The organism is Providencia manganoxydans, assembly GCF_016618195.1.
GTDB classification, from domain to species: domain Bacteria; phylum Pseudomonadota; class Gammaproteobacteria; order Enterobacterales; family Enterobacteriaceae; genus Providencia; species Providencia manganoxydans.
In genome coordinates this window covers 1,960,829-2,076,171 of the sequence record NZ_CP067099.1, presented here as the reverse complement: position 1 = coordinate 2,076,171, position 115,343 = coordinate 1,960,829, and the positions used below count along the sequence as shown (strand labels likewise).

100 protein-coding genes, 2 pseudogenes and 1 riboswitch (2 of these 103 running past the window's edge) are annotated in these 115,343 nt (G+C 40.2%); of the genes and pseudogenes, 42 read left to right on the top strand and 60 right to left on the bottom strand.

Going from position 1 to position 115,343, the window contains the following annotated elements; translation table 11 throughout:
• From ppk1 to fbaB, 12 genes are all read left to right on the top strand, one after another.
• Positions 1-1,504, top strand: partial view of a polyphosphate kinase 1 gene (ppk1, locus tag JI723_RS09190; RefSeq protein WP_140182719.1) — the 3' portion only. The gene continues 566 nt to the left of window position 1, outside the view; the window shows 1,504 of its 2,070 coding nt (coding positions 567-2,070); its start codon lies off the left edge, out of view; its stop codon occupies positions 1,502-1,504.
• 3 nt (positions 1,505-1,507) lie between these two features.
• Complete coding sequence (gene ppx, locus JI723_RS09185; protein WP_337979934.1) at positions 1,508-3,037, top strand: exopolyphosphatase; 1,530 nt, start codon at positions 1,508-1,510, stop codon at positions 3,035-3,037.
• A gap of 290 nt (positions 3,038-3,327) precedes the next feature.
• Positions 3,328-4,788, top strand: a complete 1,461-nt coding sequence (gene mgtE, locus JI723_RS09180; protein WP_070928380.1) for a magnesium transporter — start codon at positions 3,328-3,330, stop codon at positions 4,786-4,788.
• A gap of 592 nt (positions 4,789-5,380) precedes the next feature.
• Positions 5,381-6,736 (top strand): MFS transporter, encoded by a 1,356-nt coding sequence (locus JI723_RS09175; protein ID WP_070928382.1) that lies wholly within the window; start codon positions 5,381-5,383, stop codon positions 6,734-6,736.
• 275 nt (positions 6,737-7,011) lie between these two features.
• A complete protein-coding gene (locus JI723_RS09170; RefSeq protein WP_070928384.1) occupies positions 7,012-8,232 on the top strand; it encodes an MdtA/MuxA family multidrug efflux RND transporter periplasmic adaptor subunit in 1,221 nt (406 codons plus the stop codon).
• Positions 8,232-11,354, top strand: a complete 3,123-nt coding sequence (locus JI723_RS09165) for an MdtB/MuxB family multidrug efflux RND transporter permease subunit (protein WP_140182715.1) — start codon at positions 8,232-8,234, stop codon at positions 11,352-11,354. Before JI723_RS09170 ends, JI723_RS09165 begins: the two co-directional genes overlap by 1 nt.
• Positions 11,354-14,440: a multidrug efflux RND transporter permease subunit MdtC gene (gene mdtC / locus JI723_RS09160; RefSeq protein WP_272580058.1), complete on the top strand. Its 3,087-nt coding sequence runs from the start codon at positions 11,354-11,356 to the stop codon at positions 14,438-14,440. The genes JI723_RS09165 and mdtC overlap by 1 nt, the downstream gene beginning before the upstream one ends.
• A 3-nt stretch (positions 14,441-14,443) precedes the next feature.
• Entirely contained in the window at positions 14,444-15,838 is a 1,395-nt protein-coding gene (baeS, locus tag JI723_RS09155) for an envelope stress sensor histidine kinase BaeS (RefSeq protein WP_337979933.1), read from the top strand.
• The gene (gene baeR / locus JI723_RS09150; RefSeq protein WP_070928390.1) at positions 15,835-16,530 is read left to right on the top strand and encodes an envelope stress response regulator BaeR; all 696 of its coding nucleotides are present in this window, start codon (positions 15,835-15,837) and stop codon (positions 16,528-16,530) included. Before baeS ends, baeR begins: the two co-directional genes overlap by 4 nt.
• A gap of 133 nt (positions 16,531-16,663) precedes the next feature.
• On the top strand, positions 16,664-18,043 hold the full coding sequence (trhP, locus tag JI723_RS09145) for a prephenate-dependent tRNA uridine(34) hydroxylase TrhP (RefSeq protein ID WP_272580057.1): 1,380 nt from the start codon (positions 16,664-16,666) through the stop codon (positions 18,041-18,043).
• Positions 18,044-18,528: 485 nt separating this feature from the next.
• Positions 18,529-19,434 (top strand): lipid kinase YegS, encoded by a 906-nt coding sequence (yegS, locus tag JI723_RS09140; protein ID WP_272580056.1) that lies wholly within the window; start codon positions 18,529-18,531, stop codon positions 19,432-19,434.
• Positions 19,435-19,479: 45 nt separating this feature from the next.
• On the top strand, positions 19,480-20,529 hold the full coding sequence (gene fbaB / locus JI723_RS09135; RefSeq protein WP_140182707.1) for a class I fructose-bisphosphate aldolase: 1,050 nt from the start codon (positions 19,480-19,482) through the stop codon (positions 20,527-20,529).
• Positions 20,530-20,573: 44 nt separating this feature from the next.
• Here the strand turns inward: fbaB and thiD are convergent, their stop codons facing one another.
• Positions 20,574-21,371, bottom strand: a complete 798-nt coding sequence (gene thiD, locus JI723_RS09130; protein ID WP_272580055.1) for a bifunctional hydroxymethylpyrimidine kinase/phosphomethylpyrimidine kinase — start codon at positions 21,369-21,371, stop codon at positions 20,574-20,576.
• A gap of 53 nt (positions 21,372-21,424) precedes the next feature.
• Positions 21,425-21,515, bottom strand: a riboswitch (TPP riboswitch).
• 275 nt (positions 21,516-21,790) lie between these two features.
• On the opposite strand from thiD, the gene pagP reads away from it, so the two are divergent.
• Complete coding sequence (pagP, locus tag JI723_RS09125; RefSeq protein ID WP_070928401.1) at positions 21,791-22,366, top strand: lipid IV(A) palmitoyltransferase PagP; 576 nt, start codon at positions 21,791-21,793, stop codon at positions 22,364-22,366.
• A 68-nt stretch (positions 22,367-22,434) separates the two neighbouring features.
• Here pagP and JI723_RS09120 read toward each other — a convergent pair whose 3' ends face one another.
• On the bottom strand, positions 22,435-23,817 hold the full coding sequence (locus JI723_RS09120; protein WP_140182703.1) for an amino acid permease: 1,383 nt from the start codon (positions 23,815-23,817) through the stop codon (positions 22,435-22,437).
• A gap of 196 nt (positions 23,818-24,013) precedes the next feature.
• On the bottom strand, positions 24,014-24,145 hold the full coding sequence (mgrB, locus tag JI723_RS19980) for a PhoP/PhoQ regulatory lipoprotein MgrB (protein WP_306803344.1): 132 nt from the start codon (positions 24,143-24,145) through the stop codon (positions 24,014-24,016).
• Between the two features lie 585 nt (positions 24,146-24,730).
• Here mgrB and JI723_RS09110 point away from each other — a divergent pair.
• From JI723_RS09110 to brnQ, 3 genes are all read left to right on the top strand, one after another.
• Entirely contained in the window at positions 24,731-25,114 is a 384-nt protein-coding gene (locus JI723_RS09110) for a helix-turn-helix domain-containing protein (RefSeq protein WP_070928406.1), read from the top strand.
• Positions 25,115-25,226: 112 nt separating this feature from the next.
• Positions 25,227-26,042 (top strand): sugar-phosphatase, encoded by an 816-nt coding sequence (gene yidA, locus JI723_RS09105; protein WP_070928408.1) that lies wholly within the window; start codon positions 25,227-25,229, stop codon positions 26,040-26,042.
• 213 nt (positions 26,043-26,255) lie between these two features.
• Positions 26,256-27,587, top strand: coding sequence for a branched-chain amino acid transport system II carrier protein (gene brnQ, locus JI723_RS09100; RefSeq protein WP_272580054.1), 1,332 nt, complete (start codon positions 26,256-26,258; stop codon positions 27,585-27,587).
• Positions 27,588-27,593: 6 nt separating this feature from the next.
• Here brnQ and yddG read toward each other — a convergent pair whose 3' ends face one another.
• Together yddG and JI723_RS09090 are read right to left on the bottom strand one after the other, a co-directional pair.
• Positions 27,594-28,508 carry an aromatic amino acid DMT transporter YddG gene (gene yddG / locus JI723_RS09095; protein ID WP_272580053.1) on the bottom strand — a complete coding sequence of 305 codons (915 nt, stop codon included), beginning with the start codon at positions 28,506-28,508 and terminating at the stop codon, positions 27,594-27,596.
• A gap of 218 nt (positions 28,509-28,726) precedes the next feature.
• Entirely contained in the window at positions 28,727-30,193 is a 1,467-nt protein-coding gene (locus JI723_RS09090; RefSeq protein ID WP_140182698.1) for an alanine/glycine:cation symporter family protein, read from the bottom strand.
• A gap of 643 nt (positions 30,194-30,836) precedes the next feature.
• Here JI723_RS09090 and JI723_RS09085 point away from each other — a divergent pair.
• Both JI723_RS09085 and JI723_RS09080 read left to right on the top strand, forming a co-directional pair.
• A complete protein-coding gene (locus tag JI723_RS09085; protein WP_070928414.1) occupies positions 30,837-31,073 on the top strand; it encodes a DinI-like family protein in 237 nt (78 codons plus the stop codon).
• A 412-nt stretch (positions 31,074-31,485) separates the two neighbouring features.
• A complete protein-coding gene (locus tag JI723_RS09080; RefSeq protein WP_070928416.1) occupies positions 31,486-31,860 on the top strand; it encodes a hypothetical protein in 375 nt (124 codons plus the stop codon).
• Between the two features lie 50 nt (positions 31,861-31,910).
• On the opposite strand, the gene JI723_RS09075 is transcribed toward JI723_RS09080, so the two are convergent.
• Positions 31,911-32,288 carry a hypothetical protein gene (locus JI723_RS09075; RefSeq protein ID WP_272580052.1) on the bottom strand — a complete coding sequence of 126 codons (378 nt, stop codon included), beginning with the start codon at positions 32,286-32,288 and terminating at the stop codon, positions 31,911-31,913.
• Positions 32,289-32,732: 444 nt separating this feature from the next.
• Between JI723_RS09075 and JI723_RS09070 the strand changes: the two genes are divergently transcribed.
• Positions 32,733-33,095 (top strand): hypothetical protein, encoded by a 363-nt coding sequence (locus JI723_RS09070; protein WP_070928420.1) that lies wholly within the window; start codon positions 32,733-32,735, stop codon positions 33,093-33,095.
• Positions 33,096-33,146: 51 nt separating this feature from the next.
• Here JI723_RS09070 and JI723_RS09065 read toward each other — a convergent pair whose 3' ends face one another.
• A complete protein-coding gene (locus JI723_RS09065) occupies positions 33,147-33,650 on the bottom strand; it encodes a DUF1543 domain-containing protein (RefSeq protein ID WP_337979932.1) in 504 nt (167 codons plus the stop codon).
• A gap of 260 nt (positions 33,651-33,910) precedes the next feature.
• On the opposite strand from JI723_RS09065, the gene JI723_RS09060 reads away from it, so the two are divergent.
• Positions 33,911-35,062: a pyridoxal phosphate-dependent aminotransferase gene (locus JI723_RS09060; protein ID WP_070928425.1), complete on the top strand. Its 1,152-nt coding sequence runs from the start codon at positions 33,911-33,913 to the stop codon at positions 35,060-35,062.
• Between the two features lie 91 nt (positions 35,063-35,153).
• Here the strand turns inward: JI723_RS09060 and JI723_RS09055 are convergent, their stop codons facing one another.
• Positions 35,154-35,498 (bottom strand): DMT family protein, encoded by a 345-nt coding sequence (locus JI723_RS09055; RefSeq protein ID WP_070928479.1) that lies wholly within the window; start codon positions 35,496-35,498, stop codon positions 35,154-35,156.
• Positions 35,499-35,648: 150 nt separating this feature from the next.
• Here JI723_RS09055 and JI723_RS09050 point away from each other — a divergent pair, with 150 nt between their 5' ends.
• The gene (locus JI723_RS09050) at positions 35,649-36,137 is read left to right on the top strand and encodes an N-acetyltransferase (RefSeq protein WP_272580050.1); all 489 of its coding nucleotides are present in this window, start codon (positions 35,649-35,651) and stop codon (positions 36,135-36,137) included.
• 106 nt (positions 36,138-36,243) lie between these two features.
• Positions 36,244-37,026 (top strand): class I SAM-dependent methyltransferase, encoded by a 783-nt coding sequence (locus JI723_RS09045; RefSeq protein ID WP_272580049.1) that lies wholly within the window; start codon positions 36,244-36,246, stop codon positions 37,024-37,026.
• 177 nt (positions 37,027-37,203) lie between these two features.
• Here JI723_RS09045 and JI723_RS09040 read toward each other — a convergent pair whose 3' ends face one another.
• Positions 37,204-37,629: a hypothetical protein gene (locus tag JI723_RS09040; RefSeq protein WP_319066484.1), complete on the bottom strand. Its 426-nt coding sequence runs from the start codon at positions 37,627-37,629 to the stop codon at positions 37,204-37,206.
• 126 nt (positions 37,630-37,755) lie between these two features.
• On the bottom strand, positions 37,756-38,094 hold the full coding sequence (locus tag JI723_RS09035) for a GlpM family protein (RefSeq protein ID WP_272580048.1): 339 nt from the start codon (positions 38,092-38,094) through the stop codon (positions 37,756-37,758).
• Positions 38,095-38,455: 361 nt separating this feature from the next.
• Between JI723_RS09035 and JI723_RS09030 the strand changes: the two genes are divergently transcribed.
• Positions 38,456-40,090, top strand: a complete 1,635-nt coding sequence (locus JI723_RS09030; protein WP_272580047.1) for a methyl-accepting chemotaxis protein — start codon at positions 38,456-38,458, stop codon at positions 40,088-40,090.
• Positions 40,091-40,225: 135 nt separating this feature from the next.
• Complete coding sequence (locus JI723_RS09025) at positions 40,226-41,068, top strand: MBL fold metallo-hydrolase (protein ID WP_272580046.1); 843 nt, start codon at positions 40,226-40,228, stop codon at positions 41,066-41,068.
• Between the two features lie 51 nt (positions 41,069-41,119).
• Here the strand turns inward: JI723_RS09025 and JI723_RS09020 are convergent, their stop codons facing one another.
• The 3 genes from JI723_RS09020 to JI723_RS09010 all read right to left on the bottom strand — a co-directional run bounded on the left by JI723_RS09020 (position 41,120) and on the right by JI723_RS09010 (position 43,535).
• Positions 41,120-42,160 (bottom strand): hypothetical protein, encoded by a 1,041-nt coding sequence (locus JI723_RS09020; protein ID WP_272580045.1) that lies wholly within the window; start codon positions 42,158-42,160, stop codon positions 41,120-41,122.
• Positions 42,161-42,429: 269 nt separating this feature from the next.
• Positions 42,430-42,819 carry a nuclear transport factor 2 family protein gene (locus JI723_RS09015; protein WP_272580044.1) on the bottom strand — a complete coding sequence of 130 codons (390 nt, stop codon included), beginning with the start codon at positions 42,817-42,819 and terminating at the stop codon, positions 42,430-42,432.
• Between the two features lie 275 nt (positions 42,820-43,094).
• Positions 43,095-43,535: an OsmC family protein gene (locus tag JI723_RS09010; protein WP_337979931.1), complete on the bottom strand. Its 441-nt coding sequence runs from the start codon at positions 43,533-43,535 to the stop codon at positions 43,095-43,097.
• 417 nt (positions 43,536-43,952) lie between these two features.
• Between JI723_RS09010 and JI723_RS09005 the strand changes: the two are divergent.
• A pseudogene (locus JI723_RS09005) lies at positions 43,953-44,960 on the top strand (chitinase); the annotation flags it as partial.
• 92 nt (positions 44,961-45,052) lie between these two features.
• Here the strand turns inward: JI723_RS09005 and JI723_RS19905 are convergent.
• Positions 45,053-45,136, bottom strand: a pseudogene (locus tag JI723_RS19905) (hypothetical protein); the annotation flags it as partial.
• Between the two features lie 65 nt (positions 45,137-45,201).
• Between JI723_RS19905 and JI723_RS09000 the strand changes: the two are divergent.
• On the top strand, positions 45,202-46,194 hold the full coding sequence (locus JI723_RS09000; RefSeq protein WP_272580042.1) for an acetyltransferase: 993 nt from the start codon (positions 45,202-45,204) through the stop codon (positions 46,192-46,194).
• 300 nt (positions 46,195-46,494) lie between these two features.
• Here the strand turns inward: JI723_RS09000 and icd are convergent, their stop codons facing one another.
• On the bottom strand, positions 46,495-47,748 hold the full coding sequence (gene icd / locus JI723_RS08995) for an NADP-dependent isocitrate dehydrogenase (RefSeq protein WP_070927078.1): 1,254 nt from the start codon (positions 47,746-47,748) through the stop codon (positions 46,495-46,497).
• 861 nt (positions 47,749-48,609) lie between these two features.
• On the opposite strand from icd, the gene rluE reads away from it, so the two are divergent.
• From rluE to JI723_RS08955, 8 genes are all read left to right on the top strand, one after another.
• The gene (rluE, locus tag JI723_RS08990; protein WP_272580041.1) at positions 48,610-49,263 is read left to right on the top strand and encodes a 23S rRNA pseudouridine(2457) synthase RluE; all 654 of its coding nucleotides are present in this window, start codon (positions 48,610-48,612) and stop codon (positions 49,261-49,263) included.
• Entirely contained in the window at positions 49,256-49,705 is a 450-nt protein-coding gene (locus JI723_RS08985; protein ID WP_070927082.1) for an NUDIX domain-containing protein, read from the top strand. The genes rluE and JI723_RS08985 overlap by 8 nt, the downstream gene beginning before the upstream one ends.
• Before the next feature lie 160 nt (positions 49,706-49,865).
• Complete coding sequence (gene mnmA, locus JI723_RS08980) at positions 49,866-50,969, top strand: tRNA 2-thiouridine(34) synthase MnmA (RefSeq protein ID WP_070927085.1); 1,104 nt, start codon at positions 49,866-49,868, stop codon at positions 50,967-50,969.
• A 2-nt stretch (positions 50,970-50,971) separates the two neighbouring features.
• On the top strand, positions 50,972-51,604 hold the full coding sequence (hflD, locus tag JI723_RS08975; protein ID WP_070927087.1) for a high frequency lysogenization protein HflD: 633 nt from the start codon (positions 50,972-50,974) through the stop codon (positions 51,602-51,604).
• An 18-nt stretch (positions 51,605-51,622) separates the two neighbouring features.
• The gene (purB, locus tag JI723_RS08970; RefSeq protein WP_070927089.1) at positions 51,623-52,993 is read left to right on the top strand and encodes an adenylosuccinate lyase; all 1,371 of its coding nucleotides are present in this window, start codon (positions 51,623-51,625) and stop codon (positions 52,991-52,993) included.
• A gap of 329 nt (positions 52,994-53,322) precedes the next feature.
• A complete protein-coding gene (phoP, locus tag JI723_RS08965; RefSeq protein ID WP_070927091.1) occupies positions 53,323-53,997 on the top strand; it encodes a two-component system response regulator PhoP in 675 nt (224 codons plus the stop codon).
• A gap of 2 nt (positions 53,998-53,999) precedes the next feature.
• Positions 54,000-55,457 (top strand): two-component system sensor histidine kinase PhoQ, encoded by a 1,458-nt coding sequence (phoQ, locus tag JI723_RS08960; RefSeq protein ID WP_272580039.1) that lies wholly within the window; start codon positions 54,000-54,002, stop codon positions 55,455-55,457.
• An 87-nt stretch (positions 55,458-55,544) separates the two neighbouring features.
• A complete protein-coding gene (locus JI723_RS08955) occupies positions 55,545-56,669 on the top strand; it encodes a ribosomal protein uL16 3-hydroxylase (protein ID WP_140178383.1) in 1,125 nt (374 codons plus the stop codon).
• 179 nt (positions 56,670-56,848) lie between these two features.
• Here JI723_RS08955 and pepT read toward each other — a convergent pair whose 3' ends face one another.
• The 6 genes from pepT to ssuE all read right to left on the bottom strand — a co-directional run bounded on the left by pepT (position 56,849) and on the right by ssuE (position 62,644).
• Positions 56,849-58,087: a peptidase T gene (gene pepT, locus JI723_RS08950; protein WP_272580038.1), complete on the bottom strand. Its 1,239-nt coding sequence runs from the start codon at positions 58,085-58,087 to the stop codon at positions 56,849-56,851.
• A 152-nt stretch (positions 58,088-58,239) separates the two neighbouring features.
• Positions 58,240-59,166 (bottom strand): sulfonate ABC transporter substrate-binding protein, encoded by a 927-nt coding sequence (locus JI723_RS08945; RefSeq protein ID WP_272580114.1) that lies wholly within the window; start codon positions 59,164-59,166, stop codon positions 58,240-58,242.
• 153 nt (positions 59,167-59,319) lie between these two features.
• Positions 59,320-60,486, bottom strand: coding sequence for an FMNH2-dependent alkanesulfonate monooxygenase (gene ssuD / locus JI723_RS08940; protein WP_319066493.1), 1,167 nt, complete (start codon positions 60,484-60,486; stop codon positions 59,320-59,322).
• A gap of 12 nt (positions 60,487-60,498) precedes the next feature.
• Positions 60,499-61,269: an ATP-binding cassette domain-containing protein gene (locus JI723_RS08935; protein WP_337979963.1), complete on the bottom strand. Its 771-nt coding sequence runs from the start codon at positions 61,267-61,269 to the stop codon at positions 60,499-60,501.
• A complete protein-coding gene (gene ssuC, locus JI723_RS08930) occupies positions 61,263-62,045 on the bottom strand; it encodes an aliphatic sulfonate ABC transporter permease SsuC (RefSeq protein WP_319066497.1) in 783 nt (260 codons plus the stop codon). The genes JI723_RS08935 and ssuC overlap by 7 nt, the downstream gene beginning before the upstream one ends.
• Before the next feature lie 2 nt (positions 62,046-62,047).
• A complete protein-coding gene (ssuE, locus tag JI723_RS08925) occupies positions 62,048-62,644 on the bottom strand; it encodes an NADPH-dependent FMN reductase (protein ID WP_319066499.1) in 597 nt (198 codons plus the stop codon).
• 447 nt (positions 62,645-63,091) lie between these two features.
• On the opposite strand from ssuE, the gene JI723_RS08920 reads away from it, so the two are divergent.
• Positions 63,092-63,802, top strand: coding sequence for an SDR family NAD(P)-dependent oxidoreductase (locus JI723_RS08920; RefSeq protein WP_272580035.1), 711 nt, complete (start codon positions 63,092-63,094; stop codon positions 63,800-63,802).
• A 69-nt stretch (positions 63,803-63,871) separates the two neighbouring features.
• Here JI723_RS08920 and cobB read toward each other — a convergent pair whose 3' ends face one another.
• Positions 63,872-64,705, bottom strand: coding sequence for a Sir2 family NAD+-dependent deacetylase (cobB, locus tag JI723_RS08915; protein ID WP_140186042.1), 834 nt, complete (start codon positions 64,703-64,705; stop codon positions 63,872-63,874).
• Between the two features lie 356 nt (positions 64,706-65,061).
• Here cobB and JI723_RS08910 point away from each other — a divergent pair, with 356 nt between their 5' ends.
• Complete coding sequence (locus JI723_RS08910; protein WP_070927107.1) at positions 65,062-65,559, top strand: TIGR00645 family protein; 498 nt, start codon at positions 65,062-65,064, stop codon at positions 65,557-65,559.
• Positions 65,560-65,775: 216 nt separating this feature from the next.
• The gene (locus JI723_RS08905; protein WP_272580034.1) at positions 65,776-66,330 is read left to right on the top strand and encodes a class IV adenylate cyclase; all 555 of its coding nucleotides are present in this window, start codon (positions 65,776-65,778) and stop codon (positions 66,328-66,330) included.
• 44 nt (positions 66,331-66,374) lie between these two features.
• On the opposite strand, the gene lolE is transcribed toward JI723_RS08905, so the two are convergent.
• From lolE to lolC, 3 genes are read right to left on the bottom strand one after another with little or no spacing between them, the layout of a single operon-like run.
• Positions 66,375-67,622, bottom strand: a complete 1,248-nt coding sequence (lolE, locus tag JI723_RS08900; RefSeq protein WP_070927109.1) for a lipoprotein-releasing ABC transporter permease subunit LolE — start codon at positions 67,620-67,622, stop codon at positions 66,375-66,377.
• Positions 67,622-68,323, bottom strand: coding sequence for a lipoprotein-releasing ABC transporter ATP-binding protein LolD (gene lolD / locus JI723_RS08895; protein WP_070927110.1), 702 nt, complete (start codon positions 68,321-68,323; stop codon positions 67,622-67,624). Before lolD ends, lolE begins: the two co-directional genes overlap by 1 nt.
• On the bottom strand, positions 68,316-69,518 hold the full coding sequence (lolC, locus tag JI723_RS08890; RefSeq protein WP_070927112.1) for a lipoprotein-releasing ABC transporter permease subunit LolC: 1,203 nt from the start codon (positions 69,516-69,518) through the stop codon (positions 68,316-68,318). Before lolC ends, lolD begins: the two co-directional genes overlap by 8 nt.
• A 196-nt stretch (positions 69,519-69,714) precedes the next feature.
• Between lolC and mfd the strand changes: the two genes are divergently transcribed.
• Positions 69,715-73,152 carry a transcription-repair coupling factor gene (gene mfd / locus JI723_RS08885; RefSeq protein WP_337979930.1) on the top strand — a complete coding sequence of 1,146 codons (3,438 nt, stop codon included), beginning with the start codon at positions 69,715-69,717 and terminating at the stop codon, positions 73,150-73,152.
• A 147-nt stretch (positions 73,153-73,299) separates the two neighbouring features.
• Here mfd and umoD read toward each other — a convergent pair whose 3' ends face one another.
• The 20 genes from umoD to yceD form a co-directional block, all read right to left on the bottom strand.
• Positions 73,300-73,902 carry a UmoD family flagellar biogenesis regulator gene (umoD, locus tag JI723_RS08880; RefSeq protein WP_272580032.1) on the bottom strand — a complete coding sequence of 201 codons (603 nt, stop codon included), beginning with the start codon at positions 73,900-73,902 and terminating at the stop codon, positions 73,300-73,302.
• A gap of 550 nt (positions 73,903-74,452) precedes the next feature.
• Entirely contained in the window at positions 74,453-75,757 is a 1,305-nt protein-coding gene (locus JI723_RS08875; protein WP_070927116.1) for an NAD(P)/FAD-dependent oxidoreductase, read from the bottom strand.
• 429 nt (positions 75,758-76,186) lie between these two features.
• On the bottom strand, positions 76,187-77,206 hold the full coding sequence (gene nagZ / locus JI723_RS08870; RefSeq protein ID WP_070927119.1) for a beta-N-acetylhexosaminidase: 1,020 nt from the start codon (positions 77,204-77,206) through the stop codon (positions 76,187-76,189).
• A 55-nt stretch (positions 77,207-77,261) separates the two neighbouring features.
• The gene (locus JI723_RS08865; RefSeq protein ID WP_272580031.1) at positions 77,262-78,134 is read right to left on the bottom strand and encodes a phosphotransferase; all 873 of its coding nucleotides are present in this window, start codon (positions 78,132-78,134) and stop codon (positions 77,262-77,264) included.
• Positions 78,127-78,708, bottom strand: a complete 582-nt coding sequence (lpoB, locus tag JI723_RS08860) for a penicillin-binding protein activator LpoB (protein ID WP_272580030.1) — start codon at positions 78,706-78,708, stop codon at positions 78,127-78,129. Before lpoB ends, JI723_RS08865 begins: the two co-directional genes overlap by 8 nt.
• Positions 78,708-79,124 (bottom strand): YcfL family putative periplasmic lipoprotein, encoded by a 417-nt coding sequence (locus JI723_RS08855; protein ID WP_272580029.1) that lies wholly within the window; start codon positions 79,122-79,124, stop codon positions 78,708-78,710. The genes lpoB and JI723_RS08855 overlap by 1 nt, the downstream gene beginning before the upstream one ends.
• A 9-nt stretch (positions 79,125-79,133) precedes the next feature.
• Complete coding sequence (hinT, locus tag JI723_RS08850) at positions 79,134-79,484, bottom strand: purine nucleoside phosphoramidase (protein ID WP_070927126.1); 351 nt, start codon at positions 79,482-79,484, stop codon at positions 79,134-79,136.
• A 28-nt stretch (positions 79,485-79,512) separates the two neighbouring features.
• Positions 79,513-80,304: a metal-dependent hydrolase gene (locus JI723_RS08845; protein ID WP_272580028.1), complete on the bottom strand. Its 792-nt coding sequence runs from the start codon at positions 80,302-80,304 to the stop codon at positions 79,513-79,515.
• 11 nt (positions 80,305-80,315) lie between these two features.
• Complete coding sequence (gene holB / locus JI723_RS08840) at positions 80,316-81,308, bottom strand: DNA polymerase III subunit delta' (protein ID WP_070927130.1); 993 nt, start codon at positions 81,306-81,308, stop codon at positions 80,316-80,318.
• Positions 81,309-81,317: 9 nt separating this feature from the next.
• A complete protein-coding gene (gene tmk / locus JI723_RS08835; protein ID WP_319066511.1) occupies positions 81,318-81,944 on the bottom strand; it encodes a dTMP kinase in 627 nt (208 codons plus the stop codon).
• A 1-nt stretch (position 81,945) separates the two neighbouring features.
• Positions 81,946-82,974, bottom strand: coding sequence for an endolytic transglycosylase MltG (mltG, locus tag JI723_RS08830; protein WP_272580025.1), 1,029 nt, complete (start codon positions 82,972-82,974; stop codon positions 81,946-81,948).
• A gap of 18 nt (positions 82,975-82,992) precedes the next feature.
• Positions 82,993-83,823 carry an aminodeoxychorismate lyase gene (pabC, locus tag JI723_RS08825; RefSeq protein ID WP_272580024.1) on the bottom strand — a complete coding sequence of 277 codons (831 nt, stop codon included), beginning with the start codon at positions 83,821-83,823 and terminating at the stop codon, positions 82,993-82,995.
• A gap of 183 nt (positions 83,824-84,006) precedes the next feature.
• Complete coding sequence (gene fabF, locus JI723_RS08820; RefSeq protein WP_272580023.1) at positions 84,007-85,251, bottom strand: beta-ketoacyl-ACP synthase II; 1,245 nt, start codon at positions 85,249-85,251, stop codon at positions 84,007-84,009.
• Positions 85,252-85,329: 78 nt separating this feature from the next.
• Entirely contained in the window at positions 85,330-85,575 is a 246-nt protein-coding gene (gene acpP, locus JI723_RS08815; protein ID WP_070927140.1) for an acyl carrier protein, read from the bottom strand.
• A gap of 155 nt (positions 85,576-85,730) precedes the next feature.
• Positions 85,731-86,465: a 3-oxoacyl-ACP reductase FabG gene (fabG, locus tag JI723_RS08810; protein ID WP_070927142.1), complete on the bottom strand. Its 735-nt coding sequence runs from the start codon at positions 86,463-86,465 to the stop codon at positions 85,731-85,733.
• A 7-nt stretch (positions 86,466-86,472) separates the two neighbouring features.
• Positions 86,473-87,405: an ACP S-malonyltransferase gene (gene fabD / locus JI723_RS08805; RefSeq protein WP_337979929.1), complete on the bottom strand. Its 933-nt coding sequence runs from the start codon at positions 87,403-87,405 to the stop codon at positions 86,473-86,475.
• An 18-nt stretch (positions 87,406-87,423) separates the two neighbouring features.
• On the bottom strand, positions 87,424-88,374 hold the full coding sequence (locus JI723_RS08800) for a beta-ketoacyl-ACP synthase III (protein ID WP_140178424.1): 951 nt from the start codon (positions 88,372-88,374) through the stop codon (positions 87,424-87,426).
• 3 nt (positions 88,375-88,377) lie between these two features.
• Positions 88,378-89,418 carry a phosphate acyltransferase PlsX gene (gene plsX / locus JI723_RS08795; protein ID WP_140186024.1) on the bottom strand — a complete coding sequence of 347 codons (1,041 nt, stop codon included), beginning with the start codon at positions 89,416-89,418 and terminating at the stop codon, positions 88,378-88,380.
• 20 nt (positions 89,419-89,438) lie between these two features.
• Entirely contained in the window at positions 89,439-89,609 is a 171-nt protein-coding gene (gene rpmF / locus JI723_RS08790; protein ID WP_004253223.1) for a 50S ribosomal protein L32, read from the bottom strand.
• 12 nt (positions 89,610-89,621) lie between these two features.
• Positions 89,622-90,146 (bottom strand): 23S rRNA accumulation protein YceD, encoded by a 525-nt coding sequence (gene yceD / locus JI723_RS08785; RefSeq protein ID WP_337979928.1) that lies wholly within the window; start codon positions 90,144-90,146, stop codon positions 89,622-89,624.
• A 143-nt stretch (positions 90,147-90,289) separates the two neighbouring features.
• On the opposite strand from yceD, the gene JI723_RS08780 reads away from it, so the two are divergent.
• A complete protein-coding gene (locus tag JI723_RS08780; RefSeq protein ID WP_070927150.1) occupies positions 90,290-90,874 on the top strand; it encodes a Maf family protein in 585 nt (194 codons plus the stop codon).
• Between the two features lie 51 nt (positions 90,875-90,925).
• On the opposite strand, the gene rluC is transcribed toward JI723_RS08780, so the two are convergent.
• The gene (rluC, locus tag JI723_RS08775) at positions 90,926-91,885 is read right to left on the bottom strand and encodes a 23S rRNA pseudouridine(955/2504/2580) synthase RluC (RefSeq protein WP_272580019.1); all 960 of its coding nucleotides are present in this window, start codon (positions 91,883-91,885) and stop codon (positions 90,926-90,928) included.
• A 544-nt stretch (positions 91,886-92,429) separates the two neighbouring features.
• Here rluC and rne point away from each other — a divergent pair.
• Both rne and JI723_RS08765 read left to right on the top strand, forming a co-directional pair.
• Positions 92,430-95,714: a ribonuclease E gene (gene rne / locus JI723_RS08770; RefSeq protein WP_272580018.1), complete on the top strand. Its 3,285-nt coding sequence runs from the start codon at positions 92,430-92,432 to the stop codon at positions 95,712-95,714.
• A gap of 394 nt (positions 95,715-96,108) precedes the next feature.
• Positions 96,109-96,738, top strand: a complete 630-nt coding sequence (locus tag JI723_RS08765; protein ID WP_272580017.1) for an SDR family oxidoreductase — start codon at positions 96,109-96,111, stop codon at positions 96,736-96,738.
• 35 nt (positions 96,739-96,773) lie between these two features.
• On the opposite strand, the gene tmaR is transcribed toward JI723_RS08765, so the two are convergent.
• The 3 genes from tmaR to JI723_RS08750 all read right to left on the bottom strand — a co-directional run bounded on the left by tmaR (position 96,774) and on the right by JI723_RS08750 (position 99,148).
• A complete protein-coding gene (tmaR, locus tag JI723_RS08760) occupies positions 96,774-97,106 on the bottom strand; it encodes a PTS system regulator TmaR (protein ID WP_070927160.1) in 333 nt (110 codons plus the stop codon).
• A gap of 170 nt (positions 97,107-97,276) precedes the next feature.
• A complete protein-coding gene (locus JI723_RS08755; protein WP_272580016.1) occupies positions 97,277-98,536 on the bottom strand; it encodes an MFS transporter in 1,260 nt (419 codons plus the stop codon).
• Between the two features lie 414 nt (positions 98,537-98,950).
• A complete protein-coding gene (locus JI723_RS08750; RefSeq protein WP_070927164.1) occupies positions 98,951-99,148 on the bottom strand; it encodes a hypothetical protein in 198 nt (65 codons plus the stop codon).
• A gap of 336 nt (positions 99,149-99,484) precedes the next feature.
• Here JI723_RS08750 and sbcB point away from each other — a divergent pair, with 336 nt between their 5' ends.
• The gene (gene sbcB / locus JI723_RS08745) at positions 99,485-100,912 is read left to right on the top strand and encodes an exodeoxyribonuclease I (RefSeq protein WP_272580015.1); all 1,428 of its coding nucleotides are present in this window, start codon (positions 99,485-99,487) and stop codon (positions 100,910-100,912) included.
• A gap of 250 nt (positions 100,913-101,162) precedes the next feature.
• On the opposite strand, the gene dld is transcribed toward sbcB, so the two are convergent.
• The 11 genes from dld to JI723_RS08685 all read right to left on the bottom strand — a co-directional run.
• On the bottom strand, positions 101,163-102,896 hold the full coding sequence (gene dld, locus JI723_RS08740; protein WP_070927170.1) for a D-lactate dehydrogenase: 1,734 nt from the start codon (positions 102,894-102,896) through the stop codon (positions 101,163-101,165).
• A gap of 177 nt (positions 102,897-103,073) precedes the next feature.
• Positions 103,074-103,730, bottom strand: a complete 657-nt coding sequence (locus tag JI723_RS08735) for a hypothetical protein (RefSeq protein WP_319066538.1) — start codon at positions 103,728-103,730, stop codon at positions 103,074-103,076.
• A 175-nt stretch (positions 103,731-103,905) separates the two neighbouring features.
• The gene (locus tag JI723_RS08730) at positions 103,906-105,288 is read right to left on the bottom strand and encodes an APC family permease (RefSeq protein WP_070927176.1); all 1,383 of its coding nucleotides are present in this window, start codon (positions 105,286-105,288) and stop codon (positions 103,906-103,908) included.
• Between the two features lie 713 nt (positions 105,289-106,001).
• Complete coding sequence (locus JI723_RS08720; protein WP_319066539.1) at positions 106,002-107,984, bottom strand: ligand-gated channel protein; 1,983 nt, start codon at positions 107,982-107,984, stop codon at positions 106,002-106,004.
• 244 nt (positions 107,985-108,228) lie between these two features.
• Positions 108,229-109,020 carry an ABC transporter ATP-binding protein gene (locus tag JI723_RS08715; RefSeq protein WP_070927181.1) on the bottom strand — a complete coding sequence of 264 codons (792 nt, stop codon included), beginning with the start codon at positions 109,018-109,020 and terminating at the stop codon, positions 108,229-108,231.
• Positions 109,017-110,111: a FecCD family ABC transporter permease gene (locus JI723_RS08710; RefSeq protein WP_318705345.1), complete on the bottom strand. Its 1,095-nt coding sequence runs from the start codon at positions 110,109-110,111 to the stop codon at positions 109,017-109,019. The genes JI723_RS08715 and JI723_RS08710 overlap by 4 nt, the downstream gene beginning before the upstream one ends.
• A gap of 21 nt (positions 110,112-110,132) precedes the next feature.
• Entirely contained in the window at positions 110,133-111,257 is a 1,125-nt protein-coding gene (locus JI723_RS08705) for an ABC transporter substrate-binding protein (RefSeq protein ID WP_319066541.1), read from the bottom strand.
• A 290-nt stretch (positions 111,258-111,547) separates the two neighbouring features.
• Positions 111,548-112,708, bottom strand: coding sequence for a Gfo/Idh/MocA family protein (locus JI723_RS08700; protein WP_337979927.1), 1,161 nt, complete (start codon positions 112,706-112,708; stop codon positions 111,548-111,550).
• The gene (locus tag JI723_RS08695) at positions 112,705-113,772 is read right to left on the bottom strand and encodes a sugar phosphate isomerase/epimerase family protein (protein ID WP_140178455.1); all 1,068 of its coding nucleotides are present in this window, start codon (positions 113,770-113,772) and stop codon (positions 112,705-112,707) included. Before JI723_RS08695 ends, JI723_RS08700 begins: the two co-directional genes overlap by 4 nt.
• The gene (locus tag JI723_RS08690; RefSeq protein ID WP_319066544.1) at positions 113,769-114,845 is read right to left on the bottom strand and encodes a Gfo/Idh/MocA family protein; all 1,077 of its coding nucleotides are present in this window, start codon (positions 114,843-114,845) and stop codon (positions 113,769-113,771) included. The genes JI723_RS08695 and JI723_RS08690 overlap by 4 nt, the downstream gene beginning before the upstream one ends.
• 1 nt (position 114,846) lies before the next feature.
• Positions 114,847-115,343, bottom strand: partial view of an MFS transporter gene (locus JI723_RS08685; RefSeq protein ID WP_070927192.1) — the final stretch only. It continues 754 nt past the right edge of the window; only the last 497 of its 1,251 coding nucleotides appear in the window; the start codon falls outside the window, past its right edge; its stop codon occupies positions 114,847-114,849.

Sequence of the window (115,343 nt, the reverse complement as noted above, 5' to 3'; positions counted from 1 at the left end):
GCCAAAACGCCGCAAATCAATGGTTCTGATTGATAATATTTTGCGTTATACCCTTGATGAAATCTTCAAAGGCTTCTTTGATTACGATGAATTAAACGCCTATTCCATGAAAATGACCCGTGATGCGGAATACGATATCGCCACAGAAATGGAGTCAAGCTTACTTGAAATCATGTCATCAACACTGAAACAACGTTTAACGGCGGAGCCGGTTCGCTTTGTTTATCAACGTGATATGCCTGATGAGATGGTTGCAGTACTGCGAGAAAAACTGGGGTTATCCAATGATGACTCGGTAATTGCCGGTGGACGCTACCATAACTTTAAAGATTTTATTAATTTCCCTAATGAAGGAAATAAAAACCTATTAAATAAACCATTGCCTCGCTTACGTCACCGTTGGTTTGACAATTTCCGCAATGGTTTTGATGCGATCCGGGAACGTGACGTATTGCTATATTATCCATATTACACTTTTGAGCACACCTTAGAATTACTAAGGCAAGCGTCTTTTGACCCAAATGTTTTATCAATCAAAATTAATATTTATCGTGTCGCTAAAGACTCGCGGATTATCGATTCAGTGATTCATGCCGCGCATAATGGTAAAAAAGTCACGGTCGTCGTGGAGTTACAAGCGCGTTTTGATGAAGAAGCTAATATTCATTGGGCTAAGCGGCTAACCGAAGCCGGCGTACACGTCATTTTTTCTGCCCCCGGCCTAAAAATCCACGCTAAGCTATTTATTATTTCTCGTATGGAAGAAGGACAAATAGTCCGTTACGCACATATCGGTACAGGTAACTTTAACGAAAAAACAGCACGCCTATATACGGATTACTCATTACTGACAGCGAACGAACAAATCACCAATGAAGTGCGCCGCGTATTCAGCTTTATTGAAAACCCTTACCGACCTGTTACCTTTGAAAACTTAATGGTTTCCCCACAAAACACGCGTCTTCGACTCAACGAACTGATAGACCAAGAAATTGCGAATGCACAAGCCGGTTTACCAAGCGGCATTACTTTAAAAATAAACAATCTTGTTGATAAAGAGCTCACTGATAAATTATATGATGCTTCTAACGCAGGAGTAAAAATTCGTTTACTTATTCGTGGTATGTGTTCATTAGTTGCAGGCCAACCTGGCTACAGTGAAAACATTCAAGTCACGAGTATCGTTGATCGCTTTTTAGAACATGATCGTGTTTATGTGTTTACTAACGCGGGTGATGACAAAGTGTTTATTTCTTCAGCTGATTGGATGACCCGCAATATTGATTATCGAATTGAAGTTGCCGTTCGCTTGGTTGACAACCGTCTAAAACAACGGGTTTTAGATATTCTAGAGTTACAATTTAACGATACGGTAAAAGCGCGTTATGTTGACAAAGATCTCAGCAATCATTATGTTCCCCGCGGCAATAAACGTAAAATTCGGGCACAGCTCGCTGTTTATGACTATTTAAAATCACTGGAAACGCCTGAGACAAGGTCCTAATCTATGCCATTAACTCATACATCAACGCCTCGACCTCAAGAAATTGCGGCTATCGACCTTGGCTCTAATAGCTTTCATATGGTTATTGCCCGTATCGTAAACGGTGCACTGCAAGTCTTAACGCGTTTAAAACAACGTGTTCACCTCGCAGATGGTTTAAGTGATAGTAACGAATTAAGCGAAGAAGCAATGGAGCGCGGCTTAGCTTGCCTTGCCCTATTCGCTGAACGCCTACAAGGCTTCACCGAAGAAAACGTCTGCATCGTTGGCACCCACTCATTACGGGTTGCAACCAATGTGGAAGAATTTTTAAAACGCGCAAAAAAAATCATTCCTTACCCAATCGAAATCATTTCAGGCCAAGAAGAAGCACGTTTGATTTTTATGGGGGTCGAACATACTCAGCCAGAAAAAGGCCGTAAACTGGTGATCGATATTGGTGGAGGCTCCACGGAATTGGTAATTGGTGAAAAATTTGAGCCTTTACTGATCGATAGCCGCCGTATGGGTTGTGTTAGCTTCGCACGTAACTACTTCCCCAATGAAACGATTAATGCAGAAAATTTCAATCGAGCCTATCTTACAGCCTGTTTAAAACTTGAACAAACCGCCACAAAATTTAAGCACTTGCACTGGGATGTGGCAATGGGCGCGTCCGGTACTATCAAAGCAGCGCATGCCGTGATTGTTGAAATAGGAGAGCGTGATGGCATCATTACCCGTGAGCGACTCGAAAAAATCAAACAAATGGCGCTGAAATATAAAACGTTTTCTGCTGTTGATATTCCTGGTTTGTCGACTGAACGTAAGCAGGTATTTGTTCCTGGTTTGGCTATTTTATGTGCTGTTTTTGATTCTCTCAATATCAAAGAGTTACGTCTTTCTGATGGGGCATTACGTGAAGGCGTTTTATATGAAATGGAAGGTCGTTTCCGCCATCAAGATATCCGCCAGCGAACAGCACTGAGTCTTGCTGAGCACTATAATATCGATAGAGAGCAAGCAAAGCGGGTTCTGAAAACGATGGAAGAGCTCTATCACCAGTGGGGGCAGCAAAACCCTAAGTTAGTTAACCCACAACTTGAATCTATTTTGATTTGGGCGGTAATGCTACATGAAGTGGGATTACATATTAATCAAAGTGGCTTACATCGTCATTCTGCTTACATCTTGCAAAATACCAATTTACCCGGTTTCAATCAGGAGCAACAACTGTTGCTGGCTACTTTAGTACGTAATCATCGTCGAGTGATCAAATTTGATGATATCCCTAAATTTAATTTGTATAAAAGAAAACAATTTATGCCGTTGATCCAAATTCTACGGCTCTCAATTTTGTTAAATAATCAGCGACAATCAACAACCACACCTTCATCACTACGTTTAGAAACCGATGAAGGTCACTGGACATTATACCTTCCGGCACAATATTTATCTCAAAACACCCTGATGCAACTCGATCTCGAAAAAGAGAGTGCTTATTGGGAAGATGTCCCCGGTTGGAAATTAGATATTCGTGAAGAGCCAAACTAGCTAGGGTACTCATAATTTGGTAACCAATATACGTATTTAGTCAGTTTTAGATACTCAAAATAATTCAAGGGCAGCTAGACGACAAGCGAACCAATTGCTAGCATCATCAGAAACGATGTAACTAATGCAAGTGAACGCAGTCAGCAGCGCTGCAACTTGGAGTATGACGAGCACAGTACTTTGTCTTGATTGTTGATATTTATTTGGGTTAATCACCAATCAATGGCAAAATAGTGTGGTTTCTTCGCAAAATGGTACTTACCGTACCCGTCATTGCTTTAAGGATTAAAATGTCACAACCTGCTTTCTCAATTGATGCGGCACCAACAGTAAATCCGCATTCTCAAAAACTGGCGTATATTCGCCAGCAGATCCTGACGCTATTCATGGATGACGAAGAGTTCGTCCAAACCCTTGTCGAACACGACCAACACGTTAGTCTGAGTGATAAAGCACTTAGTGAAAAAATCAATACAGTCAAAGAGTTATTGATTGATTTACACGCAGCTGATATCGCCGACATCTTAGAAATGTTACCGTATGATGAACGTCTTGCTTTATGGCGTTTAGTCGATAACAGTGAACGTGGTGAAGTGCTGGTTGAAGCTTCAGTCGCTGTCTGGGATAGCCTGATCAAGGATATGTCTGACCGTGAATTACTCCGCGCTGTTGCTAATTTGCATGTCGATGAACAAGCGTATATTGCAGAGCATTTACCCCAAGATACTATGCGTAGGTTACTGACCTATTTAGATCCTAGTTTACGCAGCCGTATTCGTGAAGTTCTGCAATATGCAAAAGACAGTGTCGGTCAGATGATGGATTTTGAATTCGTTACTGTCCGCCCTAATGTCACGCTAAAAACGGTTCAACGTTACTTACGCCAACGCGGCAAAATTCCTGAAGCTACTGATAAAATTTTCGTTGTTGATAACAAAAATTTTCTACAAGGTGAATTGCCTCTCACTACAATTTTAACCCAGTCACCTGAACGCATTGTTGCCGATGTCATGAAAACAGATACCGTCACCTTCCTGCCTGATGAAAAAGGAGAAGATGCGGCAAGTGCCTTCGAACGTTATGACTTAATTTCAGCAGCTGTTGTTGATAGTAACGGCTTATTGATGGGGCGTTTAACCGTTGAAGATATCGTTGATAACTTAAACGAAGAAAATGACAACAGTATCCGTCGAATGGGGGGGTTGAGCCCTGAGGAAGACGTGTTTGCACCTGTTGGGCAAGCAGTTAAAACTCGTTGGACATGGCTCGCTATTAACCTGTGTACGGCTTTCGTCGCATCACGTGTCATTGGGGTGTTTGAAGACACTATTTCCCAATTAGTTGCTCTAGCAACACTCATGCCTATCGTTGCGGGTATTGGTGGTAACACAGGAAACCAAACCATCACCATGATCGTCCGGGCGATTGCATTGCACCAAATCCAAACCGGCAGCTTCTCTTTTCTCATGCTAAGAGAGCTTGGGGTGGCCTTTATCAACGGGGTCGTTTGGGGGGGCATAATGGGTATTGTCACCTACTTCCTCTACGGCGATATTGCCATGGGTGCTGTAATGACATTAGCCATGATCTTAAACTTACTAATGGCAGCAATTATGGGTGTTCTGATCCCACTTATCATGCTTAAATGTGGTAAAGACCCAGCGATTGGCTCTAGCGTTATGATCACCGCAATCACTGATACAGGCGGTTTCTTTATCTTCTTAGGTCTTGCAACGCTATTTTTGGTTTAATCACTATTTGGCATACTCAGCAACAATTGGCTGAGTATGCCTTCTAATATTGCAAAATTCCCTTCTTTTTCCCCCATGATCTAGCCACAGCCTCTTTCATATCAACGACCAGTAGGGCTAATTTAATATTATTAATATGCTTAATCCTTAGTTTATGAACTAAATATATTAATCAAAAAATAATAAAATTAATATTTTGTTACTTTATTGATGCATTAACCAGCAAACTTAAATTAATAAAATATATTTTTCCCTTTAATTTTTTCTAAAAAATATACGATCTTCTGCAAAAAATCATTTATTAACATCATATAATGTTATTGTTTTACTCTCCAGATAATATAATCACACAAAGCAATACAACTGGAATATTAATCTTGTTTTGAGAGTTGAGGTTTACAGAATATGGAATTTTCTGCTATAAATTAGGTATGCATTAAGAATACAGCGTATTAACTAGGTTCCTCCATCCAACGTTTTATACCTCTTATCTGCACACCTAATATTATTTACTGTCGTAACACAGTAAATTTAGCTGTAATTCCGAAATGAAAAATAAAAAATATGTTCGGTATTTAAAAAGGATCATCTTATGACATCGCAAACAACCAGCCAGCCCTCGGCAAGGCCATTGAGGAAAGAAGATTATAAAACATTAGGGTTGTCATCTTTAGGTGGAACTCTTGAATTTTATGATTTTGTCATTTTTGTATTTTACGCAAAAATTATTTCTCAGCTATTTTTCCCGGGAGATAATGAATTTTTGGCGCTAATGGCAACACTTGGATTGTTTGCTGCGGGTTACTTAGCTCGCCCTCTTGGCGGCATTATTATGGCTCACTTTGGTGATAAAATTGGTCGCAAGAAAATGTTTACACTCAGTATTTTCTTAATGGCTTTCCCAACTTTTGTCATCGGTTTTTTACCTACCTATGCCACTATTGGTGCCGCAGCCCCATTATTGTTACTGTTAATGAGGATCATGCAAGGTGCGGCTATTGGTGGTGAAATGCCTGGTGCTTGGGTATTTATTGCCGAACATACACCAAAACAGCGTTATGGTCTCGGTGTAGGTACCCTAACCTCAGGCATTACGGGTGGTATTTTGTTAGGCTCTATCGTTGCAATTATTATTGAGCGTAGTTATACCACAGCAGAAGTTCATGATTTTGCATGGCGTATTCCATTCATACTTGGTGGTATTTTTGGCTTTATTTCTGTTTACTTACGCCGTTTTTTAGAAGAAACACCAATATTTAAAGAGCTTGCAGCGAAAAAAGCCTTAGCGCAAGAGCTACCCGTTAAAACAGTCATCAAGTCACACAAACAAGCTTGTTTAATCACTGCGGCACTGACTTGGTCTCTTTCAACAGCGATTGTTGTCACTATTTTGATGACACCTGATGTTGTTCTCAAAGGTATTTATAACATTGATCGCAATGTCGCTTTACAAGCTAACTGTGCTGCAACATTAACCTTAACTTTAGGCTGTATTTTCTGGGGTTGGTTAGGCGATAAAATGGGAACTCGCGTTTCGATGACATTGTCATGGGGCGGGCTAGCCGTAACCGCACTGTATTTTTACTCAACATTGTCAACGGATATCGCTGCCGCTACATTGACTTTTAATTATGGGTTAATGGGCTTTTTCGTCGGTGCCATTGCGACTACACCAATAATTAGTACTCGCACCTTCCCACCGGAAATCCGTTATTCAGGTTTATCATTTGCTTATAATGTGGCTTATGCGATCTTTGGCGGTTTAACACCAATTTTAACGGGTGCATGGTTACAGCAATCACATATGGCCCCTGCTTATTATGTCGCTGGTGTATCTTTATTAGCCGTTGCGGTTGCATTTATTCCATTGGCATGGAAGGGTTGGACAGTAAATTCAACGCAAGATAACGCGGCTGTCAACAGCCTAAAAGCTAGCACAACACGTTAATTTGCTATAATTCTTTAGTATAAACAGGTATAAACCCGTAGTGATTAATTGCTGCGGGTTTTGTTATACAATTTTTCCCTAGTATTCTGTCTTTTCTGCACATTAGTTGACGTTTTTTTCATATTTCCTTCATTTTTACGTGTAACCCCCACGCTAAACTATTAACATACCGCAAATGACTAATTTTTAACTATATAGCCGATATTCTATGCCGTTATATAGCCATCAAAATGTGATGATTTTTTTACTCGACGTTGAGCTAAGCGAAAATTTAAATGAATAAACAAAAACGCCATACCACACTAACCCGTTCTGCCATTTTCATTGCCGTGATTATTGCTGCTGGCGCTGGGTGGTATTTTTACTCTCAGCACAATCAAGCCAATACCACGCCAAATAAGGCCAATAGTAAACCATCGGCTCGTCCAAACCGTGTTCTTGCTCCAGTTCAATTCGCTAATGCACAAGAAAAAATCGTACCACGTTACTTATCAGGCTTAGGGACCGTACAAGCCGCCAATATGGTCACCGTCACTAGCAGAGTGGAAGGACAGTTAATGTCCTTGCATTTTGTTGAAGGCCAGCAAGTCAAAGCTGGCGATTTATTGGCTGAAATTGATCCGCGTCCTTTTGAAGTGCAACTCGCACAGGCAGAAGGACAACTAGCGAAAGATAAAGCAACTTTGGCGAATGCACGCTTAGATCTCAATCGTTACCAAAAATTAGCAGGCACTAAAGTGATTTCGCAACAAGAGCTTGATAACCAAAAATCTTTGGTTCTGCAATCTGAAGGCAGCATTAAAGCCGATCAAGCTGCTGTAGATAGCGCTAAGTTGCAACTGACTTATAGTAAAATCACCGCCCCTATTTCAGGCCGTGTAGGCTTAAAACAAGTTGATGTAGGTAATTTTATTTCGGCAGGTACAACCACCCCCATTGTCGTGATCACCCAAACTCAACCTGCTGATGTGCTATTTGCGCTCCCTGAAGGTGATATCCCTGCGATACAAAAAGCACAGTCATCAGGCCAGCCTGTCATCGTCGAAGCGTGGGATAGAAATAATATTGCGATGATCAGTGAAGGTTATCTGTTAAGCACTGATAACCAAATTGATGCAGCAACAGGAACATTAAAAATGAAAGCTCGCTTCACTAATGATGCCCAGAGCTTATTTCCTAACCAATTCGTTAATATTAAAATGCAGATAGAGACTTTGCAAAATGCGGTTGTGATCCCCACAGCAGCACTGCAAATGGGTAATGAAGGCCATTATGTTTGGGTTTTGAGTGACGATAACCGTGTTAGTAAGCAATCTGTCACCGTCGGTATGCAAGACAGTAAGCAAGTCGTCATTGAAAGTGGCCTTGCAGCTGATACTAAAGTCATTACTGATGGTGTCGACCGTTTAACTGATGGAACAAGCGTTGAAGTGGTTAATAGTGACAACGTCACTAAACCCGTTGAGCCTCAGAAAAATAGCGCGGAGAAAGCCTAATGCAACCTGGGATCCAAAAAGGTGGCGGCCCTTCTCGCTTATTTATTTTACGTCCTGTTGCGACAACGTTATTTATGGTGGCGATCCTATTAGCTGGGATCATTGGCTATCGTTTTCTACCCGTTTCCGCGTTACCTGAAGTTGATTACCCAACCATTCAAGTCATCACACTCTACCCTGGCGCCAGCCCAGAAGTCATGACATCAGCCGTGACGGCTCCATTAGAAACACAATTTGGCCAAATGTCTGGTTTAAAACAGATGTCGTCACAAAGCTCTGGCGGTGCTTCCGTGATCACATTAATGTTTCAACTGACATTGCCATTAGAGGTTGCAGAACAAGAAGTACAAGCTGCGATTAACTCGGCTTCGAGTTTATTACCTTCTGACTTACCGTACCCACCGATTTATAACAAAGTTAACCCAGCGGATCCCCCTGTCTTAACACTTGCAGTCACCTCTGATGCAATACCACTGACACAAGTGCAAGACATGATTGAAAATCGCATCGCGCAAAAAATTTCGCAAGTGAATGGTGTTGGTCTTGTTACCCTCGCTGGTGGCCAGCGCCCTGCTGTACGGGTGAGTTTAAATCCTCAAGCTATGGCAGCAAAAGGATTAGACAGCGAAACTATTCGTACCGCAATTAATAACGCAAACGTCAATTCGGCTAAAGGTAGCTTTGATGGCCCAACACGTGCTGTAACGCTTTCCGCGAATGACCAAATGAAATCTTTGGATGATTATCGCCACCTAATTGTCGCCTATCAAAATGGCGCACCGGTACGGCTCGGTGATATTGCAACCATCCAGCAAGCGGCTGAGAACGCTTATTTAGGGGCGTGGGCAAATACACAGCAAGCGATTGTCATTAATGTTCAGCGTCAACCTGGCGCTAATGTTATTGAAACAACCGATACTATTCGTAATTTACTCCCTGAATTGATTGAGACGTTACCAAAGTCAGTTGATGTTAAGATTTTAACGGATAGAACTAGCACCATTCGCGCATCTGTTAGTGATGTTCAATTTGAACTAATGCTCGCTATCGCATTAGTTGTGATGGTGATTTATCTATTCCTACGTAATGGAATAGCAACGTTGATCCCCGGTATTGCCGTGCCACTTTCTCTGGTTGGTACGTTTGCCGTGATGTATTTTTGCGGTTTTTCCGTTAATAACCTAACCTTAATGGCTCTCACTATTGCGACGGGTTTTGTGGTCGATGACGCTATTGTCGTTATTGAAAATATCTCCCGTTACCTTGAGCAAGGCGATAAACCGATTGTTGCAGCATTAAAAGGTGCGGGAGAAATTGGCTTTACGATTATTTCACTGACCTTCTCATTAGTTGCTGTATTGATACCGTTATTGTTCATGGGGGACATTGTTGGGCGGTTATTTAGAGAATTTGCAATCACCCTTGCGGTGGCTATTCTCATTTCAGCTGTCGTTTCATTAACGCTCACTCCCATGATGTGCGCTCGTTTACTGAAACCTGAATCAGAGCATAAACACAATCGTTTTGAGCTAGCTTGTGAGCGCTTCTTTGATGGTATGATTGCATGGTATGCCATTTGGTTAAAACGTGTCCTCAATCACCGTTGGTTAACACTTTCGGTTGCTATCGGTACCCTTGTTTTAACTGTATTACTATACCTGTGGATCCCTAAAGGTTTCTTTCCATTACAAGACAATGGCATTATTCAAGGTACGATTGAAAGCCGTCAATCCATCTCTTTCTCGGCAATGTCGCAAAAACAGCAAGAAGTGGCTGAGAAATTACTCTCTGATCCTGCAGTCGATAATATTACTACCTATGTTGGAATCGATGGTACTAATCCAACCCTTAATAATGGGCGCATCCAAATTACCTTAAAACCGCTAGATGAGCGCCCTGACCGTGTAAGTACGATTATCCCTCGCTTACAAGAAATTGCAGATAGCGTATCGGGTGTCACACTGTATTTACAACCCATGCAAGATCTGACGATTGATACCCAATTAGCACGAACGCAATACCAATTTACACTGCAAGCAGGCTCTCTAGAAGAGTTGAGTCTGTGGGTACCAAAACTATTAACTGAATTGAACAAACAGCCTGAGCTGGTTGATGTCAGCAGCGATTGGCAAGACCAAGGCTTAGTGGCTTATGTCAATGTTGATAGAGACACTGCGAGCCGCTTCGGTATCTCGATGTCAGCCATTGATAATGCATTATATAATGCATTTGGCCAGCGCATGATCTCGACTATTTACACCCAATCGAATCAATATCGCGTCATTATTGAGCACAATACCCAAACTCGTAATGGTATAGACGCCTTAAATGACGTTCGCCTCAAGGGTACGGATGGTGCAATCGTGCCTTTAAGTACTTTAGTCAATATCCAAGAAGGTTATGGGCCGCTAGCAATCAACCATCTTGACCAATTCCCAGCGGCAACCTTCTCTTTTAACCTAGCAGACGGGGCATCCTTAGAATCAGCGGTCAATGCAGTCAAAAATGCCGAAACACAAATTGAAATGCCAAGATCGATTACCACTCAATTCCAAGGGGCAACTTTAGCATTTGAGGCTGCATTGAGCAGTACGGTTTGGCTGATCGCCGCTGCAATTGTCGCCATGTATATTGTACTAGGTATTTTATATGAGAGTTTTATTCATCCAATTACTATCCTCTCAACCCTACCTACAGCGGGTGTTGGTGCGCTATTAGCTTTAATGATGGCAGGTAGTGAGCTAGACGTGATCGCTGTCATTGGTATTATTTTGCTGATAGGAATAGTGAAAAAGAATGCGATTATGATGATTGACTTCGCATTAGCAGCCGAACGCGAACAAGGTATGTCACCGCGAGAAGCAATTTATCAAGCTTGTTTACTCCGTTTCCGACCTATTTTAATGACCACTATGGCCGCTTTATTAGGTGCATTACCTTTAATGTTAAGTTCAGGGGTCGGTGCCGAGCTACGCCAACCATTAGGGATTTGTATGGTTGGAGGGTTGATCATGAGCCAAATACTCACTTTGTTTACCACCCCAGTGATTTACCTGTTATTTGATAGCTTAGCAAGTAATATCAAGGCTCACCGACAAAACCGTAAGCAACAGGTGTCATAATGAAGCGCTTTTTCGCCTTATTTATCAGTCGTCCCGTTGCCACAACCTTAATTAGTGTTGCTATCTCGCTATGTGGTGCACTCAGTTTTATGTTCTTACCTGTGGCACCATTGCCACAGGTTGATTACCCTGTGATAAACGTGACAGCGTCACTATCCGGCGCATCACCTGAAACGATGGCTTCTTCAGTTGCAACTCCTCTTGAGCGCTCATTAGGTAGCATCGCAGGGATCAGTGAAATGACCTCCAGTAGCTCTCTAGGGCGCACCACAATCACCCTTGAATTCAACCTTGATAAAGATATTAATAATGCAGCCCGTGAAGTACAGGCTGCTATCAACGCAGCCCAAAGTTTGCTACCTAGCGGTATGCAAAGTAAGCCTCGTTACTACAAATCAAACCCTTCCGATGCCCCCATCATGATTTTAACCTTAACCTCAAAAACCATGAGTACCGGTGAAATTTATGATATTGCCTCAACACGTTTATCACAGCGTATTGCACAAATCGAAGGCGTCAGTGAAGTGTCTGTTGGTGGTGGTTCATTACCTGCCGTGCGGGTCGAACTCAACCCTACCGCCCTATTTAATCAAGGCGTTTCCCTTGATAAAGTTCGTTCTGCCATTAATAGTGCTAACGTGCGTCAGCCTCAAGGATACATCAATGATGATGATAGACGTTGGCAGGTGCAAACCAATGATGAACTGAAAAAAGCGGCCGATTACCGTCCTATTATTGTTCACTATCAAAACGGCAATGCTGTTAAATTAAGCGATGTTGCCAATGTTAAAGACTCGGTACAAGATGTCCGTACCGCAGGTATGTCTGGCGGTGAACCCGCTATTTTGATAGTGATCCGCCGAGAGGCTGGTGCAAATATTATTGAAACCGTCAATCGTATTCGTGCTGAGTTACCTGAATTTCAAGATATGATCCCCGCGGCAATTGATTTAAAAGTTGCTCAAGATAGAACTCCAACCATTCGTGCATCGTTAGTCGAAGTTGAACGCGCATTAATCATTGCTATCGCGTTGGTGATCTTAGTCGTTTTACTGTTTTTGCGTTCAGGTCGAGCAACATTAATACCCGCCATTGCCGTTCCTGTCTCATTGATTGGCACATTTACGGCTATGTACCTGTGTGGCTTCAGCCTCAATAACTTATCACTCATGGCTCTGACCGTTGCCACTGGATTTGTGGTTGATGATGCCATCGTAGTCCTAGAGAACATTTCACGGCATATCGAAAATGGTAGTCGGCCATTTATTGCCGCAGTCAGAGGCGTCAGTGAAGTTGGCTTTACCGTCGTTTCCATGAGTGTTTCTTTAGTGGCTGTATTTATCCCATTACTATTAATGGAGGGGTTAGTTGGCCGCTTGTTCCGCGAGTTTGCCATCACCCTAGCCACAGCAATTAGTATCTCGCTAATTATTTCGTTAACACTCACACCAATGATGTGTGCCTATCTGCTAAAAAAGCGTGATATCAAAAAGACCGATAAACAAGGTATTACAGCGCGTTGCTTATTACGCGCACAACAAAGCTATGGTCTCATATTAAATTGGGTGTTATCGCATAAACGAAGTGTGTTAGCGATCTTATTCGCGACTATTGGTTTAAATATCTATCTATATATCGCGATCCCAAAAACGTTCTTCCCTGAACAAGATACAGGCCGTTTACTGGGTTTTGTTCGTGCGGATCAAAGCATTTCATTTCAAGCAATGAAAGAAAAGATGACCCGTTTTATGCAAGAGGTAAATGCAGATCCTGCGGTTGATAGCGTGACAGGTTTTACAGGTGGTAGCCGCGTCAATAGTGGTTCAATGTTTATTTCATTAAAGCCTTTGGATGAACGCAAAGAAAGTGCGAATGCAGTCATTAACCGATTGCGTATTAAATTAGCCAAAGAACCCGGCGCTAACCTATTTATGATGCCAGTACAAGATATTCGAGTAGGAGGTCGACAATCCAATGCCAGCTACCAGTACTCTCTGCTTGCTGATGAACTAAATACGCTACGTGAATGGGAGCCTGCTATACGTAAAGCCATTGCCGATCTGCCACAAGTGACTGATGTGAACTCAGATAAAGAAGATAAAGGCGCTGAGATGGCGATCACCTATGACAGAGATTTGATGGCACAGCTGGGCATAGACGTACGTGAGGCGAATGATTTGCTCAATAATGCGTTTGGCCAGCGCCAAATTTCAACTATCTATGAGGCGATGAACCAATATAAAGTCGTGATGGAAGTTGCGCCTGAATATACACAAGATGTCAGCGCCTTGGATAAAATGTTTGTTATCAACAAGACTGGTGAGGCTATTCCACTATCTTACTTTGCCCGTTGGCAGCCTGCCAATGCGCCATTAAGTGTTAACCATCAAGGTTTATCCGCTTCATCAACCATTGCTTTCAACTTAGCAGAAGGTTACACCCTTGATCAAGCGATGTCCGCTATCGAGAAAACCATGACTGCGCTAGGTGTCCCCTCCAATATTCGCGGTTCATTTGCAGGTACCGCCCAAGTGTTCCAAGACACATTAAAATCACAGCTATTCCTAATTTTTGCTGCAATCATCACCGTGTATTTGGTACTGGGTATCCTTTATGAAAGCTATATTCATCCACTGACCATTTTATCCACTTTACCTTCTGCTGGCGTCGGTGCATTACTCGCCTTAGAATTGTTTAATACACCGTTCAGTTTGATTGCGCTTATTGGGATCATGCTGTTAATTGGTATCGTCAAGAAAAACGCCATCATCATGGTAGATTTCGCTATCCATGCACAGCGTAACCAAGGTTTAACCGCACGAGAAGCTATCTTCCGCGCCAGTATGTTACGTTTTAGGCCGATTTTAATGACAACATTGGCTGCGATTTTTGGTGCTCTTCCTCTTGCTTTAGGCAGTGGAGATGGTGCTGAGTTACGTCAACCTCTTGGTATCACTATTGTTGGTGGGTTAGTGATGAGCCAATTATTAACGTTATTTACTACACCTGTAGTTTATTTGTGTTTTGATCAACTCAGACAGCGTTTTTCGAAACAACAGCGTGATCCTAAGCACGCCAAGGCGTAAATGATGAAATTTAGATTTAGCAGCGTCAGCACCCGATTATTTCTGGCTATTTTTGCCACTTGTCTACTGCTAGTGGTCATTATGCACCAAGGTGTTCGCTTAAGCTTTCAACATGGGTTTATTGACTATATTAAAGAGAATGATCAACAACGTGCCGAATTGATCGCTGATGCCCTTGCTGAACAATATGATGAGACAGGTAGCTGGCGTTTCTTGATCCGTAATGAGCGAGTGTTTTTTAATATATTACGCAGTATTGAACACCACCAGCGCTCACTGCCGCCATCCAAACCTAAAGGTTGGCGCTCCTATTTTTGGGTATATGACAACGAAAACCGGCTGATATTAGGTCGTAATGTTCCGTTACCTAATGACATTCTCCGCCAGCCCGTTGTCACTTCAGATGGCAAAACAGTGGGATGGGTGATTGCCAGTTATGGCGATGGGATCAGCAATGAGATAGACCGCCGTTTCGATGAACAACAGATGATGACCAGTTGGTTAATTGCTGGTTTATCATTAATTGTCGCGTTAATCGCCACAATTTTATTAGCTCGTGGTTTTTTAAAACCCATAAAAAGATTGTTGGATGGGACCAACCAATTAGCGAATGGCGATTTCTCCACCCGCGTTACTGAGGTCGGTCGCGATGAGCTCGGTCAACTCGCCAAAGATTTTAACCATCTCGCATCAACACTCGAAAAAAATGAACATATGCGTCGTGATTACATGGCAGATATTTCGCATGAATTACGTACCCCACTCTCGGTATTGCAAGGTGAACTTGAGGCCGTACAAGATGGCGTACGCCAAGCAACGCCTGAGACTATCAGCTCTTTACTCGCGGAAACCCATACGTTAATTAAGTTAGTTAACGACTTACATCAATTATCTTTATCCGATAGAGGATCACTCGTCTATCGCCTTCAATCAGCGGATATTATTCCCTTGATTGATATGGTCATCGGTCAAGTACGTTGGCGTTTGGAAGAGAAGCAGATCACAGTGGAAACACATTTGCCAAATCAACAAATTATCAATATCGACCCTGATCGCATTTTGCAATTACTTTATAATTTAATGGAAAATAGCCTACGCTATACCGACGCGAACGGAAAAATCATCATTCGAGCCGTTATTGAACATAATCAATTTTCACTATATTGGGAAGACAGTGCTCCCGGCCTAACTAGCGAACAATGTAGCCATCTTTTTGAGCGATTTTATCGCGCAGAGGGATCGCGCAGTCGCGCTAGTGGCGGTTCTGGCCTCGGTTTAGCAATTTGCTATAATATTATTGAAGCACACAAAGGTAGCATACAAGCCAGCGCTTCCCCATTAGGTGGAGTACGTATTGCTATCCATTTACCGTTGAAACAAAAGGAAAATGAACAGTGACAGTGTTAGAGCCTTCAAGTGCGAATGTACTGGTTGTTGAAGACGAACCGAAACTCGGTCAACTACTTTATGACTACCTTCAAGCTGCTGGATACCAACCTTCACTATTACAACGGGGTAATGAAGTAATTGATTATGTTAAACAGCACCAGCCAGATATCATTCTACTCGACCTCATGTTACCTGGCATGGATGGGTTAACCATCTGTCGCGAGTTACGTAAATTTTGTGAAATCCCGATTATTATGGTCACCGCCAAAACCGAAGAGATCGACCGCTTACTTGGTTTAGAAATCGGCGCTGATGATTATATCTGTAAACCTTTTAGTCCTAGAGAAGTGGTGGCTCGGGTAAAAACCATTTTACGTCGCTGCCAACATACAACGACACCCGATAAACAGAAAACCCAGTTAATTATTGATGAAAGCGCATTCCAAGTCCGTTATGGTGATCAACTACTTGAGTTAACACCCGCTGAGTTTCGACTGGTTAAGTTTTTATCAGATAATTCGGGAACCGTGTTCTCACGCGATCAACTGCTCGATATTTTGTACGATGATCACCGAATTGTCACGGATAGAACCATTGATAGTCATGTCAAAAACCTACGCCGAAAACTGGAATCACTTGATAATGAAAAAACCTTTATTCGTTCTATTTATGGTTTAGGTTATCGATGGGATGAAGTCTAAACTGATGACTCAATGTCAGTACATTTTGTAGGGAATACTTTAATTTTCTTGCAAACAGCGCTAAAATCGCCTCCCTTAAAAAGGCTTCCTCATAAGAAGGAAGTACTGACTTGACATCAGACTGAGAACAAATATGTTTACTCCAGAATTATTATCACCAGCCGGTTCTTTAAAGAACATGCGTTATGCATTCGCATATGGCGCAGATGCCGTTTATGCAGGGCAACCGCGTTATAGCCTCCGTGTACGTAATAACGAATTCAACCATGAAAACCTAGCCAAAGGGATCCAAGAAGCCCATGATCTTGGCAAAAAATTCTATGTTGTCGTTAATATTGCGCCACACAATGCAAAGCTGAAAACCTTTATTCGTGATTTAACCCCTGTTATTGAAATGGGACCTGACGCACTGATTATGTCCGATCCGGGGCTGATCATGATGGTACGCGAAGCATTTCCTAAAATGGATATTCACTTATCGGTACAAGCAAACGCAGTTAACTGGGCATCGGTAAAATTCTGGAAACAGATGGGACTTACTCGGGTTATTTTATCTCGTGAGCTTTCTCTCGAAGAGATCGCTGAAATCCGTAAACAAGTTCCAGATATCGAACTCGAAGTGTTTGTCCACGGTGCGCTTTGCATGGCTTACTCAGGCCGCTGCTTACTGTCTGGTTACATCAATAAACGTGACCCTAACCAAGGCACTTGTACCAATGCTTGTCGTTGGGAATACAAAGTCGAAGAAGGTAAACAAGATGATGTGGGCAATATCGTTCATGTACATGAACCGATCCCTGTCAAAAATGTTGCACCAACCCTAGGTGAAGGCGCACCGACTGATAAAGTCTTTATGATTGAAGAAGCCAAGCGTCCGGGCGAATATATGACCGCCTTCGAAGACGAACATGGTACTTATATTATGAACTCTAAAGATTTACGTGCGATTGAACATGTAGAAAATCTGACTCAAATGGGAGTTCATTCATTAAAAATTGAAGGTCGTACTAAATCCTTTTATTACTGCGCACGCACTGCACAAGTATACCGCCGTGCAATTGATGACGCCGTCGCAGGTAAGCCGTTTGATCCGACATTACTGTCAACCTTAGAGGGCTTAGCACATCGTGGTTACACTGAAGGTTTTTTACGTCGTCATACTCACGATGCTTACCAAACCTATGAATATGGCTATTCTGTCTCTGAAACCCAGCAGTTCGTCGGTGAATTTACCGGTAAGCGTATTAATGGCCTTGCAGAAGTGGATGTTAAAAATAAATTTAGCCTAGGTGATAGCTTAGAATTGATGACTCCTGCGGGAAATATTGTCTTTACCCTTGATGCATTACAAAACCGTAAAGGCGAAGCTATTGACGTTGCGCCGGGTAATGGCCATATCGTTTATTTACCTGTGCCTGATGATGTTGATGTGAATTTTGGTTTGTTGATTCGTAATTTACCGGGTACAACTACCCGCTCTCCACACCAATCAGAAACGACAACTCATGCTTAATTAGCGATTAGTGCGCTAGTCACCGTTAATGCTAGAAATCATTAATTTAATTAATTGAATTTCTAGCATTTTTTATCTTTCACAATGAAATTATCCGCAACAAAAACCACTATAACAATTGATAATCATTCTCAAAAATCGCATTGAGCCGTTAAAATGTATTTAATATCCATTTTTATGCAATAGATCACAACAATTAGCTATTCAATATCGTATAGTCACTCTCGAAAATGAAGAACTAGAAAGTCATAAAGTAAGACTAGGAACCACCTCCTTGGCTGGCTCAATCTCCCTTGAGCTAGCCATTTCTTTTTTGCACTCCACAAAATATATCATCAACATAATCGCTCAATGTGACTATTTATTAATTCTTGATTGAGACTATACTTTTATATTCTAAATGAACTCGAAGTACAGCTAGAGGAAAAACGCTGTAATTTGAAGTATAACGAGTACAACCGTATTTTCTTCTTTCAAGGAATATCATGCCTACTCATAAACAACATAGCGCCCTCATTATTCTTAATAGTAAACAATCAGCCAATCCAGAACTCAAAAAAGCGGTTTACCAACTACGTGAAGAAGGCCATAACATTTTGGTACGCATTCCTTGGGAAGTCAGTGAGCTGCCAATGTACCTTAATGAAGCTGTCAACCAAGGAATAGAGACTATCATCGCCGGTGGTGGCGATGGCACAATAAATGCGGTAGCCAGTGCATTAATGCAGCTACCTGAAACACAGCGCCCCGCCATCGGTGTCCTTCCATTAGGCACTGCTAATGATTTTGCAAACAGTGCCAATATCCCAATGGATATACACGCCGCCTTGTCATTAGCAGTAAAAGGTAAATCATTTGCGATAGATATTGCTAGGGTTAACCATCAATCGTTTTTTATGAATATGGCAACAGGCGGCTTTGGGACACGTATCACGACAGAAACCCCTGAAGCATTAAAATCTGCTCTCGGCGGCGCAGCCTATGTCATTAACGGCTTACTACGACCTGATACACTCAAAACAGATACCTGTAAAATTGAAACAGAACACTTTAGCTGGGAAGGCGAAACCTTAGTCGTCGCAGTCGGTAATGGAAAACAAGCAGGTGGCGGGCAATTATTAACCCCTGATGCTCTGATCAACGATGGTCAATTGAATTTATTGGTTGTACCTGCTCGTGATGTGATCCCTGCCCTACTCACCAATTTGTTCTCCAGTGAGAAAAATCAGCATTTAATTGAAAAAACAAGTTGTTGGGTAAAAATTTCTTCACCGCATAAAATGGTGTTTAATTTAGATGGCGAGCCCCTTTCGGGTGAAACATTCACCTTTGAATTACTACCTGAAGCGATCCACTGCCGATTACCGCCTCAATGTGGCTTGTTATCTTAAATTTAATGATTAACATCCCTTAGACTTTGTTAAATGGAGGAAGTCATGACTGATATTGCCAAGCTGTTAGGTTCCGAAGCATCCACTCTTTTAGACCACCGTTGCCAAACCATTCCTCGTGAAAATATTTACTTGCCGGGTTCTGACTTTGTTGACCGTGTTATGATCGACAATAATCGTCCCAATAGTGTTCTTCGCTCAATGCAAACTCTGTTTAATCATGGGCGCTTAGCAGGTACAGGCTATCTTTCTATCCTTCCTGTAGACCAAGGCGTAGAGCATTCTGCGGCGGCATCATTTGCGGCAAACCCTCTCTATTTCGATCCAAAAAACATTGTTGAATTAGCGATTGAAGCAGGCTGTAACTGTGTTGCTTCGACTTATGGTGTACTGGCTTCCGTTTCACGCCGTTATGCACATAAAATTCCATTTTTAGTTAAGCTAAATCATAATGAAACGCTAAGCTACCCTGCTCAATATGATCAAACATTGTATGCCAGCGTCGAACAAGCCTTTGAAATGGGTGCCGTTGCCGTTGGAGCGACAATCTATTTCGGTTCAATTGAATCACGCCGCCAAATTGAAGAAATTTCTGCGGCATTTGAACGCGCACATGAACTCGGTATGGTAACCGTGTTATGGGCCTATTTACGTAATCCTGCATTTAAAAAAGACGGTGTGGACTATCATTCAAGTGCGGACTTAACTGGTCAAGCCAACCATATCGCAGCAACCATTGGTGCTGATATTGTAAAACAGAAAATGGCTGAAAATAACGGGGGTTATAAAGCCATTGGGTTTGGTCATACTGATGAACGCGTCTACACTAAACTGACCACAGATAACCCTATCGATCTCGTTCGCTATCAATTAGCAAATTGCTATATGGGGCGTGCTGGGTTGATTAACTCAGGTGGAGCCGCAGGACAAAATGATTTAAGTGAATCGGTACGTACCGCTGTTATCAATAAACGTGCAGGTGGTATGGGTCTGATCTTAGGTCGTAAAGCATTTAAAAAGTCGATGCAAGAAGGTGTGGCACTGATTAATGCCGTACAAGATGTTTACCTCAGCAAAGAAGTTACTATCGCTTAATTAATACTTAAAAGGCCCTCAAACACAAAGGGCCTTTTAATGACTTACCACCATGCATGAAAATGGTGCACAGGGCCAATACCTGAGCCGACTTCTAAACTATCCGCCTGTTCTAATGCTGCCTGTAAATAAGCTTTTGCTTCAGGTATAGTCGCTGACCAGTCAGTAAAACGAGGCCTTAATGCAGCAAGCGCTGCTGATAAGGTACATCCTGTCCCATGAGTGTGCCGCGTATTAACTCTTGGGGAGGTAAAACGCCATTCTCCATTAGGAGTAATTAGCCAATCAGGGCTCTGTGCGTCACTTAGATGCCCGCCTTTCATTAATACGGCCTTACACCCCATTTTAAGTAGCCGCTGACCTTGGTTTAACATTTCATTCTCTGTCTTAGCTACAGGCTCATCAAGTAAGGCCGCTGCTTCAGGTAAATTAGGTGTGATCAACGATACTAGTGGTAGTAACTCATGTCTCATTGCATCTACCGCATCTGGAAGTAATAGTGGATCACCACTTTTAGCAACCATAACGGTATCTAATACTACATGGGGAATACTATATTGCTTAAGGGCATCGACGACGACAGAAATCACTTCTTGATTAAATAGCATACCTATTTTTGCACTATCAATGCGGATGTCACTTAGCACTGATTCAAGTTGCGCAGCCACAAAACTACCGGGGAGTTTATGTACCGATTGCACACCGCGAGTATTTTGCGCAACCAATGCTGTCATAACACTGGTACCATAGGCACCGAGCGCAGAAAATGTTTTCAAATCGGCTTGGATCCCCGCACCACCAGATGGGTCGGTTCCTGCAATGGTTAACGCATTGATTCTCATGAAATGTCACTCCTAAAGCACAGAGTAAGGAGTGGTCATATTGGAAGGGTTATTATTGACGCTTCCGACTTCCCTACGCTGGCATTATCCAGATCAGGTAATACGGGTGCTTCTCAGTCTTTATCGACGCCCCGAGCCAAAACTACTTGATTAGTATCGCACTTTTTCTCATAACAAACTACTGCCGTTATCTCTTAATCGCCATAGCACAGCCAAAAAATGCAATATCTTGTATACAAATACCAATACAATTAAGACGAACACCACTATTAGATAAACTAAATTAGTGCTGTTATATCACATCTAGGTAATCTAAAATAATTAGTAAGCATAACGTTTTGTGAGAAATAATATTCATTCTCACTATTAATATTTCAACCTATAACATAAGACGTGCATTAACCTGAATCGGATTTACAATGAGAGTTAACAAAAAATTGCAGCTAGCTGTAGGAGCCTCCTTTTTGATTGCTTCTTCTGTCTGCGCCGCTTCATCAACCTCAACAGAACAGCCATCTGAGGGGCTATGGGATAAATTTACCCGAAATGTCAGTACCACATGGGATTCAGATCAATATGAGCTGTATCTCCCAGTATTAACCTGGCATAACCGCTTTACTTACGATAAAGAAAAAACTGATAGCTATAATGAAAATCCATGGGGCTTTGGGCTTGGTAAGTATCGCTACGATGAAGATAATGATTGGCATGCACTATACGCCATGGCATTTATGGACTCACATAATAAAGTGGAGCCAATTGTCGGCTATGGTTTCCAAAAGATGTGGGTACCCGGTGAATTAGATGGTTTTAGAATGGGTGCAGGTTTCACATTAAGTGTTACCGCAAGGGATGATTATTATTATATTCCGATCCCAGTACCGCTACCGCTGGTTTCTGTCGAGTATGACAAGCTATCGTTGCAGGCAACCTATATACCAGGAACTTATAATAACGGTAACGTGTTATTTGCATGGCTGCGTTGGCAGTGGTAACTGCTTAACTTTATTTGCTAAATAAAAATGGCCGATGACGATTATCGCATCGGCCGTTTTATTGATTGTTACTGTGTTAATTGCGTTTTCTTATCCGCATTTTCTTGTTTTTTCGCACCTGAAAACTGATAGCCAACCCACAGAACAGCAATCCATACTGGCATAATTAGCACAGATATTCTTAAACCATCCATCATTAAGATAATAATTAATATCAACGCTAAAAACGCTAAACATAAGTAGTTGCCGAATGGATACCAGATACTTTTAAATTTAGTTTCAATCCCTTGTCTGTTCATCTCTGCTCTAAATTTTAAGTTAGAGATACAGATCATGATCCAGTTAAGCACCAACGTGGTCACAACCAATGTCATCAGTAACTCAAATGCTTTACCTTCCATGATAAAGTTAATCAAAATACCGCCAGATGTTGCGATCCCTGACACAATTAATGCCATGACCGGTACGCCACCTTTGTTGATTTTGGCAAGAAATTTCGGGGCATTTTGTTGTTGAGCTAAACCGAATAACATACGGCTAGTACAGTATGCAGCACTGTTATAGACAGAAAGCGCGGCAATCAAAATAATGACGTTTAACGCATTCGCCACTAACATGTCACCTAATTCATGGAAAATCAGGACAAATGGACTCGTTTTGCCATCTAAGTTAACCCATGGATAAAGTGCCAACAGTACGGTCAATGAGCCAATGTAGAAAATAAGGATACGATAAACAACTTGGTTGATCGCTTTTGGGATGCTTTTTTCAGGCTCTTCTGCTTCTGCTGCGGTGATCCCAACCAATTCTAATCCACCAAAAGAGAACATAATAATCGCCAATGCCATTAAGAGCCCAATAAAATCATTGGCAAAAAAGCCACCATGCTCCCATAAATTGGTGATACTCGCTTGTGGTCCACCTTTGCCACTAAACAGCAAATAACAGCCAAATATAATCATGGCAATAACCGCGATCACTTTGATGAGAGCAAACCAAAATTCTGTTTCACCATAAGAGCGAACGTTGACTAAGTTAACTGCATTAACCGCAATAAAAAATACCGCAGCGGAAACCCAAATAGGCAATTCAGGCCACCAGCGGCGCATATATTCACCTGCGGCGGTGAGTTCGGTCATTCCAACAAGAATGAACATAAACCAATAGTTCCAACCTGATAGAAAACCAGCGAAACCACCCCAGTACTTAAATGCAAAATGACTAAATGAACCGGCAACAGGCTCTTGAACAATCATTTCACCCAGCTGACGCATAATTAAAAAGGCAATAAACCCACATAATGCATACCCTAACAATACCGAAGGGCCTGCCATCTTTATAGTTGTTGCGATACCGAGAAACAGCCCTGTACCAACTGCTCCTCCTAAAGCAATCAACTGGATATGCCTATTCTTTAACCCACGCTTTAGCGTCTGCTGCTCTTGCGCCATAACTTTACCCTTATCATCCTATTACTTGCTTGTTATCTCTATTTATTGAGTTAAGCATACAAGTTTATTTGAATTTTGTTATTAACAACACCACTTAAAGATGTTCCCTGCTGGATCAGCAAACCTATCTGATTAAAAGTTGATAGTTTGTGATAAAAAACAGAAGTAGCACAGTATGGCGTATTAGAGGGTAAAATCAAAACGGTAATAAGTCAGTTATTTGACATATTCCAAATATAAAGTTTTCACCACCTTGATCACACAACCTATCCATCGCTAATAGATATAAAAAAACACAAGCTATCACAGCAAAAATAGCGATGACCAATTTGTATTTCAACCAATTTCTCCTTCAATACAAAAAATATTTATATATATTTTTCAAACAATTACACAGCATCCAAAGATAAAGAACATCATCCTAGTAACTAATGTATAACTTTTTAATATTTAATTTTACAGTAACCATTATTTGGAAATTTGAGGAAAATACGTGATTCATAGCAATTTTTGTATTTATGCTCACTTTTCACACTAATTAATAAAAAAACTGCCTAACTGGCTTTTTTTTCATCGATTTACAGCTAATACCGCACAACCAGCCTTTGTCATGTTCAAACGAAGTTGTGTATACTTCAGCTACTCCATTTTAATACATAAGCTGTTAACGCTGATTTTCTCAGCATATTACGATTATGTTTTTCTAATTGGGGTCTGAGTTACTACAGGCTCATGGTGAGTTTCCCAGTTCCAGTAGTACGCTCATGTTTTGGGTTCGGATAGCAGATGTTTTACTACTGTTCTTAGTAGCAAAATTGAGGAATAATGCTTTAACTCATCGAGTTAACTAAAATATTGCTGTTTTGAACAAAATTTCACATGCACAAGTCAACAACTTCAGTAATTAATTGAGATGCCACAAGATAATCATTTAGCACTTGTCTATGCTCTAAGTAAATGGATTGAGGAACACTTAGGTCGAGTTATCCATTTAGAAGAACTTGCTGCCTATTCAGGCTATTCGTTATGGCATATGCAAAAAATTTTTAAAGAAGTGACTGGAATTTCGTTGGGTAAATACATCCGTCAACGTCGTCTTGCGGGCGCGGTTAACCTGCTTAGAAACAGCGAACAATCCATTTTTGATATCGCGCTGGACTTTGGGTTTGGTTCCCAATCACATTTCACCTATATGTTCCGAAAAGAATATGGGATAACCCCGTTCGATTTTCGGCAAAATGGGGATATTGATTTAGACGTCAAAGAACCTTTGCATTTGAGCCATACTCATGATTAAAGTTATCTACTTGAATTATCTAGCTAAGTAATACTTTTCATATTTAGATAATTTACATTTAATGTAAATGGAGTAAGGTACTTCAGTAAAACATCATTAACCGGAGGCGTTGATGTCAATTAAACTGGTAGCAATTGATTTAGATGGTACTCTACTCAACTCTCAGCACCAAATCACCCCAGCAGTCAAAGATGCGGTTATACAAGCCAAAAGCAACGGTATTCACGTAGTACTTGCTTCAGGTAGACCATTTTCAGGGATCTTTCCCTATCTCCAGCAACTTGGCCTCGACAATGCATCAGATTATTGCATTAGCAATAACGGTAGTGTCATTCACCAAGCCAATGATGGAACACATTTAGTTGAAAATCTGTTAGATTTTGCTGACTACCAATATTTCGAATCTTTGGCAAACGAAGTTGGTGTGCATATGCATGTGCTCGCACAAAATACGATGTTTACTGCAAACCGCCATATCAGCCATTACACTGTGCATGATGCTTATCTAACCAATACCCCTCTGGTCTATTGCCCTGCAAATGAAATGGATCCTAGCCTAAAGTTCACTAAGTTTATGATGATTGACCAGCCAGAAAAGCTCAGTGTTGGTATCAGTTATATTCCTGAAGATACTTTTGAAAGCTATTCATTGATGAAAACCAGCCCTTATTTTCTAGAGATCTCCAGTAAAACAGCAAGCAAAGGCGCTGCTTTACAAGTGATTTGTGAAAAGTTAGCCATCACACCGGACAAAGTCATGAGTATTGGCGATCAAAATAATGATTTACAAATGCTTCAGTATGCCAAGATCCCTGTCGCGATGGGCAATGCAATTGATAATGTCCGCAATATTGCAAAATTTGTCACAGCAACGAACAATGAAGATGGTGTAGCCGTCGCATTAAATAAATTTATAAACCAACAATAATACCATAGGCAGTGTCACTCACTGCCATTTAATAAGATATTGAAATAAATCGCTAATCACTAGCACTAAGCCCCCCTATTTATCTACCTCCTAAAGTCAAATGACTGATCGAAGTCTGACGCTCCCCTCTAAATTTGATACTATCTGCGCCTTTAAAAATACTGTAATAAAAAAATATTCATTGCAAAACAAACATTACAAGCAGGTAGTAACATGTTTTCGACTAAAGATATGATAATTCTTGGGATGATGGTCTTTGCACTCTTTCTTGGTGCAGGTAATATCATTTTCCCTCCTATGGCTGGCTACCAATCAGGAACAGATTGGTTTAGCACATCACTCGGTTTTATTATTACTGGCGTTATTCTGCCTTTTATTACACTAGTGACTGTTGCTGTAAAAGGCCGTGGGGAAAGGCTTTCCGTTGATCTACCTAAATGGGTTGCTGTTATTTTTTGGGTCGCGCTATATTTGATTGTCGGTTCAACATTTGCCATGCCTAGGGTCACCAACACCGCATTTGAAATGGGATTCATTCCTTTAGGTTTTGTGGAAAAAAATATAGCCTCTCATTTAACGTTTGCATTAATTTTTAATATTTGCTCGCTATTTTTCATGCTCAAACAAGGCACCATGATCAGTGCCATCGGTAAATTTATGACACCTGCACTGCTAGTCTTATTAGTTGTTGTTGGTGTCGCTGTAGTGGTTGAGCCTCTGTCTGCGATTAATGCACCAGTGAAACAATATGCAGATTATGCCTTCTTCGGTGGAGTCATTGATGGTTATCAAACCATGGATGTTTTATCCGCCATGGCATTTGGCGGGATTGTCGCTAGAGCTTTAGCCTCTAAAAATATTACTCAGCCTCGCACAGTTGCATTTATTACCATAAAAGCTGGTTTAATTTCAGTTAGTCTATTGGCAGCGCTCTATATTTGCTTATTCTATCTTGGCGCAACAAGTGATCTCGTCGCCAATACGGCAACCAATGGCGGACAAATTTTCTCACGTTATGTTGATGCACTATTTGGTTCTGTGGGAACGTGGATCATGTGTGGGATTGTGTTGTTAGCCAGTATGACAACGTTAGTCGGTGTGACCAGTGCTTGTGCCGATTACTTTGCAACATTCCATCATCGCTTAGGTTATCGTTTTTGGGTTATATTTTTCACGCTGCTAACCACGATTGTTTCGACCTTCGGGCTAGACACCCTATTACGCGTCACCATCCCAGCGCTCCTGATGATATATCCTTCATCTGTTACAATCGTATTCCTCCAATTTGCTCGTCGCTATATGGCTGCTCCGCGGATTTCTTACGGTATCACGATCGCCGTCATTGTTTTTATGAGTCTATTGGATACGTTAAACTATTTGAAATTACTCAGTGATAATATGAAGAATTTCCTTCTTACTCATCTCCCTCTCTTTGAGCAAGGTATGGGCTGGTTAATACCGGGTATTATTGCTTGTATCATCTCACTGTTAATTGGAAAAATGTGCTCAGGTAAAACAGCGCAATTGAACAATGAAACAGTATAAATAACCTTAATGGCGCTCTTTACTGGTATTGAGCGCCACACGCCTCGTCGCTAGAAAGCAAATAATTGATCCTAACGTTACCATTAACACACCTTGCCAAAAACCAAGTGTTAGCGCGGTACTCAAGAGTATTGAAGAAAATGCCGTTGAAATCACGGGGGTAAAATAGGATAAGGTACCTAAAAATGCCACATTTCCTCTGATCACTGCCAGTGTCCATAACGCATTAGCCCCACCTGTTGCCAACGCAGCAACCAACAATAAACCGACACTCGCAAATGAAAAATCAAAAGATTTTGCGGGTTGCAAAGCAAACAAAAGCCACAAGCCTATTGATGTGACGATAAAAAATAGCACCATGCCATTATGGCCGCCAGAGATACGTTTGGTGACATTACTGTAAAATGCCCAAAAAATGGCACCCACAAAAGCCAATAAATAGCTTAAAGGGTTTCTTTTGATATTCGTTAAGATGGCCTCTACTGAAATGGGTTTATCGCCTGAAATAACCCAAACCAAGCCGACAAAAGCCAACGCTAAACCAACACCAAGCAGCCAAGTAAATTTTTGTCGATTAAAGAATACGGCTAGTGCAATAGTAAAACTTGGCCATAGATAATTTACCATACCCAATTCTATTGCTTGCTGACGGTCATCCGCTAACCCTAACGCTAATACAAAACAGATTTCATAACTGACAAATAAGAGTGTTCCCCAAAAAAGATAACGTTTAGGGTAAATATGGATTTTAGGTAATCCCATAAATAGAATTAGGATAATGGTACCAAAACTATAGATAAGCGCAGCACCACCAACAGCACCAAAGCTTTCGCTTGCACTACGAATTAAACCGACAATAGTGCTCCACAATAATATTGAGATCACACCGTAAAATGTTGCTGTATGCTCACCTAATTTCATTTTTTACTCAGTTTCAAGGTTATCTCACCATTTATTGATAAAAACCTTAAAGCTCAAACTGTTAGAAAGCAAGTATTATTAATAGTGTTTATAGAATGACAATTTTATTAGGGAAGATCTTAGTAAAAAGGCCACCTCATTTGGTGACCTCAAATTGTTGATGATGTGGGATAAAAACGTATTTTCCCTGCTACGTATTATCAGCCGAAAATCAATTTTTATGATTCTTGAATCGCTTTTTTAGATACCCATTGCTTGAGTTGCTCTTTTTCCCAAATTCCTTCTTCTACTTGGATCTTCAATTCAGGATGCTGCTCAATATCAAAGGTCGGTATTTTTCCTGCTTTTCGTTGCAAGTTATAGTCTTTAGCCAATTTAAACGCGATACCAGAGAGTAATAGGATCGCAATGAGGTTGGTAATTGCCATTAGCCCCATCGATAAATCAGCCATCTTCCAGATTAATGGCATTTCAGCTAATGCCCCAAACATCACCATTCCGAGAGCTGCTAAACGCAAGAGAAATAAGCTTGTAGTATGATTATTTTCAAGAAAGATCATATTACTTTCAGCATAGGCATAATTAGCAATGATCGAAGTGAAGGCAAAAAAGAATATCGCCACAGCAACAAATGTTGCCCCCCACCCACCAACAACTGATGACAAAGCCAGTTGAGTTAGCTCAATGCCATTCACTTTTTCCGTTGGGTTATCCAACACACCAGAAGAGAGTATAATGATTGCAGTAGCGCTACAAATGACAATAGTATCCATAAAAACACCCAACATTTGTACATAGCCTTGTGAGGCCGGATGCGGTGGATAAGGTGCAGCTGAAGCGGCAGCATTTGGTGCAGATCCCATCCCCGCTTCGTTAGAAAATAAGCCCCGCTGGATCCCCTGCGTCATCGCTTGTCCGATGCCATAACCAATAGCGCCACCAGCAGCCTCTTGCAACCCAAATGCATTACGAATGATCAGTGTAAAAATCTCAGGCAAACGTTCGACATGATGCCCGACAACCCAAAACGCCAATATTAAATAAGCTAGCGCCATAACTGGTACAACTAATTCAGCAACCTTTGCAATTGATTTTAATCCGCCGAAAATAACAATACCGCTCATGATCACAAGAGCAATACCCACATAGAGAGGATTAAAATCAAATGCTACAGCAGTAGCCTGTGCGATTGAGTTTGCCTGCACCGCATTGAATACTAAGCCAAATGCAATAATAAGGAATATCGAAAACAAAACCCCCATCCAACGCAGATTTAGTCCTTTTTGCATATAATAGGCGGGCCCACCACGATAATTACCTTGGTCGTCTTTCGTTTTATAAAGTTGCGCTAGTGTTGATTCAACAAAGGAAGTTGCCATACCGAGTAAAGCAACAACCCACATCCAAAAAATTGCCCCTGGTCCACCAGCGGTAATCGCAATAGCGACCCCCGTTAGGTTTCCGGTTCCCACTCTTGCCGCTAAGCTAGTACATAAAGCTTGGAAGGAAGAGATACCTGCTTTATTTGTTTGATTACTATTTTTTAAGATACCAAACATATGACTAAAATGACGGATTTGAATAAAACCTGTACGAAAAGTAAAATAGATGCCTGCACCAAGTAACAAGTAAATGAGTAGTGAGCCCCAGACTACATTGTTTAGATAGTTGATAAATTCGACCAAACTGTTCCCCTTATTTTATAATATACAAATAAAGATCATTGTTTCACCAATGATAGTTTTCACTATGTTTCGCCTGAAATAACACAGGGATGATTATAGAAACTCATCTTTTATAGGAAGCGTAATTAAATACAAAACAAAGAATCTTAAAACTATATTTTTTTATCTTTTATGTAAAACATTTTTTTAGTTTTAGATAATTACTATCAATTTTTTTATTAAAAAAACTAATATGCTCTCATAATTGGGATAAAAAATAACCATTAATATTAATGGATTATATATTTATCATCTAAGAAGACAAATTATTAATCACTTGATTACATTAAAATGTTGTAAGTAGAATTTGATATTCATACACGAGATTAATTTCTATATGATACCTAAAGTAAATAGCGTTACTTTCATTATTAAGCTTAAGCACTCTACTAATAAAATTGATAGACTAGCGGCTTACATATTTTAAATGTATTAACTGATAAATTAACATTACTCACTTATACATTTTTACTGTGTTTAAAACATACAAATCGATTATTTTTTCACCTCATCAAAAAATGACTATTGAAAAATAAGCATTGCTTCTATTTATACATCACAATAAACTTTACAACTAAATTGTGATCCTACTGAAGGTTAAAAAATGAAAATCACCATTAAAATCTCTGATGATACTGTATCCCAAAAATCCTATGATGCATTCACTGCTGAGCTAAGAGCAAGAGTCCTAGAAGTATACCCTGGTAGCGATTTATATATTATTCATGATTCAGGTGCCACCACATTTGAAACCAGTGGATTTCATGACGACAAAGAAGCACATGTCGTGTTGCATGAGCTGGTTGAAGATGTTTTAAAACATGGTCACTGGTCAAAATAATCCACACTAGCCACCCATGAAAATGTATCAACAATCATCTTATTGATTGAAAGATAACAAACTTATCTAATATGTGATCGGTTATTAATCAAATACTGGTCACATTTTATCTCTTTTATCTTGCCAATTTTTGACTGACCTTATTTCTGATCAAGATCAGCCTTAGCATAATTAATTAGCATTTTGCTGCCAAAACAGCTTTACCTTCCACCGTTATATGATAAATTATATAACGTAATTTTCATTTACATTGCTTTGCTATTTATGGCAGCCAGTATTTTTACTGGCTCTTTTTTGTTTCAAAATGCGAAATATGGCTTAAAACCTCATCTTTTCAGGCAATTCTGCTATAGTCTCACTTCAATACACGATAAAGTTAATACTCATTTAGTGTAAAACTAGAGGTACTGTCATGAAACGTCTTTTACTTGCTGTATGCTTTGCACCTGTTATCGCAATGGGTGCTAATGAACCACTAAACATTAGCCAAACTGCTATTGATTATTGTGATATCACTGGAAAAGCACTGAATGATGCTTATGATTCAGATAAAAGCAGCAATGAATTAACATCCAGCGCTCTAAGCCAACTGAAGAGCAAACAAGTTGATCTCGCGAAATTAGAGATAAATGAAGCTGATTTGCAAAAGAATTTAGATGTTGCCATCAAAGCAGTTCGTGATAGCAAAGGTAAATTTAAAAACCACGATGAATTTACCAAATCGCTAAATGATTCAATCTCAGCCTGTAAGATCCAAACTGAGCTATTATTGAATAAAACAAAATAGCGCGACTTTAACAAATGATGCCCAGACTAATGGCTGGGCAGCATAATGCATTATGATTTTTCTTCTTGGCATATTTTGATGATTGATGCCTCGATTTCTGGTGTATCGCTCAATAATAATTGATTATGACCTGAGAACTTACCATCACGTACATCAACGCTAGCAACAAAAGGCAAAATCGTGCCAGACTCCCCTACTTGGTAAGAGCCGCACACACGAACCCCCTCCCCATCTTTATACTGATTACGTTTGACCACGGCGACATTTTTGAAAAAGATTTTCTGTTGCGATGATGACAATTTTTGCTCAACAAGCTGCTGAGCCATTTTTTGGATATCAGTATCATTGATAGTGATTGTGTATTGGTATGCAAAACCTGCTGCCACAATCAATAAAATAATCAATAACTTAGTCTTTACACGTTTCAAGTCATAATCCTTATCTGTGCGTTTAGCTACTAAGTGTAATTATAACGGTATTTTTTAAAATTAAGTGAACAAAATGAGTCAAATGTTTCCCTCAAAGCACCCTATCATAATGACAGCTATAGTTTTTTCGATATTATTTTATTTACATAGGTATCTAATAACCAAATTAAATCAGATATTATTTAATAAATAAAAATGCATTAATTAATGTATGATATTTTAATCAAAATGAATTAAATATTAACAATAAAGCACATTAACACTTAAATAAATCTTAAAATTAACTTTAATTCAAAATTTGAAACAAATATTTTTCATTGTGATGAAATAGTGAGTACTTCATGGCTAAATCATGTTTTATTCTTTTATTTGAGTAAATAGAATTGAAATAATAAATAAAACAGCCACAATAATAATTAGTAGATAGTCAATAGGAGAATAATTATGAAATATCTAAAGCCTCTATTTATTGCGGCAAGTGTTTTCGCTGTGAGTTTTTCTTCTTTCGCATATCATGGTAACAACAATTGTGATGGAACTTGGCATCGAGGAGGTTACCAAAACAATGCCCAGTCCTATGATAATCGACCTTGTAATGACAGCCGCCATTATAATGCTTCAGGTCGCCACTACGGTATGCATAATGGCGCTATGCAATATTCAACTTCTTTGCAAACAGCCCAGCCAGATGAAGCACTGAAAAAAATCGCACTTGATGCACCAAAAGCTGAAAGTGGTAAACAGTATGTTGTCCACGTTTCGGTTGTTGAAATAACGGGTAATAATACTCTACCTCAAAATCAATAACTCATTCAGGGCAGCCAACCTGCCCTATTTTATGATTAGCTACGTGCTATTTTAAAAACCTATCGGTTGGTAACCCTGCCACTCCGGTTTAAAATGCTCGCCATTTGGCTGTTCTATTAAATGAATATAATAATCACTAACTTGATGTAGTAACACACAATCATCAACATCTTTTAAATTATCTTTATGCTGCTGCTGGCTATCAACCAATAATGTATCGTTCGCTTTTTGTTTTGCTTCTGCTGGCGTATTTGCAACAAATAAATCGAATTCATGCAATTCAGCTAACTTTGAAGGTTTATAGCCTCCAACATTCACAAAATATAATTTTTGCTGATGAGCTGCAGGCTCTTTGCTTAATTCAATTCGATACCCATCTACCCAATTGATGATTGCATAACCATCGATATGAATTTTATCTTTATCTCCAAACCAAGCTTCTCGCAATGCAGGCCATGCATCTGTTGGCTGATGTACCACCACAAATTGGATATCATGTACTTCAATATTGGATTTGCCAGCATTACCACCCACATAAAACATATATAACTTCATTTGTTTTTTCCAATTTATTATTTAATTTCGATATATAATTTATTATATAACCATGTGAATTAAAAGCACAATCTATGCACTGTTTTAGTCACATCTGTAATGAAATTTTTATCTTGTAGTTCAATGCAATAGATAAAAATTTAGCTTTATTTTCCTTTTAAAAATATCAAAAAAATCATTAAATGAATATAAATTCACTTTTAATAAATAAATATTTACATTATTATCATTTTTAATCTACTTAGCTCTCAGGGAAAACTATGGATCGTCGTACATTTATAAAAACAAGCTCAATGATTATGAGTGGCCTAGCTGCAAGCAATTTACTTAATCAAGCCATCGCAGAAACAAAAACAGCGATGATTATTGATGAAAAACACCCGTTACTACTCAACTTTAATGAAAATTCACTCGGTATGTCCCCCAAAGCACGGCAAGCCGTTATTGCTGCATTGCCGAGTTCCTTTCGCTACCCAGATAGTGCACGTGCTGAACTCATCAACCATATCGGTGACCACTATAACTTGACAGAACAACATGTTACTTTAGGAAATGGTTCTTCAGAAACCATTCAAGCTGCTATTGCTATGTTGGCTGCACAAGCTCGCAAACAAAATCAAAATATTCAATTAGTCACACCAGATCCCACTTTTAACTACGCTGAGCTCTACTCAATTCCTCTAAATATCAAGATCAGCAAAGTCCCTTTAAAAGAGGATTTTTCTTTCGATTTACACAAGATGGAACAGTTGGCTGACCAATTCGATGGACTATCCATCATTTATATTTGTAACCCTAATAACCCAACAGCAATGATCACCCCTTCCAGTAAGCTCAATCAATGGATGACAAAGGCGTCTGATAAACAATTTTTTATTGTTGATGAAGCCTACGCTGAGTTTGTCGAAGACCCTCAATTCACCAGTGCAATAGAACAAGTAAAACAAGGGCAAAAGAACCTTCTTGTTACTCGCACTTTCTCAAAAATTTTTGCATTAGCTGGCTTACGTGTTGGTTACGGTATTGGAGCTCCGGAAGTCGTAGCTGCAATTGATCAGTTTCTTCCTTTAGATAATACCAATACCGCAGGAGCGGTTGCAGCTCTGGCCTCATTACAAGATAAGCCTTTCATTGCATATAGCTTGAAATCAAATAATGTTTCAAGAAATATCGTGAAATCTGCGCTCAATGAGTTAAATATTGCTTATGCACCATCACAGGCGAATTTCATCTTCCATAAGGTGAAAGGTGACGTGAAAACCTACCAAAAAAGAATGGCAGAAGCGCATATTATGGTTGGAAGAGAATTCCCTCCTGCATTGGGTTGGAGCCGTCTTACATTAGGAACACCTGAAGAAATGGAACAATTTGTTGTGGTATTAAAGCGTTTCCGTGAGAAGGGTTGGATCTAAAAATAACTATCTCCCCTTGTGGCTTTGCACAAGGGGTCAACTTGTATCCCCTCTAGAATAGAGGGTATCGCAAATCATAAAAAGTAAAATATCAAAAAGGCCCTTTAAAAATAAAAAATGCACCAGCAAAAATCAAAATAAAGCCAATAATATGATTAATAGTTATACTTTCCCCTAAATAGAGCACAGAAAATATGACAAATACGCAAAGCGTGATAACTTCTTGCATCGTTTTCAATTCTGCGGCGCTATAGTATTGATGACCAAGGCGATTAGCGGGAACAGCAAAGCAGTACTCAACGAAAGCAATTAACCAACTAAAGAAGATAACACTGTACAACGGTTTATCTGTAAATTTTAAATGGCCGTACCACGCAAACATCATAAAAACATTCGAAATAACTAACAGTATAATAGGATAAGATTTAGCAAGCATTTTGATATACATAGTGGTCAATCGTTTCGCTATTATGGCGATAAAAAAAGTAAAATTCACCACAATTCACGCTTTCTTTTCTTGATAAAATCTTGCTTTAGTTTTATCTCTCTCAGGCTTGGCGAATATTATCGTATCTAGGGAGGTTACATGACGTTTCAGTATCGTTTAATGAAAATGACCGATTGTGAAGAAGTCACACATCTACTACAGCGCAATGCACAATCACAAGGCGGGGGATTATTAGGTGAATTTCCACTAAATAAAGTTGAAAGTATGTTTGCTAATTCGTTGCGCGTTATTATCGCTTATGAACGCAACCATATTGTTGGTGTTGTTTTCAGCTTTGATGTAAAAAGTAGCGCTCTTCCCCCGTTAGCACAATATATTACTCAGCAATTTAAAACGGAAATAAATAATAGCTGGTTTTATGGGCCCGTTTGTATCGATGCGGCCTATCGAGGAAAAAACATGCTTAAACCGCTATATGATGCAATTTGCGCTCAGCAAACGGGTAGTCCAGTTGCTTTTATTAACATAGATAATATCCGCTCTCTAAAAGCACATCAAAAATTAGGTATGCAAGAAATCGCTGAGTTTAGCTTTGCTGGCACCGGTTATTACTTAGTAAAAGGATAGTATTGTAATTTACCCTACGCCATATGTACCAGATAGTACATTTTTCTTTTATTTTATTGTCTATTGAGTTACATTAAATAAATAATGTATTAATGAGTACTAATTTATGACGGATTTTTTAACTGCAAATCAAAAAGCATGGGATAAGCAAGCTCAACAGCAGCAAGCTTGGTCAATTCCTGTTGATGCTGACACTATTACAAAAGCCAAACAAGGTGAATGGCAAATACACCTAACCCCTTCTCCATTAGATAAACAATGGTTGGGGGATGTTAAAGGGAAAAAAATCTTATGCCTTGCCTCAGCGGGTGGACAACAAGCCCCTATATTGGCAGCTGCGGGGGCAGATGTAACTGTTTTTGACCTTTCAGAGCAACAATTGGCACAAGATCAACAAGTTGCTATTCGTGATAACCTAAGATTGGAAACCATACAGGGGGATATGCGTGATCTGCATATATTCGCAGACACTAGCTTTGACCTGATTTTCCATCCAATTTCAAACCTTTATATACCCGATGTCACCCCTGTATGGCGTGAATGTTATCGAATATTGAAAAAAAATGGCAGACTACTTTCGAGTTTTTTCAACCCCATTGTTTTTGTTGGTGACAGAGACCCAAAATTCAGTGAACAAGGTTTAATCAAACCAGCCTACAAAATGCCTTTTTCTGAATTAGAAAATCTCACTGAACAACAAATTATGCTGAAGCATCAAAATCAAGAAGCGTTTGTTTTTGGTCATTCACTCACAGATTTAATTGGTGGACAAATAAATGTAGGCTTTAATATCGCAGGTTTCCTTGAAGACTGGCAACCTAACCCACGTTTTATTATCGATAACTACTTACCGACTTTTTTAGCTACATTAGCCATTAAGGTCGCATAAATAATAAATTAAGGTGAATTATATTTAAAACTCTACACTAAATAATTCGAGTGGCAGATAGGCAACGAATGAAGAGAGTCGCGGTGAGCATAGATAAATTATATGACTCGGCAAGCTGTATGTCGTCAACACCTGTGCAGTTCGAAGTATGATGAGTACAATCTTAACTTTTTAAATTTATTCTTGGCAATATCGAGACCAAACAACCTCAAATTGCTCCACTGGAATAATATCATCAACCTCTTCGACAAAAGGAATTGATACCATGGTTTTACCCACTGAACTCTTATGATATCTCACAATAAAACGTTTAAAACCATAGGGGAGTTCATTTTTAAAACCATAAACCTCACCACAGTAATATCCCGTTTCTTCGCCATTATCCGATTGACTTAATACATGGTAATTAACATTCCGATACTCTGCTGCGGTTGGGTAAGCAAGAAAATCCTCAACTGAGTTCTCTATTTTCTTTTTAGTATCTATCTCTGATACTTTAGCCATATTTGTCATTATGCCAGCAATATAGGCACCACCAACAATAAGTAACAGCACAAGGCTTCTTAGTAGCATATTTCCCACGGTAATATTGATAAAATCCACACTAACACATTATAGTTAAATTGTAACAAAATGCGACAAGAAAAATAGTCATTTACTGATATGCCATACAGAGATTGGTTAACGATTTATTTTCGTCCCAATTACGTCATTATAAAATAACTAAACCTATTGATATAATTGCCAAAAGTAGATCAGTATTGCCGCTGCTAAAACCCAATTCACAGTAGCAATACTTAAACACAACCATGCCGATACTTTGGTTGCCAGAAAATATACGGTAATTAAATACAACAGATAAGGAATTAATGACCACAGACCAAATAATGCGGTTTTACGTAATGCTAAAGCACCTTGTTCTTGAATAACAATCACATGAGCAATCAACGCAAATGTTGGGAATAAAGGGATCAGACCGGCAATATAAAAAAGCTTACTCTTTGATAAGATAGCAATCACCAAAACGGCCACAGCACCTAACAAACACTTTAAAAAGAGAGTAATCATAGTTGTCTCAAGTTTCTCATCAGAATCAATATATTCTTACCCTTAAAAAGACTCAGACTATCAGCACGCTAGTTTTATCTCAATAACCTACGTTTTAAATCAATTCACGCTAAAAAACAAATAATTACCATTAATACGACAAATGAATCATTAGCATTAATTTAGATTAATATTGATTTGAACATAAAGTATACGTCGTAGCTGCCGATATCATTGATTAGTCCCTACGCCTGACTTCTGTATGACTGTTATAAGGTATATACCAACTATCTGATTTAGCTAGTTATTACCTTATATCTAATAAGTGGTTTACTTATGCATGTTATAAACATGTTACCGACAGTATGAAAGGAAATAATAAATGATGTCCGATATATCACAAAAATTTAAATTATCGCTTTTCCGGTCTTCGGGTCTTAAAACAACAACTCTAGTTTGGCTTTTATCTGGATTATTGATTGTATTATTACTCTCTTCATGCTGGTTATTCTTTAGTTACCTCAAAAACTACCAAACAACCCTTGGTAAACTGGATGCCATATACCAAGAACAATCAGCTTTGAACGAAACATGGCAATCACTATTACAGGCACGTAATACCTTAAATCGTGCCAGTTCTCGGCATTTGCTAGTCATTAATAAAATGCAAACTGCAAATACTGACATAGATAGTTTGATTAAACAGTTCCACGAAAAAATTGATTGGGCTGATTTGCAATGGAAAAATTTCGCTCAACTATCACAAAATAAAAGTGAATTATTATTTAGTGAGTTAGCTCAAAGCTATACCGAGTTACAAGCAGCATTAATGGAACTTTCAAGTTTTTTGGTGCAAGGAAAGACCTACGATTTTCTGAATCAACCTACTCAAAAATTTCAAGATACCTTCGAACTGAATCTTAACTACTATCACCAACAATTAAACCAAAGCTATCATCAAATTTCTGCTGCTAGCGAACAGTTATATAAACAAAGCATTATCGGTATTATTGCGGTTATTATTACTCTTACCTTTATTACTCTGTTAGTTCGCTTTATTTTACAATATTTATTTGTACGACCTTTAAATCAGGTTATCGATGGCATCGAAAAAGTAAGCCAAGGTATTCTTTATCATCATTTTGATAATAAAGGGCTAGCAGAAATTAAATCACTCAAACAGCATGTTTCTAATATGCAAAATAAGCTAATCGAGATCGTTCAAAATATTTACTCCAATACACACAACATCAAAAATGAATTAAACGACATTACTCAAATGAATCAAGACCTGTCAATTCGCGCAGATCAGCAAGCCGCTGCGATTGTAGAAACAGCAGCGAGTATCGAAGAATTAGATTCTTCTTTCAAACTTAATAGTGCTCATACCCACGAATCTTGCCAACTAATGGTTGAAACAGGAGTTACCATTGATAAAAGTAATGAACTGATCTCAGATGTTGTCGAGAATATGGATGATATCGTTGATTTTTCAAAAGAAATTAGCAAAATCACCTCTACTATAGACAATATTGCTTTTCAGACAAATTTATTGGCGTTGAATGCTGCCGTGGAGGCGGCACGTGTTGGTGAACACGGCAAAGGATTTGCTGTTGTCGCCAATGAGGTTCGTGAGCTTTCTATGAGTTGCAACCAAGCCTCTAAAGAAATTAAAACGCTAATCGATAACTCGAATGAGAAAATACACCATTGTTTTCAACTCGCAGCTGATGCTAATGACAATATTGTATCAATTGCCAAGAGTACCTCTAATATCAACGAAAAAATCCAGAATATTTCTCTCGCTTCACATGAGCAAACTTATGGTGTTGGGCAAATACATTTAGCGATTAATGAGCTGGATAATACCACACAAGCTAATGCGACTATGACAAGAGAATTACAAGGCTCTTTACAATCTTTGAAAGCACAATCTGACTTATTAGAAGAAATTATCGAAATATTTCATATTAAACCTTGTGGATCACCACAACCAGAACAAAAAACTCAACAATAATAAATATTTTATATCGCTAAGCAGCTATTTCTTAGTTGCTTAGTCTTGGAGTAAAGCATTTTTATTACCTATTATTGAATCAAATCTGCTATAACTGTCATCCTCTACCCACTAACTATGCATAATAAGTAAAAAATGACAATAAAAATAGCCGTTCTTGTTGATAACAACACTCTTATCGATAGCTACTTTTGCGGTGAGCCAGGCGTTAGTTACTATATTGAAGCCGATGGGCGTAAAATCCTATTTGATACGGGATATTCCAATATCTTTATCGATAATGCACACACACTTAATATCGATTTATCTCAGATTACTGATTTAGCTTTATCGCATGGACATAATGATCATACATGGGGGCTAAATCATCTCATACAGCACTATGATAGAAGAAACTGCTGTTTTCAGAAGAAAATTGACTTAATTTATCACCCAGATGCACTATTACCAAAATGTTTTGGCTCAAAAGTTATTGGTGCTAATATTCCTAAAGACGTGTTAGATGCTTATTTTGACAGTAAGCAAACTGTTGAACCCTATTCTCTTACCGAGAATATTATCTTTTTAGGCCAAATTCCACGAAACAACCATTTTGAAGGCAAAGAACCTATTGGTTCAACGGTAGATGCAAACAATCAAACTATAGATGATTATGTATGGGATGATAGTGCCCTAGTCATTAAAACTTCAGCAGGAATTATCATCGTGACCGGCTGCTCACACGCAGGAATTTGTAATATTATTGAGTACGCTAAGCAAGTCACTAATACAAATAAAGTTGTCACTGTGATTGGTGGATTCCACCTACAAAATGCGTCTGATGAAATTCTCAATCAAACAGGTGAATACTTCAGCCAACTCGATGTTGATCATATTCATCCATGCCACTGTACTGATTTAGCCGCTAAAATTCACTTATCCAAATTTTCATCTATTAAAGAAGTCGGTGTTGGTTTAGTATTAAATTACCCTCTATAACCATCTAAGAGTGATGATTAGCAATTTCATCACTCTTAGACTTCAATGATATTAATAAAAACCATAATCCATATTCTCTAGGTTACCACCATAAATTTTATCTATATCATTAACTCTTTTTACATAAATGATACCTTCATTTCCATAATTATCATAAAATGTAATATATCTAATATCTTGACCATACTGAGGATTTTTGGCTAAGATACCATAGTCACCATTTTTATCTTTAATCTTAAAACCATAGCTCCTAACTAGATTAATCTTATTATTTGTATTCACTTGAAACTTATATTTGTCTGATAATTTTTCCACCTCTTTATGAGGTGCTAATGCCCACGCAGGCACATACATATCTTGCTGATTTTTATTTATATGCCGATAAAGTGTTAAAGATGAATCCACGTCCATATATTGGAAAAAATGACTTAATTGATGGGTGGCAACTTGCGATGAATTATACACCTCAATGGATGAACCATTAGATATCACTCGACTTAGCAGCCAACCTTTAGGTATAAGCTCATATGTTTTAAAACGCATGAACCCATCATACCAATCAATCTCTTCCGAGATAACTGTAAAATCATTGATTGTATATCGTTTTGGTTGTAACGCACGGAGAGTAACATAAGATTGTTTATCGGAATTATTACACGTTGAATAGTATTCTATTTGGCTATTTCGCGTATTAAGCGCACTCAATTTAGCACAAATTCGTGTTACCCCAGTACTGCTTGTCGCTAAATAAAAATTTTGATACTGTTTATCAGATCTGGCTAATAGTACTACCCCTGAAGATTTTAAACTTTCAATCTCATGTGGATAATTATTTTCGTTCTCGAAAAACTTAAAATTACTTAATTCACCCCCTTCATATTTTAATAGTTTAACATCTTGAATAAGATAATCTTCACTCAGTTCATAATCAATTATTATTTTAGCCTGCATAGTACCATTAGAATAGATACTAGCATTATTAGTATAGTTTGAAGTGTATATATTAACATAACGAAATACAGCGCTATTATTTGAGAATGTAAAACCACTCCATAACAGCAAAATAAAATAAATCACCATTCTAAATATCATAAATATTCCATACATGAGCAATGTCATGTTTTATATATGTTAATTGAATATATACAATACCTCCCCTCATTTATCCGGTATATTTTTAAAATTATCAGCTTATATTTATTAAATAGTATGTACTGGTGCGACAAGTGCATGAATCACTAGGAGCGTACATAAGTACGTGACTGGTGCGAATGAACGTAGTCAACAAAATTGCAACTTGAAGTATGACGAGTATAGAAGGCTATAAATATATAGCCTTAACTTTTACCTACAATGAATATTCAAATTCGGGAGCCGAGATCTTCATCTGCTTTTTTGCCATTAATCATACGCGTTAGCTCTTCACAGCGAACAATTTTATTGTTTGAAAGATGGAAACAAGCAAAAACTTCGAATTCACTGATTTCTCCATTTTTCTTTTTAGCACAAGCAATATGCTGGGTATGTACACACCCATCACCTTCAGCAATCGATTTTATTGTAATAGAAATGCTCTCAACAGCATTCTTTAATGCATTAAGATGCGCTACAAACTCTGTATAATCAATTTTTTTTCCATCAACAATTTGAATATAATCGGGTGAGAAATATTGTTCAATAGCGCTAAGATTACCTATATCATTCCCTAATACACTAACTAATGCTCGCTGAACTAATGTCAAATTACTCATTAGATTTTCCTCTTATTAATTATCTCTTTTACTGGATATCTTACTATTTGACCAATATTTCAAGTGCCTAATAAAAACATTGCATAAAACAACAATAAATTCTATTTATGGCTATTTTGTGATTATTTGTATAAATAAAAGTACAATTAGCAGTCAAAAAAACATTGAGTGACCACGTGTACAACACCATCCCCTAAATAGTTACTTATTTCCTATTTGTTTCATAGGGTTACTTCTTAAATCAAATAGCTTAACTTATGTAATGAAAAAATTTCCTATAACACATAAACTTCGGTCAATAGGTTAATTGATGGTTTTATTGAATCATTAACAGGCGAATTATGCACTACAAAATCAATAAACTCTTTTATTTCACTCTCACTATTTTCAGCTTTTATATGAAATTTTGAAATTATTTTTGAAAAACCAAGCTCGGATTTTTCATTTATCCCTAGTAATCTATCACCATCAAATTCACCAATCATATCCACTTTTACATCCTTTAGAACAATCCCTTTTTGTACAGCAAAAAATTTCGTTACAAGACACTGACAGGCACCTATAGCAGCAAGTAATGATTCGACTGGGGTCATTCCTGAATCAGTACCTCCCATGATTGAAGGCGCATCAAGGTAATAAGAAAAATTACGAGCTTTGCATATAATTTTAAAATCATCCGTTGAGGTAATATTTACATTAAAATCTCTCTTAGCCATATCTTTACCTTCGTGTTATTATATTTACTTAACTAATTAATATAAAACCAAAAAAATCTTATATTAAAGCGTTAATATCGTATATTCCTATGTATTTCATTAAAATTTAACTTACCATCAGTCAATAGGTAGCTCATAATAATCCATCATTACTATGAGGAAAAACCAGATGAGGATCTTAACTTATCACTAAAATAGATTGTACATTTAAATATTATTCTAAATAGCATCAATAAACCTCCTCTCACTAATAAAAAAATAAAAACCATTGCTGGTTAGCATGAATTTTATTTACGATTAATAAGAAAAGGTTTCATCCTAGCCTTAATAAAAATCTACATTATATATTTACGTCCTGCCAATCGTTGGTCATGGTGGCGTATTGAATAAATTAAATTACAATATAGTGAGGTTATTATGAGCTCCGATAATACTACCAGTTCACAAGTCATAGATGACGCATCTCTCATGCCCGATATATCGAATAAAAAAATTTTAGTTGGCTATTGGCATAATTGGGCTGCTGGTACTAACGATGGCTATCAACAAGGTTCTTCCGCGGCTATGAACCTGACCGATATTCCAACGGAGTATAACGTCGTCGTAGTTGCCTTTATGAAAGGAGCAGGCATCCCTACTTTCAAGCCTTACACGCTAACTGATACCGAATTTCGGCGTCAAGTCGGAGTTCTAAATAGCCAAGGGCGTGCTGTACTCATTTCTTTGGGAGGCGCTGATGCACATATAGAACTGAAGACAGGTGATGAAAATAATTTAGCGAATGAGATTATTCGTTTAGTTGATACTTATGGCTTTGATGGCTTAGATATTGATTTAGAACAAGCTGCTATCAACGCTGTTAATAATAAAACCGTTTTACCTGCTGCCTTGAAAATTGTGAAAGCACATTATAAAACCGAAGGTAAAAATTTTATCATTAGTATGGCACCTGAATTCCCTCATTTAGGCCTCAACGGTGCTTACTCAGATTATATTACTGCACTTGAAGGCTATTATGATTTTATTGCACCTCAATATTATAATCAGGGTGGTGATGGCATATGGGTAGATGATACCGGAAATGGCAGTGGTGCTTGGATAGCTCAAAATAATGATTCTGTGAAAGAAAATTTTCTTTATTTTCTGACTGAAAGCTTAGTTACAGGTACTCGTAACTTTATAAAGATCCCCCCTTCTAAATTTGTTATTGGATTACCCGCTAACAAAGATGCCGCTGGCAGTGGCTATGTTGTCGATAAACAAGCTGTTTATAATGCTTTCTCTCGTCTCGATGCTAAAGGTTTATCGATTAAAGGCCTGATGACATGGTCGGTAAATTGGGACAACGGCAAAAATGTCAGTGGTGTAGCTTATAATTGGGAATTTAAAACTCGTTATGCAGACTTACTATCAGGGGACATGTCTTAGCCTCTTATATTCAACCAAAACAGATTGTTAGTTTTATTATTTCAATATTTATAACAAATAACGGGCGCTTAAAAAGCGCCTGTTATAAATTACAGATGTTTGATGATTGCATCACCGAATTCGCTACATTTCATCAGACGTTTAAAGGCAAAAGTTACAGTCTTACCCTCGATTAAATTCATTTCAAATAAGTATATCAATACGGTACAATAAGCTAATTTCTATACAGAGCGTGCACATGAAACAAAAGATCGAGCCTGAGTCAAATAATATTACCCAACCATATTGGCCCACCTTGAAGCTCATGTTGAGCTCTCTTATTGTTTTTAATTTCTACTTAAATTTAGCCGATAAAAACAAAGTCTCGCTTCTTATTAGTATTTTCGACTTAACATTAATTCCTATGTTTGTATTCATAGTTGCATTCGTTACCAAGAATACGACGTGGAAGTCTTTGAGGCTTAGTTTACTTTCATCCCTTATAATTTACGTAACATTTCAAACCATTGATGCAATTCCATTATATTTTTCAGGGGAATTAAGTTTAAAAATTTATCTCCTTGAGCCTCAAAATGGAGTATGGTTTTTTTTAGCCACCCCAATTTGGCAAGCCTTTTTTTTATTATTATCACCAAAATTAAAATCTAATAGTTTCGCTTTATTTTGTATTTTAGTCGCATCATTGATTTCTGCTTATTTAGCAAGCAACTATCTAATGAAGCTATCAAGCTTTTTTTCTATTATTTTATATTTTCCATTCTTTATAATTGCCTATTTTATTAATGATGAAAATATAGCTTCGCTTAGAAAAAACTCTTATTTTACAATTTTAATCATTACAGTTTTAGCCATAGCCGCACTCTATTATGAAAATGACATCAATAGATTAGTTATAACTATGACTAATATTGATTCGCCATCATCTTTTTTTATTATTTATATTTTAAAGTTCTTTATAAGTATAGCTTTAGGTTCTAGCATTATATATTTCGCTTTATCAACGGATAAATATGCAAAAGTATCAAATAACGCTTTAGGTGTGTATTTGATCCATCCTATTATTTGTTTTATTTTTTTACAAGTTTTCGCTTATTTTCATGTGGAATATAGCCTATTAATAATAATATTATTAACGCTATCAACTATTAGCATCGCACTTTTATTAGCTTTTAGTCCAACCATCCACTGGTTTATTGAACCTAAGTTAAATTTTAACAAATTAACGCAATAGGACTGTTTGAGGATCGCTCTCTTTTCATTTGAGATTCACTGTATTAGTACCAATATCACTTAACCAATGACAATATCATGGCAGTAATGAAACATGTTGAGTGTAATTTACGGGAGGATATGCGAAAAAAGCTACACTAAAACCAGCCCCCATAAAGTTGGATAATTAATTAAGTTGCCATTAGGAAAGATTGAACGCTGTAATCTACAAGAATCAACCCTTTTAATGCGATAATAAAAAACGGGAACTATTAAGTTCCCGCTATTAATTACACAATATAATTAATTACATAATAATAAATTACATGTGTTTGATGATTGCGTCACCGAACTCGCTGCATTTCAGTAGTTTAGCACCATCCATCAGACGTTCGAAGTCATAAGTTACCGTCTTAGCTTCGATTGCGCCTTCCATACCTTTAACGATTAGGTCAGCCGCTTCAGTCCAGCCCATATGGCGCAACATCATTTCAGCAGACAGAATGATTGAACCTGGGTTTACTTTATCTTGACCTGCATATTTTGGTGCAGTTCCGTGAGTTGCTTCGAATAGTGCGCACTCTGAACCAATATTCGCACCTGGTGCGATACCAATACCACCAACTTGTGCCGCTAGTGCATCAGAAATATAGTCACCATTTAGATTCATACACGCGATAACATCATACTCCGCTGGGCGCAGTAAGATTTGTTGTAAGAATGCATCGGCAATAACATCTTTAACAATAATATCTTTGCCAGTTTTTGGATTCTTAATTTTAACCCATGGGCCGCCATCTAGTAGTTCACCACCAAACTCTTCTAGAGCAAGCTGATAGCCCCAATCTTTGAAAGCACCTTCAGTAAACTTCATAATGTTACCTTTGTGAACCAGAGTTACTGAATCACGGCCATTATCGATAGCATACTCAATTGCTGCGCGAACCAAACGTTTTGTCCCTTCTTCTGAGCAAGGTTTAATACCAATACCGCAGTTTTCTGGGAAACGAATTTTGGTAACACCCATTTCATTTTTTAAGAAATTGATGACTTTGTCTGCTTCAGTACTGCCCGCTTTCCACTCGATTCCTGCATAGATATCTTCAGAGTTTTCACGGAAGATCACCATATCAGTCAGCTCAGGTTGTTTAACTGGGCTTGGTGTACCTTTGTAGTAACGAACAGGACGTAAACAGATGTAGAGATCAAGTTGTTGACGCAGTGCAACGTTCAAAGAACGAATACCACCACCAACTGGGGTTGTCAGAGGGCCTTTAATTGAAACACGGTAATCACGGATTAAATCGAGAGTTTCTTGCGGTAACCAAACATCTTTACCATAAATTTGAGTAGATTTTTCGCCGGTATAGATTTCCATCCAGGAAATTTTGCGCTCGCCGTTATAGGCTTTTTTAACTGCCGCATCAACCACTTTCAGCATTGCTGGTGTTACGTCAACACCAATCCCATCACCTTCGATATACGGAATAACAGGATTGTTCGGAACATTCAGTTTGCCTTTGGCATCAATGGTAATCTTAGCGCCTTCTGCCGGAACTACTACTTTGCTTTCCATTAACCTCTCCTTTCACTTGCGCATTTGCTTGTTAATTTTTTGTAAGAGACCTGTCAATACTACTTCAATCTTTCTCTAACGCCAATGGTTAGTCGCTCTAGGTTTAATGTCGATCGCATTAAACGTACTAATCAAATGCCATCACGTCGAGTGCATTCAAAATAATAAACCTTAAAATCAGTTAGTTAAGATTAAAACTCTGTCGTACTCCATATAAAACAGTGATCAGCAAAAAATCCTCATGATTGAAAAATCAAAAAATTTCGCAAAACTATTCGTAGTTTAGCTGGAAAAATATTCTTAAAAATTCGATTTGCTCACATAAACATTGTTAATTACTTAATTTATAATATAAATTATATCCACTTTATGAAAATAAAGTACTTAATGTTCTTAATGTTTTTTATTCATTTAGTAACTATCAGCTTTAGCCTATTTTTAAATTAGATAATTAATATATAAGATTACTAGAATTTCACTTTGTTAACTTAACCGTCATTAAAATCATTATTATTAAAGAAATAAACACAATGCGTATAGTATATTTAATACTGTTAATAAAATAATCAGATATACATTACTTCCACCTAACTGTGACAAAAATATCAATCTAGAACCAACTAATTCAAGAAGATGTCATATAATGTGACATGGTGTTGAATTAATCATTTTATGGGGCTTAACAATCGACTTAAGCTCCGTAATATCACCGATATCCTACCCTACCCTTGAATAAAAGACATATGTCAATTTAATTAAAATTCAACTACACTATAACAACTAGGTTATTTTGCTTTGTGCATTTACTCTTACCTAGCCATCAAATTTGGAATTCAAGCTAATTACTTAAAATGAGTACTCATGTCGATAGCCAAGCGTAAAACTAAGCCACTAGCAAACAAAAAAACAACGTCAAAGTTTGGTGCTAAATTGCCCTCAAACCGTGCTCGACAACCATTATCACCTCTCGTACGTAAAGTGATCTTATTCAATAAACCTTTTGACGTTTTACCGCAGTTTACCGATGAGCAAGGCCGAGACACCCTAAAAAAATATATTCCAATTGCTGATGTTTATGCTGCTGGCCGGTTAGATCGTGATAGCGAAGGGTTACTCATCTTGACCAATGATGGCAAATTACAAGCACGTTTGACTCAACCCCAAAAAAACACCAATAAAATCTACTATGCCCAAGTAGAAGGTATCCCCGATGAAGCCTCTCTAGCCAAATTTCGTCACGGGCTGATACTCAATGATGGCCCTACTCTCCCTGCGGGTGTCGAACTGGTTGAAGAGCCGGATTGGTTATGGCCACGAACTCCGCCGATACGCGAACGAAAAAATATTCCAACCCATTGGCTAAAGATCACATTAAAGGAGGGGAGAAACCGTCAAGTTAGGCGCATGACTGCTAATATAGGTTTTCCCACGTTACGATTGATTCGTTATCAGGTTGGTGAATATACACTCAACGATTTAGCTCCCGGAAAATGGAAGGAGATCACTCTTGTTTAGACCTCACGTGACTGTTGCAACAATTGTGCACGCCAAAGATAAGTTTTTAGTCGTAGAAGAATGGGTCAATGGTAAGCCTACATGGAATCAACCTGCTGGTCATTTAGAAGCAGATGAAAGCCTGCTTGCCGCAGCTGAACGTGAATTGTTCGAAGAAACAGGGATCCGAGGCAAACCTGAAAAGCTGATTAAAATACACCAATGGATAGCACCCGATAAAACGCCATTTATTCGCTTTTTATTCTCTTTAGAACTGCCAGAGATTTGTGAGACACACCCACAAGACAGTGATATCAGCGGCTGCCACTGGGTTACCGCACAAGATATTTTAAGTAGTGATTGCTTACGCTCGCCTCTCGTTGCACAAAGTATCCATACTTTCCTTGAAGGTGTGACTTACCCATTAGAGGTACTCAATGCCTTTGGTGAGCACTATCAGTAATGCTATATGTGCTATATGTAAAGTAAGCTGATATACGGCACTCATCAGGTCACTGGATGATTTAACAACAAGCCCCATAATATTCCCCGCTAGTGCTGGCGTAATAAGGACACAACATGGTAAAGTATGGGGCTTAATTTTTCCGCAGTGAGAGTATTCCATGTCAGATAACAGCCAAAAAAAAGTCATCGTCGGTATGTCCGGTGGTGTTGACTCCTCCGTTTCAGCTTATTTGCTCCAGCAGCAAGGGTATCAGGTTGTTGGTCTGTTCATGAAAAACTGGGAAGAAGATGACGATGAAGAATATTGCTCTGCGGCAACAGATTTAGCTGATGCACAAGCCGTTTGCGATAAATTAGGTATTGAACTTCATACTATCAATTTTGCGGCTGAATATTGGGATAATGTGTTTGAACACTTTTTATCTGAATATAAAGCAGGCCGTACACCAAACCCTGATATTCTTTGTAATAAAGAAATTAAATTTAAAGCCTTTCTTGAGTTTGCCGCTGAAGATCTTGGTGCTGATTACATCGCAACAGGCCACTATGTTCGTCGTCGTGATGTTGATGGCAAAAGCCAATTACTTCGTGGACTAGATGGCAATAAAGATCAAAGCTATTTTCTTTATACACTCAGCTATGAACAAATTGCCAAAAGTTTATTCCCTGTCGGTGAACTCGAAAAACCAGAAGTTCGACGCATTGCCGAAGAAATCGGCTTAGTCACTGCCAAGAAAAAAGACTCAACTGGCATTTGCTTTATTGGTGAACGTAAATTCCGTGATTTCCTTGGCCGCTATCTACCTGCACAGCCCGGCCCTATTGTTACTGTTGAAGGTGAAACCATCGGTCAACACGAAGGTTTGATGTATCACACATTAGGGCAACGTAAAGGTCTTGGGATTGGCGGTACAAAAGACGGATCGGATGACCCTTGGTATGTCGTCGATAAAGATGTCGAAAAAAATCAACTTATTGTTGCACAAGGGCATGAACATCCTCGTTTAATGTCAACAGGTTTGATAGCTCAGCAATTGGATTGGGTAGATAGACAACCTCTCGTACAATCTATGCGTTGTGTCGTCAAAACACGCTATCGCCAAGCTGACATTCCATGTACTGTCACCCCGCTTGATAATGGTAAAATTGAAGTCATTTTTGATTACCCAGTTGCCGCGGTGACGCCTGGGCAATCCGCAGTCTTTTACCTTGATGAAGTTTGCCTTGGCGGCGGCATCATTGAATCTCGTATTCAGGAGTAATTGTGGCTAAAAATTATCGCGATATCACTCTTGCGCTCGCAGGCATCTGCCAAGCAAGTTATATGGTACAACAACTTGCTCAAGAAGGTATTTGCAATGACCATGACGCTGAAGTCATGGTCAGCAGTTTAACCAATATGAATCCCTCTTCAACGCTTGATGTCTATGGCAATAACCCTGCTAATCTTAAAACAGGGCTTGGCGCACTACTCGGCATGCTATCAGGCGGTAATAATGGCGGTGGTCTATCCGCTGAAATGACACGATATATGCTAAGCATTATGGTGTTAGAACGTCGATTGAATAAACAACAACAGGCAATGGATCAGCTAGGACAGCGCATCGATCAATTTGAGCGCCAAGCCAGCTATTTTGAACCTATGTCTGAAGGTGTATTTAATGCGCTAGCAGGGATTTATGTCGATGTCGTTAGCCCGCTAGGTCCTCGTATTCAAGTAACGGGTTCTCCTGATATTTTAAAGAACTCACTGGTACAGGCAAAAGTTAGAACTCTCTTGCTATCTGGTATTCGCAGTGCGGTCCTATGGCAGCAAGTGGGTGGAAGCCGTTTACAATTAATGTTTTCTCGAAGCCGTCTGAGTAATCAGGCGAAAGAAATTCTGTCTCACCTTTAAAATCTGGAGTTGCTACCAATGGAATTATCCTCACTGACCGCTGTATCCCCGATTGACGGCCGTTACGGTGATAAAGTCAGCGCATTACGCACTATTTTTAGTGAGTTCGGCTTGCTGAAATTTCGCGTACAGGTTGAAGTTCGCTGGCTACAAAAACTGGCGGCAACCGCTCAAATCAAAGAAGTTCCATCATTTGACGCTGACGCAAACGCTTACCTTGATGAAATTGTGGCAAACTTCTGTGAAAAAGACGCGATGCGTATCAAAGAAATTGAGCGCACAACCAATCATGACGTTAAAGCTGTTGAGTATTTTTTAAAAGAAAAAGTAGCCCAAGTTCCAGCCTTACATGCCGTCTCTGAATTTATCCATTTCGCCTGTACTTCTGAAGATATCAATAACCTTTCCCATGCCCTGATGTTGAAAACAGCGCGAGAAGAAGTGTTATTGCCACAATGGCGTCAAATGATCGATAAAGTGACAACAATGGCTCACGAGTATCGTTCACTGCCACTGCTTTCACGCACTCACGGTCAACCAGCAACGCCATCAACCATTGGTAAAGAATTTGCTAACGTTGCTTACCGTATGGAGCGCCAATATCGCCAGTTAGAACAAATTGAGATTTTAGGTAAAATTAATGGTGCTGTAGGTAACTACAATGCACATATTGCAGCATACCCAGAAGTTAACTGGCATGAATTCAGTGAAACATTCGTGACTTCATTAGGTATCACTTGGAACCCGTTCACAACACAAATTGAACCGCATGACTACATTGCTGAACTGTTCGATTGTGTTGCACGCTTCAACACTATCTTATTAGATTTTGACCGTGATATTTGGGGCTATGTTGCACTCAATCACTTCAAACAAAAAACGATTGCAGGTGAAATTGGTTCTTCAACCATGCCTCATAAAGTCAACCCTATTGATTTTGAAAACTCAGAAGGTAACTTGGGTCTTGCCAATGCTGTACTTGCCCATTTAGCCAGTAAACTACCAGTCTCTCGTTGGCAGCGTGACCTTACTGATTCAACAGTACTGCGTAACCTTGGTGTCGGTCTTGGCTATTCATTGATCGCCTATCAATCAACGCTAAAAGGTTTGAACAAATTAGAAGTGAATGAACAGCATCTATTGGATGAGTTAGATCAAAACTGGGAAGTTCTTGCTGAGCCAATTCAAACGGTGATGCGTCGTTATGGTATTGAAAAGCCATACGAAAAGCTGAAGGAGTTAACCCGAGGTAAACGTGTCACTGCTGAAGGAATGAAACAGTTTATCGATGGGCTTGAGCTACCAGAGGACGAAAAAGTACGTTTGAAAGCGATGACACCGGCAAATTATATTGGTTACGCGGTATCTTTTATTGATGAATTAAAATAACTGACATCGTATACACTTAATATAATTCAAGCTGTAGTTAGGCTAACTGCTCACTAAAAGCATAGACATAGCCAGAAGCATAAATAGTTATGTGGCTGATGCAAGAGCTGACGCAGCACACTTAAACCAAGGTGTGCTGCAATTTGACGTATCGCAGGTAGACAATTTCTACCGGCCACCTTCTCTTTTAGCGTATCTATTTTTCTTTTGTTTGCCCTAGGTTTACTTAATCTCTTGTTATGAAGCACTTATCTTTTTACCATAGTGGTACCTAATGCGACTGCTCTACAATTATAGGGTGATCTTTTCTTCTTAATGTGAGGTTTTAGATGCGTATTCTTATCGTTGAAGACAATGCCCTGCTGCGTCACCATTTAACTGTCCAGCTTAAAGAACTGGGTCATCAAGTGGATTCAGCTGAAGATGCTAAAGAAGCTGATTACTTTCTACGTGAAAGCTGCCCTGATATTGCAATGGTTGATCTTGGTTTGCCTGATGAAGATGGTTTATCGATGATCCAGCGCTGGCGTAGTGCTCAAGTGAATATCCCTATTTTAGTGTTGACTGCACGTGAAAGCTGGCAAGAAAAAGTTCAAGTCCTTAATAGCGGCGCTGATGATTATGTGACAAAGCCATTCCACCTTGAAGAGTTAGTTGCTCGTATGCAAGCCTTAATGCGTAGAAATAGCGGACTGGCTTCTCAGGTACTCGAACTTGATGGCTTTGTCATTGACCTATCAAGGAAAGAATTTACTGTCAATGGTGAACCCGTCAAACTCACTGCGTTTGAATATACCATCGTAGAAACCTTGCTACGGAATAATAGCAAAGTGGTGAGTAAAGACTCGTTAATGCGCCAGCTGTACCCTGACGCTGAATTACGTGAAAGTCACACTATTGATGTCTTAATGGGGCGTTTACGCAAAAAAATACAGCAGTTTCACGCTAAAGATGTCATAGTTACGGTTCGTGGACAAGGTTATCGTTTTGATGTGAACGGCTAATTATGTGGCTAAAAAAATTTAAGTTTAAGCCTTTATCACTGAGGGCGCGCTTCTTGTGTGCCACCTCAGCGGTGATCCTAGCTTTAACGTTATCTTATGGTATCGTTGCAATATTAGGTTATTTAATTAGTTTCGATAAAACGACTTATACGCTCCTGCGTAGCCAGAGCAACCTTATCTACAGCCTAGCTCAATGGCAAAATGATAAAATTGCTATTCGTGTGCCCCCTAATTTCACACTCAATAATCCTTCTTTAATCATTATTTATAATGAAAATGGCCAAGTTCTCTGGCGACAACGTGAAGTCCCTGCGGTTGAAAACCTGATCCGCCGCGATTGGCTAAAAAAAGAAGGGTTATACGAAATTGATACTGATATCGGCGAAACGCGTCAATTATTGCAGGACAATCCTGAGTTCAATAGCAAGCTAGATGATATGAATAATGATGATGAGCCACTAACGCACTCAGTATCAGTCAATCAATATGAACGTTCAGAAAACCTTCCTCCACTCACTATCGTGGTCGTGGATACGCTACCACAAGATCTGCAAAAAACCGGTTTAGTTTGGGAATGGTTTGGTTATGTGTTACTTGCAAACCTAATATTAGTGATCCCTTTGCTCTGGCTCGCTGCTTATTGGAGTTTGAGGCCGATTAAATCGCTAGTTTCGCAAATCAGTAGCCTTGAGAAAGGCGAACGTGAGATGATGGATGAAAACCCCCCTTATGAATTACGAGGGTTAGTTCGCAATTTAAATAATTTGCTCACTAATGAACGTAAGCGCTATAGTAAATATCGCACCACACTTTCTGACTTAACGCACAGTTTAAAAACCCCACTCGCTGTCCTACAGTCAACGCTACGTTCTCTTCGTACAGGCAAACAAATGACGATTGAGCAAGCCGAGCCTATCATGCTTGAGCAGATAGGTCGTATTTCTCAGCAGGTTGGCTATTATTTGCATCGGGCTTCCGCTCAAGGTGACAAAAACCTGATGCTACGTGAAATTTCGTCAGTTCCCTCTTTGTTAGATAGCCTAGCCAGTGCACTACATAAAGTGTATCAGCACAAAGGGGTTTCTATTACCGTTGATATCTCACCTGAAGTCACTTGGCTAGGCCAGCCCAATGATTTTATGGAAGTAATGGGCAATATTATGGAAAATGCCTGTAAATATTGCCTTGAGTTTGTTGAAGTCAAAGCTATTGTGGGTAACGATAGCCTAACGATCACCGTGGATGATGATGGCCCCGGCGTCCCCGAAAATCAGCGTAATCTTATATTTGTCCGAGGGCAACGTGTCGATACATTGAGGCCAGGGCAAGGCCTTGGATTATCTATTGCAGTAGAAATTATTGACCAATACGACGGAGAGATCAATATCAGTGATAGCTCACTCGGAGGTGCTAAAGTTGAGGTCATTTTCCGTAGGCAAAGCATTCATCAAGACAGTTAATCTGTGATCATAAGTCTGGTTTATCGCCTGCTCTAGCCTGAAATTCAGGTATACTATGTCAATAATATAACAACTCAGGACAATAAGATGGACTATAAACTGAATCTTGACTGGCAGAGTTTTCTGGACAGTCATTGGCAGAAACGCCCTTTACTCATCAAAAATGGTTTTACACGTTTTATTGATCCTATCTCGCCGGATGAACTTGCGGGACTGGCAATGGAAGATGAAGTCGATAGCCGCCTTGTCAGCCATAAAGACGGCTTATGGCAAGTAGCGCATGGCCCATTCGAAAGCTACGACCACTTAGGAGAAGAAAACTGGTCTGTGTTGGTACAGGCTGTTGACCATTGGCATCATCCAAGTGCTGCATTAATGAAACCTTTTCGAGTGTTATCTGACTGGCGAATGGATGACTTAATGATCTCCTATTCGGTACCGGGCGGTGGTGTAGGTCCTCATTTAGACCAATATGACGTCTTTATTATTCAAGGTGAAGGCCGTCGTCGTTGGCGTGTTGGTGAAAAAGTCCCGATGAAGCAACATTGCCCTCATCCTGATCTGCTTCAAGTTCAACCTTTTGATGCGATTATTGATGAAGAAATGGAGCCCGGCGATATTCTTTATATTCCACCGGGGTTCCCACACGAAGGTTATGCGATTGAGCCATCACTCAACTACTCAGTTGGCTTCCGTGCGCCTAATACCCGCGAGTTAATGAGCAGCTTTGCTGATTATCTGATTTCAAATGATCTTGGTAGCTATCGTTATAGTGATCCTGACTTATCATTTAGAGACAATCCAGCTGAAATATTGCAAGGCGAACAAATAAAATTGCGTGAGATGATGGAGTCTCTGATCAGTGATCCTGAATTGTTCCGCAAATGGTTTGGCGAATTTATCTCACAATCACGTCATGAGTTAGACTTAGCTCCTCCTGAGCCACCTTATGAACAAGATGAAGTGTATAACTTACTCAAAGAACAGCAAGAAACACTGTACAAACTCAATGGGTTAAGAGCACTGCGTGTTGGTGATCAATTTTTTATCAATGGTGAATGTTTAGAAACCATCTGCTATGAAGCTGCTGATAGCTTATGCCGTTATGATTCAGTGGATGCTCAACGATTAGGTGATGCTATTGATGATGTCAACTTTATTGCGTTAATCACGGCATTGATTAATAGTGGTTATTGGTATTTTGACGATTAGTTGATCAGTTTATCCTCTAAATAATTTAAGATGCTGCTAAGCGACAACTAAATGAGTCGCTTAGCAGCATAGAAAGGCTGCAACTGGCTCAAATGAGGCAACGGCTCATTACCTCAGCCCCTGCAACTTGCAATATAACGAATAGCTCCCTCGCTTATTGTTTTATCCTCTAAGGATAATCACTCATTATTTTTTGCATTTTCTGCTGTTAACTCAGCAATACGCATGATCACACTAACCGCCTGTTCCATTCCCTCTAATGTTATAAACTCATGTTTACTATGAAAATTATAACCACCAGTGAAAATATTTGGGCACGGTAATCCACGGTAAGATAATTGTGCACCATCTGTACCACCACGTATTGGTTTAACGATGGGTTCAATACCACACTCTTTCATTGCCTGATGAGCGATTTTAATCACATGTGGGTGCTTCATCACCTCTTTATGCATATTGTAATAAGTATCATCAATTGTCAGTTCGATATAACAACTAGGGTGTAAGCCTTGTCCTACTTTTTCTGCAATACGAATGATATTTTTCTTACGAGCCTCAAACCGTTGGCTGTCGAAATCGCGAATAATGTAATTCATTTCCGCTTTTTCCACTGTACCTTTCATGGAATTAAGATGATAAAAGCCTTCGTAGCCGTCAGTGTGCTCAGGTGTTTCATCTTTAGGTAATTCTGCATGAATACGGTTCGCCAACGCTAATGCGTTCACCATCACACCTTTAGCTGTTCCCGGATGCACATTGTTACCCACAATTTTTATGGCCACATTGGCTGCATTGAAGTTTTCGTACTCTAATTCTCCAACACCACCACCATCAACAGTGTATGCCCAACGTGCATCAAATATATTCAAGTCGACATAACGTGCACCCCGCCCGATTTCTTCATCTGGGGTAAAAGCCAGACAAAGTTTACCATGAGGGATTTTGTTAGCTTTTAGACGTACAAATGCAGTAATGATCTCCGCAATACCGGCTTTATCATCAGCACCCAGTAATGTTTTACCATCGGTCATGATCAGTGTTTTACCAATCATTTCATGTAACACGGGAAACATCACTGGTGATAGCACTTCATCACCAATACCTAATGCAATATCACCACCACGATAATTTTCTAAAATTTGAGGGGCAACATTTTTACCTGAAAAATCAGGAGAAGTATCAAGATGAGAAATGAAACCTATCGTTGGTACATCCCAATCAACATTGGAAGGTATACATGCGGTGACACAGCCTTGCTCTGAAAGCGCGACATCATCGAAACCTAATTCCTTCAATTCTTTCACCAAGGCTCTAGCAAACTTCAATTGCCCTGTACTACTTGGTATTACTTTTGCGTTTAGTTTTGATTGTGTATCAAAAGCTGTATAGTCAAAGAACCGTTCTAAGAGTTTGTCCATACATCATCCCCTTAATATTAATGTCCCTATTATGAGAAAGAATGTATGAACAATTGTTGTTTCAAATCAGCTTTGAGGCTAATCACTGAGTATTTTGCGACTTATTAATGCATCAAACTCTCTCAATGCTTGAATTTTCTTTATTAATAAGATTAATTGACCTCAGATACCCATCGTGCTTGTTTAACATCAACGGCGTTAGGAATGAGCCCTATTTTTGTGAATATATCCGCAATTTTTTGTTGTCCTACCAATGTCTCATCATCCATACGCTTAAATCCATACTGTGCACGTTGTAATGCTTTTAACCATATCGCTTTATCTAGACCCGTTGATACCGCTAATATTTCCGCTGTTTCTTGTGGATGCGTATTCGCCCATTCACTTTGCTTGACGAGCTGCTCAATGATGACTTCTGCATACTTAGGGCTTTTTTCAGCGAAATGACGGCTAGCGAGGAAGAATGTGTAATGAGGAACTAAATTTTCACCGTTAACAATTTGGTGTACCGGCAAATTAGTTTCCACTTCTGCCAAAAAAGGATCCCAAATCGCCCATGCATCGACAACCCCTTTTTCAAAGGCTGCTCTCGCATCTGACGGTGGTAAATAAACAGGGGTAATATCCCTATAGTTAAGCCCTGCATGTTGTAATGCAGCCACCAGCAAATAATTCACATCAGAGCCTTTATTTAATGCAACTCGCTTCCCTTTTAAATCATTGATCGATTTTATTGATGAATCATTAGGTACGATTATTGCTTCTGATTTTGGATTAGCAGGGGAATGACCTAAGTAAACAAAATCAGCTTGTGCCGCTTGAGCAAATATTGGTGGCGCATCCCCTGTCGCCGCTAAATCAATACTCCCAACGTTCAATCCTTCCAACATTTGTGGACCAGCAGGAAACTCAATCCAACGAATATTGACATCATGTTTTTTAAATTCGTTTTCTAATGTGCCTCGATATTTTAATAATGCAAAAATATTCGCCTTTTGATAGCCAATATTAATCGTTTTTACTTCCCCAAAAGAAAAACTGGAGTAGATGGAAACCACTAATAATGAGGCAAATAACATTAGTTTTTTCACAATAAAGCTCCTAATAAAATAAGTTAGCTCAAATAGTTTCTAGCCGTCATACTTCAGGCGCAGTTCTTGGACTAAGAAATAAAATGTCATCTTGTGTGCTTATTCATGGGTCATTTAAATGTGCAGCAAATCACTTACTATCTAGCTAGCGCTTACCTGCTTTGGCCTTAAATCATTTGCGATCGTTTCGCCAAATGGCCCAGTATTGAAACCTGATCTCGGCAATGAGACCCCTTTTTGTTCTCCCAATAAAGGCATGACTAACTCTGCAAAACGATGTGCTTCCTCTAAATGTGGGTAGCCCGAAAAAATAAACTTGCTAATGCCTAATGCCTGATATTCTCTGATCCGCTCTGCAACTTGTTCAGGAGAACCCACTAAAGCGGTCCCTGCGCCACCACGAACTAAACCAATACCTGCCCACAAATTAGGCGCAATAAATAAATTATCTTTAGAGCCATTATGAAGTGCTTGCATGCGAGCCTGACCCGCAGAATCCATACGAGCAAAAATGGACTGAGCTTGGGCAATTGTTTCATCATCAAGATGCGAAATCAGTTTATTCGCTGCATCGATCGCTTCTTGTTCGGTTTCACGAACAATGACATGTAAACGAATACCAAACTCCAAGTGATTTCCCCTTTCATCAGCAAGTTGCTGTACGGCTGCAATTTTTTCAGCCACATCAGCAACGGGCTCTCCCCACGTCAAATAGGCATCTATGTGCTTGGCTGCAACCGTTAAAGCAGCAGGAGATGAACCGCCAAAATACAGGGGTGGTCCAAATGGTTGTACTGGCGGAAACAGTAATCCTGCATTTTCAACATGAATATGTTTTCCCTGATAATTTACCTGCTGTTCGCCACGGATCAGGCGTTTGTATACTTCTAAAAATTCCTCTGTGACTTCATAGCGTTCTGAATGTTCGAGGAATATTCCATCACCTTTGTTTTCTGTTGGATCACCACCAGTGACAACATTCACTAATAACCGCCCATCAGATAGCCTATCCAAGGTAGATGCCATTCGAGCAGCAAGTGATGGGGGTTGCAGCCCTGGCCTAACTGCCACTAAAAAGCGTAATTGCTTAGTTACCGAAACTAATGCTGCTGCTATTAACCATGAGTCTTCACAGCTTTTTCCTGTTGGGATCAAAACACCATGAAAACCTAGACTGTCCGCCGCAATAGCAATTTGCTGTAAATAAGGCAATGTTACTGAACGTCCACCTTTTTGCGTCCCTAAATAGCGCCCTTCTCCATGCGTTGGTAAAAACCAAAATAACTGTAAATCTTGCTGTTTTGTCATATAGATTCCTATTTATTCAATAATTACCGGAGCTTGAACGTCATAATGTTCAAATTCAGTGAGTGCATTCAATACTTTCGCTTCGAGCGCGCCCAAACGAGGGTTAGTCAAGGCTCTGGGATACTCTTCATTAACCTGTAAATCGAAATACACCCCGCCATCCTTTAACATCAACACCCGTTCAGAGGTAAATACCGCCTCGTGCACATCATGTGTCACAAGCACAATAGTAAATTGGTGCTGTTGCCATAACTTAATAATCAGTTGCTGCATTTCGATGCGAGTCAATGCATCAAGTGCTCCTAACGGCTCATCGAGTAATAACAAGCGTGGCTGGTGGATCAGGGCTCTTGCTAATGCGACTCGCTGTTTCTGCCCCCCTGATAACGTGGCTGGCCATTCGTTGGCTTTATCAGCTAACCCGACCGCATCCAAAGCCTCTAACGCCTGATTAGTCCACTTTCCTGTTAATCCTAGCCCAACGTTATCAATGACTTTTTTCCATGGCAGTAATCGTGGCTCTTGAAACATCATGCGTGTATTACGGTAAAAATCGCTTAGCGATAGCTTTTCAGCTGTGATTTCCCCTGATGTTGGTAAATCGAGATTAGCAATTAACCGTAATAAGGAACTTTTGCCACAACCACTGTGCCCAACAATGGTGACAAACTGCCCTGAAGGAATAGTCAGGCTAAGTGATTTGAGTACTTCATTTGACCCAAACCGATGAGTGAGACGATTAATATTTACAGTGATCCCTGCATTTACGTCAGTTGTCATGATGCAGTGACCTCTTTTTTCTGCCAAGCGGGATGCCAACGCAGTAGGACAACCTCTAATAAATAAGTTAGCCAATCTGCCGTTTTACCGAGTAAGGCATAGACAATAATGGTGAATACCACGATATCGGTTCTCAGGAACTCGCGCGCATTCATGGCTAAATAACCAATCCCTGCATTTGCAGAAATTGTTTCAGCGACAATCAGTGTCAACCACATCAACCCAAGTGAGAAACGAATACCGACTAATATTGATGGTAATGCACCAGGAAAAATAACGTGATGAAATAGTTGGTACCCACTTAATCCGTAACTTCTCGCCATTTCAATCAAACCGCGATCAAGATGTTTTATGCCATGTAATGTATTTAGATAGATAGGAAAAAAAGTCCCTAATGCAACAAGAAATATTTTTGCTCGCTCATCAATACCAAACCATAAAATAACCAGCGGGATAAGTGCCAAATGTGGAATATTGCGGATCATCTGTATTGAGCTATCTAATAAGGTTTCACCCAAACGCGATAATCCTGTAATCAACCCTAAAATAAGCCCTATTGTTCCGCCTATTATAAAACCTATCGAGGCACGCAAAGTACTGACAGCCATATTTGTCCATAACTCACCACTTTTTATTAATCCCCAACCTGCATGCATTACCTGCAAGGGTTCTGGTAATATCCGATTTGATAGCCAACCTGTACTCACAGAAAATTGCCAAATTACCAGTAAACCGAGTGGTACTAACCAACTCAAAATTATATTACGTTGATAATTCATTTTTATCCTCTCAATTCAATAATCGAGTGTGGCTTAGCTTTTATTGTAAAGTTTTCAACTTGAATTTTATTTTTATACAGTGATTGATAAAAATTATGTAAGTTATTATTTATACGTTCGATAACTTCATTAGAAAATATATATTTCTTATTAATCTCTGAATAGTGAGACTGATTATCACTGATATATATACCACTAATAATTTCCTCTGTTTTTAGCGTCACTAATAAAGGTTTCAGCGCATAATCTAAAGCTAATCGGTGACATTCACTACCACCAGACATAATAGGTAATACGGTTTTATTGGCAAATGCACCTTGTGGCAATAAATCAATCACCGATTTTAATACACCACTGTAAGATGATTGATAAACGGGTGAAGCAATAATAATACCATCTGCTTGTTTAACTCTTTGAATAAATGCTTGTATCTGAGAGTGCTGATATTCTGCTTTCACTAATACATTTGCATCGAATTCACTCACACTCACCCGATAGATTTCCCAATCATATTGACTTAACCATTGCTGTGCATAATCGAGTAAGGCAGATGAACGCGATCGCAACGTTGGGCTACCTGAAATAATCAGAATTTTCATATCAATCTCGCTATAAATAACTAATCATCATTAATATTTAGCGAGTTAGCCAATGAGAAAGAAATAATTATTTGTTATTAGCCAGACACTAATTTGTATAAGAATTTTTTCCTCTATAATAGAACAAAATATAAAACCTTTTAAACCAAAGAGATTAATATTAATCTATAAAGGAAAAACTTTTAATATAGCACTAACATTCATTAAATTTACATTAAAGTAAATACTCTCTATTTTATTAGTCATTTGTTTAATTTATTACTCATTGCTTTTTTAACCATAAATGAGTTTACACTAATGACATTTTATCTGTATTGGTGTGTACAAGTCGGCAACTTAACGTATGAACAGCATGCCACTAAAAATCAACAGGTTATAGCTTCTATTCAGGTATACTGCCGCTTCAATTAATTCAACGTAAAATAATTAAAATAGCAGAGAAAAATAATGGCAAAGAACTTTTTAGTTTATGGCGTTAGTAAAGGGCTCGGTAAGGCTCTGGTAGAAGGCATACCGAGTAAACAAGATACTCTCTATGGGGTATCACGCTCATGCCCTCCATTTGTTAGTGATCGTTTTCACTGGATCCAAACTGATTTGTCCGAAGCAAGCTCCGCAGAAGTGGTTAAACGGAGCTTGCAAGACGTGCCCATCGATTGCTTGATCTACAACGTTGGCATCTGGGAAAAACATGCGTTTAGCGACGAATATCACTTTGAAACGACAACAGATACTGAAATATTGACGATGATCCAAACCAATATCAGTGCTTGTATATTGCATCTAAAAGCGATGCTACCGAATCTGCGTCGAGGAACCAATAGTAAAATCATTTTAATCGGCTCGACGTGGGGGCTAGATAACCATAATGGCCATGAAGTTGCATTTTCTGCCTCTAAATATGCTTTACGCGGTATTGCGCAATCACTTCGAGAGACTTTACGTCAAGATCAAATAGGTATTTCAGTGCTGAACTTAGGTTATTTAGCCACTGAATACCCATTATCTGTGCCTGTAGATGAGGTTATTTCACATACAGAAGGTTCGTTGATCCCACTACAAGATGTATTAAATGCGGTCAAATTTATTTTAAGTACCAGCCATGCAAGCTGTGTCAAAGAGATCACCATGCCCGCAATGCTGGATAAAAATGTGTAATATACTCGTCATACTTCAAGATGCAGGGTTGTTGACTGCATCTCAAATAATTTAGAGTATAACCCACATCTAATGGCTATCACTCGTCATACTCAGCTCGGTAATTAAGTGGTTGATATAATCAACCACGACTTTACTGGCGAGGCCATAGTGTTTTTCATCAAACTCACTTTCTACCTGACTCGGCTCTAAGTTTAATTCAACCGTATGAGCACCGTTGAGTTTCGCCTCATGCACAAAACCTGCCGCAGGATAAACGTGTCCAGAGGTTCCAATCGCAATAAAAATCGTGGCGCCTTCTATCGCCTGATAAATTTGATCCATACCGATTGGCATTTCACCAAACCAAACAATATGTGGTCTTAGCGGCTGAGGAAATTGACAACAATGACAGCGTTCCGTTACTGATAAGTCACCTTTCCATTCCACAACCTGATTAGACCAACTACAGCGTACTTTTAATAGTTCACCATGCATATGAATAATACGCTTACTACCCGCTCGTTCGTGTAAGTTATCTATATTTTGAGTGACAAGTAAGAAATTATCTCCCAACAAGTCTTCTAATTGTGCTAAGGCATAATGTGCAGAGTTAGGCTTAATACTGTCTTGCTGTAGCTGACGACGGCGCTCATTGTAAAAGCTTTGCACTAATTGAGGATCTCGAGCAAACCCCTCTGGTGTTGCAACATCTTCAACACGGTGTTCTTCCCATAAACCATCAGTGGAACGAAATGTTTTGATCCCTGATTCTGCGGAAATTCCAGCTCCTGTTAATACAACCACTTTCACATTTTTCATATTAAACATTCTATTTTCACTGTAAAAAGAACGGTTGCGAAATCTTTGACGGCGTAATGTTTTAATTTTTTTAAATTTCTTTAATCTATGACGAAATCGCAACATCGATACACTTCCTTTATGCCAAAAACCTTTTAAAAATACCTGCTTATACTCCAAACAATTCAAGATGCAGCTAGGCGATAAATGAATAAGTCGCTGAGAGCTGAGATAGCTATGTGACGAGTGCAAATAGATGTCGTCAACAACGCTGCAACCTGAAGTATGATGAATATATAACGCTAATTGGAATGTTAACATAACACAACCAATAACATTAAAATTTGTGAGGAAGTAGACTTAACAAATATTTCACACAACTCCGACAAAAATATACTCTTAATTATCGAAGTTCGAATAAAGACAAGCTAAAATAGCACTAACCCACACTGTCTGATTAATACATCTAAAAGGTTTGTATGGAAAAATTCTTTGAAAGAGCCATGTATGCATCACGTTGGTTACTTGCTCCTATCTATTTTGGCCTTTCTTTAACGTTACTTGCCCTGTCAATCAAGTTCTTCCAAGAGCTTTGGCATGTGCTCCCCAATATTTTTTCGATCCCAGAAGCAGATTTGATACTGATTTTATTGTCACTGATAGATATGGCACTCGTCGGTGGCTTACTCGTCATGGTGATGTTCTCAGGCTATGAAAACTTTGTTTCTCAGCTTAATATCCCCGATAGCAGCGAAAAGTTAGGTTGGTTAGGTAAAATGGATGCAACATCGTTAAAAAATAAAGTTGCAGCGTCTATCGTCGCCATTTCGTCAATCCATCTATTGAAAATATTCATGAATTCACAAAATGTCCCTGACAATAAATTAATGTGGTATGTGATCATTCACTTAACCTTTGTTTTGTCAGCATTTGTGATGGGTTATTTAGATCAATCTATCATGAAAAAAACCAAATAATCATACTCGCTTGGTCGCGAAATTGACGTAACCAAGCGAGGTTAACGCACTTAAACACCTACATTACCCCCTCTTTTAAGCGAAAATGCTCCCTAAATAATTCAAGGTACAATGAGGCCAAAGCGCTAGGAACATTGACGACACTCCGACCGGTGTGGATAAACCTAGCCAACATGCCATAAATAGCCGCTAATTCACTGAGCACTAGGATAAGCCATGAGTAATCATTTCGTTGGCAAATATGAAGCAGAAATCAAATTTAAGTTATTAAACCATCAGCAATTTTTGCAACAGATTATGGCTGATGGTGCAGAAATCTTTACTGAAAATAATACTGAGACAGACTATTTTTTTGATAATCCAAACACCCCTCTAGCTCAGCAAGGTATCAGTATGTCAGTTCGTGAAATGTCGCCATCAGGGATCAAACTCTGGATAGTCAAAGGCCCTGCGACATCTGAGTGTAAAGCCATTGATATTGACGATTGCAATCATGTTAAGAGCATGCTTACCACTTTAGGTTATCAATGTCATCTCACCACAACGAAAACACGCAGTATTTACTTTCTAGGTGAAGCGCATATTACTATTGACCATTTAGCGGATATTGGTTGGTTTGCTGAATTCGCCATCATGACTGATGAAAAATCGCAATTACCTGAATTGAAGCAGCAAATGATGTTGCTCGCCAGACAATATGGTTTTACTGAAACATTAATTGAAAGGCGCAGCTATAAGCAAATCCACCAAGCTCATCAGAATGCAAAATAAAAGAAAGAGGCTGAGTGGGTTTTAGCCGCTCAGCCAATGATAGATTATTGACCGCTTAAAATACGTGCTGGATCTAACTTACTGGCACGACGCGCCGGATACCAGCTAGCAATTAGACTCAATATAACAGTAGTGAGCAGAACATAAACCACATCTAATGGATGTAATTGCGACGGTAGAAAATCAATAAAATAAACATCACCCGATAAAATAGGATGACCAATTACATATTCCAGCCCTTTGATCATGGTGGTTAAATTGAGTGAAACAACCACTCCAAGTACTGCTCCAATTAATGACCCCACCAAACCGCTCAACAAACCATACCAGAGAAAAATCGCACGAATTTGCCGATCTTTTGCGCCCAAAGTACGCAATACCGCAATATCGTTACTTTTATCTTTCACGGCCATCACTAATGTCGAAACAATATTAAAACAAGCGACACCGATGACGAGGATCATGGCGAGATACATGATACTGCGAACCATTTGAATATCGCTATACATGTAGCCATAATCACCAATCCAACTTTTCACGACCACATGATGCATCGTTTTCAGGCCTGCATCATACACCACCTTATCGGCTTCAAAGGGATTATCGGCTTTGATTTCAAATCCTGTAATGCCATCACCATAATCTAAATATTGCTGTGCATCGGCAAGTGGGATCAGCGCCAATTGATGATCTAATAAGCCACTTAGGCGGAAAATACCCGTTACTTGAACACGGATCCGCTTGGGTTGCTGTATTTTCATACTCGGGTCGGTATTTGGGATCATGATAGTAACCCAATCCCCCACTTTCACATTTAATGAATTTGCGACCCCTTGGCCTAAGATAATTGATTGTTTACCTGCTTTAAAATCCTTCCATGCATCATCAAGCACAAATTTAGGTAATGCACTCACATCCGATTCGGTTTCAGGAGAAACCCCCATCACTTGAATCGCTTTAAGATTTGCACCACGCTCCAGTAAGCCAGTAAAACCAACATAAGGGCTAACAGCTTTCACCCCAGGGGTATTACTAATCACCTTCTCTGCATACTGCCAGTCTTGATAAGGTGCTTTCACTGCATATATTTGCCCATGAGGAACCACTGATAACACGCGGTTTTCTAGCTCACGTTCAAAACCATTCATTGCACTTAAGCCGATAATCAATACCGCAACACCCAGTACAATACCCAATGTCGATACGATAGAAACCAGTGAAACCATACCTGTACGGCGGCGTCCTCGGCTAAAACGTATCGCGGTCAGTAGAGTTAAAGGCAATCCTGACATTACACTGCCCCTAGTGTGATATCTGACTGTAAGTGGCCATCTCGCATTTCAAGTTGCCGTGACAAGCGATGCGCTAATTTCATGTCATGAGTGACCACAAGAAATGCCGTGCCTTGGGTCTTATTCAATTCGCCTAACAACTCAAAAATGGCATCTGCATTGCGCAAATCAAGGTTACCTGTTGGTTCATCAGCCATTACCAACGCAGGTTCATTCACCAGTGCACGTGCAATCGCCACACGCTGACGTTCACCACCAGAAAGTTCTGAAGGACGATGACCTGAACGATGTGCTAGCCCAACCGCATCCAACATTTTAGTTGCTCGATTAAATGCATCCGTTTTATTGATACCACCAATCAGCAATGGCATAGCGACATTTTCCAGAGCGGTAAAATCAGGCAGCAAATGGTGAAATTGATAAATAAAACCGAGATCTTTATTACGAATAGCGGCACGCTGATCAGATGATAAACGGTTAATATGTTGACCACGGAAGATCACTTCGCCCTCAGAAGGGGTATCAAGCCCTCCTAACAAATGAAGTAAAGTACTTTTGCCGGAGCCTGAACTTCCGACAATGGCCATCATTTCACCTTCATTAATCGAAAAGCAGACATCGTTTAACACTTGCGTCGATAACGCCCCTTCTTGATAGACCTTACTCAAATGTTCACAGACAAGAAGTGGTTGTTTATTCATAACGTAATGCCTCAGCAGGTTGCACAGCCGCAGCACGCCAAGAAGGATACAGCGTTGCCAGCAGCGAAATTAGCATTGCGGATATCGCAATAATCAAAATACCTGAAAAATCAAGTTGAATAGGCAATTGAACCCCTTTTGGTAATAATCCGAATAGCGGCATCAAAAAGTTCAATTGACTGGATAGCAAGATACCGAGCAATGCACCAACCAGTGAGCCAATCACCCCAGCCCCCGCACCTTGGATCATAAAGATCGCTAAAATACGCCCTCGTTTAAGACCTAAAGTCTTTAAAATGGCGACTTCAGCTTGTTTTTCCATAACTAGCAGTGATAACGAAGTGATGATATTAAAAGCGGCAACGGCAATAATCAGACTTAATAATAGCCCCATCATGTTTTTTTCCATTTTAACGGCTTGGAAAAATTCCCCTTTACGCTCACGCCAATCAGTCCACACCAAACCTTCAGGTAATGTTTGTTGGCTTAAAACATCGACTTTCAAAGGTTGATCTAAAAACAACCGCCAGCCAGTGATATCCCCTTGTGGATAGCGCATCATTCTTGCGGCATCATTTTGTGCCACAATCAATTCACTTGAATCCGCTTCACCATTAGTCTGGAACACCCCTGCAACGGTAAATAACCGCTGACTAGGAATGCGTCCCATCGGGGTCAACTGACTAACACCCGGTATGATTAGGCGTACTTCATCACCGCGTTTTAATCCTAAATTTTCAGCGAGTTTTTGGCCTAAAAAAACACGATATTGACCCGCCACCAAATCTGCACGCTGGCCATTAACCAAGTTGTCCAAAAGTGGTGAGCGCTCATCTGAGGTAATACCCACCATCATACCTACGCCAACATTCGAACGGCTTTGCAGCACAACATCTGATTGCACTATTGGGGCGATATGATTAACCCCTTCGAGATGCTGAAGATCTGTAACGGGGTATTTTTTGGGATCGATATGCCCTGACGCCGACGTTAAAACCGCCTGCGGCATATAAGCAAGTATGCTATCTTGTAGCGAACGTTCGAATCCATTCATGACAGAGGTCACAGTGATCAATGCTGCAACCCCTAACGTGATACCTATCGCTGATAAACTGGATACAAAACGGCCGAATTTATCGGCTGCTCGTCCACGCATATAACGTAGACCTATAAATATTGAGACAGATTGAGACATGAAAACTGTAACGCCCCTGTTGCCAAAGCGAAGTGTTCAGGGATAATAAAGGGTACGAATGATGAATGGAACCACCCGGCCCCGGTTTTGTGGTTTTTTTTCTTATTGGCATGGCCTGTTTGTCTTACTTTCAGACAATTTACGGGGTAAAACAGGTTATTGACCATACTGATCCATTGAGAAACCGAATATTTTTATGTCTTCAAAATATCGTTACGAACTCCCTACTCGCGGTGGTGATGTCCGCCATTTAGGATGCTTGATTGGGGCTGCGGGTGCACTTGAGTGTGCACAGATGATGGAACGTCATCAAGGTCCTGTGGTGTTAGTCACAAGGGATATGCAAAATACCTTACGACTACGCGATGAAATCCAACAGTTTACCAAACTGCCAATCGAAACGCTTTCTGACTGGGAAACCTTACCTTATGACAATTTTTCCCCTCATCAAGAAATTATTTCACAGCGTTTGTCTACCTTATATCGCTTACCAAGTATGCAAAAAGGGGTTTTGATCTTACCGGTCAATACCTTGATGCAAAAAGTTTGTCCCGCAGCGTTTCTCACCGGCCATGCGCTGGTCATGGCAAAAGGCGATAAACTTTCTCGCGATAATTTACGTGATGAACTCGACAAAGCGGGTTATCGCCATGTTGAACAAGTCTTAGAACACGGTGAATACGCTACACGAGGCGCATTATTAGATTTATTCCCAATGGGCAGTTCATTACCCTACCGTATTGACTTCTTTGATGATGAAATTGATAGTTTGCGGACCTTCGATGTCGACAGCCAAAGAACCCTTGAGGAAGTGGTTAGTATTAATTTACTCCCTGCACATGAATTCCCTACTGACAAAGACGCCATTGAACGCTTTCGTAGCCAATGGCGCGAACGTTTTGAAGTCAGACGTGATCCTGAACACATTTATCAACAAGTCAGTAAAAAGACCTTACCTACGGGGATCGAATATTGGCAACCGTTATTTTTTAGCCAACCATTACCTTCATTGTTCGAATATTTACCAGAAAATACGTTATTTATCTCGCAACAATACCAAGAAGCCGCGAAACGCTTTCAAATAGATACACAACAACGCTTTGAGAGCCGTGGTGTCGATCCTATGCGACCATTGTTACCCCCTGCTGAGTTATGGCTAACGGTTGAACAACTTAATCAAGCCCTCAAAAAATGGCCGCGTGTACAATTATCGACTGAGACATTGGCGGATAAAGCGGCCAATACCAACTTAGATTATCAGCCATTACCCGATATCAGCACTCAAGGGCAAAGCAAGCAACCGCTTGAAAAACTGCGCCAATTTATTGAGCATTTCGAAGGTACAGTGATTTTCTCCGTTGAGAGTGAAGGACGTCGTGAAACGGTGACTGAATTGCTCGGCCGTTTAAAAATTCGGCCTGATATTATTAATGATTACTTTAATACTACAGACAATCGTTTTGCTATCATGGTTGGAGCCGCTGAGCATGGTTTTATTCAGCCACATAAAGCGTTAATTTGTGAAAGCGATTTATTGGGTGAACGTGTTGTCCGTCGCCGCAGTGACCATCGCCGTACTATCAATACAGATACGCTGATCCGTAACCTTGCAGAACTGCGCCCCGGTCAACCGGTCGTCCATATCGAACACGGTGTTGGTCGTTATCAGGGTCTTACAACCCTCGAAGCAGGTGGCATCAAAGCTGAGTATTTAATATTAACTTACGCAGGGAATGACAAACTGTATGTCCCTGTTTCATCACTACATCTAATTAGCCGCTATTCAGGTGGCGCTGACGAAAATGCGCCACTACATCGTTTAGGTAGTGACAGTTGGGGCAAAGCACGTCAAAAAGCGGCCGAAAAAGTGCGTGATGTCGCCGCTGAGCTACTCGATATCTATGCTCAGCGCGCAGCAAAACCTGGTTTTGCCTTTAAACATGATAAAGAGCAATATCAAGAGTTCTGCCAAGGCTTCCCATTTGAAACCACTCCTGACCAAGAGCAAGCTATCAACGCAGTACTCAGTGATATGTGCCAACCCATAGCGATGGATCGTTTAGTCTGTGGTGATGTTGGCTTTGGTAAAACAGAAGTCGCTATGCGTGCAGCCTTCTTAGCTATCAATAATAACAAGCAAGTTGCGGTATTAGTACCGACCACGCTACTCGCCCAGCAGCATTATGATAACTTCCGTGATCGCTTCGCCAATTGGCCTGTCAGAATTGAAATGCTGTCACGCTTTAAAACCGCCAAAGAGCAACAACAAATCATTGCAGAAGCAGCCGAAGGTAAAGTCGATATTTTGATTGGTACTCATAAATTACTGCAAAGTGATTTGGTGTGGCATGATCTGGGCTTGCTCGTTGTCGATGAAGAGCATCGTTTTGGTGTTCGCCATAAAGAACGCATCAAAGCAATGCGTGCAGATGTTGATATCTTGACCCTAACGGCGACACCTATCCCACGAACCTTGAATATGGCGATGAGTGGTATGCGTGATTTATCGATTATTGCCACACCCCCCGCTCGCCGCTTAGCGGTAAAAACCTTTGTGCGCCAATATGATGATCTTGTGGTTAGAGAAGCGATTCTGCGTGAAACCTTGCGTGGTGGGCAAGTTTATTACCTTTACAATGATGTTGAAAATATTGAGAAAGCCAAAAAACGTCTTGAAGAATTAGTACCCGAAGCACGTTTTGTTGTTGGTCACGGGCAAATGCGTGAGCGTGAACTTGAACGTGTGATGAGTGATTTTCATCACCAACGCTTCAATGTTTTGATTTGTACCACCATTATTGAAACAGGTATCGATATTCCAACCGCCAATACCATTATTATTGAGCGTGCCGACCACTTTGGTTTAGCACAATTGCATCAATTGCGTGGTCGTGTCGGTCGTTCACATCATCAAGCTTACGCCTACTTACTCACGCCACACCCGAAAGCGATGACCACCGATGCGCATAAACGACTGGAAGCGATTTCATCACTGGAAGATTTAGGTGCAGGTTTTGCCCTTGCGACTCATGATCTTGAAATTCGTGGTGCAGGTGAACTCCTTGGCGAAGATCAAAGTGGGCAAATGACCACGATTGGCTTCACCTTGTATATGGAGTTGCTTGAAAGTGCCGTCGATGCACTAAAAGATGGACGGGAACCTTCACTAGAGGATTTAATTAACCAGCAGACGGAAGTTGAGCTACGCATGCCAGTTCTCCTCCCCGATGAATACATTCATGATGTAAATATTCGCCTGTCATTTTATAAACGCATTGCCAGTGCCCGTGATGAAGATGAACTGAGTGAACTGCGTATTGAATTAATTGATCGCTTTGGAACGTTACCTGATGCAGGGAAATTTTTACTTGCTAGCGCAGCTATCCGTTTAGAAGCTGAAAAGCTAGGCATTAAACGTATTGAAGCACATGAGCAAGGCGGGTTTATCGAGTTTAGTGAGAAAAACAAAGTTTCACCTAATTTCTTAATTAGTTTATTACAAAACCAGCCTAAAACCTTCCGTCTTGATGGCCCAGTGAAATTGAAGTTTGTAATTGATTTAAGTGACAGGGTCACGCGCATTGATTTTATCAAGCAACTGCTACGTGATTTTTCTGATAACTTACTTGATTAATTAGCCCATAAAACAGCCCCCCAGTAATTGATTGTCCAATTATTGGAGGGCAATTTTAGAGATTACTTTTGCTAAAGAGAGTTCGATATTCAACTAAACAATGAGTGAAAAGTATTACCACTTGAAATTTCACGGACATTTACACAATCATTCAAAATAGGCATAAGTGTTCTTGCCCGGATAGATCTCAACCACTTTATTCAGTGAATTACCATTAGGCTCATCTAATTTCACACAATAAAAAGGCACTAATGCATCAACATTGTTGCGAGCGTTTTCGCACATCTGGCCACTCGATGCGGTTAGCTTTAAACGACCGTCACTATCAAGAGGAATAAATAAACCTGGATCATAAGGTGCTCGTACCTTACCTAAGGTATTACCAATCCGATACACCACATCATACCCTACCACGATTTGTTCAACTTTCTGAGTAACCACACAGTTACGGTATTTCTTTTCAACCGGTGGTGGAAATCCATTCGTTTGCAGTGTTTCAATTAGAAAAAACAGTTTGCATTCATTTTGCGCAGGATGGTAACGCGATAAGTACTCTTGGCTAAAGCCCTCTAGCAGGCCAATCACTGAGCAATTTTCAGTTTCGATTAAGCGATGCGATTTAATGGGCTCCGTTGAAAGTACCGTTGCTATCCTATTATTTTTCTGTGATGAAGATGATATGAAAATTGCTGTGATAATAATGAGGCAAATAACCATAGCGGCTAATAGCAACTTATATTTTAGCTTCATAGCTTGCCCTTATTAAAAACAGAAACAAAAAATATACTCTACATAATTCGAGGTGCAGCTAGGTAACAAGTATATAAAACGCTAAGAGCATACCTAAGTGTGCAATTAGCGTGAATGAACACCGTTCAGCAACCTTGCAACTTGGAGTATGATGAATATATGTTCATTGTATCCATTCGTTTTTAAAATTCGATAACTACTGTCAATATAAATGAAAGTTTTAGATTTTTCTTAATATAGACCAAGTTAGAGTAAATTTAACTTAGTTATATCCGTTACTAAATCAATAAAGCCACAGTTAGATTCATCTTCACTCATTGATCTAGCTCAATATTTTAAGTAAATATACCATTGTAATAATCATTTTTATTTCGCAGCATTTACCATGCTAAAATAAAATAAATCAAAGCTAATTTTTTATTTGAATCAATTATTATCCTGTGAATAAATAATTATTAGCATATTATTTCAATACTATTAGTTATATTTTTAATTCAAAAGCCCCCGCTAAATGCGAGGACTCATCAATTTAAATATTCACACTCAAAATTTAATGCAGCTTTAATTTCGGTCGAATAATGCGGTTAATACTGCCAACTAACATCATTAAACCTGTCTTGATGTAACCATGAAGTGCGATTTGGTGCATGCGATACAGCGAAATATAGACAAAACGGGCAATGCGTCCTTCCACCATCATATCACCACGCATTAGGTTACCCATTAAGCTACCTACCGTGCTGAAACGCGATAGAGAGACTAACGAACCATGATCTTTATAAACATAATCTTTGAGAGGCTTATCTTTCATCATCGCTAAAATATTATCATAGCAACGGCTCGCCATTTGATGTGCAGATTGTGCACGAGGTGGTACAAAGCCGCCTTCTGGTTTCGCACAGGAAGCACAGTCACCAATAGCAAAAATAGTGTCATCTAGCGTGGTTTGCAATGTCGGTTTAACCACCAATTGGTTAATACGATTGGTTTCTAACCCTGCGATATCTTTCATAAAATCAGGTGCTTTGATACCCGCAGCCCATACCATCAGGTCGGCACGAATTTTCTCACCGTCTTTCGTGTTTAGCCCTTCATCATCAGCGCTAGTAACCATGGTTTTCGTCAATACTTTAACGCCTAATTTGTTCAACTCTTGGTGGGCTGCACTCGAAATACGCGGAGGCAATGCAGGCAAAATACGTTCCCCAGCCTCAACCAAGGTCACATTCAACGCGTCAGTATCTAACCCTTTAAAACCATAACTAGTCAATTGCTCGACTGCGTTATACAACTCAGCGGAAAGCTCTACCCCTGTCGCTCCTGCACCAACAATGGCGATATTCACTTTTTCTTCTGCGTTATCACGTACAGAATAACGTAAAAATAGGTTGAGCATTTCATCATGGAAACGATGCGCTTGCTGCGGATTATCTAAGAAAATACAGTGTTCTTTAACCCCAGGTGTTCCGAAATCATTTGACGTGCTGCCTAATGCCATCACTAAAATGTCATAATCAATTTCACGTTCAGGCACCAATAGCTCTGTATTTTTATCGCGCAGCTCACCAAGAATAATTTTCTTATTATCACGATCAATTTGTGTTAAAGAACCCAATTGAAAATTAAATGCATTATGACGTGCGTGTGCAAGGTAACTCAGTGCATCTACCCCATCATCTAATGAACCTGTAGCAACTTCATGCAACAATGGTTTCCATAAGTGGCTAGGATTGCGGTCAACCAATGTAATTTCAGCGCGTTTTTTACGCCCTAACTTACGACCAAGCCGTGTTGCTAGCTCTAAGCCACCCGCACCGCCACCCACAATAACAATCTTAGGTTGAGATAAGGCCATGTATTCCTCGTTACAAAATAAATTAATGTTATTTAAGCTTTTTTGAAAATAAAAAACTTAAATAACACTAATAAGCACCGATAAAACCTTATTGACACGTCAGAATACCACGCTTGGTTATTTGGTCATACCAAATATTGATGCATATCAAATTAACTGATTAATATGACAGCGATCACATGTTTTGCTCATATTACTGTTATCACGAAACGAGTCAGCTTCCGATAGATTGATATTAATCAATATTCGAAGTAATTACCAACCTATTTGATAATGAGAATTACTTATTGTAATCTGAAAGTTTTAGTTTAAGTGTAGTAATGGATGAAAGGATATATAATTATTTGAATATAATATAAATATAGAAAAACACCTGATAAATTGACTATCAGGTGTTTACGTTTAATCGGATATATTATTTATTATCGGCTAGCGCTGTTCCTGCCACTTACGATGCAAGTCTACTAACTTATTGTGACTTTCTTGCCAGCGCTGCGCTGCTTGCAGCTCTTTTAAGCTGTATTGACGACCACTATGGAATAGTGATGAAGCTAAGCTGCCCGTTTGTTTAGGTAAGTTATCTAAAACACTGACCGCACCAGTCCGATTATTACACACTAGTACCATGTCACAACCTGCCGACAACGATGCTGCTGCACGCTCTGGGTAGCTTCCCATAATTGCGGCACCTTCCATCGAAAGATCATCAGAGAAAATGACCCCATTAAAGCCTAACTGTTCACGGAGAATCGATTTTAACCAGAAAGGAGAACCACTCGCAGGACGATCATCTGCCTGTGTATAAATTACATGAGCAGGCATCACAGCATCAAGTAAATCACGCTGAATAAAATCCCTAAAAATAGACATATCTTTTTTACGGATAGTTTCCAATGCACGGTCGTCACGTGGCGTCTCTTTATGTGAGTCCGCTTTCACCGCACCATGCCCAGGAAAATGTTTGCCTGTCGTCTTCATCCCTGCGCTACGCATGCCTTTAATAAAACGCTCTGCCATAACCATCGCAATTTCAGGATCTTCATGGAAAGAACGCTCACCAATCGCAATACTTTGATGGCCTAAATCCAGAACTGGAGCGAAACTAATATCAATATCCATCGAAATCATTTCAGAAGCCATTAACCAACCTGCTTCTTCTGCCAACTGGGCGCCGTCTGATTGGTTATTTAGGGCAGCAAATGCTTGAGCTGAAGGTAATGCGGTAAAACCATCGCGAAAACGCTGAACTCGACCACCTTCTTGGTCAACGGCAATCAGCAAGCGATGACGCGATGCATCACGAATTTGGCGAACTAACTCCCTTAATTGTGCTGCATCATGAAAGTTACGAGTGAATAAAATCAACCCGCCAACTAACGGATGTGCCAATATTTCACGCTCTTCATTGTCCAGCTCATAACCCTGAACATCTAGCATTATCGGACCCATACATGCCTCACTATTTAAACTGTTTTGCAATTATCACTTACACAGGCAATTCATATTAATTGGATAAATGGAAATATTGCCGTAATGGTTGTGATCCTATCAAAAAATTAGGATTTTGGCTTTGATTCCATTGCACTTCATACCACATCAGCATCATATACTTCACCCAAGGCTCCCAGCGAGCACAATGGCGAGCTAAGGTTGCCACATCAGTATAAGCACCACAGCGCGCGCCATATTGATACAAAAAGAATTGACGCTGCTTCTGATCCAGTTGATTAGCTTGAAAATAGGTTTCTAAAGACAGCCCTATATCGGTATTTGCGGCATATTCCCAATCTAACAACATGATACTTTTATCATTCGCACACAAAATATTACCACGATGAATATCCATGTGCGCAGGAGCGAGTTTTAACATTTTGGGCATGGGTGTGGAAAGAAAATAGTGATGCAATCGCAGCCAACGGGGTTGTTGTCTTTTTCGATCGATCAGATAGCCGTAATGAGCAATTTCATCTCTTAGTTGTAAACGATAACTCAGTAACGGCTGAGTATGTAATTTCGCAATAGTTGCGGCCAAGGCCGATTGAAACTGAGGCGTTAAGAATTGTTCCGGACTTGGATGCTGCCCATCGCACCATGACAGCAACAACCAATCGCGATTTCTTGCCAATTGCCTTGGCGCTTGAACAAAACCCTGCAATTGCTGCAATACACGAGCTTCTTTGCGCCGATTAACCATTAATGAAGATTGCGTTTTACCTTGTGCTCGTGCAATCACATTAATAGGTTGCATTTTGACTATAGCACGTAGGTGGTAACTGCCTCCTGATAGCCCTGTTAAAGGCGTTATTTCCCAATCTTTACTTGTAATTTCAGGGAAATAACGCGCCAATAAAGCCAATAAAGAGTGCCGATTACTCAATATCGTTTTTTCCTGACCAGAGAATTTCACCGCTCTGTACTGCCATTAATTGCATCTCAATATCGCGTTGTTTGCTTGAACCAGAAACAACACTATATAACACATAATCTGCTTGTACGTAGCGGCCTAAGCCGATCGCTTTACTTCGTGTCACCAGACTATCTTCTTGAGATAAGCCTAATGTTTTACGCGCTGCATTCGCCACATCTTGCGGTACAACTTTAAAATGGTTGCTATCATCAACCTCTTTTACGATTGCAGCGGTCGCATTTTGTACGGAAAACGATCCTGTCGTATTATTTTTTACAGAATCAACTAACAAGACTTTACCGCCCTCAACACCACTCGTCCCCACCATCTGATTTATCAATGGTGAAATAGCCGAAGACCAATCTATTGTTTTTTGCTTCGGTGGTGTCGGTACCTTATCTGATGGCGGTGGTGTGACCGGTTCAGTAGGTTCACTTGGTTCTATCGGTATAACTGGCGGCGGTGTTTGTGGCCCTTCAGGATGAAAAGAAGGACACCCTGCCAATATCATGGCTGCGGCGGCAACCAATAAGATCCGTTTCATTATTTTTCTCCAGACACTTGCGGTAAAAATACATAAATACGTACATTACGAGCGAGTGGTGATGTACTTTGTGCATTAACGCTCATCGACGAATTGGCGGGGATCAATTGCTGCAAATCATGTGAAGTGACAACTTTTAACCCTTTATCATCATACCAATAGAGCCGATACATCACCGTTACCGCCTTTGGTTGACTATTGCTCATATTGATCCTAGCAACCGTCGCGTAGTTATCAATAGTCACTACAGGTTGTTCAACAATGACACCATGGGCAAGAACAGAAGGCTCCATAATAACACTTTGCTGTTCATTAAAGACTAACCCGTCTCTTTTCCCCCATATACAACCACTCAGTGAGAGAAGTATGGTACTGAGTACTAAACAACGAGTCACAACGGCCCACGGTCTTTTCATTGTCTAACCTTATTTTGCGAGTAATGGTCCCAGTGGACGCCCACCAACAAGATGCATATGGATATGGAAAACTTCCTGGCCTGAGTGTTCATTACAGTTCATAATCAGGCGATAACCACTCTGATCAATGCCTTCTTGCTGAGCAATTTTAGCTGCAACGGTAAACAGTCGTCCAAGAACCAGTTCATCTTCTACAGTCACATCATTCACTGTTGGAATTAATTTGTTTGGGATAATGAGAATATGTGAAGGCGCTTGTGGCGATATATCACGAAATGCTGTGACCAGATCATCTTGATAAACGATATCAGCAGGGATTTCGCGTCGAATAATTTTACTGAAAATAGTTTCTTCTGCCATTGCAAATTCCTTTAATAGTGACAAACAATTACGCTTTCGTCGTACCAACATTCATATGGAATAAACGATTAAAGTTTTCAGTGGTAATGCGAGCCATTTCTTCGGCGCTCACACCTTTTAATACAGCCATGTATTCAGCCACATCCCTCACATACGCAGGCTGATTTTCTTTTCCACGATGTGGAACCGGAGCCAAATAAGGTGAATCTGTTTCAACTAAGATCCGATCTAATGGAACCACCCTCGCCGCTTCACGAATTTGTTCTGCATTACGGAAAGTGACAATACCTGAAAAAGAGATATACATACCTAAATCGAGTAGTTCAATGGCTGTTTCTTTATCTTCAGTGAAACAATGCAATACTCCGCCGCATTCTGTCACTTTCTCTTCGCGTAAAATAGCCAATGTATCTGCTCGTGCATCACGTGTATGCACAATAACAGGTTTGTTCACTTGACGGCCAATACGAATATGTTGGCGAAATGACTCTTGTTGAAGAGCTGCATTTTCCTTTTGATAGTAATAATCTAGACCTGTTTCACCTAATGCAACTACTTCTTTACCCGCAGCCAGTTGCGCTAAACGATCAAAATCATGACCTTCATCCAAATTTAACGGATGAATACCACAAGAGAATGCGACATTAGGTCGCTCACCAATCAAGGTTTTCATACTGTCAAAACCCTGTAGTGTCGTTGCGACAGCTAACATAAAACCGACATCGCGTTGCGATGCTTTTGCGATAACATCATCAACGCCTGTATGTAATTTTTCATAATCAAGGCAATCGAGATGGCAGTGTGAATCAACAACAAACATATTTTACTCTTTTATGCTGTAGGGAGAGCAATCAATGCTTCCCATTGTAATAACTGATTAGTTAATAGTAACTCTTGATTAAGCGCAGGCACAGTTAATAACTGATGCCGACAATTTTGCCACGCTTCATAGACATCAAACAGTTTCTCTTTTGACATTCGAGATGCCAAGATACTCGCAAGAGGTAGCTGATCTTGATTTAAACAGAACTGCGCCGCCTGTTGTTGTAGTTTCATGCTATCACTCAACAAACCTAGTACCCAGCCAATCTGTTCAAGTGCTTTATCATTATTCATCACTGGCAATAATGACAACATATCCCCCTGTTGCAAAGCATGTGCTAACGCGTGGCACAAGGTTGTACGCTGTTGCCAATGCTCAGGCTGTAGTAATGACATTGCAGCAATCGGCGCGCCTTGGCATAATTTTAATGCCGTTAACGCGTCATTATAGTTAAGACCCGCAACCTGTTTCTGTAACCAATACCATGCCGTTTGTAACTCAGGTGGTGACAAAAAAGTATATAAGCAACGACTACGCAATGTCGCGAGCAAGCTTTCTCGCTTTTCACACCCTAACAAAAAGTAAGTCTGAGGGGTTGGTTCTTCGAGTGTTTTCAATAACGCATTTGCAGCTGCATCGGTTAATGCTTCGGTACGAGGTATATAAGCCACTTTGGCTCCGCCCTGCTGCGCATGGCTACTCAAGATATCCGTTAGTTTCCTGACCGCCTCCACACTGATAGTATTTTTACCTTTTTCTGGCTCTAACACATGATAATCAGGGTGTGTACCCGCTAACATAAGTTGACAGCTGTGGCATTTACCACAACTTTTTAATCCATCCGTATTTTGACATATTAACCAACGACTTATGCCATAACATAGCGCTTCGGCACCATTACCCGGAAGAGAGTGTAATAACAGTGCATGGTGCCCACGGCCTTGTTGATAGGACGTCACCAATTGACGATACGTTTCATTCAACCAAGGGTACCAATTCATACCTTCACCTTATTTAGCCAACCATTTTTGCAATGTTTGGCGAATATCTTGCTGAACTTGTTCAATAGTTTGGCTTGCATCAATAGTGAGAATAGTGTCGTCCGCAGCAGCTAATTCAAGATAGCGTTCACGAGTTCGTTCAAAAAATGATAATGACTCTTTTTCTATTCTATCTAATTCACCACGAGCTCGTGCACGCTGTAACCCTAATTCAGGCGGGAGATCTAAATATAGCGTCAAATGGGGTTTAAAATCGCCCAGCACTAAATCACGTAATGATTGCATTAATTGACGATCAATACCTCGCCCGCCACCTTGATATGCTTGAGATGACAAATCATGCCTATCACCAACCACCCAGTGACCCGCAGCTAATGCAGGTTTAATGACATTTTCAACTAGCTGAACACGTGCAGCATATAGCATCAAAACTTCTGCCTTATCTGTCACTTTTTCCCCTGAAATACCCTGCTTGATGAGCTCACGCAATTTTTCAGCTAATGGTGTACCACCGGGCTCACGAGTGAAGGTAATATCGTCAATACCTGCGTGGTTTAAGGTTTCTACTACGGTGTTAATCGCCGTCGTTTTTCCCGCACCTTCTAACCCTTCAATAACAATATAGGCGTTTTTCATTTTACTTATCATTCTGCTTTTCAATTTGTCGATAAACTTTCACCGCACGGTTGTGGTCATTCAGGCTATGGCTGAAAGTATGCCCACCGGTTCCATTGGCGACAAAGTATAAATAATCCGTTTTGGCTGGATGGGCTGCGGCTTTAATCGACGCAAGACTTGGCATCGCAATTGGCGTTGGTGGCAATCCATCAATTCGATAAGTATTGTATGGGGTATAGTTATCCAAATCACTACGATAAATTTTACCTCGGTACTTATCACCTAAACCATAAATGACTGTTGGGTCGGTTTGTAAACGCATGTTTTTCTTCAAGCGATTAACAAATACTGAAGCCACTTGATTGCGCTCGCTATCTACCCCTGTTTCTTTTTCAATAATTGATGCCATGATTAACATTTCATAGGCATTTTTATATGGCAGATCTTTATCCCGCCCTTGCCATATTTCATCAACATTTTTTTTCATCTGCTGATGAGCGCGCTTTAAGATATCGAGATCGCGTGTGCCAGCAGTATATAAATAAGTATCAGGGTATAGCCACCCTTCAAGTGCACCATCGCCTTCAAAGCCAATAAAAGCATATAACTCAGTTTGCGTTTTATCTTCCGCTTCATGCTTTAAATACGGCGCATCGCGTAAAGTATTTGTCCAGTCAGACAAACGGTTACCTTCCACAAAGCGAATAGTGAATTGTGCTTCTTTACCACTCGCAATCAATGCCAACATTTGCTCAACGTCCATATCAGGTTGCAAGCGGTAGGTTCCTGCTTTTATTTTAGCGAGCTCAGGACGTAATTTCAGTAACCATTGAAATTGATAACTTGGGTCAATTACCTTCTCATCAACTAACAAAGTTTCAAATGCTACCCGTCCCGTTCCCGCTGGAACAGTAAAGATTTTTTCTTGTGTTAAATTGAGTGGTGTTTTCGCATAGCTCAAAACTTGCTGATACATAAAGTAAGCTACCGCGCCTAAGATTAAGAGAACAACCACCACCGCCATCGAAATTTTTTTAGCTAGTTTCATTCATCAACCATTTAATGACTAAATTTGGCAACGTAAAAAGAGATATTCAAACAATTCCCTTGATGAATATTGCCACTGAGATCTATCTTTACCTAAATTGATAGTGGCAACAGGTAAAATTGGCATTAATGTGTTACAGAGTAAAACTTCTTCACAACACCCCAAGACATCTGGAAAACGCTCGACTTCTTGAAGATGGTACTGGCTTGTGCTGAGCAGCGCTATAATCTTTTGTCTCATTAATCCATTCACCCCAGAGGTGGCTAGACTTGGCGTAAATACCTGATCACCTTTTCGCCAAAAAATATTTGCACTACAGCACTCAATTAAAACTCCATCAATATCAACAACCAGTGCCTCATCCGCTTGCACTGCATCGATTTCTTGGCGTATCAGAACTTGTTCTAAGCGATTAAGATGTTTGATACCCGCCAAATACGGATTTTTACTGATTGGCACTTTACTTAGTATTAAATTAGCGCCTGTTTGCTGTATGGCCTGATAATGTTGAGGGAATGCTGAAACCGATACAATGACTGTTGGTTGTTCAAATCCTACTGAGCTATAGCCTCTTCCCCCAGTACCACGGCTAATAATAACTTTCATCACAAATTCATCATTGGCCTGCTGCTGACAAATTTGTTGGATATGTTCCTTTAATTGCGACCAATCTGGCTGAGGTAATTGTAGGCGAGCACTATCCTGCACAAGACGTGTAATATGATTGTCAATATTTTTTGGTTGGTGATTAAACACGTGGATCGTCGTAAAACAACCATCGCCAAATTGCACGGCACGATCGGAAGCATCGATTTGGCGACATGCCACGCCATTAACCCAATATGACATTGATAACTCTTACAATAATAGCTGATAAATCAGTCAGTAATAGAATGCTGATCATCATAAACTAAAGTGAAGATGACTGCAAAAGGCGCCTAAGAAGAAAAGGCCCCAGTTTATTCAAAACTGAGGCCTTTAAGCTTTTACCGTGTTAATAATTTAACGCGATAATATTCACTTCGATTAAGTTTACTGATAGCGACGGAAAATCAAGGAACCGTTTGTACCGCCAAAACCAAATGAGTTACACAGAGCATACTCCATGTTCTCCACTTTTCTTGCTTCGCCAGGAACAAAATCCAGCTTGCAAGCTTCATCAGGGTTATCAAGATTAATCGTTGGTGGAACAATTTGATCTGTCAGAGATAAAATTGTAAAGATAGACTCGATAGCACCTGCGGCACCTAAAAGGTGACCTGTCATTGATTTTGTCGAGCTAACTAACACATTAGAGTCTTCACCAAACACTGAGATAACAGCTTGTGCTTCAGCGAGATCGCCAGCCGGTGTTGATGTACCATGAGCATTAATATAACCCACAGCGGTTGCATCAATACCTGCATCATGTAATGCATTTTCCATTGCCAATGCCGCACCCTCACCATTTTCAGGTGGTGATGTCATATGGTAAGCATCACTGCTCATCCCAAAGCCAGCAATTTCAGCGTAAATTTTCGCACCGCGCGCTTTTGCATGTTCATATTCTTCAAGAACAATAATACCTGCACCGTCACCAAGAACAAAACCATCACGGTCTTTATCCCATGGGCGACTAGCCGCTTGTGGATCATCATTACGCGTTGAAAGTGCACGTGCTGCGCCAAACCCAGCAACGCCGAGTGGCGTCGTTGCTTTTTCGGCGCCGCCCGCTAGCATAACATCAGCGTCGCCATATGCGATCATGCGCGCTGCATGACCAATATTGTGTACACCTGAAGTACAGGCTGTGGCAATAGAAATACTTGGGCCACGAAAGCCGTACATAATGCTCAGATGACCTGCAACCATGTTAATGATCGTCGAAGGAACGAAGAATGGGCTCACTTTACGAGGACCGCCAGCTTGCAATGCCTCACAGTTCTCTTGGATCAAGCCTAGGCCACCAATACCAGAACCAATCGCTAAACCGATACGGGTAGCATTGGCTTCTGTTACTTCCAATCCAGAATCTTTGATGGCTTGAGAGCCAGCAGCAATACCATACTGGATGAATGGATCCATCTTCCGTGCTTCTTTACGGGAGATGCCATAATCTTCGTAATTGAAATCTTTGACTACACCCGCAAATTTAGTTGCGTGGTTGGTAGTATCAAAATGTTCGATGAGGCTGATACCACTCTGTCCGTCACAAACAGCTTTCCATGATGATTCAACTGTGTTGCCGACAGGAGATAACATGCCCAGTCCGGTTACGACTACACGACGCTTAGACACGTAAATCCTCCAAGGAGGGAAATAATTACAAAAGGAACATAGGCGGTCGAGTGACCGCCTAGATAAGTTTTAAAGCTATTATTTTGATGCGTCTGACGCATTCTCGACGTAGTCAATCGCAGCCTGCACTGTAGTGATCTTTTCAGCTTCTTCGTCAGGGATTTCGATATCGAACTCTTCTTCCAGAGCCATTACTAGCTCAACTGTGTCAAGAGAATCAGCGCCCAAGTCATCAACAAATGAAGCTGCTGTTACAACTTCTTCCTCTTTAACACCTAGTTGCTCAACGATGATTTTCTTAACGCGTTCTTCGATAGTGCTCATACTATTAAAATTCCTATCAAAACTCGCTTTCGCGATGGTTTTCGTAGTTTATAAAATACAGGAAAAGATACAACCCAATCCCGGCTGTTGAAACCTTAATTTTGCATTATTTTGCGCTAATTAACACTAATAATGCAAATGGTTCCATCATTTCTTTAGATCATGTACATGCCGCCATTGACATGTAATGTTTCACCCGTGATGTAACCAGCTTCATTAGAAGCCAAGAATGCTACAGCACTGGCAATTTCTTGCGCATCACCCAGCCTATCAGCAGGAACTTGAGATAAAATGCCTGCACGCTGTTCATCTGTCAATGCTTTGGTCATATCAGTTTCAATAAAACCAGGCGCAACGACATTGACGGTGATACCACGGGAAGCGACTTCGCGAGCTAATGATTTACTAAAACCAATCAACCCAGCTTTTGCTGCTGCATAGTTCGCTTGTCCCGCATTTCCCATCACACCCACAACAGATGCGATAGAAATAATACGTCCACAACGTTTTTTCATCATGGCGCGTAATACGGATTTAGATAAACGGTAAACGGATGAAAGGTTAGTGTCAATAATATCTTGCCACTCATCTTCTTTCATGCGCATCAAAAGGTTATCACGAGTGATACCTGCATTGTTAACCAGTATATCAATTTCGCCAAACTGTTGACGAATATTATTCAAGGTTTCATCAATTGATGCAGGGTCTGTCACATTCAGAGAAAAACCTTTGCCTTTTCCGTCCAAATAAGCAGAAATCGCTTCTGCACCACTTTCGCTCGTTGCGGTACCAATAACGGTAGCGCCACGCTCAGCCAGTGTTAAAGCAATCGCTTTACCGATACCACGGCTAGCACCAGTTACCAGTGCAATTTTTCCTTCAAAGCTCATATCGTCCTCAGAGGTTTTCTAACGCAGTCGCTAATGATACAGGATCATTGGCTGCAACGGCAGTTAAATTAGAGACAATACGCTTGGTAAGACCAGTAAGTACTTTTCCTGGACCTACTTCAACAAGATGTTCAACACCTTGATCTGCCATCAATTCTACCGTTTCAGTCCAACGAACTGGATTATACAATTGACGGACCAAAGCATCACGAATATTTTCTGCTGATTGCTCAATTTTCACATCTACGTTGTTAATAACGGGGAAAATTGGTGCATTAAACGTGATTTCTTGTAATGCAACGGCTAATTTTTCAGCAGCAGGCTTCATTAATGCACAATGTGAAGGCACACTAACTGATAGTGGCAATGCACGTTTAGCGCCCGCTTCTTTACAAGCAGCACCCGCACGCTCAACCGCCGCTTTTTCACCCGCAATCACCACCTGACCGGGGGAATTAAAGTTAACCGGTGAAACAACCTGCCCTTGCGCTGCTTCCTGACACGCTTTTTCAATTGCTTCGTTATCTAAACCGATAATTGCATACATTGCCCCCGTACCTTCAGGTACCGCTTCTTGCATCAACTTACCGCGTAACTCAACTAATTTAATCGCGTCTTTAAATTCTATCACACCAGCGCACACTAGCGCAGAATACTCACCAAGACTATGTCCTGCCATCATCGTTGGCATTGGGCCATTTTTCGCTTTCCACACACGAAAAATGGCAACAGATGCAGCTAATAATGCAGGCTGGGTTTGCCACGTCTTGTTTAACTCTTCTTCTGGCCCATTTTGCACCAGTGCCCAGAGATCATAACCTAATGCTTCAGATGCCTCAGCGAATGTTTGTTCTACGAGCGCATTTTCAGCCGCTAGCGCAGACAACATACCAAGAGACTGAGACCCCTGACCGGGAAAAACCATAGCAAATTGTGTCATGTCTATTTTCTCAGTAAATTAAAAACGAACGAGTGCAGAGCCCCACGTAAAACCACCACCAAATGCTTCAAGAAGCACGAGTTGCCCACGTTGGATACGCCCATCACGCACTGCTTCATCAAATGCTGTCGGCACAGAAGCCGCTGAGGTATTACCATGTCTATCTAACGTCACAACCACTTTATCCATGGTCATATCAAGCTTTTTCGCCGTTGCGGAAATAATTCTTAAGTTTGCTTGATGAGGAACTAACCAATCAAGATCCTCTTTCGCAATACCGCTTGCGGCTAATGTTTCATCAACAATGTGAGCTAATTCACGCACCGCAACCTTAAATACTTCATTACCTGTCATAGTTAAGTAAGCTTGCTCTTCAGAGCCACGCTCACGGTTTGGCAATGCTAACAACTCACCATAACGGCCATCAGCATGCAAATGGGTTGATAAAATCCCCGGTTCTTCCGAAGCGCCTATCACCATCGCGCCTGCCGCATCGCCAAACAGTATAATCGTACCACGATCAGCAGGGTCTAAGGTTTTAGACAGTGCATCTGCGCCAATCACTAATGCTTTTTTCACCATCCCCGTTTTAACAAACTGATCGACGATGCTAATTGCATAAGTAAAACCTGCACATGCTGCGGCAACATCAAAGGCCGCACAGTCATTAATACCCAACATTTGTTGAATTTGACATGCAGCGCTTGGAAATGCATGTGTTGAAGAGGTTGTTGCAACAACAATTAAACCGATTTCGCTGCTATCCACTTGAGCCATTTCTAGCGCTTTTTGCGCCGCATGGAATCCCATTGTTGCAACACTTTCATCTTCACCGGCAATACGTCTTTCATGAATACCTGTGCGAGTTACAATCCACTCATCAGAAGTATCAACCATTTTTTCCAGATCAGCATTCGTTCTAATTTGTGTTGGTAAATAGCTGCCTGTGCCTAATATTTTGCTATACATAGGTTATTGATCACTCCTGGGTAATACGATATTCAACCGAGCCGCTATTCTGTCAGGGACTTGTCTATCAACCGCTTGGACTGCACGTTCGATGGCCGCTTTAAATGCGCCTTCATTTGCAGCACCATGACTTTTAATAACAATACCGTTTAATCCTAACAGAGTTGCACCATTATACTGGTCGGGGTTCAGCTCCCCAAAACGCTTCATTAAACGTTTTTTTAGCCATTTTTTAGCCAGTTTCATCAACCAACTAGGCTTTGTTTGTTTTTCTTCTGATGATTTCAACAAGGAGAGAATGACTCGGATCACCCCTTCCATTGTTTTTAGCGTGACATTACCTGAGAAGCCGTCACACACAAAAACATCTGTTTTGCCTGTCAGTAATTCATTACCTTCGACATAACCGATATAATTAATTGCCGCAGTTTCTTTGAGGATTGCGGCGGCTTCGCGGATATTATCTAAACCCTTACTTTCTTCTTCACCAATATTGAGCAAAGCAACTCTTGGTGAGGCAATTTTGGCGACTTCCTCAGCAACCACTGAGCCCATCACGGCAAATTGCACTAGCATCTCACTACTGCAAATAACATTTGCACCTAAATCAAGTACAACAGTCTGACCTTTTTGCTGATTGGGCAAAATAGTCATCAACGCAGGTCGTTCAATACCTTCGATGGATTTTAGCATCAATTTAGCTAAGCCCATCAATGCACCTGTATTGCCAGCACTTACGCACGCTTGTGCCTGCCCAGTCTTGACCAATTCTAGCGCCGTTCTCATCGAAGTTCCTTTGCTCTGGCGTATAGCAGCTGATGGTTTGGCATCGTTTGCTATCACACTTTGTGCTGGAATTATTTCGACACGCGAAGTCAGCTCAGCACTTTGTTGTGCAAGCAGAGGTTGAATGGCGTCAGGTTGACCGACTAGCAGTAATTTGAGTGCTGGATTAGATGCCAGAGCCTGCAATGCAGCAGGCACTGTGACGCGGGGACCAACATCCCCGCCCATAGCATCTAACGCAATGGTTAGATTAGCCAAAGTCTCAACTTGTAAATGAATTACTTGTTGATAACCTTACGGCCACGGTAGTAACCATCTGCTGTCACATGGTGACGCAGGTGGGTTTCACCTGAAGTTTTGTCTACAGAAACTAGGGTAGCAGTCAGTGCATCATGTGAACGACGCATACCGCGTTTTGAACGAGTTGGTTTATTCTGTTGTACGGCCATTGACCTTACTCCTTAAGTACTTTTCTTTAAACTGGCTAATACGGCAAATGGGTTTGGTTTTTCTGCCTCAGGAGGTAGTTCGCCAAAAACCATGTCCGCTTCGGACACTTCACAGTGTTCAGAATCATGAACCGGAACCACTGGGAATGATAGAATTATTTCATCTTCTATCATTCCCAGCAAATCTATTTCACCAAACTCATCAATTTGAATTGGTTCATAGCCTTCCGGTAATGCTTCGGCCTTTTCGTCACTGACGACAGGACTAAAACAATACGATACGTAAACATGATGCTTGAAATCTTTTCTGCAACGCTGGCATTGTAGGGTGACATCCACATCAGAATGCCCCTCTATGACCGTCAGACGCTGATTATCAATTTTAAATGATAATTCGCTCTCAACATCACTGTCTACACTGACTACTGATTCAGCAATACGTGTAACTTGCTCAGGTTTATAACTCCCGACATAGTCGAGGTTTTTCTGAGCTGCACGCTGCGCATCGATAGTCAGGGGTAATTTTACCTTTTGCATAAGGCGCGCATATTAACTTTGTAATGAACTATAGTCAAAGAAAAAGGCGGGCAAAACTCGCCTTTTCACCAAAAAATCGCCTGTTAAGCGCCAGATAGTTTAAAATGAGTTCATCCGTTTGGCTATGAGTTTCGAGAAAAATTATGAAATCGATTATTTTGGCATCAACTTCACCTTATCGGCAGCAGTTGTTAAAAAAGCTTGGATTACCTTTTTTAGCGGTTGCCCCTAATGTCGACGAAAGCGCAGTGCTAAATGAATCCGCAGAAGCTTTAGTGACACGTTTAGCGCATGCAAAAGCCCATGCTATCAGTAAACAATACCAACAACACTTGATTATCGGCTCCGATCAAGTTTGTGTGATCGATGGGCAAATCATGGGTAAACCACTTAATTATGACAAGGCCTTTCAACAGCTAAAAAAAGCGTCTGGCCATAAGGTCACTTTTTATACTGGCTTATGTTTACTTGACTCAAGTACGGGGAGTTATCAGGTACAATGTGAATTATTCAATGTTTATTTTCGTTCACTAAGTGATAAGGAAATTGAGTCTTATTTACGCAAAGAAGAGCCTTATCAGTGCGCAGGCAGTTTCAAGTCCGAAGGATTGGGGATTGTTTTATTCGATAGACTCGAGGGGCGCGATCCAAATACCCTGATCGGCCTGCCATTAATTCTATTACTTGAAATGCTACGTCACCATGGATATAGCCCATTAAATGACTAAGCATTAAATAATTAAAATAGATAACCGGTAGTTATACTACCGGTGATAATTTTATTGATGATTTTTACGAGCGCGAAGCACTTTTAAACATTGGTTTAACTCATTATCAAGTGGTGCTTGAATACGCATCTCTTCCCCACTCTTAGGATGGGTAAATTTTAATGAGCTCGCATGTAAAAATAATCTTTTTAACCCTGTACCCGATAATTGGCTATCAAATTGTTTATCACCATAACGGTTATCAAAGGCAATCGGGTGTCCTGCGTGTAAGGTATGAACACGAATTTGGTGGGTACGGCCTGTAACTGGGCTCGCTTTCACCAAAGTCGCATTTTCAAAGCGCTCCTCTACTTTAAAACGCGTTTCTGATGGCTTACCTTCTGGGCTAACGCGAACGACTCGTTCACCGCTTTGTAAAATATTTTTGAGCAAAGGTGCTTGAACCACTTTAGTATGGGACTGCCAATTTCCACGCACAAGCGCCAAATAATCTTTCTGCATTTGTTTTAAACGTAATTGTTCATGCAGTGCCCGCAAAGCCGAACGTTTTTTGGCTACCAGCAAAATACCGGATGTATCGCGGTCAAGGCGATGTACCAGTTCTAAGAAACGTGCCTCAGGCCGTAATGCACGTAACCCTTCAATGACGCCAAAGCTGAGCCCACTACCACCGTGTACCGCTGTACCTGACGGCTTATTAATCACGAGGATCGCGTCATCTTCATATAAGATGCAATTGGCCAGTGCGGCAACTTTATCGAGTTTCGCAGAAACTGGCGCCTCTTCACGCTCGGCCACTCTAACCGGTGGGACTCGGACTTGATCGCCTTCGGCAAGTTTGTATTCAGGTTTGATGCGCCCTTTGTTTACCCTCACTTCTCCTTTACGGATAATGCGATAAATCATGCTTTTAGGCACACCTTTTAATTTTGCGAGCAAGAAATTATCGATGCGTTGTCCGGCCTCATCATCGCTAATATCAATAAACTGAACTTGATTTTGTGTATTCATTCAAAAATGTGTTAACTCTAATTGATTAAATTACGACCTCATTTGCAGAATATATCATACCGACTCCAAAAATTTTTTTATCATTTTTTTTATTTGGTTAAAGAATAGCTGGTTAGTCATATTTCTAAATAAAATTTTCATATAACTGATCTATCGACTTGCTATAATGTCGTCAGCAGTGGAATAATACACAATTGCCATCATGTTTGATAAAACGATAATTGGCATAAGATATAAGTTTACTATTTGATTGAGTAAAGACGCTGCAATGGCGTAAGACGTCTAGCAAAATCAAATATTTAGCGAGCAACGAATATTAGCTTATTGGGTTAGGAACTTCCGTTAATTTAAATGATGACGGCTTCCTGATTAAGAACGCTGAATTTTTAATCTAAAAATCAGGTTCACCGAATACTGCGCGTCTCTATACGAACGACTGCCGTGAGGCAGGCGGTTTTGTAAAAATCACGAGGCCATCGGTTTACAATAGCTCCTTTTTTCGCTGCTCTTTATTGAAAGTAAAAAATAACGAGTAAGTAACAATATGAAAAGAATGCTAATAAACGCAACTCAACAGGAAGAGTTGCGTGTTGCCCTTGTTGATGGGCAACGTCTCTATGATCTGGATATCGAAAGCCCGGGTCATGAACAAAAAAAGGCAAATATTTACAAAGGTAAAATCACTCGTATCGAACCTAGTCTTGAAGCCGCTTTTGTTGATTATGGTGCTGAAAGGCACGGTTTCCTTCCCATCAAAGAAATCGCTCGCGAATATTTCCCAAGCAACTACCACTCTCAAGGTCGTCCTAACATCAAAGATGTGTTGAAAGAAGGCCAAGAAGTTATTGTCCAAGTTGATAAAGAAGAGCGCGGTAATAAAGGTGCAGCATTAACCACCTTTATCAGCCTAGCCGGTAGCTATTTGGTATTAATGCCAAATAATCCACGCGCAGGTGGCATTTCTCGTCGTATTGAAGGTGAAGATCGTACTGAGTTGAAAGAAGCGCTCTCTTCTCTAGAAATTCCTGATGGCATGGGCCTTATTGTCCGTACTGCGGGGGTCGGTAAATCTGCTGAGTCTTTACAGCAAGATTTACTCTATCGCTTACGTCATTGGGAAGCCATCAAAAAAGCCGCAGAAAACCGCCCTGCACCTTTCTTGATCCACCAAGAAAGTAACGTGATTGTACGTGCATTCCGAGACTATCTGCGCCCTGATATCGGTGAAATTCTTATCGATAATCCGAAAGTAGTCGAAATGGCACGCAACCACATTGAAGCAATTGGCCGTGGTGATTTTGCAAGTAAGATCAAACATTACAGTGGTGATGTGCCATTATTTAGCCATTACCAAATCGAATCACAGATTGAATCTGCGTTTCAACGTGAGGTTCGCCTTCCTTCAGGTGGTGCATTAGTTATTGATACCACAGAGGCATTGACAGCTATCGATATCAACTCCTCACGTTCAACCCGTGGTGGCGATATTGAAGAAACTGCATTCAATACTAACTTGGAAGCGGCCGACGAAATTGCTCGCCAATTGCGTTTACGTGACCTCGGTGGCTTAATTGTTATCGACTTTATTGATATGACGCCTGTAAGGCATCAACGTGAAGTGGAAAATCGTTTACGTGAAGCCGTTCGCCAAGACAGAGCACGCATCCAAATCGCGCGCATTTCTCGTTTTGGCTTACTCGAAATGTCTCGCCAACGTTTGAGTCCATCTTTAGGTGAATCTAGCCACCATGTTTGCCCACGCTGTTCAGGTACCGGCACCATTCGTGATAATGAGTCACTGTCTCTTTCTGTCCTTCGCCTGATTGAAGAAGAAGCATTGAAAGAAAACACCCATGAAGTGCATGCAATCGTTCCGGTACAGATTGCCTCCTATTTGCTTAACGAAAAACGTAACGCTGTCAGTGAAATTGAAACACGTCAACGTAATGTGCGTGTTGTCATCGTACCTAATGACCAGATGCAAACACCACATTTCCACGTGATCCGTATTCGTAAAGGCGAAGAGATTAATACACTAAGCTACAACTTAGCGCAGTACCATGAAACGGAAACACTGAATGGTACCGATGAAACAACCACTGAGCGAAAAATGCCTGAGCAACCTGCAATTTCTGCATTTGCTTTGCAGGAACCCGTAGAGCAACCTGTTGCGGCTAAACAAAAAGAAAATAAACCTCGCCCTCAAACACCAAAACAACCTGCTAAGGCAGATTCTGAGGTGAGTTTATTCAGTAAAATTGCGGCATTCTTCAAGAAACTATTTGGTGAAGAAGAGAAAGTTGTTGAGAAACCTGTCGAAAAAAATCGTCAGAACAACGACAGACGTCGTAACAACGATCGTCGCAACAACAATAACCGCCGTAATAACCGTCGTGACCGCGATGATAATAATGAAAATCGTGATAATCGCGACAATCGTTCTAATCGTAATGCACAAAGTGACGATAACAACAATCGTAAGGGACGCAATAACAATAATAAGAATGCTAACCAACAAAACGATCAAGCAACCGATAGTAATAATCGTGATGCGCAACAGCAACAGCGTCGTGACCAACGCGCTGAACGTCGCCGCCGTCAAGATGAGAAGCGTCAGCAACAAGCCGCTAAAACTCAACAAGATGTAAGCCAAGACGTTGACTCATCAACCACAGAGAAAGAAGAGGCTCAGCCGCGTCCTGTTACACCACGTCGCCAACGTCGTCAGTTAACGCAAAAAGTTCGTATTACTGATAACGATAACGTTGATGTGATAGCGCAAAGTGAAACCACAGAAACTGTAGACGTGGTCGCTGAAAATAATGCTAAACCGATTGCAGCATTACCAGCACCAACGACCTCTGTTGAAATGCAATCTAGTCGTGTTGTTGAGCCAAGTAATGATGAATTACCAGAAACTCAAACAGATGATGAAGAAAAACAAGACACTATCATTCCTCGTCGTTCACGCCGTTCACCTCGTCACCTTCGTGTGAGTGGTCAACGTCGCCGTCGTTATCGTGATGAGCGTCATTTAACTAAATCACCAATGCCACTATTTGCTGCTGTTGCATCTCCTGAACTGGCATCAGGTAAAGTGTGTATTAGCTACCCAATTGTTCAACCACAACAAGATGCGGTTGCCATTATTACTAATGAAGAAATGCTTGAGCAACAAGCTGTATTCAACACTGAATCAGCGGTCACGACTGATGACGTCACGACTCAGCCTATTACGCCTGTTCACGAAGCTGTATCAATGGAGCCAAAAGAAGCTGAAGTCGATATCGTTACTGAAAAAACAGAGCAACAATCTGTTCATTTAGAACCTGTATTTGCCCCACAAGCAGAGCCTGTTGTTACGGAACATTCAGAACAAGTCATTCAGGAAACACAAGAAAGTCGTCAACCAGAACCACCGGTTGAAGTGTTACCTATAACAGTAGAACCTGTTATCGAAGAGGCTGTGGTTGAACAACCTAAAGTAGAACAATCTGTTGAAGAGGTTCCCGTGGAAACCGTTCAGGCTGAAGATGTTCCAGTAGAAACAAAACCACTTGAACAAGTGCAAAGCGAAACCATCCAAGAGTCAGCTGTTGAAATAGAGACAGCACGGACAGCAAAATCCGCGGTTATCGTGGCAAGCAAAGCAGTACGCCATGCTTACTCACCAATGACCAAAGCACCAGCTCCAGAAGTGGTTGCGTCAACGTTTGAAATGAAGGTTTATCAACGTGAAGCTTCAACTTTTGTTAGTAAAGGCGCCGGAGGACATGTTGCAACAAACTGCGCGACATCCGAAATGGCAAAACCAACAAGTAACGAATAATCGATTACTGGTCAGTTAAGTCCGTTTTTTCTACAAAACCCCTCAATAATTCGAGGGGTTTTTTATTTCAAAAAACAAAAAAAGTGGTTCTAACACACCTAAGTATATTGCTAATACTTTCGCCTCTTATTAAATCCGTGTCGTACAACACCTAAATAGCTATCACGGTTTAGGCTAAAATAAACATCAGTAATAGATGTAAAAAAACACAATTACGGATGAATTTGCATTAAACATAAAGGCAAAAATGCCATTAATTCTTTCGTAGAATGAACTTTAATCAATTCAACACTAATTCGACTACAATAATAGCTCAAAAGAAGCAGTTTTATCGTTGTTTATCATTAAACTACTCTCTTATGAACGATACAAGGTAACTAAAAAGGAACAAAAAATGACTCATTGGGTGATTTTCGGCGCAACCAAAGGAATAGGCTATATTTTAGCCAAAATGGGTGTAAAACAAGGGAAACAAGTCACAGCATTCGTTCGTCGAGCAGAAGATGCGGAACGGCTAGCCGCTGAAGGTATTCAAACCATCATTGGCGATGCCACTGATTTCAATTCACTCGAACGTATTTTCGCTCAAACTACCCCAGAAACCGTGGTATTTACCACAATTGGTGGCGCTCAAGCTGACTTTTACGGCAATTATAATATTATTCGTAAAGCCGAGCAGCATCAGATAACTCGATTATTATTCGTTACATCAATTGGTTGTGGTGATAGCTGGTCAACCCTATCACCTAGGGCAAAATCATTATTTGGTCCGTCGGTAAGACAAAAATCGATGGCTGAAAACTATCTCCAGAGCAGTGAGATAAATTACACCATTATCAGACCCGGCGGCTTGATGAGTGTACCCGCGACACATAATGCAAAATTATTGTCGAATGAGGCTCATGGTGTAATAAGTCGGGAAGATGTTGCGGTCGTTCTCGCTAAATTAGTTGAAGATAAAAGTAGTTACCGACAAATATTTGCCGTTGTTGATCCTGATTTGAAACCAGGTTGGAGCAAGTGAAATTGAGAGCCGAGGATAACTCGGCTCAATTTTATTTATTTAACGTCTTTCTTACTTAAATCACCCATCTCTTTTAATTTATTAGAGATCTCACGGCGCTCTTTCGACAGTTCCGCATTTTTAATGATGTAATCATCAACACGATCATCATAGTCACTGCGCATGTTGGCAATAATTGCTTGAATTTCTTCAATCGTCATGCCTGGCTTAATATAATCACTCAGGTTATCAAGCAATAAAACACGTTTTTGGTTATCACGAATTTTCTTTTCGTTATCGGTAATTTCACGGCGAATTTTATTTTTACGACGATACATACGCACAAATTCCAGGACATTTTGGAAAGATTGCTTGTTAGCGTTGTCCATGTTTAAAAACCCTCTATTAGAAAAACAAAACGCATCTCTACCTACACAATACCTTCTATCAGTAGATTGTTACAACCCTATTTCACCTATTCATTGATTTAAAAACAGTGAAAAGGTACTTTTTGCTTAATATACATACAGTATAGGCTGAATTGTTTCAGTTATCTCTTTTAAGTCGCCGTTTTTCCTTTAATTTCTGCCAAAGACGTATTGTGCTCAACCGGATCCATTTTATCGCCACGTAAACAAAATGCCGATAGAATCGTCGTAATCACAACAAAACATCCCATAATCAAATAAGTATCAGCAAAACCTATCTTATCGTATCCCCACCCCGCTAATGGCGATAAAATACTGGCCACAATCGAAGTAATGCAACTGAAACCTACTAAATACAGTGTTGATGATAACCGCTTATCAAAATGACGGCTGTTATACTTAAAAATAGCAATTAACAGTATAGGCAGCTCTACTGCATGTAATAACTTCATGGCTGAGATCATGATCGGGCCTTCGACTAAGGCAGAGCCTATGATCCTAATTGCCATCACACTACTGGCAAACAACAAGCCATTTTTAGCGCCAATGCGGTTAACGATATAGGGTGCGAGGAACATCCCACCAGCTTCTAGAAAAACTTGTAATGAATTTAAGTAGCCATACATTTCATTGCCCATTTTTTCATCTTGGAATTGATGCGCAAAATAGACCATAAACTGCTGATCATACACACTATAAATACAGGTACCTAATACAAACAAAATCAGCGCCCAGAAACGAGGTAAGGCAAACAGTTGTAATGCATCACCAATAGTGATCCCAGAGGGCTTTCCATGTTCTAGGCTGTTAAATGCATTCGTTTTATCTGTTTTTAACCGTAATAAAATCACTAAGAAAATGACACCTGAAACAGTTGCCATAATAAAATTATAGTTCGGATCAACATTAATATTACGCCCAGCAAAGAAAGTGGCGATAGCCCAACCTAGAGAGCCCCACATCCTTGCTTTACCGTATTCAAAATCACGCAGACGGCTTACCCGTTCAGTATAAGACTCAAGAACACCAATCCCTGCATGAAAAGTCATCCCAATGAATAAACCACCAGCTAAACTGCCAATTACGACATTCCATTGTAATAATGGGCCAAACAACATAAAAAATGGCCCTGATGATATTAATAAGACTGCGATAAACAACAGTAAATTTTTACGCAGCCCTAATTTATCTTGTAAAAATCCGTACAGTGGTTGCGCACATAGCGCGATAATTGAAATACATGAGAATATAACCCCTGTATCTGTGCCTTCTAAACCAACATATTTTCGAAGCCAAATAGCCACAACTGAAAACGTTGATGACCATGTAAAAAAGAAAAAAAACAGTAATGCGCTCAATGAGGCATAGTATTTTCTTGATTCGATGTTCATTATCATTTGCCCATTCATTTCCCTGACTGAGAAAATGTTAAGGTTAACATTGGTGCTAAACTAGGAATTCACGTTAATATTGTGATGTTACGCACGATTGTTAACGTTAACAATCGTGTTTTGTGAGCAATATCACTTAAAGTATTGGCATAAAAAATCCACAGTTAACTTAATAATATTCAAAATTATAGACTCTAAATAATTTGAAGTGCAGTTAAACAAGAAATCAATGGGTGGTTAGGAACATAGAAAACTATGTAACTGTCGCATATGAACGAACTTATCATCGCTTAACGAGAAATGCGGTAATTTGAAGTATCGCAAGGGACAATGAATTAACCATAACTCGGACAAGAAGATAAAATTGCATGAAACTCTAGCCCTCAAACGAGGGCTGGCGATATCAATATTCAGCTATTGAATTTTACTGTTAAGAAAGGTAATTGCATCATCTAAAATGCTTTTTCGTGCAGGATTGGATTCTTCTTTTGCTTCCGCTTGTAGCCTAGTTACTATTTTTTGTTTATTCACTTCGCTACTGGCAAGTAACCCTACTGTTACCCTACCAATCTCAGACAAAATCAAACGTGTTCTTTCATCATAAGTATTCATAAACGCATCCTTTTTTGTAGTGATGTATTAAATAGTAGACTAAAAATACAGTGTTTACGCTTATTTTTACGCTGTTTTACGCTATTTTTTGATTAACATCACCAGAAAAAACCAATTTAACATATTGATAATAAATGGCTTATTGATATTTAAATTTTAAAGATAGATAACTGAATTTAGTTAAACAACAGTTTACTTTTAAATACCATTCGTTCAGGTTTTCCCCCATATCAGGTATAATAGAAGGTCGGTGTTTTATGTTTGCTATAAATAGATTTAAATAATTCACAATATCCTCATCACGGAAACCCTGCTCAGGCCAAATGGAGAAGCGCGTTGCAAGAGACTAAAAAACAGCCCTCATTCTTTATCCATGACTATGAAACCTTTGGTAAGCATCCAGCGCTAGATCGCCCTGCACAATTCGCTGGAGTACGCACAGACTTAGATTTTAATATCATCGATGAGCCAGAGGTTTTCTATTGTTCACCTAGCGATGATTATCTTCCCCAACCTGAAGCTGTAATGATCACCGGCATCACTCCGCAACTTGCTTTAGCTCAAGGGGTCAATGAAGCAGAGTTTGCTAAACGCATTCATCAAGCCTTTTCTCAGCCAAATACCTGTATCATGGGCTATAATAATATTCGTTTTGATGATGAGGTTACGCGTAATATTTTCTATCGTAATTTTTACGATCCCTATGCCTATAGCTGGCAGCAAGGTAATTCACGTTGGGATTTATTAGACGCATTACGAGCCTGTTTTGCGTTACGCCCTGAAGGGATCCAATGGCCTGAAAATGATGATGGATTACCGAGTATGCGCCTTGAACATCTGACTAAAGCCAATGGAGTTGCTCATGAAAATGCCCATGACGCAATGTCTGATGTATTAGCCACCATCAATATGGCGAAGCTTTTAAAAGCAGCACAGCCAAGAATGTTTGACTACTTTTATCAATTACGTAATAAAAATAAAGTTAGTCAGCTGATTGATATTGTGGATATGACCCCTTTAGTCCATGTTTCAGGTATGTTTGGTGCTTTACGTTCCTACATTAGCCTTGTTGCGCCATTAGCTTGGCACCCAGATAACCGTAATGCCATCATCATGTGTGATCTTTCAGCTGATATTTCGCCATTGATTGATTTACCCGTGGAAGTCCTGCGCGAACGCTTATATACCCCTAAATCTGAATTAGGTGATGCTTTAGCTGTTCCGATTAAATTAGTACATATTAATAAATGCCCAATTTTAGCGCCTGAAAAAACATTACGAACAGAGGATGCCCTACGTACAGGGGTTGATCGTGACCTTTGCTGGCGCAATTTAGAAATTTTGCGTAAAAATCCAGATGTTCGCAACAAGGTCATTGAAATTTTTGCACAGGCACAACCCTTTGATGAGCCTGATGATGTAGATGCAAAAATCTATAGTGGCTTTTTTAGTAGTTCTGATCGTTCAACGATGGATATTATCAGAGAGACATCACCACTGAATTTACCTGCGCTCGATCTCACATTTGAAGACTCTCGAATGAAAGAACTGTTTTTCCGCTATAAGGCACGTAACTATCCCACAATTCTCTCCTATGATGAACAACAACGTTGGCTGCAACATCGTAGAGATTACTTTACCGAAAGCCGTTTGACCGATTATATGCACACCATTGAATTACTCATGATCGAGCATCAAAATGATGCTGAGCGCTGTAAACAATTAAAAGCCTTGGTGAATTACGCAAGGGAATTAGCGAGTTAATCTATACTCCAAATAATTCAAATGCAGTTTGGCAACAAGTGAAGATAACCGCTGAACATAGATAAACTATAAGATTTGGATAGCAGAACGTGGCCAACAACTTCCATGGGGCATATACACTGCCGCCAAACATATTATGTTTGGCGGCAGTGACTAAGATTTTTGATATCAATTAAGAAAATCAATTCATTGATTTTAACTGATAACACGAAATGGGAAAAAGCCGCTTTATCCCGCTTCGCCAACAACCTTAATGGTCGTGGTTACACCCACAATCCCCTTCCCAGTTTTTCTTCTTGGTGGTTTTCCCTAAACCAGGGTTCATAGTATTAGTGGGATCCGCTTGTTTATAAAAAGATTTAAGCTGCGGCTGCGCTTTATAAAGATGGCCCACATTATGCTCAGCAGGATACTGCGCACCGCGTTCATCCAACAACGCTAACATTTTTTCTTTCAGTTCTTTTGGATCAACGCCCTTTTTCAATACATAGTCTTGATGCATCACATGACACATAAAGTGACCACAATATAATTTATGTACTAATAATTTTTCAATTTCAGGTGGCAGTTTTTCAAACCAGTCGCGGTCATTACGACGTAATGCAATATCTAAAGGTAAAACATCTTCAACATCTTTATTATGCACGGCATGATAGCGAACTGCTGAGCCTGCCGCTGCAAAACGGTGTAAAAAAGCTTTAGCGCCTTCTTCGGGAGTACATTCAAAATAGCCGCCATCTGCGCTAGCAAAAAATGATTTTAACCACACTTGTGCTTCTGCAATACCATCGCCCGCCATTTTTAGCATTAGGTGATGTTCATATTTATCGCGAAATTGCTTCATACGCGGTGGTAAATGCGATGGCCATAATTTACTAAGCAATTGCATAGTGCGGTCAACAAGATTTGATGGCAATAAAGGCACTTTATTGAGCACCGCGTCAATACGCCCTTTAATGGTGAAAAAGAGCGGCATTTTATCTGTGCCGAATTTATCAATCATTAAAAAGGTATCTTTGCCATACACTTCTGCAATATCAAAACAACCACGGTGCATATACTCACCAGCAACGGGTAAATTTTTGAACTCACTTAAAATATGACGACGAATATCTTCCAGTACATCAGGGTTATTCGAGCCAATATAAAACACCTGAGTTGAGGTATCTGCAGGGAAGGTATCAAGACGTACAGCAAAAACAGCCAGTTTCCCTGCACAACCAGATGCTTCAAATAAACGACGCTCATCAGCATTAAAACGAGATGGCGTATCTGCATCAACATCACGTACCCGTTGTGCATAGTCATGATCAGAAGCCAATTTTTCACTATGCTCAATATCTTCAGTACGATAACGACGGTTTTGCAGATTCGTTAATATCTCTTCCGGTGTTTCACCTAAATCAATTCCTAAATGGTTAACTAGCTCGACTGTACCGTCTTCATTAACGCGGCCATATAAAGCTAACTCTGTATATGCAGGGCCTCGACGGACTAAAGAACCACCGGAACTATTACAGATCCCTCCCACTACTGAAGCACCAATACACGATGAGCCAATTAATGAATGAGGCTCACGACCAAGTGGTTTTAGTATTTTTTCTAAGTCATAAAGCGTGCTGCCCGGCATGGCAACCACTTGATTAAACTCTGGGAGTACTTGGATTTGGTTTAAACGCAATGTACTGATGATCACAATATCGCGATCATAATCATAGCCACTTGGTGTAGACCCTTCAGTTAGCCCTGTATTTGCTGCCTGCATAATCACTATTTTATCTGCTTCAACACAGGCTTTAAACACATACCATTGCTCTAACAGAGTCGTAGGGAATACAACCGCAATCGCATCCCCCACACCTGAGCGAAAACCTTTACGATAACGCTCAGTTTTATGGGGTTCAACAAGGATATTTTTGTTGCCAACAATATTCCTGAGTGTGAGTAATAGTCGTTGGTTCTCAGGATTTTTTGCATTGTTCATATGCGCGCCTTTTCACTCGAATTCATATTGATTATTGGTAGTATAATACTAGTGCTAACAACAGTATCACATAATATTAAGATATTAATAGGCTATATTATTTATCTTAAGGACTTCTTAAATAGCCAAAAATATTCCATATTAAGGATATATACACATAGTTATCTACATACTTGTTTATTTTTTTCTTTGGTTTGAAAAATCAAAACAATCGTTACTTAGCTCTTTCAACGCATTGATGAGAAATTCTTTGTCATTTATCGACTTTAAAGGAATGATAATTTCATCATATTCTGCGGTATACCGCCCCTTTTCGGTCTTAGGCGGGCAAAAGGCAAAATTCACGCAAGTCTCATAGACAGCAACATAATGTAAAGCATCCCAGTAAAGGCTAATATTTTGGTTTGGCTCATCAAATACAAATCCTTCTGGATAGAACCAATAATGGTTTATTTTATCTGCTTTAATCAATCCCTGTTTTAAAAAAGATCCATGCAATGATACAGCGCGCCACAATCCAAATCGAAAACATAAAACAAATAATCCCAAAATAATAAATGAACCACCTATTATTTGTATTATCGTCGTGTAGTAAGGGATATTTTTATGAAAAAACAAGGGATCATCAAATGTGAAACGTATAAATGATGCAACTAACAACACAAAATCAATATGGACTATCCAGCGAATAATTTTAAATTTTCTTTTATATAGGCTAATCAATTCTTGCTTAAATTCAGTGAGCATCTCTTTGTAACTTGCCGGTGTGTACTGAATATCAATTTTATAAAATGGTTGTTCCTGTGTAGAGGGCTCAAAATAGAAAGGATTCATATTTTCTCCTTTATAATCTAGGTGTTACATTATGAAATATCAGTAAGTCCAGTCAATAAGAAGATTCGTGATACCACTCTATTATGAATTTTCATAACAAAAATAGCGCCTTATGGCGCTATTTAATTATTATACATTGATATAACTTCAATATCGCTTATTCGATAATGTCAAATTAGACATCGCTCATTTGCGGCATTGGTCGTTTAAACATTCTCGTCAATATCGCCATATATATCAGGCCAACCGCTGTCCAAATCAATCCATAAACCATTGAGTCTTCCTCGATATTCAGCCATAACACACAAACGGTTAGTGTCCCAATAACAGGTAAAATCAAATAATTTAGGATATTTTTAAAACCACTCATACGACGTTCACGAATAAAGAATTGGCTGATCACAGAAATATTCACAAAGGTGAAAGCAATCAATGCACCAAAGTTAATCAGCGCTGTTGCAAAATCCATTTCAAACCAAATCGCACCCAGTGCCAATACACCAACCATTAACACGTTATAAGTAGGGGTACGCCATTTAGGGCTAACATGACCAAATACTTTTTCTGGGAATACACCATCGCGTCCCATAACATACATCAAACGCGCGCTACCTGCGTGTGCAGCCATGCCTGATGCTAATACTGTAACGCATGAGAATACCAAAATAATAGATTGGAAGAATGCCCCTGCAACAAAACGCATAATATCAGGCTGAGTTTCGTTGATATTCTGAAAACGTGAAACATCAGGGAAATACTGTTGTAAGAAGAATGAAACCGTAATGAAAATGATACCACCAATTAATGCGGTTAAGAAAATCGCACGAGGGATCACTTTACCTGCATTAGGTGTTTCTTCAGACAATGAACTTAACCCATCAAAACCTAAGAATGAGAAACAGAGAATGGTTGCTCCAGCAATCAGTGGAATTAACTCTGTTTTTTCATTAGCAAATGGATTAAATGTCCATATTTCACCCGTACCTTCACCATTTGATACCCCGTGGATAACCAATATAGTAAAGACTGCCATCACACCAATTTGGATAATAGCAATAACCGTACTGAGGTTAGCAATCACATTAATTCCACGCAAGTTGGCCGCGGTCATTAAAATCACTAAACCAACCACAAATATCCACGGTTCAACTGTCGGGAAGATGTCTTGTAAGTAGATCTTGGCCAATAAAATGTTGATCATTGGCATAAAGATATAGGAAAGCAATGATGTCCATCCGACTAAGAAGCCAATGTGTGGACTCATTGATTTTTGAGCATAAGTATACGCTGAGCCAGCTGATGGGAAACGTTTCACCAATTTGCCGTAGCTCAGAGCAGTAAATAGTATCGCGACAAGCGCAATAATATAAGAAGTCGGGACGTGTCCGCCGGTTTTATCGGATACCATGCCAAATGTGTCAAAGATGGTCATTGGCTGAATATAAGCCAGACCAATCATCACGACTTGCATTAACGTTAATGTTTTTGCAAGTTGCACACGGTTATTAGCACCAGTTTGGTTGTTACCGATTGATAGTGGTATTGAATTATTTGGCATGACAAAGCCCTCCCATAACTTTCGATTGAGTACTACTAGACCTACTTAATCGACAGTTACTGGGAAGACTTTGCATCTGCCTATAGGCAGAAAAGAAAGAAGAGAGGTTGAACGGTGAATTAGCGAAGCAAGTCGTTGCTCCGTAGTCATCGATGCGGCAACCGCGGCCACCAGGCCCTGCTGCGAATGCGAAAAAGTAAGCCATGCAAGCATTCCTCAAATCGGTAGCATTAAATGTTAGCTACACGCAAAAATATAATTTATCTATCCGGCCTATCATCCGGCCCCGTGAAAATGAACGAACTTAAAAAGCAAAAAAAAACCGATACCAGTAATTGGGGTATCAGTCATTTTTTTAGTTCGCGCATTTTGCACTTCAAGTAGTGAAATAGCAATAGTTATCGTCAAAAAAGTGGACAATATTTGATGAGAATTTCTGATATGTTTATTATTTTCACGGCAAGAGCTAATAACCTGTTTTATTCAATAATTTTTCGCCATTAAATATGTCTTTTTAGACTTTTTTGCACTATAAACAAAAAAGCCTTCTGGCAATAGCGAGAAGGCTTTGATCAAGTTATTTATACTTTACATAATGCAAAGTGCAGGTAGGTGGAGAACATAGATAAACTATGTAACTCAACGAGCGCCGCGTAATCCCTTATACCCTAACGCCCCCTGCAACTTGAAAGATGACAAGTATCTAACACCAATTAGAAGTTATAGTTGATACCGATGTTATAACGACGACCTTCTAATTCTGCACCATAGGTTGCATTATCCACACGACGATCTAAGACGTTATATACCCCACCAACAATATCGGCATTTTTGTTTAACTGGTAACTAGCACCTAAATCAAACAGTGCATAAGACGGTGTACCACTTGCCATTTTTTGACCACGCCCTTGGTATTCTGACGTTTTACCGCGGAAATTCATGCGTGTCCATGTTTCCAGATCTTCAGTCGTTTGCCAAGTCAATGTGGTATTACCCATATGTTTAGGTTGCTTATTTAATGGCTTACCTTTATTTACACCACTTTTTTGCTCTGTATCGGTATAAGTATAGTTAGCTGCAAACTCTAAATTATCTAAAATGCCCCAATTAAAGGTTAATTCCACACCACGCATTCTGGCTTTATCTACGTTCGCTTTATCGCTGATAAAGTTATATGGCTTACCAGCGATATCGCCTTCACCATCTTCAGCAACTGTACATGGTCTCAGAGATGGGTTATCTGATTCACAACGTCTAACTTCAGTAATTTTATCTTTAAAGTCAGTATTATAAATAGTGATACCTGCGGTGATGTTATCTTGGTTGTTCCAAATAACACCTATTTCTTCAGTAACACTTTTCTCTGGTTTTAGATCAGGGTTACCATAAATAACCGCATTTCCTCTACTACCACCCGTTGCTTGCCCCCAATTTGCGGATGACTCACGTAAGCTAGGCGCTTTATAACCTGTGGTTACACCACCTTTAATTGTCCATTGTTCATCTGCATGCCACACACCGTAAAGACGTGGAGTCCAATGACTACCGTAGTTTTCATCTTTATCCATACGAATACCGCCTGTTAATGCAAAATCATTGGTCATTAACCATTCATCTTCTGCAAATAACGCCCAGCTATAACGATCTAATTTATTATATTGTTTAAATTTATTCCCTTCGTCTTTCAGTTTTTCTTTACGGTATTGACCACCAAGACTTAAGCTGTGATCACCTAGCAAAAAGACGCTTTGATTACGGAACACAAGATCTTCCGCAGTCATTTTACGACCTGGGTTTTTAGTTTCATCGTACTGTACATAGGTATCAGTTGAAGCAATATCGTAAATACCTGTGTGGGTTAGCGCCATATGCGTTAATTCATATTTGCTAAAGCCACTGCCATCACCTCTTTTATTACTATAACCTTCACGGTCATCTCGGTGTTGGTTATCACGTTTATACTCAGCATCAATGGTATTTTTTTCGTCTGGAGTCCAAGAAAGTGTTCCACCACCACTTGCCATAATTTGTCGATTAAATCCATCGACAATTTTATCTTCACCACGGTGTGAATACTGACCATTTAATTTCACACCAAGCAAACCATCGATTAATGGACCTGATGTATAAAAGCTGCCCTGTCCCGTGTTACCTGAGTTTTTTCTTTCCGTAATTGTCGTATCTGCACGTAAACTTGTGGTCCACTCTTGTTGGACTCGACGAGTAATAATATTGATAACGCCGCCCATGGCATCTGAACCATACAGAGAAGACATAGGTCCGCGAACAACCTCGATACGCTCAATTGCAGGTAATGGTGGTAACCACCCTTGTTCAATACCTGAACCGTCACTGTTTGGACGTGTACTACGGGTATCAACACGTTTACCATCAATCAGGATCATCGTGTATTTTGCATCCATACCTCGAATGCTTATATCACTACTACTTCCCCCACCGGTGACTAATACACCAGGTACATCTTTCAAGGCATCCGTCACATCACGGTAGGCTTTGTCTTCTAATTGCTGACGAGTGATCACAGAAATAGAAGCGGGTGCATCTTCTATTTTTTGCTGGAAACCAGATGCAGTGGTAACCATCATCACATCTTTACTGTTATCAGCGAATGCAGGTGCAGATGCAATAGCCGCAATAATGCTGACCGCAATTTTTCTTTTATTAAAAACAACCATTCCCAACTCTCCGAGAGATAAATTAGATTTAATTTTTTGATGTGACAAAGCTCAATATAGGGATTTAACCCTATTACAAATATTATTATTTTTTGATTATGAGATAATATAAATTACCTATAGGAAATTTATGGTATATAACCATTTACAATAAATTTCCTATAATTAATTACCAGCAAAAAATATAATGTTATTTTTTATTCGTGTGCCTATTCAACCTTAATAGACACACTTCATTAATTAACTAACTGGCTAATCTTGTACTCACTAAACCATCAACCAATACTTGTGGCACACCTTGCGAACAGCGCTCTATACGCCCCCTTACACCATATACTTCGGCTAGGCTTTCCGGTGTAATCACTTCTTCAGGTTCACCTTGCGCAATAAGTTTGCCTTTCTTAAGCATTAACACATGCTCTGCATGCTTTAATGCAATATTAATATCGTGAACCACAACTACCGTTATTATATTACGGCGTTTAGTTTCTTTCGCGACCAAATCCATAACATGATATTGATAATTAAGGTCAAGTGCACTCAATGGCTCATCTAATAATAGTAAATTAGGCTGACGAATTAATGATTGAGCCAAACCAACCAATTGTTTTTGGCCACCCGATAGTTGATCTAAATAACTTAATGCTAAATGTTCAATACCTAATTGACGCAATAAATGCATCACTTCATCTTTACTATTTTCATTACTTAAGCCGCCTGATGCCCTTTGAGCAACAATCACGGATTCTAATACATAAAGATGAACACCTGCCGGTAAACTTTGTGGCAAATACACCACATTTTGGGCACGCTGAGCAAAGTTTTGACGGGTTAAATCCATACCATCAAGCAACAACTGCCCTGTTGCTTTATTTAGCCCAGCCAAAGAACGCAATAACGTTGATTTACCGCTCCCATTTGGCCCTAGTAAAACAGTAATCTTGCCTCTTGGTAAAGACTGTGTCGTTAAATCTTCAATCACAGGGTGTTTCGGATAACCTGCATTAAAGCGATTAATAATCAGGCCATCTGTCATGATACATTTCCTCTGTGACGCAAAATAATACTTAAGAAGAATGGCACCCCAACTAACGAAGTTACAATACCAACAGGGATAATCACACCCGGTATAATATTTTTCGAGGCAATTGATGCCATCGATAACACTAATGCACCAATTAATGCGCTTGCAGGAAGATAGAATCGATGATCTTCACCAAACATTAAACGGGCAATATGTGGTGCAACTAAACCAATAAAGGCTATTGGGCCAACAAACGCAACAGCCAGCGCAGATAAAATACTAATACGCAATAATGTTGTTAAACGTAAACGACGCACATCAATACCAAAACTAATGGCACGATCTTCACCAAGCCTTAACGCCGTTAATTTCCATGAACTCATCATCGCAATCGGGAAAATCAGTGCAAATACCAATGCCATTACACCTAATTTCACCCATGTTGCTTTCGACAGACTCCCCATAGTCCAAAAAACCAAACCTTGGAGCGTATCTTCTGTCGCAATAAACTGCATCATCGACACCAGTGCATTAAAGGTAAATACCAATGCGATACCAAATAACACGACACCTGAAGTTGCCACACGCGTCCAACGAGTTACCGCATCAAGCATTAATGCAGCCAGCAACGCAAAAATAAACGCATTAGCAGAAATCACCCACTGGTCAGGGACTCCGGGGATAGCGATACCTGAAACAATCGCCAGTGCTGCACCAAATGCTGCGGCATTGGACACCCCTAAAGTAAATGGACTAGCTAATGGGTTATTTAAAATGGTTTGCATCTCAGCCCCAGCGAGGCCTAGAGACATACCAATTACCACAGCCATCAACGCATAGGGTAACCGGATATCCCAAACAATCACTCGCGTCCCTGCTTCAACAGACTCAGGGGAGACGAGTGTTTGCCATAATTTCTCCAACGATAACCCCGATGGCCCGAGGGTAAAATCTATCACCAGTGACAACAAGATGGCTGCAATAATCACAGCAATCCACGCCACTCGACGACGTAACATTTGTTGATAATGATGTTTTACACCATTATTCTGTTCTTTAGCTGGCTGTTCTAGAACTGACATTGGCTCGCTAGTAAGACTCATGATGATAATTACCTACTAAATTTATTTTTCACTCACCCAATATATACCTGTTGGCTCTACCGCCAAAAACTGGCTATGCAATTCATTTAAGGTTTTTTGCGGATCAAGCTCCGCGAATTGCTCTGGATAGAACCATTTAGCGAATACTTGCGTCGCTAACACGTTATAAGGTGAGTTGTAGTAGTTATGCCAAATCGCATAATCTTTACCATCTTTCACGGCAGATAAAGAATGAATACCTTTGCGCTCAGTTATGGCTTTTAGACTCGCTTTTGCATCTTCAGCAGTACTTTGTGCGCCAAGTTGCACCCCCGCGTCTTTACTCTTTGGTGCCTTCGCACCTGTTGCGATATAAATTTGTGGATCTGCGGCAATAATTTTTTCTAAATTCATCGTGCCCAGTGCGCCCGGAAGTGCCCCTTTGGCAATATTTTTACCGCCAGCAAGGTCAATAAAATTCCCCATATTGCCGTCACCTGCGGTACCACAGCAATCTTCAAATGCACCAGCACGTAATTCAATAAATACACTTGGTTTTTTATCTTCAGGGATATGACTGGTGATATCTGTGACAAGTTTTTGGTTTCTTTCGTAGAAATCAGCATATTTTTCCGCAACTTGTTCACGATTTAATGCTTTTCCTAACATCCGCATGCTAGGTAAGGTGTTTTTCAGAGGGTTATCTCTAAAATCAACAAAAACCACTGGCACGCCGGCCTTTTCAAGTTGATTTACTAACTCACTATTTTTTCCTGGTCCATGACCTGACAGACCAAAAATAGCGATATCAGGATTTAGTGTTAATACTTTTTCAGCGCTAACACTGTCCGCGCTAGTGTTACCAATCAGAGGGATTTTATCGATTTGGGGGAATTTATCTTTATATACCGCGTAAGTTTGTGGATCTAATTTACGTAAATCACCTTGCCAACCTACAATTCGATCTAAAGGCTTATCGCCTTCGAGTAAGGCTATTGCACTAAATAAGCGACCTTCGCCAAGTAAGATACGGTTAACATTATCAGGTACTTCAACAGTACGTCCAGCAATATCAGTGACAGTTGCGGCCAAGACACTGGCGCTTATGGTAAACACTGAACTTGCTAATAGTGTTAAACTTATCCCCTTTGCTAACGATTTCGCCATGCAATTCACTTTACACCTCTTCACCCCATATTTTAGTGCCATAACAATAAAGCAAATAAGAATACTTATCAATACGATTGCCAATTTAATTAAAGGTGTTGGCGAAATTGTGATCCTACTCGGTAATCGATAGTGTAAAACTCAAACAATTATCATGAAAATAGGCCAATTAACTGGCCTATTTGAGAATATAATAAAGAGGTAATGACAATGTCTATGCGCGAATAATTCAGGTAACTAGCCGCATAGGAATTAGGTGAAGTGTCACGAGTGAACCAAGCCCTCATGCCTTAATCAATCATGCGATAATGTGAAGCATCACGAATATATTCATTTAAATCAATCCATTGGCTATCATTACTGCTACTGCGTTTTGCCGCGTCAATAAATGCCATCCCTAGTAAGCCAGTATCAATTCTTGGCAACAATGGTGCAGCTTGCGCTCCTTCACGTAAGCATTTAGCCGCTTCGCGATAGATTTGCGCAAATCCCTCTAAGTAACCTTCGGGATGACCAGGGGGAACACGTGCTAACTGGCGGTTTTCTGCATATTGGGACAACGACGCGCGCGTAATATAATACGCAGGCTTATCGAAAGGTTTCATCCATAATTGATTCGGATTTTCTTGTAAAAACTCTAAACTTCCGAGGCTACCATATATTCGTAAACGTAGGCCATTCTCCTCTCCACAAGCAACTTGGCTCGCCCACAAACGGCCTTTAGCACCATTATGATAACGCATTTGTACATGTACATCGTCATCTAACTGGCGACCTGAAATCAAAGAGGAGAGTTCTGCGCGGATCGCTGACGGGATCATATCAGTCACAAATTGAGCCAATTGCCATGCATGTGTGCCTATATCACCAATACAGCCTACTCCTGCTTTTTGCGGATCCGCTCGCCAACTGGCTTGCTTATTACCCGTTGCTTCTAATTGAGTCGCTAGCCATTGCTGTAAATATTCCACTTCGATATAGCGGATCTCTCCTAATTCACCTGCTAGTATTCGACTACGCGCTTCACGTACTAATGGATAAGCACTGTAATTATGAGTTAGAAACAGTTGTCGGCCACTATCACGCACCGTTTGTGCTAGCTGTAATCCTTCCTTATAAGAAGTACATAAGGGTTTGTCGCAAATCACATCAATGCCTGCATTGAGGAATGCGGTTGCGACAGGCGCATGTAAATAGTTGGGTGTGACAATCGCAACAACATCAATGCCATCCGTTCGTTGCGTTTCTGCTAACGCCATCTGTTGATAATCCGCATAACAACGATCAGGTGACACATGCAGCCGTTGCCCTGTACGTTGGCAATTTAGAGGATCGGAAGAAAATGCACCAGCCACTAATTCATACTCATCATCCATGCGAGCCGCCAATCGATGAACCGCACCAATAAATGCCCCCTCGCCACCACCAACCATGCCTAATTTTAGTCTCATACATCAGCACCTTTTATGCCTAAAAGCGCTCTGATTTGTTGGGGATCGGTTTCTACGGCAGCAAAATCATCAAAAGCATGTTCTGCGATTGGAATAATATGACGTTGAATAAACTCAGCCCCTTCCCTCGCCCCCGCTTCAGGGGATTTTAAGCAACATTCCCACTCTAAGGTTGCAACACCTGAAAAATCATATTGCGTTAGCTTGCTGAAAATGGATTTAAAATCAATTTGGCCATCACCCAATGAGCGGAAACGCCCTGCACGCGCTAACCATGGCTGATAACCACCGTACACGCCACTTTTGGCACTGGGGGTATATTCGGCATCTTTAACATGAAATGCTCGGATCCGTTGATGGTAGCAATCAATAAAACCGAGATAATCCATTTGCTGTAAATGTAAATGGCTCGGATCATACAAGATATGACAACGTGGATGGTTATTCACTAATCCAAGAAAGCGTTCAAAGGTCACACCATCATGCAGATCTTCACCAGGATGTAATTCATAACAGACATCTATCCCACACTCATCGAATCGATTAAGAATGGGTAGCCAGCGCTGTGCGAGTTGTTCAAACGCTTCCTCAAATAACAATGCATTATGGGGAGGCCAAGGGTAAAAATAAGGCCATGCCAGCGCTCCAGAAAATGTCACATGCGTGGTTAGACCCAACCGCTGTGAAGCTTCTGCCGCTTTCATCAGCTGTTCAGTTGCCCATGTTTGTCGCAGTTTAGGGTTTCCTCTCACTAATTCAGGAGCAAATCCATCAAATACTGAATCATAGGCGGGATGTACTGCAATCAGCTGCCCCTGAATATGAGTTGATAATTCACTAATACGAATGCCATATTGTTGAAGCCGTGCAACTGTCTCATCACAATAGCTTTGGCTCGTCGCAGCCAAATCCAGATCAAAAATTCGCGGATCCATTGTTGGAATTTGAATATTGGTGAAACCAAGCTCACTCGCCCATTTAGCTAATCCATCCAATGAATTAAAAGGAGCACTATCACCAATAAATTGGGCTAAAAATAACCCCGGTCCTTGTATCCTTTTCATAACCCGCTCCTAAGTATCACCGTGCGTTGACTGCGAACCGCTTCATCGGCTGCAAGAACAATACGTAAGCTATTTAATGCATCCTCTAAATGCTGTTCGAGATCTAACTGCTGTTTAATCGCCTGAACAAAGTAACGCTGCTCACTTAAACATAATGCCAAATGGTCGGGTTCGTCTTGACAATCAATCCAACTGTCGGGTTGCTTAAAATTATTTTCTTCATCAAGCGCCGCATGATGCAAGCGTAATGATTCAGTACGGGTATGCCCACCAACGTTATCTGAGCGACCTTCGTTATGGCGAGCCATGATTGAAACCGAGCCATGAGGGCCGATCACGTCTTTCACAAAATAAGCGGTTTCGCTGATCATAGGCCCCCATCCAGCTTCGTACCAACCTACTGAGCCATCCGCAAAACGTACTTGCAACTGACCATAGTTATACATATGTTCGGGTAAATCATCGGTGAGCCTAGCCCCTATCGCACTCACACTAATGGGCTCTGCTTGAGCCATTTGGCACATCACATCGAGATAATGCACCCCACAATCGACAATGGGTGATAATGATTGCATCAAATTACGGTGAACATTCCACATCTGCCCATGGCTTTGTTGATTTAAGTTCATACGCATCACTAATGGTTTGCCAAGCCCACGAGCTAACTGAATAAACTGCTGCCATGATGGGTGGTGACGTAAAATATAACCGACTACCACTTGGCGGTTAGCCTGCTTTGCAGCGGCGATCACCCTTTTCGCTCCTTCCACGGTTGTCGAAAGGGGCTTTTCTATAAAGACATGACAACCTGCGGCTATGGCTAATAGCGCATATTCTTCGTGTGTATCTGGGTAAGTTGTTAGGCAAACTGCGTCAGGTTTAGTGTGTTGTAACGCTTGTTCATAATCACTGAATGTAGGATAACCTCCACCTAATTGCTGATTGAGTACATCACGAGAGCGACCGCGTGATACTAAACCACAAATATCGACATCATCCATTGTATGATAAGCCTCTGCATGTGAGGCTCCCATATTGCCGCAACCCACAACTAATACCTGTAAATTAGCCATTTTATTTTTCTCCCTCAGGTTTATCTTTATAGTTGAAAGTGAAGAAGAACAGTGCAGCAATCACTAAAGCACCAATTGCTGGGTACCACCAAAAATGTTGCCATTGAGGCAATGCAGCATCACCTTGTGCGGTAACCATATTGTTAAATAGCAGCCCACTAACTTGTGAACCAATTAACATCCCTACCCCATAAGTGAATAGCACTAATAGGCTCTGTGCTTGTCCTTTCACTTTTTCACCAGCGACTTTATCGGTATAAATGAAGCCAATAACAAAGAAAAAGTCATAACACATGCCATGCAGAAAGATGCCAATGTAGATCATCCAGCGCAGCTCTTCGGTGATACCTAATGCGAACATCACATAGCGTAAAAACCATGCTAACATCCCAATGAGCAACATCACCTTAATACCTAATCGAGCAAAGAAGAACGGAATGAGCAACATAAAGAACAGCTCTGACATCTGCCCAATAGATAACACGCCACCCACATTAG

Coding starts and splice junctions, on each gene's coding strand:
- JI723_RS09010 (WP_337979931.1), bottom strand. CDS start 43,535: ATGGCTAAGAGAGATTTTAATGTAAATATTACCTCAACGGATGATTTT.
- lpoB (WP_272580030.1), bottom strand. CDS start 78,708: ATGAAACGGATCTTATTGGTTGCCGCCGCAGCCATGATATTGGCAGGG.
- trhP (WP_272580057.1), top strand. CDS start 16,664: ATGTTTACTCCAGAATTATTATCACCAGCCGGTTCTTTAAAGAACATG.
- JI723_RS09120 (WP_140182703.1), bottom strand. CDS start 23,817: ATGGCGCAAGAGCAGCAGACGCTAAAGCGTGGGTTAAAGAATAGGCAT.
- mltG (WP_272580025.1), bottom strand. CDS start 82,974: ATGAAACTAGCTAAAAAAATTTCGATGGCGGTGGTGGTTGTTCTCTTA.
- JI723_RS08920 (WP_272580035.1), top strand. CDS start 63,092: ATGGCAAAGAACTTTTTAGTTTATGGCGTTAGTAAAGGGCTCGGTAAG.
- lolD (WP_070927110.1), bottom strand. CDS start 68,323: ATGAATAAACAACCACTTCTTGTCTGTGAACATTTGAGTAAGGTCTAT.
- JI723_RS09170 (WP_070928384.1), top strand. CDS start 7,012: ATGAATAAACAAAAACGCCATACCACACTAACCCGTTCTGCCATTTTC.
- rluE (WP_272580041.1), top strand. CDS start 48,610: ATGTCGATAGCCAAGCGTAAAACTAAGCCACTAGCAAACAAAAAAACA.
- mdtC (WP_272580058.1), top strand. CDS start 11,354: ATGAAGCGCTTTTTCGCCTTATTTATCAGTCGTCCCGTTGCCACAACC.
- fbaB (WP_140182707.1), top strand. CDS start 19,480: ATGACTGATATTGCCAAGCTGTTAGGTTCCGAAGCATCCACTCTTTTA.
- ssuE (WP_319066499.1), bottom strand. CDS start 62,644: ATGAAAATTCTGATTATTTCAGGTAGCCCAACGTTGCGATCGCGTTCA.
- JI723_RS08705 (WP_319066541.1), bottom strand. CDS start 111,257: ATGGCGAAATCGTTAGCAAAGGGGATAAGTTTAACACTATTAGCAAGT.
- phoQ (WP_272580039.1), top strand. CDS start 54,000: ATGTGGCTAAAAAAATTTAAGTTTAAGCCTTTATCACTGAGGGCGCGC.
- hinT (WP_070927126.1), bottom strand. CDS start 79,484: ATGGCAGAAGAAACTATTTTCAGTAAAATTATTCGACGCGAAATCCCT.
- ppx (WP_337979934.1), top strand. CDS start 1,508: ATGCCATTAACTCATACATCAACGCCTCGACCTCAAGAAATTGCGGCT.
- JI723_RS09025 (WP_272580046.1), top strand. CDS start 40,226: ATGACAATAAAAATAGCCGTTCTTGTTGATAACAACACTCTTATCGAT.
- JI723_RS08765 (WP_272580017.1), top strand. CDS start 96,109: ATGACTCATTGGGTGATTTTCGGCGCAACCAAAGGAATAGGCTATATT.
- umoD (WP_272580032.1), bottom strand. CDS start 73,902: ATGAAGCTAAAATATAAGTTGCTATTAGCCGCTATGGTTATTTGCCTC.
- ssuD (WP_319066493.1), bottom strand. CDS start 60,486: ATGACAAAACAGCAAGATTTACAGTTATTTTGGTTTTTACCAACGCAT.
- JI723_RS08720 (WP_319066539.1), bottom strand. CDS start 107,984: ATGGTTGTTTTTAATAAAAGAAAAATTGCGGTCAGCATTATTGCGGCT.
- JI723_RS08695 (WP_140178455.1), bottom strand. CDS start 113,772: ATGAAAAGGATACAAGGACCGGGGTTATTTTTAGCCCAATTTATTGGT.
- JI723_RS09085 (WP_070928414.1), top strand. CDS start 30,837: ATGAAAATCACCATTAAAATCTCTGATGATACTGTATCCCAAAAATCC.
- baeS (WP_337979933.1), top strand. CDS start 14,444: ATGAAATTTAGATTTAGCAGCGTCAGCACCCGATTATTTCTGGCTATT.
- pepT (WP_272580038.1), bottom strand. CDS start 58,087: ATGGACAAACTCTTAGAACGGTTCTTTGACTATACAGCTTTTGATACA.
- thiD (WP_272580055.1), bottom strand. CDS start 21,371: ATGAGAATCAATGCGTTAACCATTGCAGGAACCGACCCATCTGGTGGT.
- JI723_RS08945 (WP_272580114.1), bottom strand. CDS start 59,166: ATGTTATTTGCCTCATTATTAGTGGTTTCCATCTACTCCAGTTTTTCT.
- JI723_RS09080 (WP_070928416.1), top strand. CDS start 31,486: ATGAAACGTCTTTTACTTGCTGTATGCTTTGCACCTGTTATCGCAATG.
- JI723_RS08780 (WP_070927150.1), top strand. CDS start 90,290: ATGAAATCGATTATTTTGGCATCAACTTCACCTTATCGGCAGCAGTTG.
- JI723_RS09015 (WP_272580044.1), bottom strand. CDS start 42,819: ATGAGTAATTTGACATTAGTTCAGCGAGCATTAGTTAGTGTATTAGGG.
- nagZ (WP_070927119.1), bottom strand. CDS start 77,206: ATGGGTCCGATAATGCTAGATGTTCAGGGTTATGAGCTGGACAATGAA.
- JI723_RS09065 (WP_337979932.1), bottom strand. CDS start 33,650: ATGAAGTTATATATGTTTTATGTGGGTGGTAATGCTGGCAAATCCAAT.
- lolC (WP_070927112.1), bottom strand. CDS start 69,518: ATGTCTCAATCTGTCTCAATATTTATAGGTCTACGTTATATGCGTGGA.
- icd (WP_070927078.1), bottom strand. CDS start 47,748: ATGGAAAGCAAAGTAGTAGTTCCGGCAGAAGGCGCTAAGATTACCATT.
- rne (WP_272580018.1), top strand. CDS start 92,430: ATGAAAAGAATGCTAATAAACGCAACTCAACAGGAAGAGTTGCGTGTT.
- JI723_RS09050 (WP_272580050.1), top strand. CDS start 35,649: ATGACGTTTCAGTATCGTTTAATGAAAATGACCGATTGTGAAGAAGTC.
- rpmF (WP_004253223.1), bottom strand. CDS start 89,609: ATGGCCGTACAACAGAATAAACCAACTCGTTCAAAACGCGGTATGCGT.
- rluC (WP_272580019.1), bottom strand. CDS start 91,885: ATGAATACACAAAATCAAGTTCAGTTTATTGATATTAGCGATGATGAG.
- JI723_RS09055 (WP_070928479.1), bottom strand. CDS start 35,498: ATGCTTGCTAAATCTTATCCTATTATACTGTTAGTTATTTCGAATGTT.
- mgtE (WP_070928380.1), top strand. CDS start 3,328: ATGTCACAACCTGCTTTCTCAATTGATGCGGCACCAACAGTAAATCCG.
- JI723_RS08845 (WP_272580028.1), bottom strand. CDS start 80,304: ATGTTTGTTGTTGATTCACACTGCCATCTCGATTGCCTTGATTATGAA.
- JI723_RS09035 (WP_272580048.1), bottom strand. CDS start 38,094: ATGATTACTCTCTTTTTAAAGTGTTTGTTAGGTGCTGTGGCCGTTTTG.
- JI723_RS08750 (WP_070927164.1), bottom strand. CDS start 99,148: ATGAATACTTATGATGAAAGAACACGTTTGATTTTGTCTGAGATTGGT.
- dld (WP_070927170.1), bottom strand. CDS start 102,896: ATGAACAATGCAAAAAATCCTGAGAACCAACGACTATTACTCACACTC.
- JI723_RS08700 (WP_337979927.1), bottom strand. CDS start 112,708: ATGAGACTAAAATTAGGCATGGTTGGTGGTGGCGAGGGGGCATTTATT.
- yceD (WP_337979928.1), bottom strand. CDS start 90,146: ATGCAAAAGGTAAAATTACCCCTGACTATCGATGCGCAGCGTGCAGCT.
- JI723_RS08735 (WP_319066538.1), bottom strand. CDS start 103,730: ATGAATCCTTTCTATTTTGAGCCCTCTACACAGGAACAACCATTTTAT.
- JI723_RS09020 (WP_272580045.1), bottom strand. CDS start 42,160: ATGATATTTAGAATGGTGATTTATTTTATTTTGCTGTTATGGAGTGGT.
- purB (WP_070927089.1), top strand. CDS start 51,623: ATGGAATTATCCTCACTGACCGCTGTATCCCCGATTGACGGCCGTTAC.
- JI723_RS09000 (WP_272580042.1), top strand. CDS start 45,202: ATGAAACAAAAGATCGAGCCTGAGTCAAATAATATTACCCAACCATAT.
- JI723_RS08905 (WP_272580034.1), top strand. CDS start 65,776: ATGAGTAATCATTTCGTTGGCAAATATGAAGCAGAAATCAAATTTAAG.
- JI723_RS08875 (WP_070927116.1), bottom strand. CDS start 75,757: ATGGCCTTATCTCAACCTAAGATTGTTATTGTGGGTGGCGGTGCGGGT.
- acpP (WP_070927140.1), bottom strand. CDS start 85,575: ATGAGCACTATCGAAGAACGCGTTAAGAAAATCATCGTTGAGCAACTA.
- JI723_RS09070 (WP_070928420.1), top strand. CDS start 32,733: ATGAAATATCTAAAGCCTCTATTTATTGCGGCAAGTGTTTTCGCTGTG.
- JI723_RS08800 (WP_140178424.1), bottom strand. CDS start 88,374: ATGTATAGCAAAATATTAGGCACAGGCAGCTATTTACCAACACAAATT.
- brnQ (WP_272580054.1), top strand. CDS start 26,256: ATGTTTTCGACTAAAGATATGATAATTCTTGGGATGATGGTCTTTGCA.
- tmaR (WP_070927160.1), bottom strand. CDS start 97,106: ATGGACAACGCTAACAAGCAATCTTTCCAAAATGTCCTGGAATTTGTG.
- JI723_RS09175 (WP_070928382.1), top strand. CDS start 5,381: ATGACATCGCAAACAACCAGCCAGCCCTCGGCAAGGCCATTGAGGAAA.
- fabG (WP_070927142.1), bottom strand. CDS start 86,465: ATGAGCTTTGAAGGAAAAATTGCACTGGTAACTGGTGCTAGCCGTGGT.
- pabC (WP_272580024.1), bottom strand. CDS start 83,823: ATGTCATATTGGGTTAATGGCGTGGCATGTCGCCAAATCGATGCTTCC.
- yegS (WP_272580056.1), top strand. CDS start 18,529: ATGCCTACTCATAAACAACATAGCGCCCTCATTATTCTTAATAGTAAA.
- JI723_RS08715 (WP_070927181.1), bottom strand. CDS start 109,020: ATGACAGATGGCCTGATTATTAATCGCTTTAATGCAGGTTATCCGAAA.
- lolE (WP_070927109.1), bottom strand. CDS start 67,622: ATGTCAGGATTGCCTTTAACTCTACTGACCGCGATACGTTTTAGCCGA.
- JI723_RS08855 (WP_272580029.1), bottom strand. CDS start 79,124: ATGAAAAGACCGTGGGCCGTTGTGACTCGTTGTTTAGTACTCAGTACC.
- pagP (WP_070928401.1), top strand. CDS start 21,791: ATGAGAGTTAACAAAAAATTGCAGCTAGCTGTAGGAGCCTCCTTTTTG.
- holB (WP_070927130.1), bottom strand. CDS start 81,308: ATGAATTGGTACCCTTGGTTGAATGAAACGTATCGTCAATTGGTGACG.
- JI723_RS08690 (WP_319066544.1), bottom strand. CDS start 114,845: ATGGCTAATTTACAGGTATTAGTTGTGGGTTGCGGCAATATGGGAGCC.
- ssuC (WP_319066497.1), bottom strand. CDS start 62,045: ATGAATTATCAACGTAATATAATTTTGAGTTGGTTAGTACCACTCGGT.
- JI723_RS09060 (WP_070928425.1), top strand. CDS start 33,911: ATGGATCGTCGTACATTTATAAAAACAAGCTCAATGATTATGAGTGGC.
- JI723_RS08710 (WP_318705345.1), bottom strand. CDS start 110,111: ATGAGTCTTACTAGCGAGCCAATGTCAGTTCTAGAACAGCCAGCTAAA.
- JI723_RS08955 (WP_140178383.1), top strand. CDS start 55,545: ATGGACTATAAACTGAATCTTGACTGGCAGAGTTTTCTGGACAGTCAT.
- phoP (WP_070927091.1), top strand. CDS start 53,323: ATGCGTATTCTTATCGTTGAAGACAATGCCCTGCTGCGTCACCATTTA.
- fabD (WP_337979929.1), bottom strand. CDS start 87,405: ATGACACAATTTGCTATGGTTTTTCCCGGTCAGGGGTCTCAGTCTCTT.
- JI723_RS08755 (WP_272580016.1), bottom strand. CDS start 98,536: ATGAACATCGAATCAAGAAAATACTATGCCTCATTGAGCGCATTACTG.
- mfd (WP_337979930.1), top strand. CDS start 69,715: ATGTCTTCAAAATATCGTTACGAACTCCCTACTCGCGGTGGTGATGTC.
- JI723_RS08910 (WP_070927107.1), top strand. CDS start 65,062: ATGGAAAAATTCTTTGAAAGAGCCATGTATGCATCACGTTGGTTACTT.
- JI723_RS09030 (WP_272580047.1), top strand. CDS start 38,456: ATGATGTCCGATATATCACAAAAATTTAAATTATCGCTTTTCCGGTCT.
- JI723_RS09045 (WP_272580049.1), top strand. CDS start 36,244: ATGACGGATTTTTTAACTGCAAATCAAAAAGCATGGGATAAGCAAGCT.
- yddG (WP_272580053.1), bottom strand. CDS start 28,508: ATGAAATTAGGTGAGCATACAGCAACATTTTACGGTGTGATCTCAATA.
- yidA (WP_070928408.1), top strand. CDS start 25,227: ATGTCAATTAAACTGGTAGCAATTGATTTAGATGGTACTCTACTCAAC.
- JI723_RS09110 (WP_070928406.1), top strand. CDS start 24,731: ATGCCACAAGATAATCATTTAGCACTTGTCTATGCTCTAAGTAAATGG.
- tmk (WP_319066511.1), bottom strand. CDS start 81,944: ATGAAAAACGCCTATATTGTTATTGAAGGGTTAGAAGGTGCGGGAAAA.
- mnmA (WP_070927085.1), top strand. CDS start 49,866: ATGTCAGATAACAGCCAAAAAAAAGTCATCGTCGGTATGTCCGGTGGT.
- JI723_RS08730 (WP_070927176.1), bottom strand. CDS start 105,288: ATGCCAAATAATTCAATACCACTATCAATCGGTAACAACCAAACTGGT.
- JI723_RS09165 (WP_140182715.1), top strand. CDS start 8,232: ATGCAACCTGGGATCCAAAAAGGTGGCGGCCCTTCTCGCTTATTTATT.